Annotated in this window: 99 protein-coding genes and 2 pseudogenes (2 of these 101 cut by a window edge); 64 read left to right on the top strand and 37 right to left on the bottom strand. The window is 71.4% G+C overall.

All coding sequences use genetic code 11. The annotated features are described in order from the left end of the window. Positions 1-707, bottom strand: partial view of a hydroxymethylglutaryl-CoA lyase-like TIM-barrel protein gene (locus SSP29_RS01590; RefSeq protein WP_167449836.1) — the 5' portion only. The gene continues 619 nt to the left of window position 1, outside the view; the window shows 707 of its 1,326 coding nt (coding positions 1-707); its start codon is at positions 705-707; the stop codon falls past the left edge of the window. 164 nt (positions 708-871) lie between these two features. Here SSP29_RS01590 and SSP29_RS01585 point away from each other — a divergent pair, with 164 nt between their 5' ends. The 8 genes from SSP29_RS01585 to SSP29_RS58315 all read left to right on the top strand — a co-directional run bounded on the left by SSP29_RS01585 (position 872) and on the right by SSP29_RS58315 (position 9,800). After that, the gene (locus SSP29_RS01585; protein WP_089098624.1) at positions 872-1,708 is read left to right on the top strand and encodes an SDR family NAD(P)-dependent oxidoreductase; all 837 of its coding nucleotides are present in this window, start codon (positions 872-874) and stop codon (positions 1,706-1,708) included. After that, positions 1,701-2,630, top strand: a complete 930-nt coding sequence (locus SSP29_RS01580; protein WP_089098623.1) for an amidohydrolase family protein — start codon at positions 1,701-1,703, stop codon at positions 2,628-2,630. The genes SSP29_RS01585 and SSP29_RS01580 overlap by 8 nt, the downstream gene beginning before the upstream one ends. A 205-nt stretch (positions 2,631-2,835) precedes the next feature. Continuing rightward, on the top strand, positions 2,836-4,206 hold the full coding sequence (locus SSP29_RS01575) for an FAD-binding oxidoreductase (protein ID WP_089098622.1): 1,371 nt from the start codon (positions 2,836-2,838) through the stop codon (positions 4,204-4,206). Between the two features lie 25 nt (positions 4,207-4,231). After that, positions 4,232-5,239, top strand: coding sequence for an ABC transporter substrate-binding protein (locus tag SSP29_RS01570; protein ID WP_089098621.1), 1,008 nt, complete (start codon positions 4,232-4,234; stop codon positions 5,237-5,239). Beyond that, on the top strand, positions 5,236-6,012 hold the full coding sequence (locus SSP29_RS01565) for an ABC transporter permease (protein ID WP_167449835.1): 777 nt from the start codon (positions 5,236-5,238) through the stop codon (positions 6,010-6,012). The genes SSP29_RS01570 and SSP29_RS01565 overlap by 4 nt, the downstream gene beginning before the upstream one ends. After that, the gene (locus SSP29_RS01560) at positions 6,009-6,824 is read left to right on the top strand and encodes an ABC transporter permease (protein WP_089098619.1); all 816 of its coding nucleotides are present in this window, start codon (positions 6,009-6,011) and stop codon (positions 6,822-6,824) included. The genes SSP29_RS01565 and SSP29_RS01560 overlap by 4 nt, the downstream gene beginning before the upstream one ends. Then, complete coding sequence (locus SSP29_RS01555; protein ID WP_089098618.1) at positions 6,821-7,630, top strand: ABC transporter ATP-binding protein; 810 nt, start codon at positions 6,821-6,823, stop codon at positions 7,628-7,630. The genes SSP29_RS01560 and SSP29_RS01555 overlap by 4 nt, the downstream gene beginning before the upstream one ends. Positions 7,631-7,760: 130 nt before the next feature. Next, a complete protein-coding gene (locus SSP29_RS58315; RefSeq protein ID WP_150133368.1) occupies positions 7,761-9,800 on the top strand; it encodes a hypothetical protein in 2,040 nt (679 codons plus the stop codon). Between the two features lie 168 nt (positions 9,801-9,968). On the opposite strand, the gene SSP29_RS01545 is transcribed toward SSP29_RS58315, so the two are convergent. Both SSP29_RS01545 and SSP29_RS01540 read right to left on the bottom strand, forming a co-directional pair. Further along, positions 9,969-10,751, bottom strand: a complete 783-nt coding sequence (locus tag SSP29_RS01545) for an SDR family NAD(P)-dependent oxidoreductase (RefSeq protein ID WP_089098617.1) — start codon at positions 10,749-10,751, stop codon at positions 9,969-9,971. Positions 10,752-10,781: 30 nt separating this feature from the next. After that, positions 10,782-11,534: an SDR family NAD(P)-dependent oxidoreductase gene (locus SSP29_RS01540; protein ID WP_089098616.1), complete on the bottom strand. Its 753-nt coding sequence runs from the start codon at positions 11,532-11,534 to the stop codon at positions 10,782-10,784. Positions 11,535-11,641: 107 nt separating this feature from the next. Between SSP29_RS01540 and SSP29_RS01535 the strand changes: the two genes are divergently transcribed. The 6 genes from SSP29_RS01535 (at position 11,642) to SSP29_RS01510 (ending at position 17,502) form a co-directional block, all read left to right on the top strand. Continuing rightward, the gene (locus tag SSP29_RS01535) at positions 11,642-12,526 is read left to right on the top strand and encodes a fumarylacetoacetate hydrolase family protein (protein WP_089098615.1); all 885 of its coding nucleotides are present in this window, start codon (positions 11,642-11,644) and stop codon (positions 12,524-12,526) included. Between the two features lie 7 nt (positions 12,527-12,533). After that, the gene (locus SSP29_RS01530) at positions 12,534-13,355 is read left to right on the top strand and encodes a fumarylacetoacetate hydrolase family protein (RefSeq protein ID WP_089098614.1); all 822 of its coding nucleotides are present in this window, start codon (positions 12,534-12,536) and stop codon (positions 13,353-13,355) included. After that, complete coding sequence (locus tag SSP29_RS01525) at positions 13,352-14,572, top strand: amidohydrolase family protein (RefSeq protein ID WP_089098613.1); 1,221 nt, start codon at positions 13,352-13,354, stop codon at positions 14,570-14,572. Before SSP29_RS01530 ends, SSP29_RS01525 begins: the two co-directional genes overlap by 4 nt. Then, positions 14,569-16,050, top strand: coding sequence for a carboxylesterase/lipase family protein (locus tag SSP29_RS01520; RefSeq protein WP_089098612.1), 1,482 nt, complete (start codon positions 14,569-14,571; stop codon positions 16,048-16,050). The genes SSP29_RS01525 and SSP29_RS01520 overlap by 4 nt, the downstream gene beginning before the upstream one ends. A gap of 27 nt (positions 16,051-16,077) precedes the next feature. After that, complete coding sequence (locus SSP29_RS01515; RefSeq protein ID WP_089098611.1) at positions 16,078-16,575, top strand: carboxymuconolactone decarboxylase family protein; 498 nt, start codon at positions 16,078-16,080, stop codon at positions 16,573-16,575. A 186-nt stretch (positions 16,576-16,761) separates the two neighbouring features. Next, positions 16,762-17,502, top strand: a complete 741-nt coding sequence (locus SSP29_RS01510) for a GntR family transcriptional regulator (RefSeq protein ID WP_089098610.1) — start codon at positions 16,762-16,764, stop codon at positions 17,500-17,502. 60 nt (positions 17,503-17,562) lie between these two features. Here the strand turns inward: SSP29_RS01510 and SSP29_RS01505 are convergent, their stop codons facing one another. Further along, positions 17,563-18,351 (bottom strand): SDR family NAD(P)-dependent oxidoreductase, encoded by a 789-nt coding sequence (locus SSP29_RS01505; RefSeq protein WP_089099753.1) that lies wholly within the window; start codon positions 18,349-18,351, stop codon positions 17,563-17,565. A gap of 333 nt (positions 18,352-18,684) precedes the next feature. Here SSP29_RS01505 and SSP29_RS01500 point away from each other — a divergent pair, with 333 nt between their 5' ends. Both SSP29_RS01500 and SSP29_RS01495 read left to right on the top strand, forming a co-directional pair. Further along, a complete protein-coding gene (locus tag SSP29_RS01500) occupies positions 18,685-19,794 on the top strand; it encodes a formylglycine-generating enzyme family protein (RefSeq protein ID WP_089098609.1) in 1,110 nt (369 codons plus the stop codon). A gap of 40 nt (positions 19,795-19,834) precedes the next feature. Further along, positions 19,835-20,974: an FG-GAP repeat domain-containing protein gene (locus SSP29_RS01495; RefSeq protein WP_089098608.1), complete on the top strand. Its 1,140-nt coding sequence runs from the start codon at positions 19,835-19,837 to the stop codon at positions 20,972-20,974. 74 nt (positions 20,975-21,048) lie between these two features. On the opposite strand, the gene SSP29_RS01490 is transcribed toward SSP29_RS01495, so the two are convergent. Next, positions 21,049-22,671 carry a multicopper oxidase family protein gene (locus tag SSP29_RS01490; protein ID WP_089098607.1) on the bottom strand — a complete coding sequence of 541 codons (1,623 nt, stop codon included), beginning with the start codon at positions 22,669-22,671 and terminating at the stop codon, positions 21,049-21,051. 223 nt (positions 22,672-22,894) lie between these two features. Continuing rightward, on the bottom strand, positions 22,895-23,557 hold the full coding sequence (locus tag SSP29_RS01485) for an N-acetylmuramoyl-L-alanine amidase (protein WP_089098606.1): 663 nt from the start codon (positions 23,555-23,557) through the stop codon (positions 22,895-22,897). Positions 23,558-23,617: 60 nt separating this feature from the next. Here SSP29_RS01485 and mnmA point away from each other — a divergent pair, with 60 nt between their 5' ends. Then, a complete protein-coding gene (mnmA, locus tag SSP29_RS01480) occupies positions 23,618-24,754 on the top strand; it encodes a tRNA 2-thiouridine(34) synthase MnmA (RefSeq protein ID WP_089098605.1) in 1,137 nt (378 codons plus the stop codon). Here mnmA and SSP29_RS01475 read toward each other — a convergent pair. Then, positions 24,730-25,056 (bottom strand): DUF427 domain-containing protein, encoded by a 327-nt coding sequence (locus SSP29_RS01475; protein ID WP_089098604.1) that lies wholly within the window; start codon positions 25,054-25,056, stop codon positions 24,730-24,732. The two genes, mnmA and SSP29_RS01475, sit on opposite strands and share 25 nt — an antisense overlap. A 128-nt stretch (positions 25,057-25,184) precedes the next feature. On the opposite strand from SSP29_RS01475, the gene SSP29_RS01470 reads away from it, so the two are divergent. Both SSP29_RS01470 and SSP29_RS01465 read left to right on the top strand, forming a co-directional pair. Then, positions 25,185-25,724 carry an LOG family protein gene (locus tag SSP29_RS01470; RefSeq protein WP_089098603.1) on the top strand — a complete coding sequence of 180 codons (540 nt, stop codon included), beginning with the start codon at positions 25,185-25,187 and terminating at the stop codon, positions 25,722-25,724. Between the two features lie 16 nt (positions 25,725-25,740). Continuing rightward, positions 25,741-26,439 carry an SDR family oxidoreductase gene (locus SSP29_RS01465; RefSeq protein ID WP_174855911.1) on the top strand — a complete coding sequence of 233 codons (699 nt, stop codon included), beginning with the start codon at positions 25,741-25,743 and terminating at the stop codon, positions 26,437-26,439. A gap of 111 nt (positions 26,440-26,550) precedes the next feature. On the opposite strand, the gene SSP29_RS01460 is transcribed toward SSP29_RS01465, so the two are convergent. The 3 genes from SSP29_RS01460 to SSP29_RS01455 all read right to left on the bottom strand — a co-directional run bounded on the left by SSP29_RS01460 (position 26,551) and on the right by SSP29_RS01455 (position 29,098). Next, the gene (locus SSP29_RS01460) at positions 26,551-27,774 is read right to left on the bottom strand and encodes a cytochrome P450 (protein WP_089098601.1); all 1,224 of its coding nucleotides are present in this window, start codon (positions 27,772-27,774) and stop codon (positions 26,551-26,553) included. Between the two features lie 64 nt (positions 27,775-27,838). Beyond that, positions 27,839-27,925, bottom strand: a complete 87-nt coding sequence (locus tag SSP29_RS61675; protein ID WP_466685575.1) for a hyalucidin A family RiPP precursor — start codon at positions 27,923-27,925, stop codon at positions 27,839-27,841. Positions 27,926-27,931: 6 nt separating this feature from the next. Further along, the gene (locus SSP29_RS01455) at positions 27,932-29,098 is read right to left on the bottom strand and encodes a cytochrome P450 (RefSeq protein ID WP_089098600.1); all 1,167 of its coding nucleotides are present in this window, start codon (positions 29,096-29,098) and stop codon (positions 27,932-27,934) included. 274 nt (positions 29,099-29,372) lie between these two features. Here SSP29_RS01455 and SSP29_RS01450 point away from each other — a divergent pair, with 274 nt between their 5' ends. The 3 genes from SSP29_RS01450 (at position 29,373) to SSP29_RS01440 (ending at position 35,037) form a co-directional block, all read left to right on the top strand. Then, entirely contained in the window at positions 29,373-30,374 is a 1,002-nt protein-coding gene (locus SSP29_RS01450) for a methionine synthase (RefSeq protein ID WP_150133363.1), read from the top strand. A 13-nt stretch (positions 30,375-30,387) separates the two neighbouring features. Next, positions 30,388-32,583: an NAD-dependent DNA ligase LigA gene (gene ligA / locus SSP29_RS01445; protein WP_089098599.1), complete on the top strand. Its 2,196-nt coding sequence runs from the start codon at positions 30,388-30,390 to the stop codon at positions 32,581-32,583. A gap of 213 nt (positions 32,584-32,796) precedes the next feature. Further along, the gene (locus tag SSP29_RS01440) at positions 32,797-35,037 is read left to right on the top strand and encodes a putative bifunctional diguanylate cyclase/phosphodiesterase (RefSeq protein ID WP_089098598.1); all 2,241 of its coding nucleotides are present in this window, start codon (positions 32,797-32,799) and stop codon (positions 35,035-35,037) included. A gap of 156 nt (positions 35,038-35,193) precedes the next feature. Here the strand turns inward: SSP29_RS01440 and SSP29_RS01435 are convergent, their stop codons facing one another. After that, complete coding sequence (locus SSP29_RS01435; RefSeq protein WP_089098597.1) at positions 35,194-35,772, bottom strand: TetR/AcrR family transcriptional regulator; 579 nt, start codon at positions 35,770-35,772, stop codon at positions 35,194-35,196. A 97-nt stretch (positions 35,773-35,869) separates the two neighbouring features. Between SSP29_RS01435 and SSP29_RS01430 the strand changes: the two genes are divergently transcribed. The 6 genes from SSP29_RS01430 (at position 35,870) to gatB (ending at position 40,412) form a co-directional block, all read left to right on the top strand. After that, on the top strand, positions 35,870-36,241 hold the full coding sequence (locus tag SSP29_RS01430; protein WP_089099751.1) for a DUF4267 domain-containing protein: 372 nt from the start codon (positions 35,870-35,872) through the stop codon (positions 36,239-36,241). A 36-nt stretch (positions 36,242-36,277) separates the two neighbouring features. Next, positions 36,278-36,769: a cupin domain-containing protein gene (locus tag SSP29_RS01425; protein WP_089098596.1), complete on the top strand. Its 492-nt coding sequence runs from the start codon at positions 36,278-36,280 to the stop codon at positions 36,767-36,769. Positions 36,770-36,846: 77 nt separating this feature from the next. Continuing rightward, positions 36,847-37,143, top strand: a complete 297-nt coding sequence (gatC, locus tag SSP29_RS01420; RefSeq protein ID WP_067164579.1) for an Asp-tRNA(Asn)/Glu-tRNA(Gln) amidotransferase subunit GatC — start codon at positions 36,847-36,849, stop codon at positions 37,141-37,143. 6 nt (positions 37,144-37,149) lie between these two features. Then, positions 37,150-38,643 (top strand): Asp-tRNA(Asn)/Glu-tRNA(Gln) amidotransferase subunit GatA, encoded by a 1,494-nt coding sequence (gene gatA, locus SSP29_RS01415; RefSeq protein ID WP_089098595.1) that lies wholly within the window; start codon positions 37,150-37,152, stop codon positions 38,641-38,643. Continuing rightward, the gene (locus SSP29_RS01410) at positions 38,640-38,882 is read left to right on the top strand and encodes a hypothetical protein (protein ID WP_089098594.1); all 243 of its coding nucleotides are present in this window, start codon (positions 38,640-38,642) and stop codon (positions 38,880-38,882) included. The genes gatA and SSP29_RS01410 overlap by 4 nt, the downstream gene beginning before the upstream one ends. Before the next feature lie 15 nt (positions 38,883-38,897). After that, on the top strand, positions 38,898-40,412 hold the full coding sequence (gene gatB / locus SSP29_RS01405; protein WP_089098593.1) for an Asp-tRNA(Asn)/Glu-tRNA(Gln) amidotransferase subunit GatB: 1,515 nt from the start codon (positions 38,898-38,900) through the stop codon (positions 40,410-40,412). Between the two features lie 63 nt (positions 40,413-40,475). On the opposite strand, the gene SSP29_RS01400 is transcribed toward gatB, so the two are convergent. Continuing rightward, positions 40,476-41,285: an SAM-dependent methyltransferase gene (locus SSP29_RS01400; RefSeq protein WP_089098592.1), complete on the bottom strand. Its 810-nt coding sequence runs from the start codon at positions 41,283-41,285 to the stop codon at positions 40,476-40,478. 186 nt (positions 41,286-41,471) lie between these two features. Here SSP29_RS01400 and SSP29_RS01395 point away from each other — a divergent pair, with 186 nt between their 5' ends. The 6 genes from SSP29_RS01395 (at position 41,472) to SSP29_RS51305 (ending at position 47,094) form a co-directional block, all read left to right on the top strand. Then, the gene (locus SSP29_RS01395) at positions 41,472-41,798 is read left to right on the top strand and encodes a hypothetical protein (RefSeq protein WP_089098591.1); all 327 of its coding nucleotides are present in this window, start codon (positions 41,472-41,474) and stop codon (positions 41,796-41,798) included. Between the two features lie 99 nt (positions 41,799-41,897). Continuing rightward, entirely contained in the window at positions 41,898-42,473 is a 576-nt protein-coding gene (locus SSP29_RS01390; RefSeq protein WP_089098590.1) for a GNAT family N-acetyltransferase, read from the top strand. Between the two features lie 35 nt (positions 42,474-42,508). Continuing rightward, positions 42,509-43,183, top strand: coding sequence for a hypothetical protein (locus SSP29_RS01385; RefSeq protein WP_089099750.1), 675 nt, complete (start codon positions 42,509-42,511; stop codon positions 43,181-43,183). Positions 43,184-43,389: 206 nt separating this feature from the next. After that, positions 43,390-43,575, top strand: a complete 186-nt coding sequence (locus SSP29_RS01380) for a hypothetical protein (RefSeq protein ID WP_089098589.1) — start codon at positions 43,390-43,392, stop codon at positions 43,573-43,575. 203 nt (positions 43,576-43,778) lie between these two features. After that, a complete protein-coding gene (locus tag SSP29_RS01375; RefSeq protein ID WP_089099749.1) occupies positions 43,779-46,814 on the top strand; it encodes a helix-turn-helix transcriptional regulator in 3,036 nt (1,011 codons plus the stop codon). Between the two features lie 22 nt (positions 46,815-46,836). Continuing rightward, positions 46,837-47,094: a DUF6191 domain-containing protein gene (locus tag SSP29_RS51305; RefSeq protein ID WP_107436129.1), complete on the top strand. Its 258-nt coding sequence runs from the start codon at positions 46,837-46,839 to the stop codon at positions 47,092-47,094. A 16-nt stretch (positions 47,095-47,110) separates the two neighbouring features. Here the strand turns inward: SSP29_RS51305 and SSP29_RS01365 are convergent, their stop codons facing one another. Together SSP29_RS01365 and SSP29_RS01360 are read right to left on the bottom strand one after the other, a co-directional pair. After that, positions 47,111-48,289 (bottom strand): PQQ-dependent sugar dehydrogenase, encoded by a 1,179-nt coding sequence (locus tag SSP29_RS01365; RefSeq protein WP_089098588.1) that lies wholly within the window; start codon positions 48,287-48,289, stop codon positions 47,111-47,113. A gap of 220 nt (positions 48,290-48,509) precedes the next feature. Then, entirely contained in the window at positions 48,510-49,508 is a 999-nt protein-coding gene (locus tag SSP29_RS01360; protein WP_089098587.1) for an aldo/keto reductase, read from the bottom strand. A gap of 321 nt (positions 49,509-49,829) precedes the next feature. On the opposite strand from SSP29_RS01360, the gene SSP29_RS01355 reads away from it, so the two are divergent. The 6 genes from SSP29_RS01355 (at position 49,830) to serA (ending at position 59,823) form a co-directional block, all read left to right on the top strand. Next, positions 49,830-50,780 carry a 2-hydroxyacid dehydrogenase gene (locus tag SSP29_RS01355; RefSeq protein WP_150133358.1) on the top strand — a complete coding sequence of 317 codons (951 nt, stop codon included), beginning with the start codon at positions 49,830-49,832 and terminating at the stop codon, positions 50,778-50,780. Positions 50,781-51,248: 468 nt separating this feature from the next. Continuing rightward, a complete protein-coding gene (locus SSP29_RS01350) occupies positions 51,249-54,197 on the top strand; it encodes a putative bifunctional diguanylate cyclase/phosphodiesterase (protein ID WP_438363779.1) in 2,949 nt (982 codons plus the stop codon). Positions 54,198-54,440: 243 nt separating this feature from the next. Further along, the gene (locus tag SSP29_RS01345; RefSeq protein ID WP_174855910.1) at positions 54,441-56,306 is read left to right on the top strand and encodes an acetolactate synthase large subunit; all 1,866 of its coding nucleotides are present in this window, start codon (positions 54,441-54,443) and stop codon (positions 56,304-56,306) included. A gap of 32 nt (positions 56,307-56,338) precedes the next feature. Next, positions 56,339-56,863, top strand: coding sequence for an acetolactate synthase small subunit (ilvN, locus tag SSP29_RS01340; RefSeq protein WP_046726929.1), 525 nt, complete (start codon positions 56,339-56,341; stop codon positions 56,861-56,863). A gap of 141 nt (positions 56,864-57,004) precedes the next feature. Then, positions 57,005-58,003 (top strand): ketol-acid reductoisomerase, encoded by a 999-nt coding sequence (ilvC, locus tag SSP29_RS01335; protein WP_089098583.1) that lies wholly within the window; start codon positions 57,005-57,007, stop codon positions 58,001-58,003. 230 nt (positions 58,004-58,233) lie between these two features. Beyond that, a complete protein-coding gene (gene serA / locus SSP29_RS01330; RefSeq protein ID WP_089098582.1) occupies positions 58,234-59,823 on the top strand; it encodes a phosphoglycerate dehydrogenase in 1,590 nt (529 codons plus the stop codon). A gap of 103 nt (positions 59,824-59,926) precedes the next feature. Here the strand turns inward: serA and SSP29_RS01325 are convergent, their stop codons facing one another. After that, positions 59,927-61,444, bottom strand: coding sequence for an MFS transporter (locus tag SSP29_RS01325; RefSeq protein WP_089098581.1), 1,518 nt, complete (start codon positions 61,442-61,444; stop codon positions 59,927-59,929). Between the two features lie 97 nt (positions 61,445-61,541). Between SSP29_RS01325 and SSP29_RS01320 the strand changes: the two genes are divergently transcribed. Then, positions 61,542-62,117 (top strand): TetR/AcrR family transcriptional regulator, encoded by a 576-nt coding sequence (locus tag SSP29_RS01320; protein ID WP_089099748.1) that lies wholly within the window; start codon positions 61,542-61,544, stop codon positions 62,115-62,117. A gap of 43 nt (positions 62,118-62,160) precedes the next feature. On the opposite strand, the gene SSP29_RS01315 is transcribed toward SSP29_RS01320, so the two are convergent. Then, positions 62,161-62,745, bottom strand: coding sequence for a hypothetical protein (locus SSP29_RS01315; protein ID WP_150133354.1), 585 nt, complete (start codon positions 62,743-62,745; stop codon positions 62,161-62,163). 83 nt (positions 62,746-62,828) lie between these two features. After that, positions 62,829-64,127, bottom strand: a complete 1,299-nt coding sequence (locus SSP29_RS01310) for a PucR family transcriptional regulator (protein WP_150133353.1) — start codon at positions 64,125-64,127, stop codon at positions 62,829-62,831. 142 nt (positions 64,128-64,269) lie between these two features. Here SSP29_RS01310 and SSP29_RS01305 point away from each other — a divergent pair, with 142 nt between their 5' ends. The 4 genes from SSP29_RS01305 (at position 64,270) to SSP29_RS60855 (ending at position 67,960) form a co-directional block, all read left to right on the top strand. Beyond that, positions 64,270-65,196, top strand: a complete 927-nt coding sequence (locus tag SSP29_RS01305) for a proline dehydrogenase family protein (protein ID WP_089098579.1) — start codon at positions 64,270-64,272, stop codon at positions 65,194-65,196. A 63-nt stretch (positions 65,197-65,259) separates the two neighbouring features. Then, positions 65,260-66,891 carry an L-glutamate gamma-semialdehyde dehydrogenase gene (gene pruA / locus SSP29_RS01300; protein ID WP_089098578.1) on the top strand — a complete coding sequence of 544 codons (1,632 nt, stop codon included), beginning with the start codon at positions 65,260-65,262 and terminating at the stop codon, positions 66,889-66,891. A gap of 123 nt (positions 66,892-67,014) precedes the next feature. Next, positions 67,015-67,554, top strand: coding sequence for a GNAT family N-acetyltransferase (locus tag SSP29_RS01295; protein WP_089098577.1), 540 nt, complete (start codon positions 67,015-67,017; stop codon positions 67,552-67,554). A gap of 274 nt (positions 67,555-67,828) precedes the next feature. Then, positions 67,829-67,960 carry a hypothetical protein gene (locus tag SSP29_RS60855; RefSeq protein WP_089098576.1) on the top strand — a complete coding sequence of 44 codons (132 nt, stop codon included), beginning with the start codon at positions 67,829-67,831 and terminating at the stop codon, positions 67,958-67,960. A 114-nt stretch (positions 67,961-68,074) separates the two neighbouring features. Here SSP29_RS60855 and SSP29_RS01285 read toward each other — a convergent pair whose 3' ends face one another. Next, positions 68,075-69,655 carry a purple acid phosphatase family protein gene (locus SSP29_RS01285; protein WP_150133351.1) on the bottom strand — a complete coding sequence of 527 codons (1,581 nt, stop codon included), beginning with the start codon at positions 69,653-69,655 and terminating at the stop codon, positions 68,075-68,077. 132 nt (positions 69,656-69,787) lie between these two features. Here SSP29_RS01285 and SSP29_RS01280 point away from each other — a divergent pair, with 132 nt between their 5' ends. The 4 genes from SSP29_RS01280 (at position 69,788) to SSP29_RS01265 (ending at position 74,653) form a co-directional block, all read left to right on the top strand. After that, on the top strand, positions 69,788-70,831 hold the full coding sequence (locus tag SSP29_RS01280; protein ID WP_089098574.1) for a 3-isopropylmalate dehydrogenase: 1,044 nt from the start codon (positions 69,788-69,790) through the stop codon (positions 70,829-70,831). 236 nt (positions 70,832-71,067) lie between these two features. After that, positions 71,068-72,156, top strand: coding sequence for a branched-chain amino acid aminotransferase (locus tag SSP29_RS01275; protein ID WP_089098573.1), 1,089 nt, complete (start codon positions 71,068-71,070; stop codon positions 72,154-72,156). A gap of 102 nt (positions 72,157-72,258) precedes the next feature. After that, on the top strand, positions 72,259-73,332 hold the full coding sequence (locus tag SSP29_RS01270; protein ID WP_089098572.1) for a hypothetical protein: 1,074 nt from the start codon (positions 72,259-72,261) through the stop codon (positions 73,330-73,332). A 19-nt stretch (positions 73,333-73,351) separates the two neighbouring features. Next, positions 73,352-74,653: a KamA family radical SAM protein gene (locus SSP29_RS01265; protein WP_089098571.1), complete on the top strand. Its 1,302-nt coding sequence runs from the start codon at positions 73,352-73,354 to the stop codon at positions 74,651-74,653. A 5-nt stretch (positions 74,654-74,658) separates the two neighbouring features. Here the strand turns inward: SSP29_RS01265 and SSP29_RS01260 are convergent, their stop codons facing one another. Next, complete coding sequence (locus tag SSP29_RS01260; RefSeq protein ID WP_089098570.1) at positions 74,659-76,056, bottom strand: sensor histidine kinase; 1,398 nt, start codon at positions 76,054-76,056, stop codon at positions 74,659-74,661. Between the two features lie 10 nt (positions 76,057-76,066). Then, a complete protein-coding gene (locus SSP29_RS01255) occupies positions 76,067-76,747 on the bottom strand; it encodes a response regulator transcription factor (RefSeq protein ID WP_089099746.1) in 681 nt (226 codons plus the stop codon). A gap of 282 nt (positions 76,748-77,029) precedes the next feature. On the opposite strand from SSP29_RS01255, the gene SSP29_RS01250 reads away from it, so the two are divergent. After that, positions 77,030-78,217 carry an alpha/beta hydrolase gene (locus SSP29_RS01250; protein ID WP_150133350.1) on the top strand — a complete coding sequence of 396 codons (1,188 nt, stop codon included), beginning with the start codon at positions 77,030-77,032 and terminating at the stop codon, positions 78,215-78,217. A 259-nt stretch (positions 78,218-78,476) separates the two neighbouring features. On the opposite strand, the pseudogene SSP29_RS01245 reads toward SSP29_RS01250, so the two are convergent. Continuing rightward, positions 78,477-79,920: pseudogene (locus SSP29_RS01245) on the bottom strand (cytosine permease); the annotation flags it as partial. A gap of 157 nt (positions 79,921-80,077) precedes the next feature. Here SSP29_RS01245 and ureA point away from each other — a divergent pair. The 5 genes from ureA to cimA all read left to right on the top strand — a co-directional run bounded on the left by ureA (position 80,078) and on the right by cimA (position 86,159). Further along, the gene (gene ureA / locus SSP29_RS01240; protein WP_089098569.1) at positions 80,078-80,779 is read left to right on the top strand and encodes an urease subunit gamma; all 702 of its coding nucleotides are present in this window, start codon (positions 80,078-80,080) and stop codon (positions 80,777-80,779) included. Further along, positions 80,776-82,488 carry an urease subunit alpha gene (locus SSP29_RS01235; RefSeq protein WP_089098568.1) on the top strand — a complete coding sequence of 571 codons (1,713 nt, stop codon included), beginning with the start codon at positions 80,776-80,778 and terminating at the stop codon, positions 82,486-82,488. The genes ureA and SSP29_RS01235 overlap by 4 nt, the downstream gene beginning before the upstream one ends. Positions 82,489-82,497: 9 nt before the next feature. After that, positions 82,498-83,538 carry an agmatine deiminase family protein gene (locus tag SSP29_RS01230; protein WP_089098567.1) on the top strand — a complete coding sequence of 347 codons (1,041 nt, stop codon included), beginning with the start codon at positions 82,498-82,500 and terminating at the stop codon, positions 83,536-83,538. Positions 83,539-83,553: 15 nt separating this feature from the next. Continuing rightward, positions 83,554-84,159, top strand: a complete 606-nt coding sequence (locus SSP29_RS01225) for a TetR/AcrR family transcriptional regulator (RefSeq protein WP_089098566.1) — start codon at positions 83,554-83,556, stop codon at positions 84,157-84,159. A 389-nt stretch (positions 84,160-84,548) separates the two neighbouring features. Beyond that, positions 84,549-86,159, top strand: coding sequence for a citramalate synthase (cimA, locus tag SSP29_RS01215; protein WP_089098565.1), 1,611 nt, complete (start codon positions 84,549-84,551; stop codon positions 86,157-86,159). 9 nt (positions 86,160-86,168) lie between these two features. Here the strand turns inward: cimA and SSP29_RS01210 are convergent, their stop codons facing one another. Next, the gene (locus tag SSP29_RS01210) at positions 86,169-86,660 is read right to left on the bottom strand and encodes a hypothetical protein (RefSeq protein ID WP_089098564.1); all 492 of its coding nucleotides are present in this window, start codon (positions 86,658-86,660) and stop codon (positions 86,169-86,171) included. A 7-nt stretch (positions 86,661-86,667) separates the two neighbouring features. Then, complete coding sequence (locus SSP29_RS01205) at positions 86,668-88,539, bottom strand: ricin-type beta-trefoil lectin domain protein (protein WP_089098563.1); 1,872 nt, start codon at positions 88,537-88,539, stop codon at positions 86,668-86,670. 145 nt (positions 88,540-88,684) lie between these two features. On the opposite strand from SSP29_RS01205, the gene SSP29_RS01200 reads away from it, so the two are divergent. Together SSP29_RS01200 and SSP29_RS01195 are read left to right on the top strand one after the other, a co-directional pair. Then, a complete protein-coding gene (locus tag SSP29_RS01200) occupies positions 88,685-91,696 on the top strand; it encodes a glycoside hydrolase family 3 protein (protein WP_089098562.1) in 3,012 nt (1,003 codons plus the stop codon). A 42-nt stretch (positions 91,697-91,738) separates the two neighbouring features. After that, a complete protein-coding gene (locus tag SSP29_RS01195) occupies positions 91,739-93,103 on the top strand; it encodes a hypothetical protein (protein WP_089098561.1) in 1,365 nt (454 codons plus the stop codon). Position 93,104: 1 nt separating this feature from the next. On the opposite strand, the gene SSP29_RS01190 is transcribed toward SSP29_RS01195, so the two are convergent. Next, positions 93,105-93,527, bottom strand: coding sequence for a MarR family winged helix-turn-helix transcriptional regulator (locus SSP29_RS01190; RefSeq protein ID WP_089098560.1), 423 nt, complete (start codon positions 93,525-93,527; stop codon positions 93,105-93,107). A 60-nt stretch (positions 93,528-93,587) separates the two neighbouring features. On the opposite strand from SSP29_RS01190, the gene SSP29_RS01185 reads away from it, so the two are divergent. Then, the gene (locus SSP29_RS01185; RefSeq protein ID WP_089098559.1) at positions 93,588-94,667 is read left to right on the top strand and encodes an FUSC family protein; all 1,080 of its coding nucleotides are present in this window, start codon (positions 93,588-93,590) and stop codon (positions 94,665-94,667) included. 360 nt (positions 94,668-95,027) lie between these two features. Here SSP29_RS01185 and SSP29_RS01180 read toward each other — a convergent pair whose 3' ends face one another. The 4 genes and pseudogenes from SSP29_RS01180 to SSP29_RS01165 form a co-directional block, all read right to left on the bottom strand. Then, positions 95,028-96,257, bottom strand: a complete 1,230-nt coding sequence (locus SSP29_RS01180) for a hypothetical protein (RefSeq protein ID WP_150133345.1) — start codon at positions 96,255-96,257, stop codon at positions 95,028-95,030. A 736-nt stretch (positions 96,258-96,993) separates the two neighbouring features. After that, positions 96,994-97,187: pseudogene (locus SSP29_RS01175) on the bottom strand (aminoglycoside phosphotransferase family protein); the annotation flags it as partial. Positions 97,188-97,512: 325 nt separating this feature from the next. After that, positions 97,513-97,698 (bottom strand): DUF397 domain-containing protein, encoded by a 186-nt coding sequence (locus SSP29_RS01170; RefSeq protein ID WP_089098558.1) that lies wholly within the window; start codon positions 97,696-97,698, stop codon positions 97,513-97,515. After that, positions 97,695-98,516, bottom strand: coding sequence for a helix-turn-helix domain-containing protein (locus SSP29_RS01165; RefSeq protein ID WP_089098557.1), 822 nt, complete (start codon positions 98,514-98,516; stop codon positions 97,695-97,697). The genes SSP29_RS01170 and SSP29_RS01165 overlap by 4 nt, the downstream gene beginning before the upstream one ends. Positions 98,517-98,628: 112 nt before the next feature. Here SSP29_RS01165 and SSP29_RS01160 point away from each other — a divergent pair, with 112 nt between their 5' ends. Further along, positions 98,629-99,039 carry an ATP-binding protein gene (locus tag SSP29_RS01160; RefSeq protein WP_089098556.1) on the top strand — a complete coding sequence of 137 codons (411 nt, stop codon included), beginning with the start codon at positions 98,629-98,631 and terminating at the stop codon, positions 99,037-99,039. A 137-nt stretch (positions 99,040-99,176) separates the two neighbouring features. Next, a complete protein-coding gene (locus SSP29_RS01155) occupies positions 99,177-99,860 on the top strand; it encodes a DUF899 family protein (RefSeq protein ID WP_150133342.1) in 684 nt (227 codons plus the stop codon). 263 nt (positions 99,861-100,123) lie between these two features. Here the strand turns inward: SSP29_RS01155 and SSP29_RS01150 are convergent, their stop codons facing one another. Next, positions 100,124-100,720, bottom strand: a complete 597-nt coding sequence (locus SSP29_RS01150) for a YceI family protein (RefSeq protein WP_089098555.1) — start codon at positions 100,718-100,720, stop codon at positions 100,124-100,126. Between the two features lie 454 nt (positions 100,721-101,174). Here SSP29_RS01150 and SSP29_RS01145 point away from each other — a divergent pair, with 454 nt between their 5' ends. Beyond that, a complete protein-coding gene (locus SSP29_RS01145) occupies positions 101,175-102,770 on the top strand; it encodes an acyl-CoA carboxylase subunit beta (RefSeq protein ID WP_089098554.1) in 1,596 nt (531 codons plus the stop codon). Positions 102,771-102,805: 35 nt separating this feature from the next. After that, complete coding sequence (locus SSP29_RS01140; RefSeq protein WP_089098553.1) at positions 102,806-103,003, top strand: acyl-CoA carboxylase subunit epsilon; 198 nt, start codon at positions 102,806-102,808, stop codon at positions 103,001-103,003. A gap of 81 nt (positions 103,004-103,084) precedes the next feature. Here SSP29_RS01140 and SSP29_RS01135 read toward each other — a convergent pair whose 3' ends face one another. Together SSP29_RS01135 and SSP29_RS59275 are read right to left on the bottom strand one after the other, a co-directional pair. Continuing rightward, a complete protein-coding gene (locus tag SSP29_RS01135) occupies positions 103,085-103,822 on the bottom strand; it encodes a hypothetical protein (protein ID WP_089098552.1) in 738 nt (245 codons plus the stop codon). 17 nt (positions 103,823-103,839) lie between these two features. Continuing rightward, the gene (locus tag SSP29_RS59275) at positions 103,840-104,949 is read right to left on the bottom strand and encodes an aggregation-promoting factor C-terminal-like domain-containing protein (protein ID WP_089098551.1); all 1,110 of its coding nucleotides are present in this window, start codon (positions 104,947-104,949) and stop codon (positions 103,840-103,842) included. Between the two features lie 217 nt (positions 104,950-105,166). Here SSP29_RS59275 and SSP29_RS52425 point away from each other — a divergent pair, with 217 nt between their 5' ends. Beyond that, positions 105,167-106,477: a hypothetical protein gene (locus tag SSP29_RS52425; protein ID WP_089098550.1), complete on the top strand. Its 1,311-nt coding sequence runs from the start codon at positions 105,167-105,169 to the stop codon at positions 106,475-106,477. A gap of 92 nt (positions 106,478-106,569) precedes the next feature. Then, the gene (locus SSP29_RS01120) at positions 106,570-108,663 is read left to right on the top strand and encodes a serine/threonine-protein kinase (RefSeq protein ID WP_107436127.1); all 2,094 of its coding nucleotides are present in this window, start codon (positions 106,570-106,572) and stop codon (positions 108,661-108,663) included. A 156-nt stretch (positions 108,664-108,819) separates the two neighbouring features. On the opposite strand, the gene SSP29_RS01115 is transcribed toward SSP29_RS01120, so the two are convergent. From SSP29_RS01115 to SSP29_RS01090, 6 genes are all read right to left on the bottom strand, one after another. Beyond that, on the bottom strand, positions 108,820-109,401 hold the full coding sequence (locus tag SSP29_RS01115) for a GTP-binding protein (protein ID WP_046729246.1): 582 nt from the start codon (positions 109,399-109,401) through the stop codon (positions 108,820-108,822). Further along, a complete protein-coding gene (locus SSP29_RS01110; RefSeq protein ID WP_089098549.1) occupies positions 109,382-109,951 on the bottom strand; it encodes a DUF742 domain-containing protein in 570 nt (189 codons plus the stop codon). The genes SSP29_RS01115 and SSP29_RS01110 overlap by 20 nt, the downstream gene beginning before the upstream one ends. Before the next feature lie 96 nt (positions 109,952-110,047). Further along, positions 110,048-110,461, bottom strand: a complete 414-nt coding sequence (locus SSP29_RS01105; protein ID WP_005479603.1) for a roadblock/LC7 domain-containing protein — start codon at positions 110,459-110,461, stop codon at positions 110,048-110,050. A gap of 10 nt (positions 110,462-110,471) precedes the next feature. Beyond that, positions 110,472-113,738: a sensor histidine kinase gene (locus SSP29_RS01100; RefSeq protein WP_089098548.1), complete on the bottom strand. Its 3,267-nt coding sequence runs from the start codon at positions 113,736-113,738 to the stop codon at positions 110,472-110,474. 392 nt (positions 113,739-114,130) lie between these two features. Then, on the bottom strand, positions 114,131-114,706 hold the full coding sequence (locus SSP29_RS01095) for a GTP-binding protein (protein WP_046729249.1): 576 nt from the start codon (positions 114,704-114,706) through the stop codon (positions 114,131-114,133). Further along, positions 114,687-115,072: the 3' portion of a DUF742 domain-containing protein gene (locus tag SSP29_RS01090; RefSeq protein ID WP_019058642.1), read on the bottom strand. The gene runs 13 nt beyond the window's last position; 386 of the gene's 399 nt are visible here — the last part of the coding sequence; the start codon falls outside the window, past its right edge; the stop codon is at positions 114,687-114,689. Before SSP29_RS01090 ends, SSP29_RS01095 begins: the two co-directional genes overlap by 20 nt.

Genomic DNA, 115,072 nt, shown 5'->3' with positions numbered 1-115,072 from the left:
CCCGGCCCGTCGAAGAGGGTCAGCTCGCCGGCCCCGGCCGCGGTGAGCGCCGCGACGGTCGTGGCGTGGTCCTCCTCCGTCAGGTACGACACCATCAGCATCGGCGCGATCACCTCCAGGCCCAGCGAGCGGGCGTACCCGATGAGGCGGGCGGCCCGGTCCAGCACGGCGGTCCGGTCGCGCGGGGTGTCCGGGGTGCGCCACTCCTCGCCCCGCCACGCGGCCGCGTACACGTCGGGCCGGTAGAGCAGTGCCGTCTCGCCGAAGCCCTGCACCCACACCTGCACGGCGTCGTAACCGGCCCGCGCGGCCCGGTCGATGTCGTCCGTCGAGCGCATCAGCGGGCAGATCACCCGGCACTCCGGGTTCTCGCCCTTGACCAGATCCACCTCCGCCTTCAGCACGTCCTCGGCGCGCCGGCCGGGTCCGGCGGTGACGACCTCCGGCACCCCGGTCGCCACCACCCGCCGCAGGAACGCCCGCTTCGCCCCGGCCGTGGCCGTGACGCCCGGCAGGGTCTCCAGGGAGCGCAGGGTCGCGTCCCGCAGCCGGACCGTCCCGGGCAGCGAACCCACCACGTCCGTACGGCGGTTGAGCGGGCTCACCGACCAGCGGCCGGGCTCGTGGGCGCCGGGCGCCCGCCGGGCGGCGAGCTCGGCGCGGAAGCGGGCGATCTCCTCCGGGGTGAAGACGGGGGGTTTCCGCACAGGGGTCCTCCAGGTTCTTCGCGTACGCCCCATACAAGCTCTCTGTCGACACCCTTGGCAAGAAGGTGCCGAGGATCCGCGTAACAAAGGTCTTGTGTTTACTTTGTGTCGACACTTGGCTATGACTGTCGGCAGGCTCCGTACCCCCATGGAGGGAGGCTCCTGTGCTTCAGGACACGCCAGAACACCCGCTCAGTGCCCGTTCCGGGCGGCTCGCCGGCAAGGTCGCCGTCATCGGCGGCGCCGGAAGCGTCGGCCCCGGCTGGGGCAACGGCCGTGCCGCCGCCGTGCTCTTCGCCCGCGAGGGCGCCACCGTCCTGCTCACCGACCGGGACAAGGACGCGCTGGAGGCCACCGCGGACCAGATCCGCGCCGAGGGCGGCACGGTCCGCACCGATCTCCTGGACGTCACCGAACCCGACGCCGTCCAGGCCTACTTCACCGATGCGGCCGCCCGGACCGGCCGCATCGACATCCTCGTCAACAACGTCGGCGGCTCCCGGCCGGGCGGGGTCGCCGAGCTGAGCCTCGCGGACTGGGAGAGCCAGCTGCGGACCAACCTCACCAGCGCCTTCCTCGCCTGCAAGCACGTCATCCCGGTCATGCGGCGGGGCGGGGGAGGGGCGATCGTCAACACCGCCTCCTGCTCCGGGCTGCGCTGGACCGGGGCCGCGCAGGTCGGGTACGCGACGGCCAAGGCGGCGGTCATCCAGCTGTCCAGGGTGACGGCCGTCCAGTACGCGCCGGACGGCATCCGCGTCAACACCGTCGTCCCGGGGCAACTGCACACCCCGATGGTCGAGGCCCGGCTGGCCGGGCAGCGCGCCGGCGGCGACGTGGCGAAACTGCTCGCCCAGCGCCGGGCCCGGATCCCGCTCGGCTTCATGGGGGACGGGCGGGACACGGCGTACGCGGCGCTGTTCCTGGCCTCGGACGAGGCGCGGTTCGTCACCGGCACCGAGATCGTCGTCGACGGCGGAATGACGGCGCGCTGTGACTGAACCCGCCGCGACCGCCCCGCCCCGCACGCCGTCACCCCGCGCCCCTTCACCGGGCTGTCCGCCCCCGCATCCCGCGCCCCGGGCGCCCAGGCTCCGGCTGCCGCCGGGCAGTTGCGACGCCCACTGCCATGTCTTCGGGCCCGCCGACGTCTTCCCCTACGCACCGGAGCGCACCTTCACCCCGCCGGACGCACCCAAGGAACAACTCCGGGCCCTGCACGCCCACCTGGGGCTGACGCGGGCGGTGGTCGTGCAGTCGTCCTGCCACGGCCGCGACCACCGGGTGCTGCTCGACGCCCTCGCGGCCGGGGAGGGCGGGATCCGGGGGGTGGCCCTGATCGGCGAGGCGACCGGCCGGGCCGAGGCCGAGGAACTGCACCGGGCGGGCGTACGGGCCTTCCGGCTCAACTTCCTGCCGCATCTGCGAAGCCGGCCCACCGGCGCGGAGATCGACGCCGTGCTGGAGCGCGTGGACGGCCTCGGCTGGGCCGCCCAGCTCCATGTACGGGGCGAGGACCTGCCGGGCCTGGAGAGCGTCGTACGCGCCCTGCCCGGCCGCGTGGTGATCGACCACATGGGCCGGGTCGACCTCGGCGCCGGGCGGGACGGCCCGGCGGTGCGCTGTCTGCGCGCGCTGCTCGACACGGGCGCGGTGTGGGTCAAGGTCAGCGGGGTCGACCGGGTCTCCGCGCAGGGGCCGCCGTACGCCGACGCCGTCGAACTCGCCGCGTCCTTGGTGGCGTACGCCCCCGAGCGGGTGGTGTGGGGCACCGACTACCCACACGTCAACATCACGGGTGCGGCCCCGGACGACGGCCTTCTGGTCGACCTCCTGGAACGCATCGCACCCAACCCCGCCCATCTGCAACGACTACTGGTGGACAACCCGGCCGAACTCTTCGACTTCGAGCCGATCCGATGAAGCGCCCGCAAGTGAAGCGCCCCAAAGGGGCGCGGGGAACTGCGCGACCAGCCCCCACGAAGCCGCACCCGAACGACGACCCAACCCGGCCTCCCCAGCAAAGCGCCTAGTGTCGCCAGAGATGCCAGATATTCCCGCCGCAGATGTCTTGTCGCCCCAAAGTGTCGACAGTATGGTCCCGGATGAAACGCGTGAGGAGACGGCCATGCACCAGCTGCCCCAGGGCACCCTCATCCGGCGCGGCGACACGGCCTACGAACGGGCCCGCCTCGACGCCGTCTGGAACGAACGCAAACCCGACCGCCACCCCGACGTCATCGTGCTCGCCGGGAGCGAGCGGGACGTCGTCGCGGCCGTCCGCCTGGCCCGCGCAGAGGGACGGCGGATCGGCATCCGCTCCGGCGGGCACAGCTGGGTCGGCAACGGCGTCCGCGACGGCGGCATGCTGCTCGACCTCTCGCGACTGACGGAGGTGACCGTCGACCCGGCCGGCCGGACGGCGACCGCACAGCCGGCGGCCACCGGACCCGACCTGCTCGAAGCCGCCGCCCCGCACGGCCTGTTCTTCCCCACCGGCCACGCCCCGACCGTCGGCCTCGGCGGCTTCCTGCTCGGCGGCGGCTACGGCTGGGACTCCCGCCATCTCGGGCCGGCCTGCCTGAGCATCCGGGCCGTGGACGTCGTCCTCGCCGACGGCACCCTGGTGCACGCCACCGACACCGACCACCCGGACCTGCTGTGGGCGGCGCGCGGCAGCGGCCCCGGCTTCTTCGGGGTCGTCACCCGCTTCCACCTCGACCTGCACCCGGCGCCGAGGCGGCTGCTGCGCACGCTCCACAGCTACCCCCTGGGCCTGCGGGACGAGGTCCTGGCCTGGGCGTACGACATGCTCGAACTGCTTCCGAAGGAGGTCGAGTTCTCGGCCAAGGTCGGCTTCGTGGAGGGCCTGGACCGGCACACCGTGTCGGTCACCGCGACCGCCTTCGCCCAGGACGACGACTCCGACCCGCTCGCGCTGCTGGAGACCGCGCCCTTCCGGGCCGAAGCGCTGCGCGCGGTCGGGAGCGCCCGGACGAGCATGGCCGAGCTGTACGGGCACGCCGACCGGATGACCCCGGCCGGGATGCGCTGGGCCCTCGACGGGATCTGGACCGACGAGCCGGTCGACAAGGTCCTGGACGCGGCCCGGCCGCTGTTCGACTCGGTGCCCGGCACCACCAGCCATGTCCTGTGGATGCTGTGGGGCGGCTTCCCGGAGCGTCCCGACGCCTGCTGGTCCAGCCAGGCCAAGCTCTACCTCTCGCCCAACGCGGGCTGGACCGACCCCGCCGAGGACCTCCGCCACGAGCGCTGGGCGCACGGTGAACTCGCTGCGATCCAGCACCTGTCGAAGGGGCTGCAGTTCTCCGACAACAACCTCGCGGACCGCTTCGACCACGGGCTGAGCCCCGCCAACGCGGCCCGCCTGGAGGAGATCCGGGGCGCCTACGACCCCGACGGCCTGTTCCGCACCTACCTGACCCCCGCCGAGTCCACCACCGCCTACGCCGCCGCGGGCCCCGCGCGGACGCATTGACCTTCCTCTCAAGGAGAGCCGTTCCATGCACACTTCGAGAATCCCGCGGCGCCGCACCCTCGTCCTCCTCACCGCCCTGGCCGCCACCGCGTCGCTGACGGCCACCGCCTGCGGCGGCGACTCGGCCGCCGGCGGCCAGACCGCCGACGGCAAGGCGAAGATCACCGTGCTGCGTTCCAACGGCGCCGTCTTCGAGCCGCTCTACATAGCCGAGCAGCAGGGCTACTTCAAGGACGCGGGCCTGGACGTCACCATCAAGGCCGGCGCCCAGGACACCTCGCAGAACGCGCCCTCCGTCCTCAACGGCGAGGCCCAGTTCGCGATGACGGACAGCTCCGGCTTCCTCAAGGGCGCGGCCCAGGGCCTGCCGATCCGGATCGTCACCGGCCTCCAGTCCGCGACGACGAAGACCGATCCCACCGACGGCCTGCTGGTGAAGAAGGACAGCGGGATCACCTCCTTCAAGGACCTGGAGGGCAAGACCGTCGGCGTCTCCGCGCTCGGCGGCACCATCCAGTTCATCTGCGAGTACCTGACCCAGCAGGCGGGCGGCGACCCGTCGAAGATCAAGTTCGTTGCTCTGCCGACCACTTCGCTCACCGACGCCGCCAAGTCCGGGAAGACCGACGCGGTGTTCTCCTTCGGCCCGTTCTACTTCGCCGCCAAGGACAGCGGCCTGCGCTCCGTCGGCAACGGCATGAACGACCTGCCCGGCATGGTCCAGGGCCTGCTGTTCGCCGGCCAGAAGTACCTGTCGGCCAACGCCGACACCGCGAAGAAGTTCATCGACGCCGTCGCCAGGGCCATCACCTACGCCGACGCGCACCCGGCCGCCGTCAAGGCGATCGACAAGAAGTACACGCAGGTGGACGCCAGTTTCATCGACTCGCACGACATCAGCTACTACGACAGGAACCTGAACAGGACGATGATGCGCACGGTGATCACGAAGATGCACGAGTTCGGCCTGCTCGACAAGGAGCCGGCCGACGACGACGTGTACTGGGACCAGGCACCCGTGGTGACCTCGTGAGGATCCTGAAGGTGCGCGGTCTCCAACTCGGCGCGCTGGTCGCGGTGGTGGCCCTGTGGGCGCTCGTCGCGGGGGCGGGCGTGGTGAGTCCGACCGCGCTGCCGGGCCCCGCCGCCGTGGCCGCCGCCCTGGGCGGCCTGCTGGGCAGCGGCACCTACTGGCAGGCCGTCGGCGACACCCTGGACGGCGCGGTCACCGGCCTCGCGGTGGCCGTCGCCGTCGGCATCCCGGTCGGCCTGGTCACCGGGGTGTACGCGGCGGCCGAGGAGTCCTCCCGGCTGCTGGTCGAGATCCTGCGCTCCTTCCCGGTGATCGCCCTGCTCCCGGTGTTCCTCCTGGTCCTCGGCTCGACGCCGGGCATGAAGGCCACGGTCGTCTTCATCGCCTGTGTCTTCCCGATCCTGCTCCAGTCCCAGTACGGCGCCCGCAGCGTGACCCCGTCCGTCCACGAGACCGTACGGGCCTACCGCATCCCCCGCCTGCTGCGCTTTCGCCGGGTGGTCCTGCCCGGTGCCGTTCCGTCGGTGATGACCGGCCTGCGTCTTGCCGCGACCACCTCCGTGCTGGTGGCCATCGGCGTCGAGGTGCTCACCACCCTCCCCGGCATCGGTCACATGATCATGGAGGCGCAGCAGGCCGGCGCCTCCGACCGGGCCTACGCCTACATCCTCACGGCCGGCGCGATCGGCTACTCGATCACCCTGCTCGCCCAGTACGCCGAACACCGGCTGCTGCGCCGGCGGCCCCCGGCGAGGGCGGGTGAGGCGGCATGACCGTCCGTGCGGCGATACGCCAACTCTGGCTGCCCGCCCTGGTGTTCGTGATCCTGTTGCTCTCCACCGCCGGCAGCACCAGCTTCTACTTCCCGCCCCTGACCACGGTCCTGCACACCCTGTGGGACCAGCTCGCGGGCGGCGGTCTCCTCGACGACCTCTGGTTCAGCCTCCGCAACATCGTCCTCGGCCTGGCCCTGGCCACCGTCGTCGGCATCGCCGCGGGCCTGGTGATCGGCGAGGTCCGCACCCTGCGCCTGGCCCTCGGCCCGCTCCTCGACTTCGCCCGCGCCACCCCGACCGTCGGCTTCGTGCCGGTCGTCATCCTGACCCTGGGCATCGGCTCGGGCCCCAAGATCTTCCTGATCTTCCTCGGCTCGCTCTGGCCGATCCTGCTCAACACCATCGCCGGGGTGGGGCAGATCAACCCCGCCGTGCACGAGACGTCCCGCAGTTACCGCGTCCCCTGGCACCTCCAACTGCGCCGGGTGGTCCTCCCGGGCGCCCTGCCGCAGATCTTCGCCGGCATCCGGGTCGCCCTGTCCATCGCCGTCGTCCTCATGGTCGTCAGCGAGATCTACGGCTCGCCGATCGGGCTCGGCAACTTCATCCTGCAGAGCGGATCCAGCTTCCACGTCGCCGAGACCTGGGCCGGCACCCTCCTCATCGGCGTCCTCGGCTACGGCCTGAGCGTGCTGCTCCTGCTCTGCGAGCACGCCCTGCTGGGCTGGTACCACCAGCGCGCCCCCCGGGCGAGCCGCCCCTCGCCCGCCCCGGCCATCGAGAAGAAGAGCAACGGAGTGGTCGTATGACCCGCGGATCCGCCCTCCACGTCGAGGACCTCTGCATGACGTTCGGCCGGGGCGGCCCGCAGGAGCACCGGGTGCTCGCCGGGCTGAGCCTGCGGGTGGACCCGGGGGAGTCCGTGTGCGTCGTCGGCCCGTCCGGCGCCGGCAAGACCACCCTGCTGCGCTGCCTCGCCGGACTCGCCCCGCCCACCTCCGGCACCGTCCGCTACGGCGACCAGCGCCTCACCGGGCCGCACGCCGACATCGCCGTGGTCTCCCAGGACTACCGGGGCTCCCTGCTGCCCTGGATGCGGGTGTGGGACAACGTGGCCTTCCCGCTCCAGGGGCGGGGCGTGAAGAAGGCCGCGCGCAAGGCGACGGCCCTGGAGTGCCTGGACGCCGTCGGCCTCGCGGACGTCGGCGACAAGTACCCCTGGCAGCTCTCCGGCGGCATGCAGCAGCGCGTCGCCATCGCGCGCGGCCTCGCCTACGACGCCCCGGTGCTGCTCATGGACGAGCCGTTCGGGTCGGTCGACGCCCAGTCCCGGTTCGACCTGGAGGACCTGACCCTCCAGCTGCGCCGCCGCCTCGGCATCACCGTCGTCGTGGTCACCCACGACATCGACGAGTCCGTCTACCTCGGCGACCGCGTCATCGTGCTCGGCGGCCGCCCCACGGCCGTACTCGACACCCTGACCGTCCCGTTCGGCACCGACCGCGACCAGCTCACCACCCGTGCCGACCCGCGCTTCGCGGAACTGCGCACGAGGGTGCTGGCCCGGATCCGCGGCGAGCGCCTCGACCAGGACGCCGAGCCCGCCCGCAACTGACCCACCACACCACCGAGCAGGGGGCGTGCGCCCACCGGCGCCACGCGTGGCTCACCCCTGCCCGGGCAACCCCGTGTCGCCGATCGGCGATGCCCCTGCCCGAAAACACCCGAAGACAAAGGAGTCCACAGTGCTGCCCACCAACAGGTCCACCAACAGGACCGACGACGAGCGGACTTCGTCCGTCACCGACCTGCTCGACCGGCCCGTCGCCAACCGGGCCCGCCCCCGCGCCCTCATCGTCGCGGTGGCCGCCGCCCTCGCCCCCACCCTGCTCGCCCCCGCCACCGCCCACGCCGCCAGTACCAAGAAGGCCAAGAAGGCCAAGGCGACCACGATCACCGTCGGCTCCGACGAGACCCTCACCCTCACCGCGACCACCACCGCGACCGAGCTGGTGATCGAGGAGGGCGGTGTCATCACCGTCGACGACGGCTACAGCCTCAGCCTCACCGTCAACGGCGTGGAGACCGGCAGCGAACTCGCCGCGCTCACCGACGGATACGGCGGCGTCGCCACCGCCATCGCGGCCGGCACCTACACCGGCACCATCGTCCTGAACGTCGCCGAGGCCACCGACGTCGCCTACTCCACCCTCACCTTCCCCTTCCGCCAGGCCGTCTACGTCGACGCCGACGGCGTGGACGAGGACAAGTCCGTCCCCTCCGACGTGCTGGACGGCACCGTCACCGACACCGGGGCCTCGGACATCACCCTGCTCTCCAACGGCGAGGCCTTCAACGGCGTCTACGTCGCCGGCGGCAGCTACACCCTCACCGACCCGACCATCGCCTTCGACGGCAACGGCCGCTGCGACTTCGTCGGCTACGGCGCCGCCGTGGTCGGCACCGGCTCGGGCACCACCCTCGTCCTCGATGGCGCGAACATCAGCAACGTGGGCGTGGTCCGTACGGCGGTGATCGCCGACGCCACCGCCAACGTGATCGTCAAGAACTCCACCATCAAGTGCGCCGACGGCGTCGTCCCCGACGAGTACCCGGCCGCCGGCACCGGCGACACCAAGTACATGATCACCGTGCCGTGGATGCTGGGCATCTCCGGCAACGTCCGCGCCACCAACCTGCTCGGCGCGAGCACCAAGGCGTCGTACATCAACTCCTCGATCTCCTCCGAGAAGTGGGGCGCCCTGTCGGTCGACGGCGGCAGCTACTGCACCCTCACCGCCATCAACAGCACCATCGCCAACACCGGCGGCCAGGGCTACGGCAGCTACGCCATCGGCAACGTCACCGAGCACTTCCTCGGCTGCGCCTTCGACGTCGGCGACTACGCCCTCATCCACTGGGGCGCCTCGGCGCACTACGGCGACAGCACCAAGGAGGCGGTCTCGGACCTCAACGACTCCCTCTCCCTCGGCCTCACCTCGGCCGAACTGGACGCCCTCCCGGTCCAGTCGACCACCATCGACGCGGGCCGCTTCATGGTCCTGTGGTACGCGGCCGGGTCGGTGGCCATCGACGGCGGCACCCAGGTCACCACCGGAGAGACCACCTTCATGTGCAAGGCGGTCGCGGGCACCGTCACCGTCGACGGCTCCGACGGCGCCACCGTCACCACCGGCAACGGCGTCCTCTTCCAGCTGATGGACACCGACCGCCCGAGCAGCGTCACGGTGTCCGGCAAACCCTGGTCCAGCGAGACGACCGGCACCTACACCGAGCCGACCGGTTCCCCCACCAAGTCGTCCAGCTGGGACCCGACCACCTCCCAGTCCACCGACGCGAAGGGAACCTTCACCGACATCGCCCTGACCGGCGACTTCTACAACTCGGTCCGGGGCGGCGGCAACGCGAGCCTCCAGGGCCAGAACCTCACCCTCGCCTTCACCCGCACCACGGTCGAGGGCGTGATCTCGGCGAGCACGGCCAAGCACAGCGTCTCCACGATCACCAAGACGGAGTACCGCGAGATCAGCGAGGTCACCAACACCCCGAGCGCGGTGGTCAACAACGGCGTCCGGGTGACCCTGGGCGAGTCGTCGACCTGGACGGTGACGGGAACGTCGTACCTCAGCGCCCTGACCCTGGCATCGACCGCGTCGATAACGCCCCCGACCGACAGGACGGTGACCCTGACGGTCGACGGTACGGCAGCGACCATCACCCCCGGCCAGAGCTACACCGGCGCCCTGACCCTGACGGTGTCGTAAGAAGACCGACAGAAGAGTTGCCGGCCCCCGGGGATGGATGCGAACCGAATCCCGGGGGCCGGAGCTTTTCAGAGCTTTTCAAAGGGGAAGGAGCGTCCCCACCTGCTTTTAGGGGCGCGGGGAACTGCGCGACAAGCCCCCACGCACCCGCACCCGAATCACAACGTTCTACGCCCCAATCATGTTGTATCCCCCATCAGCCACCAAGAAGCCCCCTGTGATGTGCCCGGCATCCTCGGTCGCCAGAAACAGAGCGGCACCGGCCAACTCCTCCGGCCCCGGAATCCGCCCCATGGGCGTATTGGCCCGCAACACATCCCCCCGCCCGCTCTTCCAGTCTTCGCGCCCCAGCGTCGCCGCGGTCTCGATGAACCCCGGCGCGAAGACGTTCACCCGCACCCTCGGCGCGAACGCATGCGCATAGGACTTGGTCAGCCCGATGATCCCGTACTTCGCGGCCGCGTACTGCGGCGCCCGCGCACTGCCCCGCACCACCACCGTCGACCCGATGTTCACCACCGCCCCGCCCCCCTCCTGCTCCAGCATCCGCCCCCCGAACTCGTGCGTGCACAGCAACGTCCCCTTGATGTCGACGGCGAGCACATGGTCGATCGACTCCTCCGTGATGTCCCGCCAGGACATCTGCTCACGGGCGACGTCCCCCACGTTGTTCACCGCCACGTCCAGCTGCCCGAAGTGCGCCCACACCTCCTCCGCGAGCCGGGTGATCTGGGCGCGCTCGGAGATGTCGGCCTGCACGACGAGCGCCTTGCGGCCGAGCGCGGTCACGCGCTCGGCGGTCGCCTCGGCCCCCTCGCGGGAACCGCGGTAGTGGACGGCGACATCGGCACCCTCCCGCGCCGCCCGCACCGCGATCTCGGCACCGAACCCGGTACCGGCGCCGGTGACGAGGACGGTCTTCCCGGCGAATCGTTCGAACACGGCGGTCACAAGGCCTCCAAAGCGATCGTTGATGGGAATTCAGACGAGCGTCCGCCCGCCGTCGACGTACAGCACCTGCCCGGTGACGAACGCCGCCGCATCGGACGCGAGGAAGAGCACGGGCCCGGTCAGGTCGGCTGGCCGGCCCAGTCGGCCCGCGGGGACGAGGGCCTCCAGGGACGCCCGGACCCCCGGCCCGGCGAGGTACTCACGGGTGAGGTCGGTCTCGGTGTAGCCGGGTGCGACCGCGTTGACGGTGACCCCGCACGCCGCCCACTCCCGGGCCATGACCCGCATCAGCTGGTCGACGCCCCCCTTGGTCGCCGCGTACGGCGCGTGGTCGGGGTGCGCCAGCAGCCCGGACACGGACGAGAGGTAGACGATCCGTCCGTACCCGGCCGCCACCATCACCCCGCCCACGGCCCGCCCCAGCCAGAACGCGCTGTCGAGGTTGACCGCGGTGATCCGCTCCCACACCTCGTCCGGGGTGTCGAGCACCGGCCGCCGGTCGTTCACCCCGACCGCGTGCACGAACACGTCGATGCCGCCGAGCAGTCGGACCGCGCTGTCGACGGCGTCCCGGCAGGCGTCCGCCGAAGTCAGGTCGGCACACAGCCCCTTGACGGAACCGGGCCCGGCCGACGCGGTCGCCTCGGCCGCCCTGCCCTCGTCGACGTCAAGGACGACCACCGCCGCACCCGCCCCGGCGAACCCGCCCGCGACCACCGCACCGATCCCGCCGGCCCCGGCGACCAGCACCCGGGCCCCAGCGAAGTCCCATGTCGTCCGCATGGTTCGGACGGTAGGTCACCGCACCGATTGGTGTCCACACTTTGCGCGCCTATTGACGATCAGGTGGCCTCAGGAGAGGCTGTCTGTCGACAGTTGAGGGAGGTCTGATGAAACTGGTGACGTTCTGCGACGGGCTGGACGACGGACTGGTGGGCCGGCTCGACGGAGACACCGTCGTGGAACTGGAGGTGCCCTCCACCCGCGCCTGGTTCGAGCGTGCGGGCCAAGTCGCCGAGACGGGGCGGACGTTCGCGCTCGCCGACGTCCGGCTGCGCGCCCCGATCGTGCCGAAGAAGTTCTTCCACACCGCCGGCAACTTCCGGGAGCACCACGAGGACCTGGCCCGCGTCGACTGGTCCCACCCGGTCAACAAGGGGATCGTCTTCTTCCAGAACGTCGACGCGATCATCGGCCCGGACGAGCCCATCGTGTATCCGGCGAACCTCACCCGGGAACTCGACTACGAACTCGAACTCGCCGTCGTCATCGGCAAGCCGGGCCGCTTCTTCTCCGCCGAACAGGCCGTCGAGCACATCGCCGGGTACGTCGTCTTCAACGACATCACCGCGCGGGACATCCAGCGCCGGGAGATGGAGTCCGGGGTCTTCTCCTTCTCCAAGGCCGTCGAGACCTTCTGCCCGGTCGGCCCGTACGTCGTCACCGCCGACGAGATCGACGACCCGCACGCCCTGGACATGGAGCTCAGGGTCAACGGCGACGTACGCCAGAAGTCCAACACCGGCCGGATGTCGGTCTCCCTCCCGCAGCTGGTCGCCTACCACTCCCCGCAGACCTACAGCGCGGGCGACCTCGTCACCACCGGCACCGTCGCGGGTGTGGCCGCGAGCACCGAGGACCCGTTCGCCAACTACCTCAGGCCCGGTGACGTGGTCGAGGCCGAGATCGAGGGCCTGGGCGTGCTGCGCAACCCGGTCGTCTCCTGGAGAGAGGCGTACGGCGAGGACGAGCCCCCCGCCGGGCACTGGGTGTGAGCCGCAGATGCGCATCGCCCGCCTCGCCGGCCGTACCGTCCTGCTGACCCCGGACGGCGCCATCGACGTACCGGCCGCCCTCGCCGCCGACCCCTTCGCCCGCTGGGACGACCTGCGCCTGTGGTCCGCCGCCGCGACCGGCGCCCGCCCGTACGACGAGGCCGACCTTGAGCCCCCGGTGCCGGCCCCCCGCCAGATCTTCGCCGTCGCCCTCAACTACCGCCCGCACACCGCCGAGGCGGGTTACGAGGAGCCCGAAGTCCCGCTCGTCTTCACCAAGTTCGCCACCTGCCTCACCGGCCCGTACACCACGGTCACGCTGCCGCCCGGCCATGTCGACTGGGAGCTGGAACTGGTCGCGGTCATCGGCCGGGAGGCCCACCAGGTGCCGGAGGAGAAGGGCTGGGACCCGGTCGTCGCGCTCACCGTCGGCCAGGACCTCTCCGAGCGGATCAGCCAACTCGCGGGCAGGCCCGCCCAGTTCTCGCTCGGAAAGTCCTACCCGGGCTTCGGCCCCGTCGGCCCCGCGCTCGTCAGCCTGGACGAGGTCGACGACCCGGACGACCTGGAGCTGACCTGCGAGCTGAACGGCGAGACCGTCCAGCACGACCGCACCGCCAACATGATCTTCCCGATCCCCCGGCTGGTCGCCCACCTCAGCCGGTTCTGCACGCTCCTGCCCGGTGACCTGATCTTCACCGGCACCCCCGCGGGCGTGGGCAACCGCCGGATCCCGCAGCGCTTCCTGACCCCCGAGGACGAACTGGTCAGCAGGATCGGGGGAGTCGGCGAGATGCGGCACCGCTTCTGGAGGCCGAGGAACCCATGACCGGCACGCTCTTCACCGACGTCCACGTCTTCGACGGCACGGGCCGCGAGCCGTTCCCCGCGCAGGTCCTGGTCGAGGGCAACCGCATCACCGCGGTCGCCGGGCACATCCCGCGCGACCTGACCGCCACGGCCCGCGTGCTCGACGGAGGGGGCGGCACCCTGCTCCCCGGACTCGTCGACGCCCACGCCCACCTCGGCTTCGGCTCCACCGTCGAGCACCTCTCCCGGCGCCGCGACGAACCGGACGAGGAGAAGGCCCTGCTCGTCGCGCACGCGGGGCGGGTCCTCCTCGACCACGGCATCACCAGCGCCTACTCCGGCGGCAACCGGCTGCCCGGCACGGAGGTCGCCGCCCGCAAGGCCTTCGCCGAGGGCTGGATGCCCGGCCCGCGCCTCAAGGCCGCCTCCTGGGAGGGCAGCGCGGGCATGGTCGAGCCGGGTGTCTACGACTTCCCGGGCATCGACGGCCGCGCCTCCGACCCGGAGTCGGTCGCCCGCTTCGTCGCCGACATGGCCGAACTCGGCGTCGACATCGTCAAGTTGTCCCTCTCCGGCGAGAGCGCCGTCGTACAAGGGACTTCGCGGATCGTGCAGTTCACCGACGAGGAGGTGGCCGCCGCCGCGTACACCGCCGAGAAGCACGGCGTCTGGCTCACCGCGCACGCGCACGCCGCCGAGTCGGTCAAGACGGCCGTACGGCACGGCATCCGCGCCGTCTACCACTGCACCTTCGCCGACGAGGAGGCCCTCGACCTCCTCCAGGCCGCCCGCGACCGGATCTTCGTCGCCCCCACCCCCGGCATCATCCACGCCAACCTCCACGAGGCCGGCGGCGAACCCGAGCCCGGCATGGAGGTCGAGGCCACCCGGGACGCGGTGTGCGCGGTCGTACCGGAACTCGTGGCGCGCGGCATCCGGGTCGTCCCCGGCGGCGACTACGGCTTCGCCTGGAACCCGGTCGGCCGCAATCTGCGGGACCTGGAGCTGTTCGTGGACTGGTTCGGCTTCACCCCGGCCGAGGCGCTGCGCGCGGCGACCGGGTACGGCGGCCAGGTGATGGGGATGGGGGAGGAGCTGGGACTGATCCGGGAGGGGTACCTCGCGGACCTGGTGCTGGTCGACGGCGACCCGCTGGCCGACATCCGGATCCTCCAGGACCGCGACCGACTGCGGGTGATCATGAAGAACGGCGTGCTGCACAAGGCGACCGGGTGATCAGGACCATCAGGGTCATCAGGGCCACGATCGGCGCCGGGCGGCTGGCAGGGGAGTACGACGGTGAGATCGGCGTCTTCCGGGGCATCCCCTTCGCCGAACCGCCGGTCGGAGAGCTCCGCTGGCGGCCCCCGCGGCCGCCCGCGCCCTGGGACGGCGAGCGCCGGGCCGACGCCTTCGGTCCGGCGCCGCTGCAGCCCCAGCCGCCCCGCGACTCGATCATGTACCACGCCAACTTCGCCGACCGGCGGGCGCTGGTGATGAGCGAGGACTGTCTCTACCTGAACGTGTGGACCCCGGACCCGGCGCCGGGCGCCCGGCTGCCCGTGATGGTGTGGATCCACGGCGGCGGCAACCGTTACGGCCACGGCGGCCAGGAGATCCACGACGGCCGTGCGCAGGCCCGGCGCGGCCTGGTCGTCGTCACCCTCAACCACCGGCTCGGCGCCCTCGGCTTCCTCGCCCATCCCGAACTCGCCGCCGAGGACGACCTGGGCGCCTCCGGCAACTACGGGCTGCTGGACATCGTCGCCGCCCTGACCTGGGTGCGCGAGAACATCACGGCCTTCGGCGGCGACCCCGGCCGGGTCACCCTCGCCGGCAACTCCGCCGGCGCCGCCCACATCTGCCACCTCATGGCCGCCCCGGCCGCCCGGCACCTCTTCCACGCGGCCATCGGCCAGAGCGCCTCGGGCATCGGCCGCGCGGAGGGCCCGCTGCCGGACCGGACCGCCGCGCAGAAACACGGGCTGCGCTGGGCGGAGGACCGCGGCCTCGATGTGCTGCGCCGCCTGGACGGCGTCGAACTCGTCCTCAAGGGCCACTTCGGGCCGGTCGTCGACGGCCGGGTCCTCACCGAACCGACCGACGCCGTCTTCGGCTCCGCCCGCCAGCACGCCGTCCCCCTTCTCGTCGGGACCAACGACGACGAGGGCTCGGTGTACGCCTCGCCGGACATCCTGCGCCGGCTGCCCGTCGAGCCCGGCACGGACGCCGTGTACCCGCTGCGGGACGGCGACGAAGTCCGCCGTACGGCACGGCGGTTCACGGGGGAGAGCCGGTTCGCCTACCCGGTGTGGCACTGGGCGCGGACCCACGCGGCCGTCGCACCCGCCTGGATGTACCGCTTCACCCGGACCCCGCCCCTGCCTCCCGGCCTTCCCCTCGCCCCGCCCCGCGACGGGCTCCCCGGCTACGGCGTCCACCACACCGCCGAACTGCCGTACACCCTCGACACGTTGGCGGCCCGCGCCTGGCCCTGGACCGACGCCGACCGGGAGCTGGCCCGCACCATGGCCGACACCTGGGCCCGCTTCGTCACCCGTCACGACCCGAACGGGGGCGCACTGCCCGCCTGGCCGGTGTTCACGGGCGAGCGGGCGATGGTGTTCGGAGCCGACGGGGTGGCGACGGGGCCGGTCCGGCGGCTCGACGCGCTGCGGCTGCTGGACCGGGTGCCCCGCCCCCTGCTCGACTGACGCGACCGCACGGACGGAAGGAACCCCATGGCACGACTCCCCGGCACCGAAGGCAGCGGCGAGATCGCCGACCGCGTCCGCGCCCGGCGCGGCGGCAGTCTGCACCCGCTCGACCGGATGCTGCTGCACAGCCCGCCGGTGGCCGACGGCTGGAACAGTCTGCTCGGTGCCGTACGGGAACGGATGTCGCTGCCCGCCGACCTCCGGGAACTGGTCATCCTGCGGATCGCGGTCCTCAACCGGGCGCCGTACGAATGGGCGGCCCACGAGCCGGAGGCGCGACGGGCCGGAGCGGACGACGGGCAGCTGGCCGAACTGCGCAAGGAGAAGCCGGAGTTCGAGGGACGCATCGCGCGGGTCATCGCCTACACCGACGCGATGACCCGGGACGTCCACGTCCCGGACCCGGTGTTCGACGCCCTGCGCGCCGACTTCGACGAGACCGGCCTCGCCGAACTGACGGCGACCGTGGCGGTGTACAACATGGTGTCCCGGTTCCTGGTCGCCCTGGACGTCCAGCCCTAGACGGCTGTGGCCCCGGTCGGCTGTGGCCCTGGTCGACTCTCGCCCCGGTCGGCCGCCGCTCCGGTCGGCTGTCGACAGACGGCCGGTGGTCGGTGTTCTGGGCGGTTCCGGAGTGCGATAGTGTCGACACCGATGGGTCCGCTGTGAACCCGGCACCGGGCCGGACGCGGGCCGGGAGGCCGCCGGATGACCGATCAGGACACGCATGTCGTGCTGGCCCGCCTGCTGCGGCTGCGGGACCGGCGGGAGCCGTTGGTCGCGCAGATCGCCGAGTGGGTGGGTGCCGGGATCATCGAGGGCCGGCTCGCGGCGGGCCAGGACCTCAACAGCGTCGATTTGTCACGGCGGTTCGACATCAGCCGGACCCCCGTGCGCGAGGCCCTGATGCTCCTTGAGCAGGAGGGCCTGGTCGAGATGAAGGCGCGCCGTCGGCCCCGGGTCGCCGCGCCCTCCCTCCAGGACATCCGGGACATCTACCAGGTCCGCCGCCAGCTCCTGGCGATGCTCGCCGCCCTGCTGGTGGAGCGGGCCACCGACGAGGAGATCGGCGAGCTGCGCGGCCGGGTCGAGAAGATGCGCGGACTGGCCGACGAGGGCGACGTGGACGCGTACTTCTGGAGCCATGTGCAGCTCCAGGAGCGGATGACCGAGATCGTCGGCAACGCCACCCTCAAGCAGATCCTCGACTCCCTGGCGCTGCGCACCCTCATGCTCCGCCACCTCAGCCTGACCCGCCCCGGCCGGCTCGCCTACAGCGTCGACGACCAGGAGCGGCTGATGCAGGCCTGCGAGGAGCGCGACGGCGAGCTGGCCTCCGCGCTGATCGCGGGGGCGACGGTCCGGGCGCTGCGCTCGGTCGAGGAGCAGATCCAGGAGCAGGAGGCCGGCCGCAAGCCGGCACGCCGGCGGCGCACCCCGTCGACGTGACGGCCCGGGGATCCCGGAGGCGGCCTACGGCCCCTCACTTCGCCGGTGCCCGGGGTCCCCTCACTTCGCCAGCACGCCGCCGTCCACCGGGAAGTTCCCGCCGGTGACCCACGCGGACTCGTCGGACGCCAGATAGACCGCGCACCAGGCGATGTCCTCGGGCGTGCCGACCCGGCCCAGCGGGATACGGGCGAGGAGGGCCGCCCGGGCGGCTCCCTCGTGCGCGCCGGCCGACTCGGTGGCCGGGGTGCGCACCATGCCGGGCGAGATGGTGTTGGCCCGGATCCCGGACGGCCCGCCCTCCACGGCCAGCTGGCGGGTCAGGCCGAGCACCGCCGACTTGCCCGCGCAGTGCGCGACCATGCCGAAGGTGCCGCTGCCCCGGAAGGCGTTCACCGAGGCGAAGTTGACGATCGAGCCGCCGCCGGAGGCCGCCAGGTGCGGCCAGGCCGCCCGCACCGGCAGGAACACCACGTCGACCTCGCCGCGCAGGGTCGGCGTCCACTGCTCGTCGAAGTCCATCTCCGCCGCGCTCGCCATGTGCGGGGCGATCGCGCCCGCCGTCACCAGGACGTCGATCCGGCCGTACCGCTCGAACACCGAGTCCGCGTACCGCTGGGCGTCCGCCGGGACCGTCATGTCCAGCGGGGCCATGACCTCGACCTTCGTCCCGCGTTCGGCGGCCAGTTCCCGGGTGCGTGCGGCCGCGTCCGTGTCGATGTCACAGCCGACCACGGTCGCGCCCTGCTCGGCGAAGAGCAGCGCGCAGCCCTGGCCGATCCCCGCGCCCGCGCCGGTCACGAGGGCGACCTTGCCCAAGAGGCGTTGTCCGGGCCGGGGATCGGTCATGGCGTTCTCCTCGTCGCGCGGAAGTTCCTTCAAGGTTCCTTCATCACCTGTCTAGTGTCGACAGTAAGCCTCGGTCAAGGGGTCTTGTGGCATTCACAGCCCTAGGTGTCGACACTGTTCCTCTCTTCGGGCAGACTGCGGGCTCAACGGGACGGACCGCGCTTCCGGCGCGGAACCTGCGTGCACGCGTCCAGAGAAGTCACAGGCCGGCATTGGCCGGAGCAAAGGCGCGCACCTTACGTTCCGTTGAAGGGCCGGTCACGCGGCGCGCTGTCCCCCTGAAATGCCGCGTGGTCGGCCGTCCCAGCCATCGAGTCGACGGAGGGCCGCCCCATGACCGTCGTACCACCGCACCAACAGCTGCTCAGCAGAAGGAAGTTGCTGCACGTCGCCGGCGCCTCGGCCGCCGCGCCGCTGGTCGGAGTACCGCTGGTCGGAGTCCCGCTGCCCGGCACGGCTCCGGCAGCCACAGCCACCACTGCCGAATCGGCGGCCGCGGCAGGCTCGGCGGCCGCGGCGGACTCGGTCACCGTCGCCGGGCAGACCCTGGTACCGGCCCCCGCGGACCCGGACTTCGTGTTCACGGCCGACCTGTCCAACACCGCCGGCGCCGGCGAGGCCTCGCCGATCGACTCGGCCTACTGGCTGGGGGCCTGCCAGGTCACCAACGCCCAGTACGCGGCCTTCCTCGACACGGACGCGGGTGCCGGCCACACCGTGCCGTCGTACTGGGACGACGGCACGGTCCCCACCGGCAGGGAGCAACACCCGGTCCTGGAGGTCGCGTTGGCGGACGCCGAGGCCTTCTGCGACTGGCTCACCGGGCAGGCGGACGGCTGGACCTTCCGGCTGCCGGCCGAGGCCGAGTGGGAGAGCGCGGCCCGCGGCCCCGACTCCTACGCCTACCCGTGGGGTGACACGGCCGGGACGACCTACACGGACTCCGTGCTCACCAGCAACTACAACTACAACGCGGTGTGCGCCGCGTACTACCTCGCGAACTACGGCTCCATCGAGGCCACTTACGACAACCCGGAGTCCACCCGGTACGGCGAGAGCGAGCCGGTCTCCGGGATCCTCACCGTCACCGCGACGGGTGGGGTGACCGGCTGGATCGACCACGACACCTGGACCGGGTTCGTCTACACGGACCTCTTCGACGCGCTGATGGCGACCGGCGGACTCACCTCGGCCGTGGGCGCGTACCCGGACGGCGTCAGCGCCTACGGCGCCTACGACATGGCCGGCAACTGCTTCGAGTGGACCTCCAGCGTCGTCACCGCCACCAACGGCCAGGAGGCCGGTCTGGACGTCAACGCCGTGCGCGGCGGCTCCTGGTACGCGACAGGGCGCAGCTGCACCACCCACTACCGCGGCGAGGGCCGGGACGGCAGCGGCGGCTACCCCACGGTCGGCTTCCGGGTCGCCGCCGACCAGGACTGAGCCGGTCGATGAAATCCCTTGAGCGGAAAGGAGGCAGGGCATGACACGGCGGACATCCCTGCGGATCGTCCTGGCCGGTGGGCTGGTCCTCGCCGGCGCGCTGCCCGCGACCCTCACGACCCCCGCCGTGGCCGCCGGCACCTCCTGCGTCCCGTCGTACGCCCTGACCGGCTCCGCCACCGCCGCCGCCAACACCCGGCATGTCGTCACCGCCGACCTGGACGGCGACGGCACGGTGGACGTGGTCGCCACCAACCTCGAAGGCGACTCGGTGACCGTGCTGCCCGGCGAGGGGGACGGGACGTTCGCCGCGGGCGGCACCTACGCGGTCGGGACGCACCCGTACCAGACCGTGGTCGCCGACTTCGACGGCGACGGCCGTCCGGACCTGGCGACCGCCGACTTCGGCGGGGCCCAGGTGAGCGTGGAACTGAACACCGGCGACGGCACCTTCGGTACGGCCTCGGCGATCGACGTGTCCGGGTCACCGCGGGCGCTGGCGACGGGGGATCTCAACGGGGACGGGCGGGCCGACCTGGTGGTCGCCGAGCAGCAGACCAGCACCGTGCGGGTGCTGCTCGGCAACGGCGACGGCACCTTCACCGACGCCGGCCAGACCGCCACCGGAAGCCAGCCGCACGGCATCGTCGTCGGCGACTTCGACGGCGACGGCGCCGCCGACGTGGCCACGGCGAGCGTGGGCGCCGACGGGGTGAGCGTGCTCCTCGGCGACGGCACCGGAGCCCTGGGTGCCGCCACCGAGTACGCCGCCACCGCGCGCCTCTACTCCCTCGCCGAGGGCGACTTCGACGGTGACGGCAGCCTCGACCTGGCCACGGTGAGCAACGGCGCCGACACCCTGGACGTACTGCCCGGCAACGGTGACGGCACCTTCGGTACGGCCACCGCCTACAGCACGCCCGCGCTGCCGGTCGCCGTGGGCGCCGCCGACCTGGACGGGGACGGCACCACGGACCTGCTGGTCTCTTCTCTTCAGGGCAACTCGGTCACGCCGTACACGGGCGACGGCTCGGGTACCCTCACCCGGCTGACCGACGTGCCCGCCACCGGCGCCTACGACGCGGCGGCGGCCGACCTGGACGGCGACGGCGTCCGCGACCTCGTGGTGGCGGACAGCACGGGCGGCCAGGTCGATGTGTTCCGGGGGAGCTGTCGGTGACCGGAACCTCGCGAACGGCTGCCGCCGGCACTTCCACTGCCGGCGGCAGCCTGCTCGGCAGGCCCGGGCGGCCGCTAGCTGTCCGTGACCATGAGGGACGCCATCATGCCCTCGTCCTCGTGCTGCAGCAGATGGCAGTGGAGCATGTACATGTACGTGTCGTCGGAGAAGTCGGTGAACTCCATGGCGATCTTGATGGAGCCGCCGCCGACCACCTCGTAGGTGTCGTACCAGCCGAGCTCGACGCCGGTCGGATCCGCGCCGTTGATGGAGATCAGCTGATACGGCACGTCGTGCAGATGGAACGAGTGCTCCAGCTGCGTGCTGTTCGTGATCGTCCAGATCTCCTTGGATCCCAGCGTGGTGCTGATCATGGCCATGGAGGACATGCTCGTGCCGGCCGACCCGTTGATCAGCATCTTCGTGCCGCTCTGGCCGAGGGTGATGGTCCGCGCGGTGAAGTCGCTGGTGTCGTACCGGTCGATGGTCCGCAGCGAGCTGGGCAGGTCGTCCGGGGTGTCGGTGCCGCTCGCGGTGACGGTCAGGAAGTCGTACGTGCCGCTGCCGCCGCGGACCCAGCCGGTGGTGACGACCGCCTGGAGGGTGACGTCGTCCGACATATCCATGACCATCTCGGCGCGGGCGCCGGCCACCAGCCGGATCGTGGTCACGTCCGCCGCCTCGGCCAGGTAGCCCTGGTCGGTGGCGATCTGCGTCATGGTGCCGCCGTCGCTGCGCTGGACGGTGATGATGTCCGACGGCGAGGCGTTGAGCAGTCGGAAGCGCGTCCGGGTCTTGGTAGCGGTGAAGGTGAGGGTGGTGTCGTCGACGTTGGTGCCGTTGACCAGCAGCGGGTAGCTCAGGCCGCTGCTGAGGTAGCCGGTCAGGTCGTACTTGATGTCACCGGCACTGTCGACGGCCAGGCACTGGAAGATCAGCGGGATGTCGTCCGTGCCGTAGGTGGTGGGCAGCGCGGCGCTGGTGGTGTTGTCGGCGTCATCGACGATGATCATGCCGGCCAGGCCGTGCACCGCCTGCTTCGCCGTGGTGCCCAGCGCGTGCGGGTGGTACCAGAGCGTCGTCGGGTCGTCCTTGACCGTGAAGGTCGGCGCCCAGGTGTCCCCGTCGGAGAAGGCGACCTGGGGACCGCCGTCCATCTTGGCCGGGACGTGCGCGCCGTGGAAGTGGACCGTGGTGTCCTCGCCCAGGCTGTTGGTGATGTTGAGCAGGGCCGTGTTGCCCTTGGTCCACTTCATGGTGGGGCCGAGGAACGACTGGTTGTAGCCGGCGGTGGTGCTGGTGACGCCGCTGAGCACCTCGGCGGTGCCGGTCTTCGCCTCCAGCGTGTAGGTGGTGGTGCTGTCGGAGGTGGTGCCCTCCAGGAGGTCCGGGATGGTCAGGGTGGCGGTGTTGGTGGCCGCGCCGGCCTTGTTGCCGTTCGCGTCGGTCAGCAGGGCGAAGGTGGAGCCGGCCGCGGCGACGGCGCCCAGACCGACCCCGGCCATGCCGCCGAGGAACTTCCGGCGGTGAACGCCCTTGCCGCGCTTGGCCGTTCCTTCCTTGGAGTGCTCGGCGTCCGTGGTGCGCTCGGCCTTGGAGTGCTCCGCCTTGGCGCCCTTGGCGCGACGGCGCCTGCCGCCGGTGACCTGCTCTTCTTCGTTGTTCGCCTCGAAGGCGGGATCTGTGGTGTGGGTCATGGCCCCGGATGTTTGTCCTGGGGTCTGTGTGAAATCTGAGGCGAATTTAGGAGCGAACCGGTGGAACTGTGAAGCGGCCATGGATGCTGGTAATGCTTAACTCCCTTGAAAAAGCGCCGAGTTGAGCAGACGCAGCTGGGGCCGGGGGCGCGGGACGCAACGGACACAGACGGCGCGCAGCGCGACCACAGGATAACGATTAAGTCACAGGTGGAACCGGGTGTCAGGCTTGTCCGACGCGCCGAACAAGCCCCATGTAACGCCCCCAGTCCCAGTGCTTGCCCGGGTCGGTGTGGTCCGTCCCCGGCACCTCCACATGACCGATCACGTGCTCGCGGTCCGTCGCCATGCCGTACCGCCGGCAGATCGCGGCCGTCAGCCGCGCCGAGGCCGCGTACATCGCGTCGGTGAAGTCCTCCGGACGGTCCACGAACCCCTCGTGCTCGATCCCGACACTCCGCTCGTTGTACGACCGGTTCCCCGCGTGGAACGCCACGTCCAGCTCGCGGACCAGCTGGGTGATCCGCCCGTCCTTGCGCACGATGTAGTGCGCCGCCGCCTCGTGCGCCGGGTCCTGGAAGGCCTTCACCGCGCTCGCGTAACCGCCCTGGGTGACATGGATGACCACCCGGTCGATCGGATAGTCGGCCGGCCGGTCCGCCGTCCGGTAGTTCGCGGGCGACGCGGCCACCCAGCGCGCACCCTTGAAGTCCACCGCGCCCGCCACCCGGGCCTTGCGCACCCCCGGCAGCCGCCAGTACAGCCGCGTCAGCTCGTCCCTGGTCAGCGCCACCGTGCCCACGGCCGCCGCCGCCCCGCCGACCAGCAGCGCCCGCCGCCCGATCCGCCGGTCCCGGTCCCCCGCCACTGCCTGATGTGCCCCCATGCGATCTCCAACGGATACTCGCGGGCCCCGGTTCCCGCGCCCCCGTACCCTGGAGGGGCTATGACTGACACCTCGCAGCGCACCCGCCCCCTCCGCGTCCTCGCCGCCATGTCGGGCGGCGTGGACTCCGCCGTCGCCGCCGCCCGCGCGGCCGAGGCCGGCCACGACGTCACCGGCGTCCATCTCGCGCTCTCCGCGAACCCGCAATCCTTCCGCACGGGCGCCCGGGGCTGTTGCACCATCGAGGACTCCCGCGACGCCCGCCGCGCCGCCGACGTCATCGGCATCCCGTTCTACGTCTGGGACCTCGCCGACCGCTTCCGCGAGGACGTCGTCGAGGACTTCGTCGCCGAGTACGAGGCGGGCCGCACCCCCAACCCGTGCCTGCGCTGCAACGAGAAGATCAAGTTCGCGGCCCTGCTCGACAAGGCCCTCGCTCTGGGCTTCGACGCCGTCTGCACCGGCCACTACGCGAAGATCGTGACGCACCCCGACGGCTCCCGCGAGCTGCACCGCGCTTCCGACATGGCGAAGGACCAGTCGTACGTCCTCGGTGTCCTGGACGACCGGCAGCTCGCCCACGCCCTCTTCCCGCTCGGCGACACCCTCACCACCAAGGACGAGATCCGCGCCGAGGCCGAGCGCCGGGGCCTCGCGGTCGCCAAGAAGCCCGACTCGCACGACATCTGCTTCATCGCCGACGGCGACACCCAGGGCTTCCTGGCCCAGCGGCTCGGCAAGGCCGAGGGCGACATCGTCGACGAGACGGGCGCGAAGCTCGGCACCCACGAGGGCGCCTACGGCTTCACGATCGGCCAGCGCAAGGGCCTGCGCATCGGCACGCCCGCCGCCGACGGCAAGCCGCGCTACGTCCTCGACATCTCGCCGGTGAACAACACGGTGACGGTCGGCCCGGCCGCCGCCCTCGACGTGACCGGACTGACCGCCATCAAGCCCCGCTGGTGCGGCGCCGCCCCCACCGGCCCCGGCGTCTACACCGCCCAGCTCCGCGCCCACGGCGGCGAGACCGAGGTGAGCGCGGCACTGACCGACGGCGAACTGCACGTCACGTTCACCGAGCCGGTCCGCGGCGTCGCCCCCGGCCAGGCGATCGTCCTGTACGACGACACCCGCGTCGTCGGCTCGGCGACCATCGCGTCGACGGTCCGGCGTCAGCCGGTGACGTCGACCTCGTAGAAGCAGAGGTGGTCCTTGATCTGGGCGACGTCGGGCTTGGGCTCGGGGTACGCCCAGACCAGGTCCGGCGCGTCCGGCAGGGACCAGTAGGAGGCGGTCCCCTTGAAGGGGCAGACGGTGTGCGTCTCGGAGGGCGTGAGCAGGTCGAGCCGCACGTCCTCGGCGGGGATGTAGTAGCGCACGGGAGAGCCGGTCTCGTGCAGGACGAGAGGCCGGTCGCTCTCGGCGAGGACCAGGTCCCCGTGCGTGACGCGGACGTGCTGCTGGGACTGCTCGATGGTGATCGTGTGTCCAGAGGCCATACGAGGTTGACGCTGACGGACGCCCACTTGTTCCCAAGGACCAGCTTCTTTGCCTAGGGGCGCGAGGAACTGCGCGACCAGCCACATACGGCCCGCACCCGCCAGACGGCAATGCCTACCCTTTCCCCATGCGAATCTGTGTCTTCCTCTCCGCGGCAGATCTCGACGACCGCTACACCCGCCCCGCCCGCGACTTCGCGGAACTCATCGGCAAGGGCGGCCACACCCTGGTCTGGGGCGGTTCCAACGTCGGCCTCATGAAGGTCGTCGCGGACGGCGTCCAGGAAGCCGGCGGCAAGCTGGTCGGCGTCTCCGTCGGCTTCCTCGCCAACAAGGCCCGCCCCGGCGCCGACGAGATGGTCGTCGCGGCCGACCTCGCGGAGCGCAAGCGGCTCCTCCTGGAGAAGGCCGACGCCGTGGTGATCATGGTCGGCGGCACCGGCACGCTCGACGAGGCCACCGAGATCCTGGAGCTGAAGAAGCACGGCCGCACCGACAAGCCCGTCGTCCTGCTCAACACCGCCGGCTTCTACGACGGCCTGAAGGAACAGTTCCACCGCATGGAGCAGGAGGGCTTCCTGCCCCGCCCCCTGGCGGAGCTGATGTTCTTCGCCGAGGAACCGGCACAGGCCCTGGCCCACCTGGAGCAGGGTCCCGGCGCCCGCTGATGCGAGCATGGGCCCCATGGCAACTCATGTGATCACCGGTGCCGGTTCCGGCATCGGCGCCGCCGTGGCCCGCCGCCTGCACGCGCGCGGGGACGAACTCGTGCTGCACGCGCGCGACGCGGGCCGCGCGAAGGAGCTGGCCGCCGAGTTCCCCGGCGCCCGCACCCTGGTCGGCGACCTGGCGGACCCGGACAAGCTCTCCTGGGCCTTCTCCCACCAGACCCTCCCGGACCGGGTGGACTCGCTGCTGCACATCGCGGGCGTCGTCGACCTGGGCGAGGTCGGCGAGCTGACCCCGAAGTCCTGGCGCCACCAGCTCAACGTCAACCTGGTCGCCCCGGCCGAGCTCACCCGCCACTTCCTGCCCCAGCTCCGTGCCGCCCGCGGCCACGTGCTGTTCGTGAACTCCGGCGCGGGACTCAACGCGCACGCGGGCTGGTCGGCGTACGCGGCCTCCAAGCACGGTCTGAAGGCCCTGGCCGACTCCCTCCGCGCCGAGGAGCACGGCAACGGCGTCCGGGTGACCTCGGTCTACCCGGGCCGCACGGCGAGCCCGATGCAGGCGAAGGTCCACCAGCAGGAGGGCAAGGAGTACGACCCGGCGCGCTGGATCGACCCGGAGTCGGTGGCGACCACGATCCTGACCGCCCTGGACCTGCCGGGGGACGCGGAGATCAACGACCTCACCGTGCGCCCCGGCCCGCTTCCCGGTTGAGCCTGTGCACAGCGCCCCGTAAGGGGCGCGGGGCTGTATGGGATGTGCGGCTGCCGCCGCGTGGGCGCGACCAGCCACGACGGCGCCGCGGACGAACGACGGCGCATCCGCTCACCGCAGCACCAGCCGCCCGTGGAAGTTCTCCGGCACCGGCGCGAACCGCAGGGCCATCGTGACCGCGTCCGGATCCGCCACGGTCAGCCGGTAGCGGGTGCACAGCAGGTGGCACAGGGCCATGAGCTGGACGACGGCGATGTTCGCGCCGATGCACTTCTTCGGCGCCCAGCCGAACGGCACGTAACTGGTCCGGTCGGCCGGGCCGTGCGGCGCGCCCGGGAGGAAGCGGTCCGGGTCGAAGACGTCGGGCTGTTTCCAGACCCGCTCGTCGCGGTGGATCAGGTGCGGGCTCAGCAGGTACCACTGCCCAGGCTCCAGCCGGGTCTTCCCCAGGTCGAACCCGAACGTGGAGCGGCGCACCAGCAGCAGCGGCGGGCTCCACATCCGCAGCACCTCCTTCACGAACCGGTGGGTGACCGGGGCCGCCCTGGTGGGCGCCGTACGGAACTCCACCGGGTCCACGGCGCACAGCTCGGCTTCGAGCCGGCGCTGCCACTCCGGGTGCCGGACGAACTCGTACAGCACGCTCGCGGCGGCGGTCCCGGGCGGGCCTCCGATGGCGGTGAGGACGGTGGTCACCACGTCCAGCGCGCGGTCCATGCCGAGCTCCGGCAGCAGGTCCACGAAGGGGTCGGCGAGGTCCGGCTCGCGCCCGCGCCGGCCACGGGCGCGCTGCCGCAGGACCCGGCGCACCACCAGCCCGGCCCGCACCTGGACGGCGACGTGCCGCAGATGGTGCAGGACGCCGCCCGGCGCGGGCGACACCAGCCGCGCCAGCTTCATCTCCAGGTCCCGGCGGACCAGATCCGCCTCGGCGCCGGTGAGTCCGCCGAGCGCGACGGGCAGCAGCGACCGCAGCGCCACGTCCTGCATCAGCAGGGTCAGGTCGGTGTCCTGCCCGGTCCGCGCGTCCAGCACCCGCTCCATGCGCTCGATCAGCAGGCCGTGCTGCTCCGCCGTCGCGAGGGCGTGCAGCTGGGTCATCCAGGCGGCGCGGATCCGGCTCCACCGCATCTCGGGGCTGCGCCGCCGGCGCACCATGTCGACGAGCCGGTCGTGCATGACGTACCTCTGCCAGTTGACGGCGCTGACCCGGCGGGCCGCCTCCGGCTCGAAGACCCCGAGCCGCTGGTCGTCGACCCAGAAGACGCCTTCCTCCTGGGCGCTGCGCCGCCGCATGGAACTCAGGAAGTCCTCGGGGTGCTGCGGGGTGGTCATCGTGGGCGTTCCCCTCGTGGGAGCGCGGGGAGCCGACCGGCTGTCGCCTCCCCGCGCGGGCCGGTCAGATGTGGTGGTACAGGTACCAGAACTGCCCGTACGAGCGTCGGACGTTGAGGACCGACTTCGTCTTGAGGTACAGCGCGCGCATGCTGGTTCACCTCCTCTCGGGACAGCCGTCGGGACGGCTCAGCGTCGCGGTGAACCGCGGCGGAGCCAGCGCCGGACCCACCTGGGGTCCGCCGCCGTCAGGGGTGACCGACACACGCCAGTCACGGGTGAGGAGGCCCACGAGGTCCTCCAGCAGCCGTACGGTGACGGTCGCGCCGGCGCAGGTGTGCGCACCGAGACCGAACGGCAGGTAGGCCCCGTCGGGCGCGCCCTCGGCCCAGCGCTCCGGGACGAACTCGTCGGGCCGCTCCCAGTACCCGGGGTGCCGGTGCACCAGGTAGCTGCACACCATCAGCCGGTCCCGGGGCGTGACCGGCGTCCCGCCCAGCTCCTGCGCACGGCTCGGGGTGCGGGCGAACAGCCACGCCACCGGCCACAGCCGCAGTGCCTCGCGGACGGTCCGGCCCGGGTCCGCCGCGGCCCGGTCCGGGTGCGTGCCGAGGAGCAGCACCGACCAGCCGAGCGCGAACCCGATCGAACCGGCCGTGGCGAACAGGAACGACAGGTAGACCTCGACGAGTTCGCGCGGATCCGCGGCCGGGCCGCCCCCGCCGACGACGACGTCGACGAGGTCGCGCGGCCCCGCCGGATGGTCCAGCGGCCGCGCCGCGCGCTGCCGGGCCCGTATCTCCGTGTGCAGGGCGTGCAGCGCACGGCGCCGGAACAGCAGCCGGGACGGCGCGGGGTGGCGCTGCCGGGCACCCGCCAGCACCGCGCGGGCGACGATCGCCTCCACCGTCCGGTGCAGCCCGGGCGGTGCGTCCGGGTGCAGCAGCACATCACGCAGATGCCGCAGGACGAGCAGGTTCCCGGCGTCCGGCCACTCGCTGCGCGGTGCCAGCCGCTCGGCGACCAGCCGGGGCAGGTCCGCCCGGTGGTCCAGAAGATGACGCTGTACGAGACTCCGGGCCGCGCGGCCGATCGTGAGCTGTGCCGAGCGCGGCCCGAAGACGCCGTGCCGGTGGTGGTAGAAGTCGGAGGTCTCCGCGACGACACCGTGCCGGTTGCCCATGACGGCCCGCGCCGCCTCGGGATCGGCCACGCACACCGCGCCGCCCAGCGCCGAGCGCCACACGTCGGACCCGGCCTCGAACTCCGCCTTCAGCAAGGAGAGTTCGTCGCCGGGCGCGGGAGGTTGCGGCGACGACGTCATGGGTGTCCTCCCTGAGCGGCGGCGGGGCCGGTCTGCGGTGCGGGGCGGGCGCCCCGGCCGACGGACCCAGCCTGCGCAGCGGGCCGCGCCCTGTCGCCCGTTGTGCCGTTGAGCGGAACGAATCGTGCGAGCTGGATGAATGGTGCGAGCGGAACGAGCGGAATGAGTGGGGTGATCGGGGTGATATGTTGCGCGGTCCGCCGGGCCGTGTCGGCGAGGCACTCCGGGAGGCACGGCCGCACACCGCACCGTCCGCCCCGCATAGGCTCCTCACGTGAACGCAATCTCCGACTTCGGCCCTGCCACCGGCATCGGCTCGCTCCCCGGCACCGACGCCCGCGAGGCCGCCAAGGCCGCGACCGGCAGCTTCGAGGACTTCCCCTTCCTGCCCGAGCTGCCCGCCCGCGGCCCCGGCGCCGACATGATCGGCCGCACCGCGGGCCTGCTCGCCGAGCTGTACGCGCGCGTGGAGCCCAGCGGCTGGCGGCTCGGCGACCGGCCGGGCCGGGACACCCGGCGGGCCCGGTCCTGGCTGGGCGAGGACCTGGACGCGCTGGAGGAGTTCACCCAGGAGTACGAGGGTCCGTTGAAGGTGCAGGCGGTCGGCCCCTGGACCCTCGCCGCCGCCCTGGAGCTGCGCAACGGCGAGTCGGTCCTCTCCGACCCCGGCGCCTGCCGTGACCTGGCCGCCTCCCTCGCCGAGGGCCTGCGCCTCCACCTGGCCGAGATGCAGCGGCGCATCCCCGGCGCCCGCCTGGTGCTCCAGCTCGACGAGCCGTCCCTCACCGCCGTACTGCGCGGTCAGGTGAAGACCGCCTCCGGCTACCGCACCCATCGCGCCGTCGACCGCCAGGTCGTCGAGTCCGCCCTGCGCGACGTGTTCGGCGTCCACCCCGACGGCCCGGTCGTCGTCCACTCCTGCGCCCCCGACGTCCCCTTCGCCCTGCTCCGCCGAGCCGGAGCGGCCGCGGTCTCCTTCGACTTCTCGCTCCTCACCGAACGTGACGACGATGTGATCGGCGAGGCCGTGGAAGGGGGGACCCGGCTCTTCGTCGGTGTCGTACCGGGCACGGACACGGCATTGTCAGACCCTGCCGGTAGCGTCATGGGTGTCAGGACGCTGTGGCGCAGGCTGGGGCTGCGACCGGGGCTTCTCGCGGAGTCCGTCACGGTCACTCCGGCGTGCGGGCTGGCGGGCGCTTCCCCCGCGTACGCCCGGCAGGCGCTCGCCCACTGCGTCCGGGCGGCGAGATCACTCGCGGACAACCCAGAGTAACGGGAGGAACACGGTGGCCGGCGACAAGCAGCAGGCGGAGACGGCAGTGCCCGCCGAGGCACGGGAGCAGCACGCGCGGCTCGCCGAGCAGATCGAGGAGCACCGCTTCCGGTACTACGTGAAGGACGCTCCGGTCGTCAGCGACGCGGAGTTCGACAAGCTCCTCAAGACCCTGGAGGCGCTGGAGGACGAGCACCCCGAGCTGCGCACGCCCGACTCTCCGACCCAGAAGGTCGCGGGGGCGTACGAGACGGAGTTCACGTCGGTCGAGCACCGCGAGCGGATGCTGTCGCTGGACAACACGTTCAACGACGACGACCTGGCCGCCTGGGCCGAGCGGATCCACAAGGAACTGGGCGACCAGGAGTACCACTTCCTGTGCGAGCTCAAGGTCGACGGCCTCGCCGTCAACCTCACCTACGAGCACGGCCGCCTCACCCGCGCGGCGACCCGCGGCGACGGCCGCGCCGGCGAGGACATCACGCCCAACGTCCGTACGATCGCCGAGATCCCGGACCGGCTGCACGGCGAGCGCGTCCCCGACCTGGTCGAGATCCGCGGCGAGGTCTACTTCCCGATGGAGAAGTTCGCCGAGCTCAACGAACGCCTGCTCGCGGCCGGCGACAAGCCGTTCGCCAACCCGCGCAACGCGGCGGCCGGTTCACTGCGCCAGAAGGACCCGCGGGTCACCGCCTCCCGCCCGCTGCACATGGTCGTGCACGGCATCGGCGCCCTGGAGGGCTTCGAGGGCCTCGGCCGGCTCTCCGAGGCCTACGACCTGCTCAAGACCTGGGGCCTGCCCACCTCCCCGCACAACAGGGTGGTCGACGACCTCGACGGCGTACGGGAGTTCATCGCCTACTACGGCGAGAACCGGCACTCCGTGGCGCACGAGATCGACGGTGTCGTGGTCAAGCTGGACGAGATCCGGCTCCAGGGGCGCCTCGGCTCGACGGCCCGGGCCCCCCGGTGGGCGATCGCGTACAAGTACGCGCCGGAAGAGGTCAACACCAGGCTGATCGACATCAAGGTGGGCGTCGGCCGCACCGGGCGCGTCACGCCGTACGCCCAGGTCGAGCCGGTCACCGTGGCCGGCAGCGAGGTGGAGTTCGCCACCCTGCACAACCAGGAGGTCGTCAAGGCCAAGGGTGTGCTGATCGGCGACATGGTGGTGCTGCGCAAGGCCGGTGACGTCATCCCGGAGATCCTCGGCCCGGTCGTCGACCTGCGGGACGGCAGCGAGCGGGAGTTCGTGATGCCGGCCGAGTGCCCCGAGTGCGGGACGCCGCTGCGGCCCATGAAGGAGGGCGACATCGACCTCCGCTGCCCCAACGCCCGTGCCTGCCCGGCCCAGCTGAGAGAGCGGGTGTCCTACCTCGCGGGCCGCGAGTGCCTGGACATCGAGCACTTCGGCGGGGTCGCGGCGGCGGCGCTCACCCGGCCGCTGGAGCCCGCCGCCCCGCCGCTGGTCGACGAGGGCGACCTCTTCGACCTCACCATCGAGAAGCTGCTGCCCATCAAGGCGTACGTCCTCGACCCGGACAGCGGGCTGCCCAAGCGCGATCCCAAGACCGGTGAGGAGAAGGTCGTCACGGTCTTCGCCAACCAGAAGGGCGAGCCCAAGAAGAACACCCTCGCCCTGCTCCAGAAGATCGAGGAGGCCAAGACCCGCCCGCTCGCCCGCTTCCTCAACGGCCTGTCCATCCGGCACGTCGGACCGGTCGCCGCCCAGGCACTGGCCCGCGAGTTCCGCTCCATCGACCGCATCGAGCAGGCCACCGAGGAGGAGCTGTCGAACATCGACGGCGTCGGCGGCATCATCGCGACCGCGCTCAAGGAGTGGTTCGCCGAGGAGTGGCACCGCGAGATCATCCGAAAGTGGAAGGCCGCTGGAGTTCCGCTGGAGGACGAGTCCACCGGAGAGGACGAGGGGCCGCGTCCGCTGGAGGGCCTCACCGTCGTCGTGACCGGCACCCTGGAGCACTACACCCGGGACGGCGCCAAGGATGCACTGCAGACCCGCGGGGCCAAGGTGACCGGTTCGGTGTCGAAGAAGACAGCGTTCGTGGTCGTGGGTGACAACCCCGGATCGAAGTACGACAAAGCGATGCAGCTGAAGGTTCCGGTTCTGAACGAGGATGGATTTGTCGTCCTTTTGGAGCAGGGGCCGGACGCGGCGGCCGAAGTCGCCCTTCCAACCGAGGAGTAGCGGTTGAAGGCCACCCGTTCGGCGCATATCAGATGCATACGGGTGGCCGGGGCGCAATCGGGCAACCGTAGACGACCGCTGCCCGTGGAAGCCTTCTGCGGCCTACTGTTGAGATGTGCACCTGCCGTGCCCAGCTGCGGTCGGGGCATCCCCGTGCTCCGGCTGGGCACGGACCGCATGGCGTGGGCACCGCCGGCTGTGAGAGGGACGGGAATGGAACCGACCGAGAGCGCCGCCCCGGGCGCGCGGCTGCCGCTGCGCCGTCGGGCGTGCGCGTGGCGGGGGAGCCGGTGGACGGTGCGAAGCGATCGGCGTCCCGGCCTGCCGGGCAGGCCGGCGGTGAGCGGCGCGGCGGACGCGCGCGACCCGCTGCCGCTGGCCGCCGTCGAGCCACCGCCCGGCCTGGTCGGCACCGATCACGAACGGCACCTGTCCTGGCCCGCGTTGCCCGCCGGGGTCGTCGCGGCCGCCGCGTTCGTCCTCGGCGCCGGTTTCTACCGCGCGTTCTCCGACAACCACGCCCTCTTCCCGTCCGGCACGGTCGGCTGGTCGCTGGCCGTGCTGACCGGCATCATCGTCGGCCACCTCGTCCTGCTCGGCCGCGCCCGCTGGTGGGGCGGCACCGGCTCCGGCGCCGCCCTCACCCTCGCCGTCCTCCTGCTCTACGGCTGGGTGCCCGCCGGCATGGTCAGCCTCACCGTCGTGGTCCTGGTCGGCATAGCCAGGCGCCACCGCTGGCGGCAGGGTGTCCTGCACGGCGCGGTGGACATCCTCGGCATCGGGGCCGGCGCGCTGGTGCTCGGCGTGTTCGGACGCGTCCCGACCGTCGAGTCGCCCTGGGACCCCGCCGGCTGGAGTGTCGCCGCCGCCCCCGAGGTCGTGCTCGTCGCGGCCGCCTACCTCGCCGTCACCCGGGCCCTGCTCTGGTACCTGCACGCACCGCGCGGCGGCGGCCTGCCCACCGTCGCCCGCACCGCCCTGATGCGCCAGGGTCTGGTCGCCGTCGCCCTGCTCGGCATCGCCCCGCTGATCTGCGTGGTCGCCGTCGCCCAGCCGCTGCTGCTGCCGCTGTTCTCCATCCCGCTGGTCGCCCTCGACTCCACCCTGTGGATAGCCCGGGCCCGCGCCGAGGAGCAGCTGCGCGACCCGCTGACCGGACTGCCCAACCGGCAGTGGCTCCTCGAACGGATCTGGACCGCTCTGGACGACGCCGAACGCATCGGCGCCCGCTCCGCCCTCATGCTGATCGACCTCGACCGGTTCCGTTCGGTCAATGACACGCTCGGTCATCTCGCCGGTGACCGGCTGCTCCTCCAGATAGCCGACCGGCTGCGGGCCGCGCTGCCGCGCGGTGCGGAGGCGGCCCGGCTCGGCGGCGACGAGTTCGCGGTGTTACTCCCGGTCGCCGACTCCACGACCTCGGCCACCCGGGTGGCCCGCGGCCTGGTGACGGCTCTCTCGTCCCCGCTCGACCTCGACGGACTCACCCTCGTCCTGGAGGCCAGCGCGGGTGTCGCCGTCTTCCCCGACCACGCGCTCGACGCGGAGGGGCTGCTGCGCCGGGCGGACGTGGCGATGTACCAGGCCAAGCGGGACCGTACCGGCGTCGAGGTGTACGAGTCCAAGCGGGACTCCAACACCCCCGACCGGCTGGGCCTGCTGGGCGATCTGCGGCGCGCCCTGGACGCCCACGAGGTGCAGCTGCACTACCAGCCGAAGGTGCGCTTCGACGGCCAGGTGGCCGGACTGGAGGCGCTCGTGCGGTGGGTGCACCCGGAGCGGGGGAAGGTGCCGCCGGACGAGTTCATAGCGATCGCCGAGTCGTCCGGGCTGATGCCCCATCTGACGGAGTACGTACTGGAGACCGCGCTCGGGCAGGTCGCCCGGTGGCGGGCGCAGGGGCTGCGGGTGCCGGTGGCGGTCAACGTCTCGCCGCGGGACGTCCACACGCCGGGGTTCGCGGGCCTGGTGGCGGCGCGGCTGGCGCGGCACGGGGTGCCGGCCGGGGCGCTGCAGCTGGAGATAACCGAGCATGTGCTTCTGGAGGACCCGCAGCGGGCCGCCGACACCCTCGCTGGGCTGCACGGGCACGGCGTGAAGATGTCGCTCGACGACTTCGGCACGGGGTATTCGTCGCTCGTGCATCTGCGGCGGCTGCCGGTGAGCGAGCTGAAGATCGACCGGTCCTTCGTGGCCCGGCTGGCCGTCGACAACGAGGACGCGGAGATCGTGCGCTGCACGGTCGACCTCGCGCATTCGCTGGGGCTGATGGTGGTCGCGGAGGGGGTGGAGGACGACGAGACGTGGGAGCGGCTGCGGGACCTCGGGTGTGACGCGGTGCAGGGGTGGCTGGTGGCCGCGGCAATGCCGCCGGAGGAGGCCACGGCGTGGCTGCTGGCGCGGGGGTCGCGGGGGTGGCAGCGGCCGCGGGCCGCGTTGCCGGCCGCCGAATAGTCGCCCACCCGCCCGCCCGTTCACCGTTTCCGGAGAGGCGAGCGTCTGCCGTGGGGGTGCGGTGGTGTCGGCGGGTGCGGGTGCGTTGTGGTTGCTCGCGCCCACGCGGCGGAGCCGCATATCAGACACAGCCTCGCGCCCCCAAAAAATGGGCCCTTACGGAGTTGTGAAGTGCCCGACCAGCAGCGCCAGCCTCGTCTCGTGGGCCTCCTCCGGCAGGCGGCCGCTGCGCATCAGGGTCACCAGGCCGTGCAGACCTGCCCAGAACGTCTCCGTCAGGGTGCCGGGGTCGTCGTCGCCCGTGACGGTCGGCTCGACCGCCTGCAACAGCTCACCGAACGCCGCCCACAGGGCCTTTGGGGCCTCCTGGGTCGCGAACGGCAGGTCCACCCGGTGCGTGAACATCGCGTCGTACAGCGCGGGGCGCCGACGGCCGAACGACGTGTAGGCCTCCGCCACCGCCGTCAGTGACTCCCGGGTGCCCTCCACCGCGGCTCGCGCCGCCCGCAGCTCCGCCGCCATCTCCGCGAAGCCCTGGACGGCCACTGCCGCCATGATCGCGTCCTTGCCCTTGAAGTGGCTGTAGAGGACCGGCTGGCTGTACTCGATCTCGGCGGCCAGGCGGCGGGTCGTCACCGCGTCCCAGCCCTCCGCCTCCGCGAGTTCCCGCGCGGCCGTGACGATCAGCTGCTCCCGCTCTGCCCGCTCGCGCTCCCGGCGCCCTTGAATCGACATGCTCTGGATTCTAGCAGTGCTAGCCAATCTGTCGATGCTCTGCTAGCTTCGCTATCAGTCCTAGCGCTGCTAGAAAAACGGAAACGGAGTGTCCGTCATGACTGTCACCGCCTACACCCTCGCCGTCGTGCTCGACCTGTTCGTCGCCTTCATCGGCGCGCGGTTCCTGTTCCAGCCCGGGCCCGCCGCGGCCGGCTACGGCGTCCCCGCCGACCCGAAGGGCGACGCCGCCGCCTACCTCACGATCAAGGGGGTCAGGGACGGCACGTTCGGCGTCATGGGCCTCGCCCTGCTCGCCTTCGCCGGCGCGCACGCCGAGGCCTGGTTCATGCTCTGCGTGGCACTCGTTCCGCTCTGCGACACGCTGATAGTCCTGCGGAACGGCGGGACGAAGGCGGTCGCCTACGGGATCCACTTCGCCACCGCGATCGTTGTGCTGATCAGCGCGGTGCTGCTGTTCCTCGTCTGACCGGTCGGCACGTCGTCATCAACAGGGGGTTCTGAAATGTCGTTGTTCGTACCGAAGTTCGATGAGTCCGTGATCGTGCGGGAGGCCGACGCCGAGGTGGTCGGCGGTGACCCCACCCGGGTCCGGCTGCTCGCCGACAGCAGCGCCACCGGCGGCGCGCTCTCCACCGTGCGGGTCACGCTGGGGGAGGGCGCCGACGGCGCCGTACCGCATCTGCACCGCAACTCCGCCGAGATGTTCTACCTGCTCGACGGCGCCGCCGACGTGCTCTCCGGCGACGACGTCGTCACCGCCGGACCCGGTGACCTGGTCGTCGTCCCGCCCGGCAAGCCGCACGCCTTCGCCGCGGTCCCCGGCAGCACCGCCGACATCCTCATCGTCATCACACCCGGCGTGGAGCGCTTCGAGTACTTCCGCCATCTCCAGCGGCTGCGCCTCGGCGAGGCCACCCTGGAGAGCCTCCTGGAGGTGCAGGAGCTGTACGACAACCACTACCTGCGGAGCGAGCCCTGGGACACCCGTCACTGAAACCGTTTAACGGCTGACCGGCACTGCCCCATAGGATTGGCTCCAAACCACACACACTCACCCCAGAGGAACGCTGCATGCCTGGCATCACGCGCGAGGAGGTCGCCCACCTCGCCCGGCTGGCGCGTCTGGAGCTGAAGCCCGAAGAACTCGAACACTTCGCAGGCCAGCTGGACGACATCATCGGCGCGGTCGCCCGCGTCAGCGAGGTCGCCGACCAAGACGTACCGCCGACCTCGCACCCGCTGCCGCTGACGAACGTCATGCGCGCGGACGAGGTCCGTCCCTCGCTCACCCCCGCGCAGGCGCTCTCCGGCGCCCCGGCCCAGGAGCAGCAGCGTTTCAAGGTGCCGCAGATCCTGGGGGAGGACTAGACAGCCATGACGGACATCATCAAGCTCGGCGCCGCCGACATCGCCGCGAAGATCGCCTCCGGCGAGCTCACGGCCGTCGAGGTCACCGAGGCACACCTCGCCCGCATCGAGGCCGTCGACGAGAAGGTGCACGCCTTCCTGCACGTCGACCGCGAGGGCGCCCTGGCGCAGGCCCGTGCCGTCGACGAGAAGAAGGCCCGGGGCGAGAAGCTCGGGCCGCTCGCCGGCGTCCCGCTCGCGCTCAAGGACATCTTCACCACCGAGGGCGTTCCGACGACCGTCGGCTCGAAGATCCTGGAAGGGTGGATCCCGCCCTATGACGCCACCCTCACCAAGCGCCTCAAGGCCGCCGACGTCGTCATCCTCGGCAAGACCAACATGGACGAGTTCGCCATGGGGTCCTCCACCGAGAACAGCGCGTACGGGCCGACCGGCAACCCGTGGGACCTCACCAAGATCCCCGGCGGCTCGGGCGGCGGTTCGTCCGCCGCGCTCGCCTCCTTCCAGGCGCCGCTCGCCATCGGCACCGACACCGGCGGCTCCATCCGCCAGCCGGCCGCCGTCACCGGCACGGTGGGCGTCAAGCCGACGTACGGCGCCGTCTCGCGGTACGGCATGGTCGCGTTCTCCAGCTCCCTGGACCAGGGCGGGCCGTGCGCCCGTACGGTCCTGGACGCGGCGCTGCTGCACGAGGTCATCGCCGGACACGACCCGCTGGACTCCACGTCGATCGACACGCCCGTCCCGCCGGTCGTCGAGGCCGCCCGCAACGGCAGCGTCGAGGGCATGCGCGTCGGTGTCGTCAAGCAGTTCCGCGGCGAGGGCTACCAGGCCGGTGTCATCCAGCGGTTCGACGAGTCCGTCGCGCTGCTGAAGGACCTGGGCGCCGAGATCGTCGAGCTGGACTGCCCGTCCTTCGACCTCGCGCTGTCGGCGTACTACCTCATCGCGCCGAGCGAGTGTTCGAGCAACCTCGCCCGCTTCGACGGCCTGCGCTACGGCCTGCGGACGGGCGACGACGGCGGCCACTCGGCCGAGGAGGTCACCTCCCTCACCCGTGAGGCGGGCTTCGGCCCCGAGGTCAAGCGCCGCATCATGCTCGGCACCTACGCCCTGTCGAGCGGGTACTACGACGCCTACTACGGCTCCGCCCAGAAGGTCCGCACGCTCATCACGCGCGACTTCGAGAAGGCCTTCGAGCAGGTGGACGTCATCGTGTCGCCCACGACGCCGACCACCGCCTTCGCGATCGGCGAGCGCGCCGACGACCCGATGGCGATGTACCTGGCCGACCTGTGCACCATCCCGACGAACCTCGCGGGCAACGCGGCGATGTCACTGCCCTGCGGTCTCGCCCCGGAGGACAACCTCCCGGTGGGCCTGCAGATCATCGCCCCGGCGCTGAAGGACGACCGGCTTTACAAGGTCGGCGCCGCCGTCGAGGCTGCCTTCGTGGAAAGGTGGGGCCACCCGCTCCTGGAGGAGGCACCGTCGCTGTGAGCAACGCACTGTCGAAGGCCAAGGGCTTCAAGAAGTCGAAGTCCGGTACGTACCTGTCCATGGCCACCACCGCGTTCGGCGCGGTCGGTGTCGCCAAGCAGATCAAGAAGGCCCGCGCCGAGCACGACACGCTCCGGCTCATCGACGCCACCGTGTCCGCCGTCGCGATCGTCACCGGTTTCGCCCTGCTGTACCGCGAGCTGAAGCGGCTGGGCGACGACGACGTCCTGCTGGGCTGAGAGGGAAGTTTCACCGTGACCACCACGATCGACCTGGTGTCGTACGAGGACGCGCTGGCGTCCTACGACCCCGTGATGGGCCTTGAGGTCCATGTCGAACTCGGCACCAGGACCAAGATGTTCTGCGGCTGTTCGACCGAGCTGGGCGCCGAGCCCAACTCGCAGACCTGCCCGACCTGCCTCGGCCTGCCCGGCGCGCTCCCGGTCGTCAACGCGACCGGAGTCGAGTCCGCGATCAAGATCGGCCTCGCGCTGAACTGCGAGATCGCCGAGTGGTGCCGCTTCGCCCGGAAGAACTACTTCTATCCGGACATGCCGAAGAACTTCCAGACCTCCCAGTACGACGAGCCGATCGCCTTCAACGGCTACCTCGACGTGCAGCTGGAGGACGGCACGTCCTTCCGTGTGGAGATCGAGCGCGCCCACATGGAGGAGGACACCGGCAAGTCGACGCACGTCGGCGGCGCCACGGGCCGTATCCACGGCGCGTCCCACTCCCTGCTCGACTACAACCGCGCGGGCATCCCGCTCATCGAGATCGTCACCAAGCCGATCGAGGGCGCGGGCGAGCGTGCTCCCGAGGTCGCGCGGGCGTACGTCCGTGAGCTGCGCGAGGTCATCCGGGCGCTCGGCGTCTCCGAGGCCCGCATGGAGATGGGCCAGATGCGCTGCGACGTGAACCTGTCGCTGCGTCCCAACGGCACCGAGAAGTTCGGCACGCGTTCCGAGACGAAGAACGTGAACTCGCTGCGGTCCGTCGAGCGCGCGGCCCGCTTCGAGATCATGCGGCACGCGGCCGTGCTCAACGGCGGCGGGACGATCATCCAGGAGACCCGGCACTTCCACGAGGACACCGGGTCGACGACCTCGGGCCGCGTGAAGGAGGAGGCCGAGGACTACCGGTACTTCCCGGAGCCCGACCTGGTCCCGGTCGCCCCGTCCCGTGAGTGGGTCGAGGAGATCCGCGCCGCGCTGCCGGAGCTGCCGCTGGCCCGCCGCAACCGGCTGCTCGCCGAGTGGGGCATCTCCGCGGTGGAGATGCAGGCGATCATCAACGCCGCCGCGCTGGACCCGATCGTCGCCACCATCGACGCCGGGGCCGACGCGGCCTCCGCCCGCAAGTGGTGGATGGGCGAACTGGCGCGCAGCGCCAACGAGTCGGGCACCTCGCTCGACGAGCTGGCGATCACCCCGGCGCAGGTCGCCCGGGTCACCGAGCTGGTCTCGAAGGGTGACCTGAACGACAAGCTGGCCCGCCAGGTCATCGAGGGCGTCCTCGCGGGCGAGGGCACCCCGGACGAGGTCGTCGAGAAGCGCGGTCTGAAGGTCGTCTCCGACGAGGGCGCGCTGACCGCCGCCGTCGAGGAGGCCATCGCCGGCAACCCGGGCGTCGCCGACAAGATCCGCGGCGGCAAGGTGGCCGCGGCCGGTGCCCTGGTCGGTGCGGTCATGAAGGCGACCCGCGGCCAGGCCGACGCGGCCCGCGTCAAGGAACTGATCCTGGAGAAGCTGGGCGTCAGCGAGGGCTGAGCAGCGGCACGCAGGTGATACGGCATACGGCCCCGGAGGCAGCGCTTCCGGGGCCGTACCGCGTCAGCGGCGGCGGCCCACGATCCGGGCGAAGCCGAGCAGTTGCCCCCGGTCCGCCCTCAGCAGCTCGACCGACTCCCGGGCCATCCGGGCCATCTCCGGGTACGGGCTCTCCGCGGCGCACACCTCGCTCCACAGCAGCCAGTCGCGCCAGCCGTCCTCCAGCCAGTCGGCGGCCTCGACCTGCACGGCCCCGCTGCGGGTCCAGTGCCGGTGCCACCAGCCGGCGGAGTGGAACGCCCAGAAACCGGGGTCCCAGTGTGCCTTGAGGTGCTCCGGAGGCTCGGCGCCGTCCAGTTCCTCGCGGACCGCGGGAACGACGATCCCGATCCGGCCGCCGGGCTTCAGCAGCCGGGTGAGCGTGGGCAGATAGAGGTCGGCGGTGCCGAAGTACTGGTACGCGTCGACCGAGACGATCGCGTCGAAGCTGCCCTCGGCGAAGGGCAGGTCGTGCGCTTCGGCGTGCACCGGCTGCACACGGTCGGCGAACCCCGCCTCGGCGATGCGCCCGGCGTTGTCGTCGGGCCTGATCCACAGGTCCGCGGCGGTGACCTGCGCGTGGAACTCCCTGGCCAGGAAGATCGAGGTCATCGCCCGGCCGCAGCCCAGGTCGAGCACGCGCGCACAGGGGTGAAGGGCGTCCAGGCCGAGGGCGGGGGCCAGCCATTCCAGCAGCCACAGGGCGTGCGGGCCCATCTGGTTCTCGACGGCCCAGCGGGCGTCGTAGGTACTGCTGAGCGGGTATCTGGGCAGGGTCAGACGGTCAGTGAGAGTGGCGTCCTTCGACGGTGCGGGAGAGACGGCGTCGGACATCGCTGAACGGGCTCCTTGTGATCTTCGTAGTGAAGGGCGATGCATAGGAGCTCATTCGGACCGTCAAACAATGCACCCGCTTCGGTCGTCGGCGAGGGGCCGATCAGGGCTGACCAGCGGAAGCTAGCAGTTGTCGACATGGTCCGCACCCGATTTCCTCAGCTGCGGGTACTACGCTCGCCCGCCATGACCGCAGACGCCGAATCCGACGACGAACCCGAGATAACCGAGGTGGAGGCCGCGGACGACGAGGGCGAAGACCTCTTCGAGGACGCCCGTCGGGCCCGCTGGACCGCCACCGTGACCGGGGTGCTGCTGGCACTCATGGGGCTCACCGCCGCGTCGATGAGAGTGGGCGGGGGCGTGCGCGCCCTGGTGCCGGCCGCCTACGGCTCCGGAGCCGCCGTGTGCGTGTTCGCGGGGGCGCTCGGATCCCGCGGCCGTACCCGCTGGGCCCTCTGGCTGATGATCCTGGGCACCATGGTGATGGCACTCGGAGACCAGTTCGACTGACGCACCCGCCCCGGACCGGCGTCGGGCCGCCCGAGTGCCGCGCCGCGCATGACAGGCTCGACGTGCTGGTCGAGGGCACGGTGGAACTGGAGAAGCACGATGTACGCGATATCCCTGGGTGACGACGGCGCCGAACTGCGCCCACTGGAGCCCTGGCACGCCGAGGAGTTCCTGGCCCACCTGGACCGCGGGCGGGAGTTCATCGGACAGTTCATCCCCTTCGGCTCCAAGGCGACGGACGTGCCCGCCGCACGGGCCATGCTCCAGCGCTACGCCGACATGCGCGCCGCCGACACCGGCTCCCTGCACGGCCTGTGGCTGGGGGGCACGCTCGTCGGCGGGGTGCTCTTCCTGAACTTCGACGCCGAACACGGGAACACCGAGGTCGGCTGCTGGCTGGAGCCGGCCGGAACCGGGCGCGGACTCGTCACGCGCGCGATGCGGGTACTGCTCGACTTCGCGGTCGAGCAGCGCGGCATCCACCGGATCGAGTGGGTCGCCGCCTCGGGCAACGAGCCCAGCCTGAACGTGGCCCGGCGGCTGGGGATGACCCGCGATGGCGTACGGCGGCAGGCGCACCCCTATGGTGGCCTACGGCACGACCTGGAAGTGTGGTCGATCCTCGCCCCGGAATGGCGCGAAGCACGCGCGCGTGCCGTAGAGAACGGTCATTAAGAAGCCTCTCAGACAGGATCCGTACGGTGCCGGACATGGGAACCAAGACAGCTGACGAGACCGGTGCCGAGACGGGCGCCGAGGCCACGACCGACGAGGAGAAGGTGAGCGTCACCAAGAGCGCCGACGACGTGTCGGAGTCCGGTTCCGAGGCCGGGGCCGAGCCGGAGGCGGCGGCCGCCGTCACCGAGGCCGCCGACGGCACGGACGCCGACCTCGACGCGGAGCACGCCGAGGACGCTGAGGACGCGGAGGACGCCGAGGACTTGGCGGACGACGCCGACCTTGCCGGGGACCTGGCCGAGGCCGAGGGTCCGTCCGGCGTCGGCCAGGGCGCCGGTGCCGTCGTCTCCGTCGCGCTCGGCCTGGTCTCCCTCACGGGTGGCTGGATCGGTACGGTGGCCGCGGCCCGCGAGACCCTCGTCGGCCAGCTCCAGACCTCGTCGACCGCGAGCGTCGCCACGCAGGTCAAGGAGGTGTACGGCGACGCGTGGCAGACCACCGCGCTGTGGGCCGGCCTGTTCGCGCTGGCCGGCCTGCTCACCGCCGTCGTGGTGCTGGCCCGGCCCGCCTTCGGCGCCCCCGGCAAGCCGCAGGCGCCGTGGATCAAGTCGGTCGCCTGGGCGGGTGTGGCGCTCGGCGTCATCGGCCTGCTGCTGGCCGTCCTCAAGTACTCCGATGCACTCCTCGGCCTGCCGTCGACCAGCTGACACAGCCGCGACAGCCCAGGTCAGAAGGGGCCTTAGGGCGTCCGTAAGCACCTTACGGACGTACTAAGGCCCCTTACGCGTGTCCGGGGGCCGGCGGCCCCGCGAAGATGCGGAACTCTCCCGATGTGGCGCACCCCCCTGGGAGACGAAGGTGGAGTCATCGCGGAAAGCGAAGCCCGACCACCCGCTCTCACAAAGGACACACCATGTTCGAGTTCGAACTCCACCGGATCCGCTCCGCCGAACTGCGCCGGCAGGCCGCGGACGCCCGCCTCGCCCGTGAGGCCGTCCGCTCCCGCCGCGCCGCTCGCCAGGAGGCCCGGGACGCCGCGGCGGTGCAGGAGGCCCATACCGACCGCCGTGGCCGGCGCCGGCTCCCGCGCGCCGCGTGAACACGGGGCGGCCGGGCGGCGCCGACCGCCCGGAGGCCGGGAACGGGGAAGCCCGGAACGGGGAAGCCCGGAACGGGGAAGCCGGTGGCCGTACGGGGGTCGGCCACCGGCTTTCCCCGTTGCTTCCCTCGCCGCCGTCCACCGGTACGACAAGCGCACTGGCGCTGTGGAAAACCGCTGCCGTGGGCTCCGAGGCCCATGCGATGCTCTGGCCTGTGGAAACCAGGTCCGTGAGTCCCGTGTTCGTAGGCCGCAGCGACGAGTTGGACACGCTGAACGACGCGCTCGCGCGTGCCGGGGCCGCCGAGCCGCAGGCGCTGCTGCTCGGCGGCGAGGCCGGCGTCGGCAAGACCCGGCTGGTCGAGGAGTTCGCCACGGCCGCCTGCCGCCAAGGCGCGGTCGTCGCTCTGGGCGGCTGCGTGGAGATCGGCGCCGACGGGCTGCCGTTCGCCCCCTTCTCCACCGCCCTGCGCGCGCTGCGGGCCGCCCTGCCCGACGAACTGGCCGCGGCCGCCGCCGGCCAGGAGGACGAGCTGGCCCGGCTGCTGCCCGAGCTGGGCGAGGCCACCTCCGGCCGCCACGACGAACAGGGCATGGCCCGCCTCTTCGAGCTCACCGCGCGCCTGCTGGAGCGGGTCGCCGCCGAGCGCACGGTGGTCGTCGCCCTGGAGGACCTGCACTGGGCCGACGCCTCCACCCGCCACCTCCTCGCCTACCTGCTGCGCACCCTGCGCACCGGCCGGCTCGTCGTCCTCGCCACCTACCGCTCCGACGACATCCACCGCCGCCACCCGCTGCGCCCCCTGCTCGCCGAACTCGACCGGCTGCGCACCGTCCGCCGCCTCGAACTCGCCCGTTTCACCCGCGAGGAGGTCGGCCGCCAGATCGCCGGCATCCTCGCCACCGAACCCGACCCCGCCCAGGTCGACGAGATCTTCGAACGCTCCGACGGCAACGCCTTCTTCGTCGAGGAACTCGCCGTGGCCGCCGTCGAGGGCTGCTGCACCGGGCTCACCGACTCCCTGCGCGACCTGCTCCTGGTCCGGGTCGAGGCACTGCCCGAGAGCGCCCAGCGGGTGGCCCGGATCGTCGCCGAGGGCGGCTCCACCGTCGAGTACCGGCTGCTCGCCGCCGTCGCCCGGCTCGCCGAGGACGACCTCATCGAGGCGCTGCGGGCCGCCGTCGGCGCCAACCTCCTCACCGCCACCCCCGCCGGCGACGGCTACCGCTTCCGGCACTCCCTGGTTCGCGAGGCCGTCGCCGACGACCTGCTGCCCGGCGAACGCTCCCGGCTCAACCGCCACTACGCCGAGGCCCTGGAGGCCGACCCGGGACTGGTGCCGGCCGAGGCGCGCGTGACCCGCCTGGCCAGCTACTGGTACCAGGCCCACGACCCGGCCAAGGCCCTGCCCGCCGTCCTCGACGCCTCCGTCGTGGCCCGCCGCCGGCACGCCTACAGCGAGCAACTGCGGCTCCTGGAGCGGGCGATGGAGCTGTGGGACATCGCCCCCGGGGAGATCCGCGCGGCCCTGCGCCCCGTCGACTACACCGACGTCTACCCTCCCTGTGGCTGCGATCCGGCAGCCGCTCCGCTGAGCTATCTCGACCTGATGGCGGAGGCGGCGGTCGCCGGCCGGTTCTGCGGGGAGCGCGAACGCGCCCTGAAGATCACCAAGAAGGCGCTGCGGATCCTCCAGGACGAGCACGACCCGCAGCGCGCCGCCTGGTTCTGGGTGCAGCGCTCCCGGCTGGTCCAGGGCCTGGCCCGCGGCGACGGCCGGCAGGAGCTCGCCAACGCCCAGGACCTGGTGCGCGGCCTGCCGCCGTCCGAGGTGCACGCGGACGTACTGGCCAACGTCGCGTCCTGGTCCATGCTGCACCGACCGGGCCCCGAGGCCTTCGCCGCCGCCGAACGGGCCGTGGAGTACGCGCGGATGGTGGGCGCCAGGGAGATCGAGCTCAACGCGCGCGTCACCCTCGGCTGCCTCATGGTCGACTCGGGTGACGTCGACAACGGACTGGCGGAGCTGTACCGGGTCAAGGAGGCCGTGCTCCAGGACGGTGTGGCCCATGTCGTCGGCCGGGCCTTCGTGAACCTGCCGTCCGAGCTGGAGTCGGTCGGCCGCTCCCGGGAGGCCGTGCCGATCCTGCGCGAGGGCGTCGACTTCACCCGCAGATACGGCCTGCTGGACTCCGAGGCATGGATCTGGGGCAACCTCTCCGAGTCGCTGTACTCGCTCGGTCAGTGGGACGAGGCTGTCGAAGCCGCCGCGGGCGTCCTCGGCTCCGCGGCCAGCGCCAAACCTCGGGGCGCCGGCGCCCTGCACCTCGCCCATATCTCCCTCGCCCGGGGCGACACGGCCGAGGCCGCCCGCCAACTGGCCATCGCCCAAGCCCACTACGGCACCCACGACCCGATGCCCCAAGCACAGCTGCCGGTCGCCCGGATCGCCATCGGCGTCGCCGCCGAGGAGGGCAGGCTCCTCGACGCGCGCGCCGAGCTGGACCGCGCCCTGGCGGCCGGCTTCCCGCCCGGCACGCACCGTTACGCCTGGCCCCTGCTGCTGGCCGCCGCCACCGCCGAGGCCGACGCCCGCGTCCTGCCCGCGGCGGCCGACGGTCGCGCCGAGGCTCTCGACCGGATCGCCGAGACCGCGCGCAAGCTCACCACCGGGACGCCCCTCTGGCAGGCGTACGAGCGCTGGACCCGCGCCGAGCTGCACCGCGCCCGGGGCACCGGCACCGCCGCCGTCTGGTCGGACGTGGTCACCGACTTCGAGTGCCTGGACCGCCCCTACGACCTCGCCCGGGTCCGCCGCCGCCTCGCCCAGACCCTGCTCGAAGAGGCCACCGGCGACGACGAACGCGACCGCGCGACGGAACTCCTCCGGCTGGCCGGAGCCGTCGCCGACCACCTGGGCGCCCGCCCGCTCGCCGAGGCCGTCGCCCTTCTCGCCCAGCGCGCCCGCCTCACCCTCACCACCCGCGCCTCCCCCCGGGCCCTCGACCCCGCCGAGAGCCTCGGCCTCACCAGCCGGGAGCGTGACGTCCTCCGCCTGGTCTCGGCCGGCCGCACCAACCGCCAGATCGCCGAGGAGCTCTTCATCTCCCCGAAGACCGCGAGCGTCCACGTCTCGAACATTTTGGGCAAGCTGGGCGTTGCAGGAAGGGGCGAGGCGGCGGCGGTGGCACACAGACTCGGACTGTTCCCCGTCGAGGCACTCGACCCGACCAGGTAAGGGGACCGGCACAGGAGGCACCGTGTTCAACATGTTCGAGGAGCTCTTCGCACCCGGTCGCAAACACACCCACGAGGAGCAGAAGCGGCTGGAGCTGACCCGGGAGGACGTGGGGGACACGGATCCGGGACGCGGCCCGATAGACCTCGCGTCCGGCAGGGTCGTCATACGGCTCCCGCAGGAGGAGGCCGCAGCGGAGTCCGAAGGGGATTCCGAGGGGGATTCCGAGGCGGCTTCCGAAGCGGGGCCCTCTGCGGACTCCGGGGACGACGAGGCGTGAGGGGCGTGGTCGCCGCCTACTTCACCTCCAGCTCCAGGATTCTGTCGTCGCCCGCCTTCGGCTTGCCCCGCCCGTCGGTGTTGCTGGTCACCAGCCACACCTTGTCGCCGACCGCCGCCACGACCGTGCGCAGGCGCCCGTACTCGCCGGTGAGGAAGGCCTGCGGTGCGGCGGCCGCGGTCGTGCCGTCCAGCGGGATGCGCCACAGCTGCTGGCCCTTCAGGCCGGCCATCCAGATCACGCCGTTGACGTAGGCGATGCCGCTGGGGGAGGCGTCGGCGGTGTGCCACTGGGCGATCGGGTTCACGTACTTCGGGTCGGACGACTTGCCCTCCGCGTTCGGCCAGCCGTAGTCGCCGCCGGGCTTGATGGCGTTCAGCTCGTCCCAGGTGTCCTGCCCGAACTCCGAGGCGAACAGCCGCTGCCGGTCGTCCCAGGCCAGGCCCTGCACATTGCGGTGGCCGTAGGTGTAGACGGGGGAGCCCGGGAACGGGTTTCCGGGGGCCGGGTCGCCCTCCGGTGTCAGCCGCAGGATCTTCCCGCCGAGTGAGCTCTTGTCCTGCGCCAGGCCCCGCTGTCCGCTCTCCCCGGTGCCCGCGTAGAGCATGCCGTCCGGGCCGAAGGCGATCCGGCCGCCGTTGTGGATGAACCCCTTCGGAATCCCCTTGAAGATCGTGTCGGGGGCGCCCAGCTGCTCCTTGGCCGGCTTGCTGTCGTCCCAGAGCAGGCGCACGATGCGGTTGTCGGAGGCCGACGTGAAGTAGGCGTAGATCATGTGGTCCGAGGCGAAGTCGGGGGAGAGGGCGATCCCCAGCAGACCCCCCTCACCGGCCGCGGACACCCCGGAGACGATGCCCAGCTCCGTGATCTTCCCGGTCTTCTCGTCGACCTTGCTGATCGTCCCGTCGTCCCGGTCGGACACCAGCAGCCCGGCCCCGTCCGGCAGCGGCGCCAGCCCCCAGGGCGACTTGAGCCCCTCGGTGACCGTACGCAGCACCTTGACCGACCCCGTGGCAGGCGCGGCGGACTCACTCGCCGGGGCGGACGCGGAACCCCGGGAGGCACTGGCCGACGACCCCTCGGCCCAGGGTGCCTTGGGCGCGCCCACACCACCGCCCCCGGAGGAACACCCGGCCACCACCAGGACCCCGACCACGGCCAACACGGCGGCCCCACCTCGACGTCGCACGCTCACGATCCCTTCGAAACGGCCCCGGCTCCTGCGACCGACGGTAGTACAACGCGCCCCGTCAGGGTCGTGGGACTGCCCGACGGTTCATGAAGCGAACGCCCGCCGACAGCGCCCCGTCAGGGGCGCGGGGCTGTATCCATATGCGGCTCCGCCGCGTGGGCGCGACCAGCCACAACGTCGCAGCACCCAACCACCGGCAGATCGCGGCACTCTCGACAACCGCTCAGTCCCACGAGCCCCGCGCAGCAGGCAGCCCGCCCAACTCCTCCAGATCCTCCGCAGTCAGCCGGACCTCCACCGCCCCCGCGTTTTCGGCCACCCACCGCCCCTGCTTCGTCCCCGGCACCGGCACCACATGCCGCCCCTGCGCCAGCACCCACGCCAGCGCCACCTGCGCGGCGGTGACCCCCTCCCCGTGCCGGCCGGCTATCCGCCGCAGCCCCGCCACGATCGGCTGGTTCGCCGCCATCATCTCCGCGGTGAACCTAGGGTGCCGCGCCCGCAGGTCGTCCGGCTCGAAGCCCTCACCCGGGGTGAGCGTCCCGGTCAGGAAGCCGTTGCCGAGCGGCATCGCCGCGAGGAACCCCACGCCCCGCGCCGCGCACCACGGCAGCAGCGCCTCCAGCGCCTCCGGCGACCACACCGACAGCTCCGCCTGCACCGCGCTCACCGGAAACACCTGCTGCACCCGCTGAAGCTGACGCAGGGTCGCGTCATGCAGTCGCGCGCCGGACCTGCGCCCCCCGCGCGCCCCCACGGCGCACAACCCCAGCGCCCGCACCTTCCCCGCCTGCACCAGTTCCGCCATCGCGCCCCAGGTCTCCTCCACGGGAACCTCGGGGTCGGCCCGGTGCAGCTGGTAGAGGTCTATGACATCGGCCTGGAGCCGGCGCAGCGACGCGTCGCACGCCCGCCTCACATAGCCGGGCCGGCCGTTCGCCACGATGTGCTGGTCGCCCACCAGCAGGCCCACCTTCGTCGACACGAAGGCCTCCGCGCGCCGCTCCTTGAGTATCCGTCCCAGCAGCAGCTCATTGGTGAACGGGCCGTACATGTCGGCCGTGTCCAGCAGCGTCACGCCGAGGTCCAGCGCCCGGTGCACCGTTCTCAGGGACTCGTCGCCCCGCTGCCGCGACCCGCTGTACGCCCAGCTCATCGGCATGCACCCGAGTCCGACGGCCCCCACCGCGAGCGCCCCCGCGCCGATCGTCCTGCGCTCCACCAGCCCGTGAACCTCCTTCTCCGGCCCCCAACCTAACCTCTGGGTCCCCACACCCCTGACCTAGGGCCTGCCCGCCGGGCCCTGCCGGAGACGCGGGGTGTGGCACGCTCTCCCCCACTGCCTCAAGGGCGTGGGGGGACCCCCAGCGGCGTTGTCGTCGGTTGTCGACGTCCCCCAGCCTTCGGCCGGGAGGTGCCCCCACCGCGTCGCCGCCCTCCTCCGCCTTGCAGCTGAACGCACCACACCCCGCTCACCTGCGTTGGTCACTTGCTGTCGATTTTCTCCGGCTGGACCCGCCGGGCAGGCCCTAGCCTCCTGAGCATGACCCAAGACGTGTGGCTCCCCATCCCGCCGGCCGAGATCCAGGGGCTCCCGGAAGGCCTCAATTACCTCTTCTGGGACGGCGACCAGGACTTTCCCGGCGACCCCGCCGACTGTGCGGTGTACGTCGTCCCCTACATGAAGCGGCAGCGGGTCAAGGTACGGCCGCTGGCGGGGATGCGGAACGTCCGGCTCATCCAGACCCTCACCGCCGGGGTCGACGACATGGTCGCCGCCATCGACCTCATCCCGCCCGGCGTGCAGTTGTGCAACGCGCGCGGAGTGCACGAGGCGAGCACCGCCGAGCTCGCCCTCGCCCTCACGCTGGCGTCCCTGCGCGGCATCCCGGGGTTCGTGCGCGCCCAGCAGCGGGAGCACTGGGAGAGCGGCTTCCACCCCGCCCTCGCCGACAAGTCCGTCCTCATCGTCGGCTACGGCGCCATCGGCGCGGCCATCGAGGACCGGCTCGTGCCGTTCGAGGTTGCGCGGGTGGCGCGCGTCGCGCGCTCCGGGCGCGCCTCGGCGCGCGGTCCCGTGCATCCGCTCACCGAACTGCCACATCTGCTTCCGGAAGCCGATGTCGTCATCCTTTCCACGCCCCTCACGGACACCACACGTGGCCTGGTCAACGCGGAGTTCCTCGCGCGGATGAAGGACGGCGCGCTCCTTGTGAACATCGCGCGCGGGGCCGTCGTGGACACCAAGGCCCTGCTCGCCGAGGTGGAGAGCGGCCGCCTCACCGCCGCCCTGGACGTCACCGACCCCGAGCCGCTGCCGGCCGGACACCCCTTGTGGCAGGCGCCGGGAGTGCTGATCAGCCCTCATGTCGGCGGCCCCACCTCGGCCTTCCTGCCGCGCGCCAAGCGCGTCGTCACCCAGCAGCTGAAGCGTTTCGTGAACCGGGAGCCGTTGCGAAACGTGATTTTGACGACGGGATCCACCGACAACTGACCATCGCGGCAATACGCGTGTAATCCGCTTCCGGTACGGTCCGCAACCTTCCGGGCGCGGTGCGTGCGCGCATAGTCGCCGATCGTCACGGAGCGTAGAGAAGCTATGTCCCTGAGTGACGAGACTGGTGTATCGTCCCGGAAGGGGCTGCGCCGTGCACCGTTCGGCGCCGGGGATGGACATTTCAGATTTGTGAGGGGGGCGACGGGCGATGCACGGCCTATGGACGAACGATCCGACGCGGCGGAGCCGCCGGCGGCGACCCTGGCGCACAGCTGCGCGCAGACGCGGCCACCACACCAGCCATCACCACCACCGCAGGCACAGCGCCCGCAAGAGGCATGCGCACCCAGCGCACCGGGACCCGAGGGACCCGGGAACGGCGCGGACCGGGAGGGTCCGGTGACAGCGCCGACGCCTGTGACGACCACCCTCCCCGGAGCGCTGCGGGCACAGCCTCCGGCGGGGATGCCGCACCCCCGGCCGCCGGTCACCGGCGGCGGGACCGGCGTGGTCCGCCAACTCGTCCTGGCCCTGCTCTGCGCGGGATACGCCGTCGGTTCCGCGTTCGACTGGGGCTCGAACCAGATCGCCCTGTTCATGGGCGACTTCGGTCTGACCGCGGCCGCCGGCACCGCCGCCGTGTCGTGCTTCCTGTACGCCCGCTCGCCGCGGGTCCGCTTTCGACCCGCCTGGCTGCTGTTCGCCCTCTCCTCGGCGATGGCGGCCCTGGGCAACGCGGTCTGGGGGTGGTACGAGGTCGTGCTCCAGCGGCCGGTACCCAGCCCCAGCTACGCCGACCTGTTCTTCCTGTGCTTCGCGCCGCCCGCCATCGTCGGTCTGCTGGTGCTGGCCAAGCGGCCGGTGACCAAGGCCGGCTGGATCTGCCTGGCGCTGGACGCGTGGCTGATCGGCGGCTCGCTGCTCACCCTGTCGTGGAGCCTCGCGCTCGCCCAGGCCGCCCGGTTCGACGGGCCCAGCGTCGCGCACACCGCGCTCTCGCTGGCGTACCCGCTGCTGGACATCGCCCTGGTCAGCATGGTGCTCGCGCTGCACTTCAGGCGCTCGCCGGGCAACCGCACCGCGGTGAACACCGCGATCGGCGCCCTCGCCCTGACCGTGATGTGCGACGCCCTGTTCACCTCGCCGCTGCTGCACAGCAGTTACCGCTCCGGCCAGCTGCTGGACGCGGGCTGGTTCGCCGGCTCGCTGCTGCTCGCGTACGCCCCCTGGGCCGCACCCCGGGCGACGGGCGCCCAGGATCCCGACGGGCACACGCGCGTGGTCCACGAGCACGTGCCCGGCGGCCGGGCCGCGGCGCCCAAGCAGCCGCCCGCGCCCGCGCCGGGAGGCGATCACAGCCGTTACCCGGCGGGCCGGCCGATCACCGGCTCGCTGGCCGCGCTCACCCCGTACCTGGCCGCCGCCGTGTGCACCCTGGGCATCCTCTACAACGTGCTGAACGGCCGCAGTCCGGACCACGTCGTCCTGATCACCGCCGGCTGTGTGGTCCTCGCGCTCGTCGTGCGCCAGGGCATCATGCTGCTCGACAACATCACCCTCACCCAGGAACTGGCGCAGCAGGAGAACCACTTCCGCTCCCTGGTGCAGGGCTCCAGCGACGTCATCATGATCGCCGCGCCCAACGGCATCCTCCGGTACGTCTCCCCGGCCGCCGCCGGGGTCTACGGACGCCCGGCCGAGGACATCGTGGGCTCGGAACTGGCCAACCTCATCCACCCGGAGGACCTGGGCTGCGTGGTGCACGAGGTGCGCCGCTTCCTCGCCGCCAGTTCCCAGGACGAACCGACCACCCGCATCGAGTGCCGGTTCCGCTCCGGCGAGGGCGGCTGGCTCAACGTCGAGTCCACCGTCAACCGCCACCACGGCGGCCTCATCTTCAACAGCCGGGACGTGACCGAAAGAGTGCGCCTGCAGGCGCAGCTCCAGCACAACGCCGAGCACGACCCGCTCACCGACCTGCCCAACCGCGCCCTGTTCACCCGGCGCGTGCAGCAGGCCCTGTCCGGCCGCCGCTCCTCCGACCGGGGCCCGGCCCTGCGGAACACGGCGGTGCTCTTCATCGACCTGGACGGGTTCAAGGCCGTCAACGACACGATCGGGCACCAGGCCGGCGACGAACTGCTCGTCCAGGCCGCGCGCAGACTCCAGGGCACGGTCCGCCACGGCGACACCGCGTCCCGGCTGGGCGGCGACGAGTTCGCGGCGCTGATCGTCGGTGACGGCACCCGTGACCGCAGTGCCCGGGAGCGGCACATCCTGGAGCTCGCCGACCGCCTCAGGACGACCCTCTCCCAGCCGTACGCCATTGACGGCAACGATGTCCGTGTCAACGCGTCCATCGGTGTCGCCTTCGCCGAACCGGGTCTCGGCGCGGGTGAGCTGCTGCGCAACGCCGACCTGGCGATGTACCGCGCCAAGTCGTCCGGAAAGGGCTGCGTCAAGCTGTACAAGCCGCAGATGCAGCAGGACGTCGTACGCAAGGCGGAACTGGCCACCCGGCTGCGGGCCGCTCTGCACGACGGCGAGTTCGCGCTGCTGCACCAGCCCGTGGTGTGCCTGGAGGACGGCCGGATCGAATCGGTCTCCGCGCAGGCGCGCTGGCGCTCCTCGCAGGGGGTGCTGTTCACGCCGGCCGAGTTCCTACGGGTGGCCGAGGACAGCGACAAGACCTCCGAGCTGGACCGCTGGATCCTCCAGGAGGCGGTCGAGCAGGCCGCCGAGCGGGCCGCGGGCGGGCTCGTGGTGCCGGTCGCCGTCCGGACGTCCGCCCGGCGGCTGCTCGACCGGTCCTCGCCGCTGAGCTCCGTGGAGGCCCTGCTCACCCGGTACGGGCTGCCCTCGGGGGCGCTGGTCCTGGAGCTGTCCGACACCGACCCCAGAGTCCCGCTGGACGAGCTGGAGCGGCGGCTGACCGCGCTCGGCCGGCACGGTGTCCGGATCGCGCTGGACGGCTTCGGCAGCGGCTACGCGGCGATCACGGCCCTCCGCAAGCTCCCCGTCGACGTGCTCAAGCTCGACCGCGGTCTGGTCGAGGGGGTCGTCGAGTCGGCCCGGCTGCACAAGATCACCAGCGGGCTGCTGCGGATCGCCTGCGATCTCGGCCTCCAGTCGGTGGCCGAGGGCGTGGACCTGCCCGAGCAGGTCACGGCGCTCCGCGCGATGGGGTGCACGCACGGGATGGGCATGGCCTTCTCCGGCCCGGTGGACGAGTACCGGCTGCGCCGGGCGCTCGGTTCCGGCCACTATCCCGTTCCGCACGCACCGGCCGAGCCGGCGTTCGCGGGCGGCGGCTCGGGGGTGTACACCAGTGGTGTCCCCGCCGGTGTACCCGCGGTGCTCGGAGGCGGTAGTGCCCTTCGCTCACATAATGAGACTCCCGTCCCACCCACTTGACACGTGGTGCGCGTCAGGGGGAGGGTCAGTCTCATGCGCACCCGAATTCTCGTACTTGGACAGCGCGTCGGCTGAGCTGGGACCCACCGGAGGACGATCCGGAATCCCCAGCGACCACACCGGCGCGCTCCCCTCGCTTGCCTTTTGGCACGAGGGGTTTTTTGTTGCACCAGCACCAGACGTACGGCAGCAGAAATCCGTACGAACCTCGCAAAAACCCTCAGCATCGAGAAGAGAATGCCGATGACCGAGCAGGCCACCGGGGCCCACCATCCGCAGCCGCGGCCCCGTTCCGGAGGACAGCAGTCCGCGCCCGTCGAGCACGTCACGGGTGCGAAGTCCCTCATCCGCTCGCTTGAGGAGGTCGGCGCTGACACGGTATTCGGCATCCCCGGTGGCGCGATCCTGCCCGCCTACGACCCGCTGATGGACTCCACCCGGGTGCGCCACGTCCTGTGCCGGCACGAGCAGGGCGCCGGGCACGCGGCCACCGGTTATGCGCAGGCCACCGGCAAGGTCGGCGTCTGCATGGCGACCTCGGGACCGGGCGCCACCAACCTGGTGACGCCGATCGCCGACGCGCACATGGACTCGGTGCCGCTCGTGGCGATCACCGGGCAGGTCGCGTCCTCCTCGATCGGCACGGACGCCTTCCAGGAGGCGGACATCGTCGGCATCACCATGCCGATCACCAAGCACAACTTCCTGGTCACCAAGGCCGAGGACATCCCCCGGGTGATCGCGCAGGCGTTCCACATCGCCTCGACCGGCCGCCCGGGCCCGGTCCTCGTCGACATCGCCAAGGACGCCCTCCAGGCGAAGACCACCTTCTCCTGGCCGCCGGTGATGGACCTGCCCGGCTACCGTCCGGTGACCAAGCCGCACGCCAAGCAGATCCGTGAGGCCGCCAGGCTGATCACTTCCGCTAAGCGGCCGGTCCTCTACGTCGGTGGCGGCGTCATCAAGGCGCACGCCACCGCCGAGCTCAAGGTCCTCGCCGAGCTCACCGGAGCGCCCGTCACCACCACCCTGATGGCGCTCGGCGCATTCCCCGACAGCCACCCGCTGCACGTGGGAATGCCGGGCATGCACGGTGCGGTCACCGCCGTCACCGCGCTGCAGAAGGCCGACCTGATCGTCGCCCTCGGAGCCCGCTTCGACGACCGCGTCACCGGCAAGCTGGACAGCTTCGCGCCGTACGCGAAGATCGTCCACGCCGACATCGACCCCGCGGAGATCGGCAAGAACCGCGCCGCCGACGTGCCGATCGTCGGTGACGCCCGCGAGGTCATCGCCGACCTGGTCCAGGCGGTGCAGAAGGAGCACAGCGAGGGCCAGCAGGGCGAGGCCGCCAAGTCGAAGTACGCGGCCTGGTGGAAGGACCTCAACCGCTGGCGCGAGACCTACCCGCTGGGCTACGACCTGCCCGACAACGGGTCGCTCTCGCCGCAGCAGGTCATCGAGCGCATCGGGCAGCTCGCCCCGGAGGGCACGATCTTCGCGGCGGGCGTCGGCCAGCACCAGATGTGGGCCGCGCACTACGTGCAGTACGAGAAGCCCGCCACCTGGCTGAACTCCGGCGGCGCCGGAACCATGGGCTACGCGGTCCCGGCCGCCATGGGCGCCAAGGCCGGCCAGCCCGGCAGGACCGTCTGGGCGATCGACGGCGACGGCTGCTTCCAGATGACCAACCAGGAACTGACCACCTGCGCCCTGAACAACATCCCGATCAAGGTCGCCATCATCAACAACGGCGCCCTCGGGATGGTCCGCCAGTGGCAGACCCTCTTCTACAACCAGCGGTACTCCAACACGGTGCTGCACTCCGGTCCTGACGACGTCAACCCGGACGCCCGCGGCACCCGGGTCCCCGACTTCGTCAAGCTGTCGGAGGCCATGGGCTGCTACTCCATCCGCTGCGAGTCCCCGGACGACCTCGACAAGGTCATCGAAGAGGCGAACTCCATCAACGACCGCCCGGTCGTCGTCGACTTCATCGTCCACGAGGACGCCATGGTGTGGCCGATGGTCGCCGCCGGCACCTCCAACGACGAGATCCTGGCCGCCCGGGACGTCCGCCCCGACTTCGGCGACAACGAAGACGACTGAGCGAGAGACGTAAGAGAGAGACGCAGAAGAAAATGTCCAAGCACACGCTCTCCGTCCTGGTGGAGAACAAGCCGGGCATCCTCGCCCGGATCGCCGCCCTGTTCTCCCGCCGCGGCTTCAACATCGACTCGCTCGCCGTCGGGGTCACCGAGCACGCCGACATCTCCCGCATCACGATCGTGGTGAGCGTCGAAGCCCTGCCGCTGGAGCAGGTCACCAAGCAGCTCAACAAGCTCGTCGAGGTGCTCAAGATCGTCGAACTGGAGCCGGGTTCGGCCGTTCAGCGGGAACTCGTTCTGGTGAAGGTGCGCGCCGACAACGAGACGCGTTCCCAGATCGTCGAGATCGTCCAGCTGTTCCGCGCCAAGACCGTCGACGTCTCCCCGGAGGCCGTCACCATCGAGGCCACCGGCAGCAGCGAGAAGCTGACCGCCATGCTCAAGATGCTGGAGCCGTTCGGCATCAAGGAGCTGGTGCAGTCCGGCACCATCGCGATCGGGCGCGGGGCCCGTTCGATCACCGACCGGTCGCTGCGCGCCCTCGACCGATCTGCGTAAGGCTTGAGCAAGGCTTGATACGGGCGGCCGACGGCCGTGACCGGCGCGCCGACCGCCCGTATGCCGAGACCCCGAGACTTCCCTTCCGCCCGCCGTCATACGGTGGGACGCAACACCTGCACACCAAGGAGAGAACCCAAAGTGGCCGAGCTGTTCTACGACGCCGACGCCGACCTGTCCATCATCCAGGGCCGCAAGGTCGCGGTCATCGGCTACGGCAGCCAGGGTCACGCCCACGCCCTGTCGCTGCGCGACTCGGGTGTCGACGTGCGTGTCGGTCTGCACGAGGGCTCCAAGTCCAAGGCGAAGGCCGAGGAGCAGGGCCTGCGCGTGGTGACCCCGGCCGAGGCCGCCGCCGAGGCCGACGTCATCATGATCCTGGTGCCGGACCCGATCCAGGCCCAGGTCTACGAGGAGTCCATCGCCCCCAACCTGAACGACGGCGACGCGCTGTTCTTCGGCCACGGCCTGAACATCCGCTTCGGCTTCATCAAGCCCCCGGCCGGCGTCGACGTCTGCATGGTCGCCCCGAAGGGCCCGGGCCACCTCGTCCGTCGTCAGTACGAGGAGGGCCGCGGCGTGCCCTGCATCGTGGCCGTCGAGCAGGACGCCACGGGCAACGGCTTCGCGCTGGCGCTGTCGTACGCGAAGGGCATCGGCGGCACCCGCGCCGGCGTCATCAAGACGACCTTCACCGAGGAGACCGAGACCGACCTGTTCGGTGAGCAGGCCGTCCTCTGCGGTGGTACCTCCGCCCTGGTCAAGGCCGGTTTCGAGACCCTGGTCGAGGCCGGCTACCAGCCGGAGATCGCCTACTTCGAGTGCCTGCACGAGCTGAAGCTCATCGTCGACCTGATGTACGAGGGCGGCCTGGAGAAGATGCGCTGGTCGGTCTCCGAGACCGCCGAGTGGGGCGACTACGTCACCGGCCCGCGGATCATCACCGACGCCACCAAGGCCGAGATGAAGCAGATCCTCGCCGAGATCCAGGACGGCACCTTCGCCAACAACTGGATGGACGAGTACCACGGCGGTCTGAAGAAGTACAACGAGTACAAGAAGCAGGACTCCGAGCACCTGCTGGAGACCACCGGCAAGCAGCTGCGCAAGCTGATGTCCTGGGTGAACGAAGACGCGTAAGCCCCAGGTGACAGGGCCGGGGCGAGCTGCCCCGGCCCTGTTGTCCGCCCCGTCGAATCTCGGACGGGTGATCCTTCCGCAGAGGCGCAGGACGCCCTCCGCCACGGCACTACACTGCCGTACTACATACGCGTCAGGCCCACAGCGTCGTGCGTCTCCACGCGGCTAGCCAACCTCCACCGCCTGCGGCCGTCGGGACGGCCGTCCGCATTGGACCTGTGAGGACTCACGTGAGCTCGAAACCTGTCGTACTCATCGCTGAAGAGCTGTCGCCCGCCACCGTCGACGCGCTGGGCCCGGACTTCGAGATCCGGCACACCAACGGAGCAGACCGAGCCGAGCTGCTCCCCGCCATCGCCGACGTGGACGCGATCCTGATCCGCTCCGCCACCAAGGTCGACGCCGAGGCGATCGCCGCGGCCAAGAAGCTGAAGGTCGTCGCACGAGCCGGCGTCGGCCTGGACAACGTCGACGTCTCCGCCGCCACCAAGGCCGGCGTGATGGTCGTCAACGCCCCGACCTCCAACATCGTGACCGCCGCCGAACTGGCCTGCGGTCTGCTGATCTCCAGCGCCCGCCACATCCCGCAGGCCAACTCCGCGCTGAAGAACGGCGAGTGGAAGCGCAGCAAGTACACCGGCGTCGAGCTCGCCGAGAAGACCCTCGGTGTCGTCGGCCTCGGCCGCATCGGCGCCCTGGTCGCGCAGCGCATGTCCGCTTTCGGCATGAAGGTCGTCGCGTACGACCCCTACATCCAGCCCGCCCGCGCCGCCCAGATGGGCGTCAAGGTGCTGTCGCTGGACGAGCTGCTCGAAGTCGCCGACTTCATCACCGTGCACCTTCCGAAGACCCCCGAGACGGTCGGTCTGATCGGCGACGAGGCGCTGCGCAAGGTCAAGCCGTCGGTGCGGATCGTCAACGCCGCGCGCGGTGGCATCGTCGACGAGGAGGCGCTGTACGCGGCGCTCAAGGAGGGCCGGGTCGCCGGCGCCGGCCTCGACGTCTACACCAAGGAGCCGTGCACCGACTCCCCGCTCTTCGAGCTGGACCAGGTCGTCTGCACCCCGCACCTCGGTGCCTCCACCGACGAGGCCCAGGAGAAGGCGGGCATCGCGGTCGCCAGGTCCGTCCGCCTCGCCCTCGCCGGCGAGCTGGTCCCGGACGCGGTCAACGTCCAGGGCGGTGTCATCGCCGAGGACGTCAAGCCGGGCCTGCCCCTCGCCGAGCGCCTCGGCCGCATCTTCACCGCGCTCGCCGGTGAGGTCGCGGTCCGCCTCGACGTCGAGGTCTACGGCGAGATCACCCAGCACGACGTGAAGGTGCTGGAGCTGTCCGCGCTCAAGGGCGTCTTCGAGGACGTCGTCGACGAGACGGTGTCGTACGTCAACGCGCCGCTGTTCGCGCAGGAGCGCGGTGTCGAGGTCCGCCTCACCACCAGCTCGGAGTCGGCCGACCACCGCAACGTCGTCACCGTGCGCGGCACCCTCGGCAACGGCGAGGAGGTCTCGGTCTCCGGCACGCTGTCCGGGCCGAAGAACCTCCAGAAGATCGTCGCGGTCGGCGACTACGACGTCGACCTCGCGATCGCCGACCACCTGCTGGTGCTGCGGTACGAGGACCGGCCGGGTGTTGTCGGCACCGTCGGCCGCATCCTGGGGGAGGCCGGGATCAACATCGCCGGTATGCAGGTGTCCCGGGCGGTGGCGGGCGGCGAGGCGCTCGCTGTTCTCACCGTCGATGACACGGTTGGCTCCGGCGTGCTGGCCGAGGTGGAAGCGGAGATCGGGGCGACGTCCGCTCGATCGGTGAACCTCGTCTGATTTTTTGCCCAACCGCCCACCCGACTCGGTGGGCTGGAAGGCTTGCGTCTTGTCCTCAAACGCCGGACGGGCTGGGAAACCAGCCCGTCCGGCGTTTGTGTGGTCACCTCCTTCGCAGCGTCGCCGCCGCTCCCACCGCCGCCAGCGTCAGCAGCACCGCCCCCGCGATCGCCGCCCCCTGCATCCCGCCGGTGAACGCCTCCCGTGCGGTCCGGGTCAGGGCCTCTCCCGCGGGCCCCGGCAGCCGGCTCGCCGTCGCCAGCGCACCGCCCAGCGTCTCGCGGGCCCCGGCCGGGGCCGTGGCCGGCATCTCGTGGTGGTAGACCGCCGTACCGATCGAGCCCAGCACGGCCATGCCGAGCGCACCGCCGAACTCCGCGGCCGTCTCAAGGAGCGAGGACGCCGTCCCGGCCCGCTCCACCGGTGCGCCGGTCAGCGCGAGGTCGGTCAGCTGGGACACGATCGCGACCATCCCGCAGGCGAGGACACCGGCCCCGGTCAGCACCAGCCACAGCGAGTCGGTGCCGATCAGGGCGAGCAGCGCGAACCCGGCCGCCATGGCCGCGAAGCCGCCCGCGACGACGTACCCCCGGTCGGCGCCCCGCTGGACCAGCTGTGCCGTGACCGGTCCGGCGACCCCGATGAACACCGAGGGCAGCAGGCTCCACAGCGCCGCCGCGAGCGGGCTCATCCCGAGGACCGACTGCAGATACTGCGTGGTGAAGATCGCCGAGCCCATCATGGCGAGCGAGGCGACGAGGTTCAGGACCAGCGCCGGGGTGAAGCCGTGGCCCTTCAGCAGGGCCGGCGGGATCAGCGGGGAGCCGGTGGTGCGCTGGCGGTGGACGAAGAGGGCGGCGAAGAGCAGGCCGACGGTGACCGAGACGACGTAGAGCGGGTGCCAGCCCTCGGAGGGGATCTCCTTGACGCCGTAGACCACGGGGAGCACGGCGGCCATCGAGAGCGGGACGCTCGGCCAGTCGAAGCGGCCGGGGGAGGGGTTCCTCGACTCGGGGAGCAGGAACGGGCCGAGCAGCAGGAGCAGGGCCATCGCCGGGAGATTGACCAGGAAGACCGAGCCCCACCAGAAGTGCTCGACGAGGATCCCGCTCATCACCGAGCCGAGCGCGATCCCGCCGGTCATCACCCCGGACCACAGACCGATCGCCTTCGCGCGCTGGCCGGGGTCGGTGAACATCGTGCGCAGCAGGGCCATCGTGGACGGCATCAGGGTCGCGCCGCCGATGCCGAGGACCGCGCGGGCGGCGATCAGGGTCCCGGCGCTGTCCGCGTACGCGGCGAGCAGCGAGGCGCCGCCGAAGGCCGCGGCGCCGAACAGGAGCAGACGCCGGCGGCCGATGCGGTCGCCCAGCGCACCCATCGTCATCAGCAGGCCGGCCAGGACGAAGCCGTAGATGTCGAGGATCCACAGCTGCTGGGTGCCGCTCGGTGCCAGGTCCGCGCCGATCGCCGGGAGGGCGAAGTAGAGGACCGAGACGTCCATCGAGACCAGGAGCAGCGGAAGCATCAGCACGCCGAGTGCGGTCCATTCGCGGCGCCCGGCCCGAGGTGGGGTGGTCGGTGGTGCGGTGGTGCTCGTCGGGTTCGTCGGGTTCGTCATGCCAGGAAATGTACGGGCGTCTTAAACGCTTGTCTAGAACGCTTGTATAATTCATGCGTCTAGGACGGTTGTATGGATCCCGGGTAGGGTGGTGCGCATGGGACACCGTGAGGATCTGCTGGAAGGCGCCAAGCGCTGCCTGCTGGAGAAGGGGTTCGCGCGGACGACGGCGCGCGACATCGTCAAGGAGTCGGGGACCAACCTCGCCTCGATCGGCTACCACTACGGCTCCAAGGACACGCTGCTCGCGCAGGCCTACATCGCACTGGTGGAGGAGATGTCCTTCGACGGCGGCGACGCCGGACTGACCGGCGCGCCCGGCTCCCTCGAACGGTTCCGGGAGGTGTGGTCGAACATCGTCGACAGCATGCGCGGGCCCGGCACGATGTGGCGGCTCAGCGTGGAGATCATGGCGATGGGCGATCAGATGCCGGAGGTGCGCGACCAGTTGGCGCGCGCCCAGCGCGAGGGCGGCCGGGGGCTGACCTCGCTGCTGATGGGCGTGCCGGAGGAGGACGTCTCCGACGAGACCGCCGACACCCTGGGCCGCTTCTACATGACCCTGATGTCCGGCCTCATCTCGCAGTGGACCTTCGACCCGAAGACCGCGCCCGACGGCGACGCGCTCGCCGCGGGGCTGCGCCAGATCGTCGAGGCCGCGAACCGGAGTTGACGCGGCGCGGACGCCGACGGCCGCGCGGCGCCGGTGCGCCGGGTCAGCCGAGCGGGTACGTCACCACGGCGCGGGCCGGGAACCGGAGCGCGTCGCCGTACAGCGGCGAGCGCTCGACGGTGACCCGGACGCCGTCGGCGGAGCCGTAGTGCCAGACGGGGCTCTGCAGGGCGGGTCCGCACAGGCCGTCCGGGAGCTTGTACGGCTCGCCGGCCACGCCGACGCTGCCGTGGCGTCTGTCGAACAGGTCCGCGCCCGCCGGCACGATGCCCGCACCGCGCAGGTAGTCCGAGAGCAGGCCGCTGCGGAAGGACAGGACGGCGCGGCCGTTCCGGGTGAAGTAGTGGACGTCGGAGGCGTCCGAGGGAATCGGCGTGCCGTGCACGACGATCCGGTCCGGCAGCCGCTGGTCGCTTCCGGCGCAGGCGCGTCTGTCGCCGAGCGGGTGGGGCAGGTCGTCCCGGAAGAGCCAGACGGCTCCGGCGGCGAACCCCGCCAGGGCGAGTGCGGCGACCCCCAGCGCGGCCGACCGGCGGCCCGGCCCGGGTTGTCTGCCCGCCCCGCGCTCCTCCGCCGGCGGCGGAGCGGCCGCCGCGCCGTGCCGTATGTCCGGACCCGAATCGCCCATGTCCGCCCCCGCCGACATCCTTGATGTGAACACGCGGAGCATACGCCGACCGGCACCCGCACATGGCACGGAAAAGGCGCACCTCAGGCGAGCCGGGCCCCCTTCAGCGCCATGTGCAGCAGCAGGCGGTCCTCGCCGTCGTCCAGGTCGAGGCCGGTGAGCTGCTCGACGCGGGACAGGCGGTAGTACAGGGTCTGCCGGTGGATGCCGAGCGCGGTGGCCGTGCGGCCCGCCTGGCCCGCGTGGTCGAGGTAGACCTCGGCCGTGCGGGCCAGTTCGTGCTGGGCCGGGGTGAGGAGCGGGGCCACGGCCGGGTCCTGCGGGGTCTGCGGCGGCAGTGCGGTCAGCAGGCGGTACGGCCCGATGTCCGCCCACCGCGTGACCGGCCCGAACCGCGGCTCCGCCAGCGCGGCCCGGGCGGCCGCCGACGCCTCCTGCCAGACCGCGCCCAGTTCGGCCAGCCCCGTCCGGGCCTCGCCCACGCCCGCGGCGCAGTGCTGCGCGGCCGGGACCGGCCCCGTGAAGCCCGCGGCCACGGCCGCCGCCGTTCGCGCCCCGGCGCCGCGCGCCGCCGCCGACCGGGCCTCCTCCGCCTCCTTGAGGAGCCGGGCGGCGGCCGTCAGGGCCGGGGTGGCCGTGTCCGCGCTGCGCAGCCGGACCAGCACGGCGAGGCTGTGCCCGGTGGCCCCCCAGGGCAGTGCGCACAGCGCGGTGGCGTGCGGGACCGTACGCGGGGACGGGGCGTCGTCCGGGTCGGCGGACGGCCAGGGGGCGACACAGACCAGCGTGTGCGGGCCGTCCCCACGGGCGCCCAGGGCCGTACGGAGCTCGGCCACCGCCATGTCCCGCTGCCAGCCGCTCTCCGCCACCAGCACCGCCCGAAGCTCGCGGCCAAGGCCCGCCCCCGCCTGCGCCTCGTCCGCGAGCAGCGCCCCGATCCGCCCCGCCACCCCCATGGCGGCGGCCAGCTGGGCGTCCGTCGGACCCGGATCGGAGTCGAGCAGCCAGAGGTAGCCGAGGACGACACCCCGATGGCGTACCGGCAGGCAGATCCGCCCCCGGTACACCCCGGCCTCCGGGGTCGGCGGGATCCGGACCGGCCCGGTCGCCCGGGTGATGCCGAAGCCCTCGAACCAGGTGCGGACGGCCGCCGTGGAGCGCCGGGTCAGGATCGAGCGGGTGCGGACCGGGTCCAGCGCCGACGGATCGAGGTCGCCCTCACTGTCGTACACCCCGAAGGCGATCAGCTCGAAGTCGCGGTTCTCCAGGGTCGCCGGGACGCCCAGCAGCTCCGAGATCTCGTCGACCAGCTCCTGGTAGTCACCCTTGAATTCCGACGTCACCCGGGCATTCTCCCGCAATTCACGGACGCCTTCATACATCTGTCTGAGATCTGCGGCACGGATGCGTGACAGCTGTCGATGGCCCACGATCGGAGGGATCCTTGACTATCACGGTGGTTCCCCGTGCCGTATCCGAATCATCGGATCGCGGCCTGTCCGGCATGTGTTGTGGAGGTGCCCCGTGCTGGGTCCCGTGATTCTCGCCGCGTCGCGCAGCGACCGGATGCGACGTCTGATCTCGGCGGCCCCGGTGACGAAGCAGGTCGTCGACCGCTTCATCCCCGGCGAGTCGGTCACCGACATCGTCCCGATCATCGAGGAGCTGACGGGCCGCGGCCTGGAGCTGACGATGGACGTCGTCGGTGAGGACATCACCACCCCGGAGCAGGCCACCGCCGCCCGGGACGCCTACCTGGCACTCGTCGAACGCCTTCGCGGGCTGGGCCTGGGCGAGCGCGTCGAGATGTCGGTCAAGCTGTCGATGTTCGGGCAGGCGCTGGACGGCGGCCACGAGCTGGCGCTCGCCAACGTCCGCCCGGTCGTCGAGGCCGCCGCCGCCATCGGCACCACCGTCACCCTCGACGCCGAGGACCACACCACCCTCGACTCGATGTTCGCCATCCACGAGGAGCTGCGCCGGGACTTCCCGCAGACCGGCTGCGTCATCCAGGCCTACCTCTTCCGCACCGAGGCCGACGCCCGCCGCCTCGCCGAGGCCGGCAGCCGCGTCCGCCTGGTCAAGGGCGCCTACAAGGAGCCCGCCGAGGTCGCCTACCAGCAGAAGCACGAGATCGACAAGGCGTACGTGCGGATTCTGCGGACCCTGATGGAGGGCGAGGGCTACCCGATGGTCGGCTCCCATGACCCGCGCCTCATCTCCATCGCCCAGGAACTCGCCCGGCGCGCCGGCCGCAAGCCCGACGAGTACGAGTTCCAGATGCTGTACGGCATCCGCAGCGACGAACACCTGCGCCTCGCCGCCGAGGGCCACCGCATGCGCGTCTACACCGCCTACGGCACCGACTGGTACGGCTACTTCATGCGCAGGCTCGCGGAGAAGCCGGCGAACCTGCGCTTCTTCGCCCGCTCCATGCTCAGCAAGGGCTGAAGCGCCATCCCGCCCGCCCGCCGCCCTGCAACACCCGCTCACGTACAAGGAGTTACGGATCCCATGGACGCTGTGACCCAGGTCCCCACCCCCGTCAACGAGCCGGTGCACGGCTACGCCCCCGGCTCGCCCGAGCGCATCCGGCTGGAGGCGAAGCTCAAGGAGCTGGCCGAGAACCCGATCGAGCTGCCGATGACCATCGGCGGCGAGCAGCGGCTCGGCGGCGGGGAGCCCTTCCAGGTCGTGCAGCCGCACAACCACAAGGCCGTCATCGGCACCGGGCGCCATGCCACCCAGCAGGACGCCCAGGACGCGATCGACGCGGCCCTCGCCGCCGCGCCCGCCTGGCGCGCGATGTCCTTCGACGACCGGGCCGCGATCATCCTGCGCGCCGCCGAACTGCTCGCCGGCCCCTGGCGCGAGACCATCGCCGCCTCCACCATGCTCGGCCAGTCCAAGACCGCCCAGCAGGCCGAGATCGACAGCCCCTGCGAGCTGGTCGACTTCTGGCGGTTCAACGTCCACTACGCCCGCCAGATCCTGGCCGAGCAGCCCCCGGCCAACTCCCCGGGCGTCTGGAACCGCCTCGACCACCGCCCGCTGGAGGGCTTCGTCTACGCGATCACGCCGTTCAACTTCAGCGCGATCGCGGGCAACCTGCCGACGGCCCCGGCTCTCATGGGCAACGTCGTCGTCTGGAAGCCGTCTCCGACGCAGACCCACGCGGCCGTGCTGCTCATGCGGCTGCTGGAGGAGGCGGGTCTCCCCAAGGGCGTCATCAACCTCGTCACCGGCGACGGCATCGAGGTGTCGAAGGTCGCCCTGGTCCACCGGGACCTCGCCGGCATCCACTTCACCGGCTCCACCAAGACCTTCCAGTACCTGTGGAAGACGGTCGGCAACAACATCGAGAAGTACCGCTCCTACCCGCGTCTGGTGGGCGAGACGGGCGGCAAGGACTTCCTCGTCGCCCACCCGAGCGCCGACCGGGCCGTCCTCAAGACGGCGCTCACCCGCGGTGCCTTCGAGTACCAGGGCCAGAAGTGCTCGGCGACCTCCCGTGCCTACCTCCCCGCGTCCATCTGGAACGACGGCTTCCGTGAGGAGTTCGCGGCCGAGGTCGACTACCTGACCATGGGCGACGTCACCGACCTGTCGAACTTCATCGGCGCCGTGATCGACGACCGCGCGTTCGCCAAGAACAAGGCCGCGATCGACCGGGCGAAGACCGACCCGTCCTGCGAGATCGTCGCCGGCGGCTCCTACGACGACTCGGTCGGCTACTTCGTCCGCCCGACCGTCGTCGTCTGCAGCGACCCGGAGAACGAGGTCTTCCGCACCGAGTACTTCGGCCCGTTCCTCGCCGTGCACGTCTACGAGGACGACACGTACGACGAGATGCTGGCCCAGATGGAGTCGGTGTCGGACTACGCGCTGACGGGTTCGGTCATCTCCAACGACCGCGCCGCCGCCGCGTACACGATGGAGAAGCTGCGCTACGCGGCCGGCAACTTCTACATCAACGACAAGTCGACCGGTGCCGTCGTCGGCCAGCAGCCCTTCGGCGGCGGCCGCTCCTCCGGCACCAACGACAAGGCCGGCGCCCCGCAGAACCTGCTGCGCTGGACGCTGACCCGCGCGATCAAGGAAACGCTGGTCGCCCCGACCGACTACGCGTACCCGCACATGGGCTGACCCCCAGCCCCCCGAGCACGGGCCGGGAAGCCTGACCCACGAGCAGGCTTCCCGGCCCGTTCCCATGCCCGGCTCCGGTCCGTACCGCCCCGTCGCCCGGTGGTCCCGTACGACACTGGGGCCATGTCTCTCCATGTCGCCCACACCGCCGAGCTCGACCCCGCCGACCTGCGCGCCGCCCGCGCCCTCCTGCACGAGGCGTTCGGCGGGGACTTCGCCGACACCGACTGGGAGCACGGACTGGGCGGCCTGCACGCCCTCGTCCGCGACGAGGCCGGGATCGCCGCCCACGGCTCCGTCGTGATGCGCCGCGCCCGGCACCGGGGCCGCTGGCTGCGCGTCGGCTACGTCGAGGCGGTGGGCGTACGGCCCGACGCCCGCCGCCGGGGCCTGGGCGGGCAGGTGATGGCGGCGCTGGAGGGGATCGTCGACCGGGCGTACGACCTCGGTGCGCTGTCCGCCAGCGAGGACGGGGCCCGGCTCTACACCGTCCGGGGCTGGCGGCGCTGGGACGGCCGGGTCTGCGCCGTGTCCCCGGAGGAGGGGATCGTGCGGCTCGCGGACGAGGAGGGGGACGTGTACGTGTGGCCCGGCCTCGCCGGGGACGTCCTCGACCCGGCCCACGAGCTGATCTTCGACTGGCGGGACGGGGACGTCATGTAACCCGTTCGCCCCATCCGTCCCAACCGTCAAAACCCCAGCTCACGGCCGTGTGACCGGCTTCGCCGTCTCAGATAGTAGGAAGTCCGAGTAATTGTGCAGACAGAAGCGGGCCGCTCCCTTACTTTTGTAGGAGCCGAACGTCTCGCTCGATCAAGCGAATGGCGGTCGTGAGCCGGGCCCCGTGCAGGCAACCCCTGCGGCACCGCTCCCCGCCCCTTCCGGCGTCTCGTATCCCCCCTGCCGTACTCCGTGTACGTCGAAGGAGTCGATTCCCATGGCCGAGACGACCGTCCGCCGCCGAGTCCGCCACGTGTCCCGCACGAGCGAGTCCGAGCGCAAGAACGCCGCCGCCGCCCTCCAGCGCGCCCTCGACCGCCGTGACAACGGCGGCGAGACCGGCCACTGAGCGGCCGCCGGGCACCAGGCATCCACGCCGGTAGCACGTGTAACGCCCCCTCGACGGGAGCCGCACCCGCACGGGGTGCGGCGCGGCCGGGACAGCCGCGCCGTACCCTGCGGATCACTGTCCGCGCCGTACCTCGAAGTGGTCGATCCGCGCACCGCTCTGCGCCAGCGCCGACACCTTCAGCCTCGGGGCCGTACCCGCCTCCGCCTCGACCTTGAGGAAGGAGAAGCCGGTGTACCGCACCCGCGACCACTCCACCGTCTCCGCCACGTTGTGCTGCCCCTTCACCCAGTGGAAGCTGTCCACCGCGTCGTGCCGGGTGACGTGCCCCTCGTAACTGTCCTTGACCCCGGACGGGAACGAGTACAGGTTCCGCCCGCCGCCGCCCGCCGTGACGTACACGATCCCGTCCCGCGTCGGGTCGGTCGAGCCGCCGACCGGGACCGCGCGGCCGACCCCGCCGCCCCTCACCGCGTCCGTGCGCTCGTAGACGTGGTTGTGGCCGTTGATCACCAGGTCCACCTGGTACTCGGTGAACAGCGGCAGCCACGCCGCCCGGATCCCGCCGTCGGAGGCGTGCGAGGACGTCGAGTAGGCGCAGTGGTGGAAGAAGACGACGACGAAGTCCACGCCCTTCGCCGCCCGCAGCTCCTTCAGCTTCTTCTCCAGCCACCTGGTCTGCCGGCCGCCGCTGTAGCCGAGGTTGGCGGGGATCTCGTACGACACGTCGTTCGCGTCCAGCGCCACGAAGCCGACGTTGCCGTAGGTGAACGCGTACACGCCCGGCGCGCCGTGCGGGTCGAAGCCGTTGTCCGGGAGGGCGAAGCGGGCGTACTGGCCGCCGTAGCCGTCGGGGGAGTACCAGGCCTCCATGTCGTGGTTGCCGGTCGTCACCATCCACGGGACGGACCGCGCCACCGGGTCGTTCTGCTTCAGGAACCGGTCCCACTCCCGGGCGTCGTAGCCGTCCGAGGTCTTCCCGGCGCCGTTGCCGTCCGCGTAGCAGATGTCGCCGGCGTGCAGGTGGAAGGCGGGGTTCTGCTTCAGCAGCGCGTTGTCACTGGCCTTCCCGGCCTGGCTCACGCCCTGGTCGCCGAAGGCCGTGAACACGAACCGCTCCGGGCTCGCGGGCGCGGTGCGGAAGGGGGTGATGGCGGAGCGGTGGCCGGGGGCGGCCGGGTCCCAGCCGTCGTGGCCGACGCCGTAGTAGTACGTGGTGCCGGGCGTGAGGTCGTCCAGGGCCGCGTGGACGTAGTACTGCTCGACCACCGGGCGCACCCCCTGCACGCCGGGCGTGTGCAGGTGCCGGATCTCGGCGGCGACGCGCGTGCCCAGCTGGTCCGGGCGCGTCCCGATCCGCACGAACGGCTTCCGCACCGCGAACGGCACCTGCCAGGAGATCCGCATCTGCGTCCGCGGATCGGCGCCGAAGGCGAGATGGCGGCCGAACGGCACGACCGCCGCGCCCCGCACCGCCGAGGTGGCCGGCGCCGGGCTCGCCGACTTCGTCGCGCAGCCGGTGACCAGCCCGCCGCCCGCCACCGCGCCCGCCGTCACCAGGGTGCGGCGGCTCACCAGCCGGGCGCGCAGATACTCGTACTGCTCGGCCATGCTCATCCGGGCGGCCAGTCGCGGCGGGATGCCGAAGTCGGGGACGGGGGATTCGGGGGGTGTCCCCCTGGAAGGCACGGTCATGTCGGGAAAGATGCCCAGCGCAGGCCAACACCGGTCATACGTACGGGTGAACGCCCGTCGACGGAACGACCCGCCGTGTCCGTATGTCGGACGGTGTGTGTCATCCCGTGGGACGAGGAGTAGGGTGCCCGCATGTCTCGCAGCATCAGTCTCGCAGTGATCCCCGGTGACGGCATCGGGCAGGAAGTCGTGGCCGAAGGCCTCAAGGTCCTCTCCGCCGTCCTCCCGCAGGACGTGAAGCTGGAGACCAAGGAGTTCGACTTCGGCGCCCAGCGTTACCACGCCACCGGTGAGACCCTCACCGACGCCGACCTCGACGCGCTGAAGCAGCACGACGCCATCCTGCTGGGCGCCATCGGCGACCCGAGCGTCCCCTCCGGCGTCCTGGAGCGCGGCTTCCTGCTGAAGCTGCGCTTCGCCTTCGACCACCACGTCAACCTGCGTCCGTCGAAGCTGCTCCCGGGTGTCGCCACCCCGCTCGCGGGTGAGCCGCAGATCGACTTCGTCGTGGTCCGCGAGGGCACCGAGGGCCCGTACACCGGCAACGGCGGCACCATCCGCAAGGGCACCGAGCACGAGGTCGCCACCGAGGTCTCCGTCAACACGGCCTTCGGCGTCGAGCGCGTCGTCCGGGACGCCTTCGCCCGCGCCCAGGCCCGCCCGCGCAAGAAGCTCACGCTGGTCCACAAGAACAACGTGCTGACCTTCGCCGGGCACCTGTGGACGAACATCTTCAACAAGGTCGCCGCGGAGTTCCCCGAGGTCGCGACGGACTACATCCACGTCGACGCGGCGACGATCTACCTCGTCACCGACCCCGGTCGCTTCGACGTCATCGTCACCGACAACCTCTTCGGCGACATCATCACCGACCTCGCCGCGGCCGTCTCCGGCGGCATCGGCGTCGCGGCGAGCGGCAACATCAACCCGAGCCGCGAGTTCCCGTCGATGTTCGAGCCGGTCCACGGTTCCGCGCCCGACATCGCCGGCCAGGGCAAGGCCGACCCCACCGCCACGGTCCTGTCCGTCGCCCTGCTGCTCCGCCACCTCGGCTACGAGGCCGAGGCCGTTCGCGTCGAGGAGGCCGTCACCGCCGACCTCACCGCACGCCAGGGCGAGCCCGCCCGCTCCACCTCGGAGATCGGCGACGCGCTCGCCGTACGAGTAGCCGGCTGACCTGCCGAGCTTCTGCAGATCTTCGAAGCCGCCGGGTCGCATCAGCGCCCGGCGGCTTTCCCATGCCTGCCGCCGGGTGCCACCATCTACCCCGGTCCGCATTCACCCCGATTCCTTCCACCCCGGCCCCCGCGCGATAATCGAACGCGGAGCCGCGCCATGAGGGAATGCTCGGACGTCCTATGACAAGGGTGTGAGCGCGGCCCATCACTACAACCGGTGAAGGACACCTACCCATGACGACGCCCACGATCGAGCTCAAGCCGTCCGCGCACCCGCTCGCCGCCGCCGAGCGCGAGGCGATCCTGGCCAGCCCCGGATTCGGCCGCCACTTCACCGACCACATGGTGACGATCAAGTGGACCGAGGGCCGCGGCTGGCACGACGGCCAGCTCGTTCCGTACGCGCCGATCCCCCTCGACCCGGCCACCAACGTCCTGCACTACGCCCAGGAGATCTTCGAGGGCCTGAAGGCCTACCGTCGCCCCGACGGCTCGGTGGCCACCTTCCGCCCCGACCAGAACGCCAAGCGCTTCCAGCGTTCCGCCCGCCGGCTCGCCATGCCCGAGCTGCCGGTGGAGACCTTCATCGAGGCCTGTGACCTGCTGGTCCAGCAGGACAAGGAGTGGGTCCCGGCGCACGGCGGCGAGGAATCCCTCTACCTGCGCCCCTTCATGATCGCCACCGAGGTCGGCCTGGGCGTCAAGCCGGCCAACGAGTACCTCTTCCTGGTCATCGCCTCCCCGGCCGGCGCCTACTTCCCCGGCGGGGTCAGGCCGGTCTCCATCTGGGCCTCCGAGGACCGCGTCCGCGCCGTCCCCGGCGGCATGGGCGACGCCAAGACCGGCGGCAACTACGCGGCCTCCCTGCTCGCCCAGGCCGAGGCCGCGGCCCAGGGCTGCGACCAGGTCTGCTACCTCGACGCGGTCGAGCACAAGTGGGTCGAGGAGCTCGGCGGCATGAACCTGTACTTCGTGTACGGGGACAAGATCGTCACCCCGACCCTCACCGGTTCGATCCTCGAAGGCGTCACCCGCGACTCCCTCCTCACCGTCGCCCGCGACCTCGGCTACGAGTCCGAGGAGGCCCGGGTCTCCATCGAGCAGTGGCAGCGCGACTCGGAGAACGGCACCCTCACCGAGGTCTTCGCGTGCGGCACCGCCGCCGTGATCACCCCGGTCGGCACCGTCAAGCGCACGGACGCCGAGTGGCAGCAGTCGGGCGGCGAGCCCGGCGAGGTCACCCTCAGGCTCCGCGAGGCGCTCCTCGACATCCAGCGCGGCACGGTGGAGGACAAGCACGGCTGGATGCACCGGCTCGGCTGATCCGGCCGATCGCACCAACAGGCGATCTTCGGCTGGGCGTTCGACGCGTATCACCTCCCCCGTACGGGTATCTCCTGATTCCACACGGGGGAGGGAGCACGCGTGAGCGGACGGTCGCCGGTGCCTCGGCTGCGCTGGCTGATGCGCACGTTACGCACGCCGCGCCGCCCGCAGAGCCTCACGGTGCTCGCCCTGCTCACCGCCGTCGCGGGCCTGCTGCTGTGGCGGGCCTCGACGATGGACAACTACGGGCAGAACCTCGCCCTCAACCTCGGCACCGACATCGTCGGCGTGGTCGTCACCGTGTTCGTCATCGGCCCGCTGATATCCCGCGCCCAGGAGGGCCGGGTCCGCGAGCACACCCGACTGGACTACGAGTGGTTCGCCGCCCAGGTGCACGGCTCGACCTCCAACGTGAAGGTCCTGGACACCTTCTCCAACCTGTTCGGACCACAGTTCTCCGAGCGCCTGTTCCGGGGCGTCAGATCCGCCACCGCGAGCGGCGCCCGGGTGCAGATCCTGCTCCTGGACCCCGACTCCCTCGCGGTCATCCTGCGCGGCCGCGAACTGGGCGAGCAGAGTGCCGACATCCGCCGCGACATCATGCGCAACCTGCGCACCCTGGACGGGTTCGCCCGCCGCCTGGACGCCACCTCCCGGCAACTGCTCGAAGTACGGCTGTGCTCCACCTCCCCCGGTGTCACCCTCTACCGCTGGGACGAGCGCTGCCTGGTCTCCTTCCTGACCGTCGGCCGGCTCTCCGGCGAGGGCGTCCAGCTGGAGGTCGCGGTCCGTTCCCCGCTGGGCACCTTCGTGGAACAGCGCTTCGACGAACTCTGGCAGCAGGGCAAGCCGATGGAACGGTTCACCCGCCTTCCCGTCACCCTCGTCGACGCCACGGACGGGCGACGGGAGTTCGTCTGCCACTTCGTCTTCCTCGACGACCGCCTGTACGTCGCCGCCCCCGACCTCGTCACCTACCTGGCCCGCCGCCGGCTCGACCAACTCAGCGCCTACAGCGAGGCACTGAGCGGGTCCGGCGCGCACGACGTCATCGTCGTCGACGACGAGAGCGAGCTGCATCGGCGGCTCATCCACGTCTTCGGGGAGAAGTACGATGCGCAGGCGGCCGCCTTCGTGGAGTTGCGGCCGTCCACGGTCCTGGTCACGGAATGAACAGAGGGCCCCGCCACACATGAGCTCAGCGCACCACCCCCGCTTTCGCGCCTTCACGCCCCGTGACCTGGACGGTCTGCTCCGGCGTGTCCCTCTGACGGACGATCAGCGGCTGGCGCTGCGGGCGGTCTCCTCGGTACTGCCGTTCCGTACCAACGCGTATGTCGTCGACGAGCTGATCGACTGGTCGGCCGTGCCCGAGGACCCCGTCTTCCGGCTGACCTTCCCGCAGGCCGGGATGCTGCCCCCGCCCGACGTCCGCCGGATGGCCGACCTGCTGGCCGGGGACGCCCCACGCGCGGAGATCCAGCGCGCCGCGCACGAGATCCGGATGCGGCTCAACCCGCACCCCTCCGGCCAGCTCGACGCCAACGTCCCCGTGCACGAGGGGCAGCGGCTGACCGGCCTCCAGCACAAGTACCCGGAGACGGTGCTGGTCTTCCCCCGCCAGGGCCAGACCTGCCACGCCTACTGCACCTACTGCTTCCGCTGGCCGCAGTTCGTCGGCGAGGCGGACCTGCGCATCGCGACCGACGACATCGCGGCCACCGGCTCCTATCTGCGCGCCCACCCCGAGGTCGCCAGCATTCTGGTCACGGGCGGCGACCCCCTGGTGATGAGCACGGAGGTGCTGCGCCGCTACGTCGAGCCGTTGCTGCGGATCGACACCGTCCGCTCGATCCGCATCGGCACCAAGTCCCTCGCCTTCTGGCCGTACCGTTTCACCACCGACCGCGACGCCGACGATCTGCTGCGCCTCTTCGAGGAGGTGGTGGCGAGCGGCCGGCATCTGGCCCTGATGGCCCACTTCACCCATCCGCAGGAGCTCCGTCCGCCCGTCGTCCGGGAGGCGATGCGGCGCGTCCGCGACAGCGGGGCCGTGATCCGCTGCCAGGGCCCGCTGGTGGCCGGGATCAACGACAGCGCGGACGCCTGGGCCGAGCTCTGGGAGGAGACGACCACGCTCGGCGCGGTGCCGTACTACCAGTTCGTGGAGCGGGACACCGGCCCCCAGGGCTACTTCGGCGTTCCGCTGGCCCGCGGCCACGCCATCTTCCGCGACGCCTACGCCCGCGTGTCGGGCCTCGCCCGTACGGTCCGCGGTCCTGTGATGTCGGCGATGCCGGGCAAGGTCTGCGTGGACGGCGTCGCCGAGGTGGCCGGCGAGAAGGTCTTCGCGCTCCACCTGATCCAGGCCCGCGACCCGGACCTGGTCGGCCGCCCCTTCTTCGCCGCGTACGACGAGGGGGCGACGTGGTTCACGGACCTCAAACCGGCGTTCGGGGCGAGCCGGTTCCTGCCGGGGCTGGAGGCGGGCTGACCTGGTCAGCCCACCGCGCTGCCCGGCAGTCTGACGGTGAAGCAGGCGCCGCCCTCGGGTCCCTGGCCGCCGGCGGTGATGGTGCCGCCCAGCCGGGTGGTGAGGCGATGGGCGATGGCCAGGCCGAGGCCGCTGCCGACGGGGCGGATGTCCCGGTAGCGGTCGCGGAGCACGCCACGCTCGAACGCGACCGCGGCGTCGTCGTCGGACAGGCCGGGGCCGCCGTCGCGGACCTGGATGACGGCGTGACCGCCTTCGGCGCGCAGCGCCAGGACGAGGGGGCTGCCTTCCGGGGTGACGCGCAGGGCGTTCTCCAGCAGTCCGTCGGCGATCTGCCGTACGCGGAACCCGTCCGTGTCGGCGAGGACCGGGGAGTTCGGGCGCTCCAGGCGGAAGTCGACGTGGTGGCGTGCGCAGAGCCGCGACCAGGTTTCCGCGGCCTCCTCGACCAGGGCGCCCAGGTCGGTGCGCCGGATGGCGAGGTGGAAGTCGTCCGCTTCGAGGCGGGCGAGCCGCAGCAGGTCGCTGACGAAACCGTCGAGCCGCCGGGTCTCGGTCAGCAGGGTGCGTCCGACGGCGGGCAGTTCCCCGGCCGGCACGACGCCGTCGTCGAGGGCCTCCGCGTAGCCCTTCACGACGGTCAGGGGGGTGCGGATCTCGTGGGAGACGGACAGCAGGAACTCCCGCTGGCGGTTCTCGCTGCGGGTCAGCGCCTGGTCGAGCACGGTCAGCGAGCTGCCCAGTTCGACCGCCTCCGCGGGGCCGCCCGCCGGACCGTGCAGCCCGCGCTCGCCCGCGGCCAGCCGGTGCGCGACGGCCGCGGCCGAGGCCAGCGGCCGGGCGATGCGGCGGGCCAGGAACGCCCCGGCCAGTGCGGCGCCCACCAGTCCGGTGCCCATCGGCAGCAGCAGGCTCCTTTGCATCCGGGAGGCGGCCCGCCCCACGTCGGTCATCGGCTGGATGAGCACGACGGCGCCGCCCCCATGAGCCGGGTGCGCTTCGACCATGAAGTTCTTGCCGTCCAGGGTGGCGGTGGCGGACACGGGACGGCCGGACAGCAGCCGGTCGCGGTCGGCGTCGGTGAGTGCCGGGGCGGCCGGTCCGGCGACCCTGCCGTCCGGGGCGACGACGGCGAGCCGCACGCCGTTGGATCCGGCCAGCCGCTGCTCGTCCTCGCGGAGGAGCGAGGGGGGCGCCGGGACGCGGCTGAGGACCGCGGCCTGGCGGGCGAGCCGGTCGCGCTCCTGGGCCTCGGCATTCGCATGGGCCGTCTCCCCGGACACCAGCCCCGTCAGCATGACCGCGAGCGCCGCCACCAGTGTCGCCAGCAGGACGATGGCGCCGGCGAGCGAGCCGCGCACCGGCCACCGGGGCCTGAGCCGGTGCCGTACCGCCTTGTTCATGCCGGGTTCCTCACGCCGGGCCGGCGCTGTAGCCGACCCCGCGAACGGTGCGGATGGGGCCGGCGTCACCGAGCTTGCCGCGCAGCTGGGAGACGTAGACGTCGACGACCCGGCCGTCGCGGTAGTCGGCGTACCCCCAGACGTGGGACATCAGCTGCGCGCGGGTGAAGACCTGGCCGGGCCGGCGCATCAGATGGGCGAGCAGGTTGAACTCGGTCGTGGTCAGGTCGACCGGCCGGCTGTCGAGGTGGACGGTCCGGCGGGCCGGATCGAGGGTGAGCGCGCCCATCGTCAGCACCGGCTCGGCCGGCGGCCCGGCGGCCCGGCGCAGCACCGTCCTGATCCGGGCGACGAGCTCCCGCGGCGAGAACGGCTTGGTCAGGTAGTCGTCCGCGCCGAGCTCCAGGCCGATGATCCGGTCCGCTTCCTCGTCCCGGGCGGTGACCATCACCACCGGCGTCCAGTCGCCGCCGTCCCGCAGCAGACGGCAGAACTCCACGCCGTCGAGGCCGGGGAGGGTGAGGTCGAGCACGACGGCCACCGGGCGGAGCCGCCGGACCGCCGCCAGTCCGGCGCGGCCGTCGCTCTCCACGTGCACGCCGAAGCCGTCCCTGGTCAGGTAGAGCCGCTGCAGGTCGGCGATGTGCGCCTCGTCCTCCACGATCAGGACGAGACCTTTGTCCTGGGGCATGTGCACCGAGCCTAGCGGTCACGGCCCCCGCGCCCCGCCTCGTGCGGGCCGGTCCGCCGGTCCTTACGTTGCCCGAACAATCCACGAACACCCGCCTCGCACGGCCCGGCCATGCTCGGTGGCGGCCGGGAAGCGCCCGGTCCGCCGGCCACCGAGGGCGAGAGAGCCGACTCCTGAGGCCCTGAGGCCCTGGGGAACGCCCGTGCCCGGCGCTGCTGCTCGCCGGGCCCGGTCCGACAGGCAGGGCCCGCCGCGATGCCGAACATGTGAAAGAGGAACGTCATGGCCAAGTTCATGCTGGGCAGGACACTCGTCGGAGTGGCGGCCCTGGGACTCGCTCTCACCGCCTGTTCCACGGACGGTGAGACCACGGAGTCGGGCGCGGCCAGTGCCCAGCCGAGCAGCTGCCCCACCACCTCGGCACCGCAGGGCGGCGCGGGCGCCGGAGCCGGAGCTCCCGCCGGCGTCCCCTCCGGCGGGCCCGGCGGTGCGGGCGCCGGTGGCCAGCTTCCGGTGGCCTCGACCGTGGCCAAGCCCGACACCACCAACAGCAAGGTGATCACGGCCACGGGGGCACAGATCGAGTGCGGCGGGACCGAGGTGGAAACGCACGACGACATCGTGTACTCGACCCCCGGCGCGAACGGGAAGAAGACCGAGCTGAAGCTGGACATCACCGTGCCGAAGTCCGGCGGCGAGAAGCCCCTGGTCGTCTACATCCCCGGCGGCGGCTTCCTGGCGGCCCCGAAGGAGCAGGGGCTGAACCGGCGGACCTACATCGCCGAACACGGCTACGTGGTCGCCAGCGTCTCGTACCGCACCACCACGGACGGGGCCACCTACGCCGACGGCCTCGCCGACGTGAAGTCCGCGATCCGCTATTTGCGCGCCCACGCCGCCGCGTACCGGATCGATCCCGACCAGGTCGCCGTGTGGGGCGACTCGGCCGGCGGCTACCTCGCCGCCATGGCCGGCACCACCGGCGGGATCAAGAAGTTCGACGTCGGTGACAACCTCGACCAGAGCAGCGAGGTCCAGGCCGTCGTCGACGACTTCGGGCCGGCCGACCTCTCGAAGATCGGCGCGGACTACGACGACAAGACCAAGCAGGAGAACCTCGCCGTCGGCAACATGACGGCCAAATGGGTCTACGGTCCCGACACGAAGAAGTCCGTCGCCGAGTACACGGACGAGGTCAAGGCCGCCGACCCGGCCACGTACGCGGACGCCGGCGACCCGGCCTTCCTCATCTACCACGGCGACCAGGACCGCCTTGTCTCGCCCAGCGAGACCCTGGCGCTGAACAATGCGCTCCTGGCCAAGGGCGTCGACAGCACCCGTTACATCATCACGGGCGCCGGTCACGGCGACGGGGCCATAGGGATGCCCGCCTCGATGACCGAGCCCTGGACCACCCGGAAGGTCGTCGACCAGCTGGTCGGCTTCCTCGACGATCACCTGGGTTCCTGACGGGGGCGGTGCCGTAGGGGTGGCGGCCCTTGTCGGGGGCTGCGCCCCCGGACCCCCCTTCGGCCTGAACGGCCTCGTCCTCAAACGCCGGATGGGCTGGCGTGTGGTTCTGGTGGGCCTTTGTTCTCGGATGCGGGATGGGCTGGCGTGTGGTTCTGGTGGGCCTTTGTTCTCGGATGCCGGACGGGCTGGAGTGTGGTTCTGCGCGGCCTTCGTCCTCAGGCGCCGGACGGGCTGAGTGAACCTGGACCGGGTTGTCGCTGCTCCGGAGTTGCAGCAGCAGATAGACCGCGCCGCCCACCAGCCCTGACAGCAGGAAGCTGCAGTCCACCCCGCCCGTCAGTGACAGCAGCGGGCCCTCGTACGACGGGAGTGACACCGCCAGGAGTCCTACACCCGCGCCGAGCGCCCAGGACGCCGTGGCCCGGACGTTCCAGCCGGCCCGGTACCAGTAGATGCCGCCCCGCGAGCGGCGGTTGAAGACCTGGAGGGCGTCCGCGTCGTACACGCCCCGGCAGCGGGCGAAGCCGATCAGGGTGATGACCGCCCACGGGGTGCCGATGGCGGTGAGCAGGAGGACGAAGGACGTCATCGCGGACTGCGCGTTCCAGGCGATGGGGGTCCCCCCCGGGCGCGAGCGAAGCCGAGCGTTTGGGGGAGGCCGGCGAAGACGCAGGCCGTGGCGACGATCGCGACCGTGTAGGTGGCGCGGGCGCGGGACGCGCGGGGGAGGATCGTGTCCAGGTCGAGGCCCATGGAGTAGAGCATGAGGCCCGCGTTGCCCACCGAGCCGGCCGAGGCGGAGAGCAGGAGCGGTACCAGGTACCAGGCGGGGGAGGCGGACACCAGCGGGCCCGCGTAGTCCGCCGCCGCCCGCGCCGCGTACGCGGTGAACGTGCCGAAGAGCTGCGGGACCAGGAGGCCCAGGATCAGGCCCAGCCAGGTTCCGTGCAGGACCCGGCGGGAGATGTAGCGGGTGTAGTCGCCGAGGAGGGTGATGAGGGCGACCGGCCCGGACAGCCCGGCGGCCACCGCCGCCAGACACCACGTCGGCCAGAAGCCGCCCAGCAGGTAGCCGCCCGCCTCCGGCAGCGCGGAGGTGGTGAAGTGCGGGGCGTAGGCGAAGATCCCGAGGACCAGCAGGGCCGTCATGCCGACGGCGAGGACCTTGGACATGGCGAGCAGCACACGGTAGCCGTACACCGCGCCCGCCACCGTCGCCGCCGCGAGCACCGTGTAGACCACGGCGTACGCCGCCCCGTCCGCCGGCATTCCGAACAGCCGTCCCAGCACGCCCACCATCACGTCGCCGCCGATCCACACGGTCAGCGCGGTGTAGCCGAGGGCGAGCAGCAGGCCCACCACCGAGCCGACCAGCCGCCCGCGCACCCCGAACTGGGCGCCGGAGGAGGTGGACAGGTTGGTCGCGGTACGGAGGGAGACCAGGGCCAGCGGGGCCGTGAACACCGTGCCGATCAGCGTGCCCGCCACGATCGCGCTCACCGACGCCCACCAACCGAGCCCGAAGGACGGCGGCAGCCAGCCGAAGATGATCACGCCGAGGCAGAGGTTGGAGCCGAGCAGGATCGAGACCAGGTCCTTCGGCCCGCTGGTGCTCCCCCACGCTCTCAACTGCGTTCGAGCGCGGGAGGTACCCCCATCCCCTCCGGAATGGTGTCGACTCCGCGCTGTTCTATCGGCATGGCTGGTCTCCTTCGACGGCCACCTGAGACATCCGGGCTGATGGTTAGAGCGGCGTTCAATGTGGGCGACTCGCAAGTCGATGTCAATGGTTCCCTTCTCGTAATCCGACATTTAGAGTGGTGCTCTAAGTCGAGGATGCGAAGAAGGTGCCTGAACGTGCGACTGACCCCCACGGAACGTGACCGGCTGCTGCTCTTCGGAGCCGCCGAGCTGGCCCGCGCCCGCCGCGCCCGGGGCCTCAGGCTCAACGTGCCGGAGGCCACCGCGCTGATCGCGGACACCGTGTGCGAGGCTGCCCGGGACGGCCGGCGGCTCGCCGAGGCGATCGAGGCGGCCCGCTCCGTCCTCGGCCCCGCCGACGTGCTGCCCGGCGTCGCCGACGTCGTCACCGAGGTGCACGTCGAGGCCGTCTTCGACGACGGGTCCAGGCTCGCCGTCGTCACCGACCCGATCGGGCGCGGGGGACTGGGCGAGGACGCGCCCGGTGCGCTGCTGCCGGGGCCCGAGCACGCCGACCCGGAGGCGGTCGTACGGCTGACCGTCACCAACACCGCGACCGTGCCCGTCTCCGTCACCTCGCACTTCCACTTCTTCGAGGCCAACCCGCGCCTCGACTTCGACCGCGCCGCGGCCTACGGCCTGCGGCTCGCCGTGCCCGCCGGGTCGTCCGTGCGGTTTGGGCCGGGGGAGTCGCACGAGGTCGGTCTCGTGCCGATCGGCGGCGGCCGGGTCGCCATCGGCTTCGCCGGGCTCGTCGACGGGCCGCTGGACGCGCCCGGCGCCCGCGCGGAGGCCCTGCGCCGCGCCGCCGCCTGCGGATACCTGGGCGTAGGACAGACAGAGGAGGCCGAGCGATGAGCCGTCCCGGAGGGCATCCCGCCGAGGCCCGCCGTCTCACCCCGTACGAGTACGCGGCCACCCACGGCCCCCGGGCCGGCGACCGCGTCCGCCTCGGGGACTCGGGGCTCGTGATCCGCGTCGAGGACGACTCCCAGCGCTACGGCGACGAGTTCCTGGCCGGCTTCGGCAAGACGGCCAGGGACGGGCTGCACCTCAAGGCCGCCGCCGTCCGCGAGACCTGTGACGTCGTGATCAGCAACGTCGTCGTGATCGACGCCGTGCTCGGGATCCGGAAGGTGTCCATCGGCATCAGGGAGGGGCGGATCTGCTCGATCGGGCGGGCCGGGAACCCCGACACCCTCGACGGGGTCGACGTCGTGGTCGGCACCGGGACCTCGATCGTGTCCGGCGAGGGGCTCATCGCCACCGCCGGGGCCGTCGACACGCACGTCCATCTGCTGTCGCCGCGCATCATGGAGGCCTCGCTGGCCTCCGGCGTGACGACGATCATCGGGCAGGAGTTCGGGCCGGTGTGGGGCGTGGGCGTCAACTCGCCCTGGGCGCTGAAGCACGCGTTCAACGCCTTCGACGCCTGGCCGGTCAACATCGGCTTCCTCGGGCGGGGTTCGTCCTCGCACGCGGCTCCGCTGGTCGAGGCGCTGGCCGAGGGGGGCGCCTCGGGCTTCAAGGTGCACGAGGACATGGGCGCCCACACCCGCGCCCTGGACACCGCCCTGCGGGTCGCCGAGGAGCACGACGTCCAGGTCGCCCTGCACAGCGACGGCCTGAACGAGTGCCTGTCGGTCGAGGACACCCTCCGGGTGCTGGAGGGCCGCACCATCCACGCCTTCCACATCGAGGGCTGCGGCGGCGGACACGTGCCCAACGTCCTGAAGATGGCCGGTGTCCCCAACGTCATCGGCTCCTCCACCAACCCCACCCTGCCGTTCGGCCGGGACGCGGTCGCCGAGCACTACGGGATGATCGTCTCCGTCCACGACCTGAAGACCGACCTGCCCGGCGACGCCGCCATGGCCCGCGACCGCATCCGCGCCGGGACCATGGGAGCCGAGGACGTGCTGCACGACCTGGGCGCGATCGGCATCACCTCGTCCGACGCCCAGGGCATGGGCCGGGCGGGGGAGACCGTCCGCCGTACCTTCGCCATGGCCGGCAAGATGAAGGCCGAGCTCGGCGCCCCGGACGACGGCCACGACAACGAGCGCGTGCTGCGGTACATGGCCAAGCTGACCATCAACCCCGCGATCGCCCACGGCCTCGCCCACGAGGTCGGCTCGATCGAGGTGGGCAAGCTCGCCGACATCGTGCTGTGGGCGCCGGAGTACTTCGGGGCCAAGCCGCAGCTGGTGCTGAAGTCCGGCTTTCCCGCGTTCGGCGTCACCGGTGACCCGGGCGCGGCCACCGACACCTGCGAACCCCTCGTCCTGGGACCGCAGTTCGGGGCGTACGGCGCCACCCCCGCCGACATCTCCGTCGCGTTCGTGGCACAGGCCGCCCTCGACCAGGGCCACGACACCATGCCCACCCGGCGCCGCCGGGTCGCCGTCCGCGGCACCCGCGGCATCGGCCCGGCCGACCTGCGGCTCAACTCCCGTACCGGAGCGGTCGACGTCGACCGGCGCACCGGCCTGGTGACCCTCGACGGCGAGCCGCTGCGCTCGGAGCCCGCCGACTCCGTCTCCCTCAACCGCCTGTACTTCCTGTAAGGAGCACCGATGTCTGCTGCCTCCGACGGCTTCCGGATGCCCGCCGAGTGGACCCCGCACGAGCGCACCTGGATGGCGTGGCCGGGCCCCAACCCCACCTTCGACGACCCCGACGACCTCGTCGCCGCCCGGATGGCCTGGGCGTCGGTGGCCCGCGCCGTCCTCCGCTTCGAACCGGTGACGGTCGTGTGCGGCCCCGGCCAGTCGGCCGAGGCGCAGGCGCTGCTCGGCCCGGGCGTCGACACCGTCGAGCGCGACCTCGACGACGCCTGGATGCGCGACATCGGCCCCACCTTCCTCACCAACGGACGCGAACTGGCCGCCGTGGACTGGACGTTCAACGGCTGGGGCGCCCAGCACTGGGCCCGCTGGGAGCACGACGCGAAGATCGCCGCACATGTCTCGGACCTCGCGGGCGCGCGGACGTACGCCTCGAAGCTGGTGAACGAGGGCGGTGCGATCCACGTCGACGGCGAGGGGACCGTCCTGCTGACCGAGACCGTGCAGCTGGGCCCCGAGCGCAACCCGGGCTGGACGCGGGAAGAGGTCGAGGCGGAGATCCACGGGATGCTCGGCACCCGCAAGGCGATATGGCTGCCCCGCGGCCTCACCGGCGACTACCCCCCGTACGGGTTCGGCACCCTCGGGCACGTCGACATCGTCGCCGCCTTCGCCCGCCCGGGAGTCGTGGTGGCGCACTCCCAGCCCGACCCCGCGCACCCCGACCACGAGGTGACCAAGGAGGTCATCGGCCTGCTGCGGTCCCAGACGGACGCGCGCGGCCGGACGCTGGAGGTCGTCGAGGTGCCGGCCCCGACCGTCCTGGAGGCGGACGGCCACTGGGCCGACTACTCCTACATCAACCACTACCTGTGCAACGGCGGGGTCGTGCTGTGCGGCTTCGACGACCCGCGCGACGAGATCGCCGCCGGGATCTTCCGCCGTCTCTTCCCCGAGCGGACGGTCACGCTGGTGGACGCCCGTACGATCTTCGCGGGTGGTGGGGGTATCCACTGCATCACGCAGCAGCAGCCGAAGATCCAGTCGTAGTTCGAGGAGCCGAAGATGGCCGGTGGGCGCAGACAGGCCCCGCCCCGCGAGGAGGTGCTCGCCGCCGCCATGACGATGATCGCCGAACGGGGCCTGGAGAAGCTCACCATGGCCGCGCTCGGCCGCGAGGTCGGGATGAGCAGCGGCCACCTCCTCTACTACTTCCACTCCAAGGACGAACTGCTGCTCCAGGCCCTGGAGTGGAGCGAGGGCCGGCTGGGCGCCGAGCGCGGCCGGCTGCTCACCCGGCGCGGCACCGCCCGCGAGCGCCTCGACGCCTACGTCGACCTGTACGTCCCCGACGGGCACCGGGACCCGCACTGGACGCTCTGGCTGGAGGTCTGGAACCGCTCGCAGAGCGCTGCCGCCGATGCTGTGGCCCGCGACCGGCAGGCCGCCATCGAGGGCGCCTGGCACCGCGACCTGGTGGCGCTGCTCGCGGAGGGCATCTCGCGCGGCGAGTTCCGGCCCGTCGACCCAGACCGGTGCGCCGCCCGCCTGCGCGCCCTGCTCGACGGTTTCTCCATCCACGTGGCCATCGGGCTGCGCGGCACGGACCGGGCCCAGGTTCTCGGCCATGTACGCGAGTTCCTGGAAACGGATCTTCTCGCGGACGCGTGACCTTGCGACCGGCAACGGCGAACAGGACGCGTTCGTAAGGCATCCGCGGTAGCGGACCGTATCGCCTGTGGCGTATGTCACCGTCTGTGACGACCGCATCCTGAGACAGTTAGTGAGCCGGGGGCGGGGCTGTGTCAGACTGCCTCCGTGCTCTCGTTCGCCATGATTATTGGCAGCAGGCGCGCCGGTCCGCAGTGACCACCACGTACGACCAGGTACGGGTGGCCATCGTCGTCCTCGACCCGCGCGCAGACCTCTCGCACCCGCGAGGGGTTTTTTCGTTTTCCGGCCCACCTTCAGCCGGACGGCGAGGCGCGAGGGACCATTGAGGGACGGTGGAGCCGGTCATTCCGGTACGACCGAGAAAAGACATCAGGAGCCTAGGGACCATGACCGAGACGGAAACCCACGAGCTGGACGACTCGTTCCACGTCTTCGACACCACGCTGCGCGACGGCGCGCAGCGCGAGGGCATCAACCTCACCGTCGCGGACAAGCTGGCCATCGCACGGCACCTGGACGACTTCGGCGTGGGCTTCATCGAGGGCGGCTGGCCGGGCGCCAACCCCCGGGACACCGAGTTCTTCGCCCGCGCCCAGCAGGAGATCGACTTCAGGCACGCCCAGCTGGTCGCCTTCGGCGCCACCCGCCGGGCGAACGCCAAGGCGGCGGAGGACCCCCAGGTCAGGGCGTTGCTGGAGTCCGGCGCCCCGGTGATCACACTGGTCGCCAAGTCCCACGACCGGCATGTCGAGCTGGCGCTGCGCACCACCCTCGACGAGAACCTGGAGATGGTCCGCGACACGGTGTCCTTCCTGAAGGGCCAGGGCCGCCGGGTCTTCGTCGACTGCGAGCACTTCTTCGACGGCTACCGCGCCAACCCCGAGTACGCCAAGGCCGTCGTACGGGCCGCCGCCGAGGCCGGCGCCGACGTGGTGGTCCTCTGCGACACCAACGGCGGCATGCTCCCCGCCCAGGTCAACGCCGTCGTCTCCACCGTCCTCGCGGACACCGGCGCCCGGCTCGGCATCCACGCCCAGGACGACACCGGCTGCGCCGTCGCCAACACCCTGGCCGCCGTGGACGCCGGTGCCACCCACGTCCAGTGCACGGCGAACGGGTACGGCGAGCGGGTCGGCAACGCCAACCTGTTCCCGGTGGTCGCCGCCCTGGAGCTGAAGTACGGCAAGAAGGTGCTGCCGGAGGGCCGGCTCCGCGAGATGACCCGCATCTCGCACGCCATCGCCGAGGTCGTCAACCTCACGCCCTCCACCCACCAGCCCTATGTGGGTGTCTCGGCCTTCGCGCACAAGGCCGGCCTGCACGCCTCCGCGATCAAGGTCGACCCGGACCTGTACCAGCACACCGACCCCGCCCTCGTCGGCAACACCATGCGCATGCTGGTCTCCGACATGGCCGGCCGCGCCTCGGTGGAGCTCAAGGGCAAGGAGCTCGGCGTCGACCTCGGCGGCGACCGCGAACTGGTCGGCCGCGTCGTCGAGCGGGTCAAGGAGCGTGAGCTCCAGGGCTACACCTACGAGGCCGCCGACGCCTCCTTCGAGCTGCTCCTGCGCGCCGAGGTCGAGGGCGGACCGCGCTCGTACTTCCGCGTCGAGTCCTGGCGGGCCATCGTCGAGGACCGCCCCGACGGCACCCACGCCAACGAGGCCACGGTCAAGCTCTGGGCCAAGAGCGAGCGCATCGTCGCCACGGCCGAGGGCAACGGCCCGGTCAACGCCCTCGACCGGGCCCTGCGTGTGGGCCTCGAAAAGATCTACCCGCAGCTCGCCAAGCTGGACCTGGTCGACTACAAGGTCCGCATCCTGGAGGGCAAGCACGGCACCGAGTCCACGACCCGCGTGCTGATCTCCACCTCCGACGGCAGCGCCGAGTGGTCGACGGTCGGCGTCGCGGAGAACGTCATCGCCGCGTCCTGGCAGGCGCTGGAGGACGCGTACACGTACGGCCTGCTGCGCGCCGGTGTCGAACCGGCGGAGTAGGCCCCCGGTTCAGCAGGAGTCCTCGGCGAGCTTCTCGAACTCGCCGAGGCTCATGACCCGGCCGTCGGCCCAGACCCGGCCGGGTTTCAGCTTCTCGACGTCCTCGGCGGAGAAGTCGACGATCCCGTTGTAGGAGTCGCCGGTGATGTAGTGCCCGAAGGACAGCGTGTAGTGGTGCCCCGGCAGCAGCTTCTGCGCCCCGCGATGCCGGGCCCGCCACCGCTCGGGCGGCGAGAACAGCGGGAACCCGGCGTCCCCGGACCGCTCGCCCTTCACGTCCCAGCCGGTGGTGGCCGGGCCGTCCTGTGCCGCCCTGGCCCAGCCGTCGAGCGAGAGCCCCTGGTAGCGATCGTCTCCGCACGGCCGGATCAGCGCGTACGGTGTCCCGTCGGCCCCCGCCCGCACCCCGGCCAGCGGCAGGTCGACCGCCGCGCACCCGCTCAGCAGCAACGCACCGGCGGCCGTGCCCAGCACGGCCGCCGCCCCCGTGGTACGTCTCATGGCGCTCCTACTGCAGGTGCCACTTCTGGTTGGCGGCGCCCGAGCAGGACCAGATCTGCGCCCGGGCCCCGTTCGCCGACGAGTTGTCGGTGACGTCCAGGCACTTGTTCGCCGCCGTGTTCACCACATCACCGGTCGAAGAGTTGTACGACCACTGTTGCGCACCGGTTCCGTTGCAGTCGTACAACTGCACCTTGGCCCCGTCCGCCGTCGAGGCCGACGTCACGTCGAGGCACTTGCCGAGCGCCCGGACCGTGCCGTCGGACTGCACGGTCCACTGCTGGGCGGTGGAGCCGTTGCAGTCGTAGAGCTGGACGGCGGTGCCGTTCGTGGTCGAACCGCCCGCCACGTCCAGGCACTTGCTCGCGAGCCCCACGAACGCGCCGGTCTGGCTGGAGCCGCCCGACTGGGTGCCGGACCAGGTGAAGGTCGCCGAGGTCTTGCCGGGGAGCGAGTAGGCGGCGTGCTGGGAGCCCCAGTTGATGGTCACCGTCTGCGCGCTCGACGAGTCGTTGTAGGCGATCAGCGCCTTCGAGCCGTCCGGGTTGCGCCAGGCCACGTTCGGCACGGTGGTGGACGCGGTGGAGGCGATCCGCTGCGCGCCCGGCCGTACGAACTTGGTCAGGTGGCCCATGTCGTAGTACTCGACGGTGTAGTCGACCGTCCCGCTCGCCCCGTCACCGTTGTGCACGGTGATCAGGCCGGTGCAGGTGCCGCAGCCGCCGTTGTGCGGGCCCATGTTCTGGTCCACGGCCAGCGACCACTTGGTCACCGACTTCGCCCAGTTGCGGGTGTAGTCGATGATGTTGGACATGTCCTCCTTCTGCTGGTTGGCGACCCAGGTACCGCCGGAGTGCTCGGTTCCGAAGGCGTCCAGCGTGGGGTACTGGTTGTGCACGGTGGTCTGCTCGGCGACGTCACCGCCGTAGCCGTGCCAGGCGATCCCGCCGAAGTTGGGGTGGTTGCGGATCGTCGAGTCGTTGACGAGCGCGGCCGCGTAGGAGTCGTACACGTCCCAGTTCCAGTCGTGCGCGAGGACCTTGGTGGACAGGCCGGCCGACTGGAGCTGCGGCAGCAGGTCGTTCTTGAGGAAGTACTGCAGCCCGGAGGCGTTCCAGCTCATCGACGGGTAGCCGGAACAACAGGTCGGCTCGTTCTGCGGGGTCACGTAGGAGACGTTGACGCCCTGCGCCTGGTACGCCTGGAGGTACTTCACGAAGTACGCGGCGTAGGCGGCGTAGTCCTCCGACTTGAGCCAGCCCCCGTTCAGCGAGCCGCTGTCCTTCATCCAGGCCGGCGCCGTCCATGGCGAGGCCATGACAGTCAGAGAGGGGTTCAGCTGGAGCGCCTGCTTGGTGAGCGGCACGACGTCCGCGAGGTCGTGCGAGATGGAGAAGCTGTTGAGGTTCGGGTCGGTCTGCCCGGCGGCCACGTCGTCGTACGTGTACCCGTACCGGGCCAGGTCCGAGGCGCCCATCGGATTGCGCAGGAACGACAGCCCGATCCCGTTCGTCGGCGAGAACAGCTTCTGCATGGTGGCGTCCCGGGTGGCCTGGGACAGCGCCCCGCTGCTGTTCATCAGCCAGGCCGCGGTGTCCGTGAAGGACGCGCCGCCGCCGGTGAAGGTCTGGTAGCGGGTGTTCTCGTCGACGGTGATGTTCGTGCCGCTGCCGCCGGTCCCGGAGGAGAAGGCGAACGGCGTCTGCGCCTGGAGCCCGCGGGTGACATGGCGTCCGGCGGAGTCGTCGGTGGTGGTGAGGTACGCGGTGACCTGCTCGCCGGCCGCGTGCGCCGGCGGCACGACGGCGCTGAAGCCGGCCGCGGTGAGCAGCCCGGCCAGGAGCAGCCGCAGACCGCGGGGTGTTCTTCTCGTCGGCATGTGGGGGGTGCTTCTCATGGGCACATCGCCCTTCCTGACGGGACGTCTTGACGGGTGTGCGAGCCGTTAGTTAACTCACGACGTGATCTAAGCCATGAGTGAACTGTGAGAGCCCCGAGTGAACCAGAGAGTCGAGGGAAGGTCCATGCCAAGAGCCGCCCTGCTCGTCTCCACCGCCCTACTCGCCGCCCTGATCCCCCTGTCGGCCGCCAGCGCCGCCGACGACCCGGCCCCCACCCCCGTCGACCACTTCGAGGGCGAGGTCCCCTTCGCCTCCCAGCCCGCCGAGGGCATCTTCACCTGGGGAAGCGACAGCGACGACCCGCCCGCGCTCCAGTTCGCCGACCGCGCCGACGCCCCCGAGGGTGCCAAGGTCCTCTCGGGGACGTACGACATCAGCGGCTACGGGGGCTTCACCCACGACTTCGCCGCCGCCGAGCCCGCCCACGACTGGTCCGCCCACAAGGGCATCCGCTTCTGGTGGGACGGCCAGGACAACAGCAAGAAGATCGCCTTCGAGATCAAGGACGGCGGCGCCAACGGCGAGGCCTCGGAGCTCTGGACGACGTCGTTCACCGACGACTTCACCGGCTGGAAGCAGATCGAGATCCCGTTCACGGACTTCGTCTACCGGACCGACTACCAGCCCGTCGGCGGCATCGACCACGTCCTCGGCCTGACCCAGATGTGGGGCTACGCGGTCACCCTGCCCGTCGGGGTCAAGGGCCAGTTCGCCATGGACGACGTGGAGTTGTACGGCAAGGCCGACCAGGCGCTGCGCGCCTCCGTCACCACCGACGCGGCCGTCTACCCGGTCAAGGAGGGCGGTACGGCGGCCGTGAAGGTCACCGTCGCCACCACCGGATCCGCCCCGATCGACGACCCGGTCACCGTCGCCTACGAGACGACGGGCGGCACCGCCGACGCCGGCAAGGACTACCGGGCGGTCTCCGGCACCCTCACCTTCCCCGCGGGCACGGCCTCCGGCGCCACGCAGACCATCAAGGTGCCGACGCTGAAGGACCGTTCGGCCGAATCGGCCGAGACCATCCCGCTCAAGCTCACGGTCACCGGCGCCAAGGCCCCCGCCGAGACCCCGCAGGTCGTCATCGACGCCCACGGACTGCCGTACCTGGACAGCAAGTTGCCCGTGAAGAAGCGGGTCGCCGACCTCCTCTCCCGGATGTCCCTGGAGGAGAAGGCCGGCCAGATGACCCAGGCCGAGCGCGGTGCGGTGGGGACCGGCGGCGACGTCTCCGCGTACGACCTCGGCTCGCTGCTCTCCGGCGGCGGCTCGACCCCCACGCCCAACACGGCCGCGGCCTGGGCGCAGATGATCGACTCCTTCCAGCTCCGGGCGCAGGCGACCCGGTTCCAGATCCCGCTGATCTACGGCGTCGACGCGGTGCACGGCCACAACAACCTGGCCGGCGCCACGATCATGCCGCACAACATCGGCATCGGCGCGACCAGGGATCCCCAACTGGCCGAGAAGACCGGCGCGGTGACCGCCTCCGAGGTCCGCGCCACCGGCATCCCCTGGGACTTCGCCCCCTGCCTCTGCGTCAGCCGTGACGAACGCTGGGGCCGCTCCTACGAGTCCTTCGGCGAGGACCCGGCCCTGGTGAAGTCCATGGAGACCATCATCCAGGGCCTCCAGGGACGGGCAGACGGCCGCGACCTCAAGGACGACGACAAGGTCCTGGCCACCGCCAAGCACTTCGTCGGCGACGGCGGCACCGCCTACGGCTCGTCCACGACCGGCACGTACACCGTCGACCAGGGCGTCACCACGGTCACCCGGCAGCAGCTGGAGGCCATCCACCTGGCGCCGTTCCAGACCGCGGTGGACCGGGGCATCGGCACCGTCATGCCCTCCTACTCCTCCCTGGACATCGTCGGCGACGGCCAGGGCCCGGTGAAGATGCACGCCCGCGCCGACATGATCACCGGCGAGCTCAAGGGCCGGATGGGCTTCCAGGGCTTCGTGATCAGCGACTGGAACGCCATGGACCAGCTCCCCGGCGACTACGCCTCGCACGTGCGCACAGCCGTCAACGCGGGCGTCGACATGATGATGGTCCCGTACGGCTACAAGGACTTCACGGCGTCCCTGATCGACCAGGTCAAGGCGGGCACCGTCACCGAGCAGCGCATCGACGACGCGGTCTCCCGCATCCTCACCCAGAAGTTCAGGCTGGGGCTCTTCGAGCACCCGTACGCCGACACGTCCGGCGCCTCGAAGATCGGCTCCACCGCGCACCGGGCGGTGGCCCGGCAGGCGGCCGCCGAGTCGCAGGTGCTGCTGAAGAACGACGGCGACGTGCTGCCGCTGAAGAAGTCGGAGAAGGTGTACGTCGCCGGGTCCAACGCCGACGACCTCGGCAACCAGACCGGCGGCTGGACCCTCACCTGGCAGGGCGCGTCCGGCACCCACACCACCGGCACCACCATCCTCCAGGGCATGAAGAACGCCGGGGGAGACGTCACCTACTCCAAGGACGCCTCGGCGCCGACGAGCGGCTACGACGTGGGTGTGGTCGTGGTCGGCGAGACCCCCTACGCCGAGGGCGTCGGAGACGTCGGCAACGGCAACGACCTCACGCTGACCCCCGCCGACCAGGCCGCCGTGGACAAGGTGTGCGCGGCCATGAAGTGCGCGGTGCTGATCGTCTCCGGGCGCCCGCAGCTGGTCGGCGACCGGCTCGGCGAGATCGACTCCCTGGTGGCGTCCTGGCTGCCGGGCACCGAGGGCGACGGCGTGGCCGACGTGCTCTACGGAAAGCAGGCCTTCACCGGGCAGCTCCCGGTCACCTGGCCGAAGTCCGAGGCGCAGCTGCCGATCAACGTGGGCGACGCGTCGTACGACCCGCAGTACCCCTACGGCTGGGGTCTGACCACCCTGACCAGGGCCCCCAAGGGCGGCGAGGCCACCCTGAAGTCGCTCGGCGTGGCCGCGAAGGCGGCCGAACGGGCGGGCTCCGACGCGGCCGGCCGGAAGCTGGTCGCCAAGGCGCGGCTGCTGGTCCAGGCGAAGATCGGGCAGTCGATCACGGCCGCCGTCTCCAAGCCCTTCGCCGACGCGGACCACCTGCTGCTCACCGGCAGGTACGCGGCGGCGGTGGAGAAGCTGACGGAGGCGTACCGGGCGGCGTAGAGGGACAGCACTCCCGGGGAGGCTTCAGGGTAGTTTCGAAGCATGAACGCGGTGCGACGGACCACCCGAAGCCTCCCGGGGCTGCTGCTCATGGCGTGTGCGCTGGCGCTGGTCGCCCTGACTGCGCTCGCCCCGCGGGCGTCCGCGGTCACCGGCGTCTCGGCGATCGCGGACGCCCTCCGCAAGAACCCGGTGTACGTCGACCCGGCGGCCGCCGCCCAGCTCTCCACGGCCGACGCCGACAGCCTGGCCCGGCAGGTCAAGGACGCGAACAAACCGCTGTTCATCGCCGTCCTGCCGGCCGACTACCCCACCAAGAACCTCTTCACGGACCTGCGCACCGCCACCGGCATCACCGGCCTCTACGCGATCCGCCTCGGCGACCGCTTCGACGCCCGCGCCGACTCGTCCGTGCTCTCCCGCACGGCCGTGCAGAACCTGGTCACCAGCGTCCAGGGCGAGAGCGCCAAGGCCCAGCTGACCGACTTCACCGACCGGGCCCTGACCAACATGGGCGGCAAGGCCCCCTCGGCCTGGGGCGGCGGCAGCGCGGGCGGCTCGGGAGTGTCCAGTACGGCGCTGATCGCGATCGGAGCCGTGGTGGTGGCGGGCGGGGCGGGCGCGTACGCCCTGGTACGCCGGGGCCGCCGACGCCACGAGGAGGAGCAGCGGGCCGCCCTCGACCGGCTCCGGGTGGTCGTGGACGAGGACATCACCGCGTTCGGCGAGGAACTGGACCGCCTCGACTTCCACCCGGCCGAGCCGCGCGCCGACGACGCGATGCGCGCCGACTACGAGCGCGCGCTGAACGCCTACGACCAGGCGAAGTCCGCGATGGCCGACGCCCGCAGACCGGAGGACGTCCGGGCGGTCACCCAGGCCCTGGAGGACGGCCGTTTCTCGCTCGCCCAGCTGGCCGCCCGCCGCGAGGGCCGCCCGCTGCCGGAGCGCCGCCCGCCCTGCTTCTTCGACCCCCGGCACGGCCCCTCGGTCACGGACGCCATCTGGACCCCGTCCGGCGGCGCGCCCCGCGAGGTCCCGGTCTGCGCGGCCGACGCCGCCCGCCTCGCCGACGGCCGCGATCCCGCGATCCGCGAGGTCGACACCGACTACGGCCGCCGCCCCTACTGGGACGCGGGCCCGGCCTACGGCCCCTGGGCGGGCGGCTACTTCGGCGGCGGCATCCTCCCCGGCCTCCTCCTCGGCACCGCCCTGGGCGGCTGGATGTCCGCGCCCGCCTACGCGGCCGACTACGGCACCGGGTACGGAGACTTCGGCGCCGACGGCTACCAGGGCGGCGACGTGTCGGGCGCGGACTTCGACCCCGGGGACTTCGGGGACTTCGGCGGGGGCGGGGACTTCGGCGGCGGGGGCGGGGACAGCGGGGACTTCGGCGGCGGTTTCTGACCTACCCGGCATCTCCCAGCCGCTCCATCACGGCGGCGGCGAGCAGCAGCACCCCGCGCTCGGTCTCGCTCAACGCCCCGAACGCCCCTGCCAGCCAGGCGTCCCGCTGGGCCATGTCGGCCTCCAGCGCGCCCCGCCCCGCCCCGGTCAGGCTCAGCACGGACTGCCGCCGGTCGGACGGGTCCGGCGCCCGTCCGACCAGTCCCTCCGCCTCCAGCTCCGCGAAGACCCGGGTCAGCGACTGCGGCCGCTGCCGCTCGGCAGCCGCGACCTCGCCGGGCGTGGACGGCCCGTGCCGGTACAGATGCCCGAGCACCGTCAGCTGATTGGCACTGAGGCTGCCGTCCCCGCGCTCCTGGCGCAGCCGCCGGTTGAACCGGAGGACGGCACGACGGAAACGGGCGGCTTCGGCGAGGTGTTCCATAGGCCAGATCCTACGCGATTACTTACTATCTACTGCTCCTTTTCCCGTACTCTCGGTCGCGTGACCGCCAAACTCATACGCAACGCGTACGAAGCCGGGCTGACGATGACCGCCGTTCTGCTCTCCTGGGGAGCCGCGCTGGCACTGGAGGGGGCCGCCGGGCTGCACACCGACGTACTGGTCCTCGCGGTCGCCCTCACCCTGACCCTCGCCGCGACCCAGCGCACCGCCGACACCCGCCGCCGGCTCACCACGCTGGTGCTGCTGCCCGTCACGACGGGCGCCTCGATCTTTCTCGCCCGGCTGCTCGCCTCGCACTACGCGATCGGCGCCGCCGTCTACACGGCTGCGATGGCGCTGGCCATCTGGATCCGCCGCTACGGCCCCGCCGCCACCAAGGCCGGCACCCTGATCGCCCTCCCGCTGGTCGCCCTGCTCGTCGTGCCCGGCCCGGCCCTGCCGCCCGAGGCCCAGAGCGGGCTGGTGACCTGGGGCTGGTCGGCGCTGACCGGCGCGATGGCGTGCGCCGCTGTGTGGCTGGTGCAGGGGCTGGCGGACCACTTCGGACCCTGGCGCCCGGACCCGGCTCCCGCCGCACCGTCGCGCCGCTCCCGCCTCCACCCCCGCCCCAGCACCCGCATGGCACTCCAGATGGCCGCCGGGATCGCCGCCGCCTTCGCCCTCGGCCACCTGCTCTTCGACGACCACTGGCCCTGGGTCGTACTCACCGCCTACGTCGCCGCGAGCGGCAACCGCGGCCGTACCGACGTCCTGCGCAAGGGACTTGAGCGCCTGGCCGGCGCCTGCCTCGGCACGCTCCTGGCGACGGGCGTGGCGGCGGCCGGCGTCACCGGCCACACCGCGGTGGCCCTGATGTTCACGACCCTCGCGATCGCCCTCTGGCTGCGCCCCCTGAACTACGCCTACTGGGCCGCCGGCATGACCTGCGCCCTCTCCCTCCTCCTCGGCTACTTCGGCCAGGACGCCGACTCCCTGCTGCCGACCCGCCTGGAGGGCATCGCGGTGGGCGCGGTCCTGTCGGTGGCGTCGGCTTGGTGGCTGCTGCCGGTGCCACGCAGGAGGGTCGCGGCACGCTCCGAGGCACGGCTGAGCGAGGCTGACGACGTCGTCGGCCGTTGATGTTGAGCCGTGATGATCTGAGAGTTGGACTGGTGGCTGACTTGACGGGTCATCGGGCTGGCGAGCACGGGTTCGGTGCTCGGTTTGCGGCGGGTGGGCCGCTGGGCGGCTCGGTCGGAGACCAGGCCGGCGATGGCCCGGTGCATGGCCGGGTAGTGCTCGCGGCGGCCGAGGAAGCGCCGCAGCGGGCGCCACTGCTTGTGCTCGGCGTTGGCGTGTTCGACGCAGATCCGAGCCGAGGACTGGCGGCGCCGTTGCTCACGCCAGGCGTACTGGTCACCGAGCGGGGGGTCTTCCTTCGGCTTCCCCGGGTGAGGGTGGCGGCCCCCGGTTTTCGGACCGGGGGCCGTCGGACGGATTTCAGTTGGGCGGGTCGAGGGAGAACACCGAACGGACCCCCGGTGCTGGGGCTATGCGTTCATTGATGCCCCACAGGCGGCCGGAGGAGGGGGCCCAGGAGAGGTTCTGGATGAGCGGAGGGCCGTACGTGAGCACGTGCGGCGCGCTGCCGGGCTTCGCCCAGTGGATGCAGTACGGAAGATCGGCGGTCGCCGAGTCGTTGGGGTCCCGGTCCGCGTATTCAGGGCAGGTGCCGCTGAAGTAGAAGTATGTGCCGTCGGTCGCCGCTCCCTGCACCCCCCAGACCGGGGTCCGGTAGCCGGCTGTGGCGTGGACGGTGCCTTCGTAATTGGTCGTGCCGTCCGTGTCGAGCAGCGTGTCCGCGGCGTTCAGCGGCCAGCGCACGATCGGGGCGCCGCCCGCCGAACGGCGGAACTCGGACGTGATGAGCCCGTCCGTCCCGGTGCGGTCGAGGCTGAGGGAGGTCATGCACGGGTTGAGGTCCGTGCAGGGGTCGCCCTTGATTCCGTTGTCGTAGAAACCGATCATGGGCAGGACCCAGTTGTGCCAGCGAGCGGAGGACTTGCCGTCGCTGATCCCGACGGACTCGCGCGTGTTGTCCGACATCCGCCACAGGTGGCGCAGGTCGTAGACCTGGATCTGGTGTCCGCTCGCCACGAACAGCCTGTTGCCGTACCAGGCGATACCGTCGGCGTGACCGGCGAACGGGCTGCCGGCGGCGCCCACGGCCTGGAAGTTCCCCGTGGTCTGGGTCTCCATATAGGGATCGACCAGCATGATGTGGTTGTAGATCGTGTGGTCTCCGCCGTCGTTGTCCACGACGGAGATCCGGGCGAACTCGTTGCTGCCGGTGTTCCTGCTGTGCCAGGACGCGATGTAGACGTACTTGCCGAGCCACTTGCCGTCGGGCTGGGCGTCATGCGATCCGGTGATGCCCTGGGGCACCCAGTCGCCGGTGGTGTCGTCCGCCTGCTCCCAGCAGAAGCCGTCGACGCGGTAGGACGTGTTGAGGTTCTGGCTGCCGTGGCACAGGTACGGGCGGCCACTGTGCCCGCTCCCGCTGAGCAGGGGCGCCAGCGAGTTGTACGCGGTCACCTTGCCGCTCGCCTCGACGGCGTCGATGGCGCGCCAGCGAGACGCGAAGTCCCCGGCTGTGAGGGTCATCTTGCCGGGGTCGGATATCGGGTCCAGGGTGCTGGCCGCCGCGGCCGGCTGTGCTCTCGCCAGCATGAGCAGGAGCAATCCCAGAGTGAGCCCGACCGCCAGGTGAACTCTGAGTGTCCGCTGTGTGATTGGTATGTGCATGGCAGTGAAGAGTAGCCGGGCCGTGCGGCGGGCAATGCTGCGGGCCCGGGTGTTCCCTGAGTCCGAGCGGCCGTTCGCCTGCACGACGCAGGCGGGTCTGGGCCGGGACTCGGAGCGCCCGATGCCGCGCCGGAGACTTCGGACTTACGACTCCTAACAAACGGCGGCTGCATGCTCGCGGTGTGCTGCGCCTCGGTCATCGCATACGGTGACCGTCGATCCGCAGGGCGATGCCCCGCTCAGGCGGGGGGCCAAGCCCGGGCTTCCGGTGATCCAGCAGTTCCTGCAGATCCCGCTCGGCCTCGGCCTGGCCTTCACCCTGTGGCGGCCCGCAGGGCTGCTCCTGCGCCGACAACGCGTCCCGTCAGCCGGACCCACTCAGCCATAGGGGGCTGTGACTGAGCGGCGCCGGGGCGCCGGCAATCTCACCCGCTGGTCCCGGGAGTGTGGATGGTCGGCGTCGTCTCGGTTGATCCGGTCCCGCTCGCTGTCGTGACGACCGGCCTAAAATACGCCGACTTTTCGAGCTTTCTGTCACCCACGGCGGTTCCGGTCCTCGTGACAAAGCGCCAACTGTCGTGTCACAGCTCACTGCGCACGTTGTGGGCGCCGCAGGAGTGACAGATGTCGCGCCCAAGTGCCGGTCACCTCGCTCAATCACACCGCGGGGCCGCGGCGATCGCGAGCACGGGCGGCTTGTGCCACAGGACTTCCGCGGGTCGGCACCGGCGCCAAAGTCATCGCCTCGACCTGGACGTCGATGCGTGCCTGATCGGCGTCCACCTTCAGGAACACGTCGCCGACGCGCAGGGTCGCGCGCTCGGAATGGGCGCCGACGACCTTGACCTCCTCCATGGCGACCAATATCCCGGATGACCGTCGACGTCGCCGGGTTTATCGCGTGCGATTGCGCGGCTGACTGCATCCCGCCGCCCGGCGGCCTCGTGCCCGACACCGACCGCTGACCAGGCCAAGCCCAGCACTTTTGTCAGGAGTCCTTACTCGTCCCCCGGGGCTGCTGGGGAGTGCCCGATCTGGTCCAGGTCCCTGTGCGTCCAGGAACCGGAGCGCACCCCGGTCGGTGGCATCCTCGCCCAGCGCGTGCAACAGCTTGGGTCCTCAGCCACACGGTTCTGGCACTGATCTTTAGTAGCCGACAACGCCGTTGGTCAGGCGACGGTCACTTGGCCGTATGCCCGAGGAAGGCGGTCCAGGTGGCGGGGGAGACGGTGAGGCGGGCGCCGTCGGGGTTCTTGGAGTCACGAACGTGGACGGCGGCGGGGTGGGTGGCCACCTCTATGCAGTTGCCGCCCTCATTGCTGCTGTAGCTGGACTTGAACCAGGCAAGCGATGCTGCGGTGTTCATGACTCTCCTAGCAGTCCATTCAAGTAGCGCGCGCTCTCCTCGGGCGAGAGGGCCTGTGACCGCAGCATTCCATACTTGTGGTGATAGTCGCTGACCTCGTCGGGATCGTCGACGAGAAAGCTTGCTCGCTGAACCTCCAGGTAGACAAGGTAGTTGTGCTCTGGTGTCTCCAGTAGCGTCATGGGGCCCGCGAGCCCTGCGTGCGGCATCCGGTCCATGGGCATGATCTGCACGCTCATGTGGATCGGTTCGGTGTACTCCAGGATCTGGCGGACCTGCGCCCGCATTACTTCACGGCTGCCGACCTCTCGCCTGAGGATGCTCTCCTCCAGGATGAAATGCCCCACGGGCGGGCGGTCCCGCTGCCAGATCAACTGCCTCTCCATACGGGCGTCCACCCACTGCTCAGCCGTCTCGCTCCCGAGCGCGGGATAGCGAGAGTCGAAGGTGGCGCGGCAGTACTCCCTGGTCTGGAGCAGTCCAGGCACCAGCTGGATCTCGTACGACAGAACACCCATTGCTTCCTGCTCATGGTCGATGAGCCCCTGCGCGAACTGGACGATCCGCTCCCGCACCGGCATCTTCGCCACCAGCACGGCCAACGCCCCGCCCGTTCCGAGCAGTTCGTCGAACTGCTCCGCCCGGTCCGGTTGCAGGGCGAGCCGCCCCTGCTCAACAGAGCCCACCGTGTCGACGTGCAGGTTCGCGAGCTCGGCGAACCGCTCCTGCGTCAGCCGCGCCTGTTTGCGGTAGTGGGCGACCAGCGCTCCGACCGCATGCCACGAACCGACCTTCTTGGGCTTCCTCGCCACCTGCATGCGTGTCCCTTTCCCCCGTGTGCGCCCGAACCGCTCGTAGTGGACTCGTAGAAGTCAGAACTACGAGATCACTCACTGATCCATGTTAATCACTCACGGTGACACTCGCCTCATGAACCCGGAACCCCAACACCCCCACACCCGCGAGGCGTTCTACCGCCGGGACCGCAGATCCGTCGGCGTGGCCCGCGACTTCACACGCGCGGCCCTGGCCGACTGGGAGGTCGGCCCGCGCGCGGACGACGTACTGCTCTGCGTGAGCGAACTGACCACCAACGCGGTGCTCCACGGAGTGCCCCCGGGCCGGGGCTTCCGCCTCCGGCTGGCCCTGCACCCCGACGGAGTCCTCCGCGCCGAGGTCCACGACAGCGGCCCGGGTGAACTCCGCTTCGGCGACATGTCACCGGAGTCGGAACACGGCCGGGGCCTGCTGCTGGTCAGCCTGCTCGCGGACAAGTGGGGGGTGGGGGAGCGGCAGCCGGGGAAGGTGGTCTGGTGCGAGTTCGCGGTGACGGGTGCTTGAGCCCCGCCCCGTCATCCCTCCCTTTCGGGAAACGTACTTCCCGAAGTCGCGCCCCCGCCTCACGACGGGAGTGATCGAGGCCGCCGTCCTAGACTCGAAGGACCGCCACGGGGGGATGCCTACCCCAGGAGGACGCGATGGTGCGGCAGACGAGGCTGGTCGGGGAGTCCGAGGAGTATCTCGGTGCCCGCGAGGAGCTGCGGCTGGCCGAGATCGGGCTGATGCGGCGCCGGGAGGAGGTCGCGGCACTGCGGCGGGCGCTCCCGCAGGGGCCGGCCGTCGACGACTACGTCTTCCTGGAGGGGCCCGGCGACCTCGACGCCGGGGACACCCCGGTCCGCGAGGTCGCGTTGAGCGAGCTGTTCTCCGGACCCGAACGGCCGCTGATCGTCTACCACTTCATGTACGGCAAGCTCCAGACCAGCGCCTGCCCGATGTGCACGATGTGGATCGACGGCTACAACGGCATCGCCCACCACGTGGCCCGGAACGCGGACTTCGTCATCGCCGCGGCCGCCGACCCGCCCGCCCTCCGTCAGTACGCCCGCGATCGCGGCTGGCACCGGCTGCGGCTGCTCAGCTGTGGTGACAGCACGTTCAAGTACGACCTGGGCAGTGAGGACAAGGACGGTGCACAGGACTCCACGGTCTCCGTCTTCACCCGTACGGGTGACGGCACCGTCCGGCACACCTACTCCGCCCATCCACGGCTGGCCGACGACATCCAGGAGCGCGGCATCGACCTCCTGGCACCCGTCTGGCACCTCCTCGACCTCACCCCGCAGGGGAGAGGCGACTGGTACCCGACCATCGACTACTAAGCGCTCCGCTGGAAGTGCCGCGATGTGCCGTCTGCCGTCTGCCGTCTGCGGCGCCGTTGTGGCTGGTCGCGCAGTTCCTCCCCCAGCCTTCGGCTGGGGGTACCCCCAGCGCCCCTTCGGGGCGCTGCCGAACTGCACCGGACTTCGCCGGACCCGCTCAGGACACGCGCAGGATCTCCGGACATGGCCGAGCGCCGCCCTCAGGGGAGTGGAGGGCGGCGCTCAGCGGGCGTGGTCGGGGCCGGCGGTCCGGCGCCGCGGGCTCACGCGTTCTTGATCGCCGAGATGTCGAAGTTCAGCTTGATCTTGTCGGAGACGAGGACGCCACCGGTCTCCAGCGCCGCGTTCCAGGTGACGCCCCAGTCGGAGCGCTTGATCTCGGCCTTGCCCTCGAAGCCGACGCGCTCGTTGCCGAACGGGTCCTTGGCTACGCCGTTGAACTCCAGGTCGATGGTGACCGGCCGGGTGACACCGAGGATCGTGAGGTCGCCGGTGATGCGGTAGTCCTCGCCGCCGAGGGCCTCCGCCTCGGTGGAGCGGAAGGTCATCGTCGGGAACTCGTCGATCTTGAAGAAGTCTGCCGACTTCAGGTGACCGTCACGGTCGGGGCTGCCGGTGGTGATGCTGTCCATCTTGATGTCGAGCGAGGCGGTGGACTTCGACGGGTTCTCGCCGTCCAGGCGCAGCGTGCCCTCGAACTCCTGGAAGCTGCCCTTGACGTTGGTGACCATCGCGTGGCGGGCCACGAAGCCGAGCGTGGTGTGCGCCGGGTCGATCGTGTAGTCGCCGGTCAGCGCGGCGGTGTCGGCGCCGGTGCCGGCGGCGGTCGTCTCGTCGTTCTTGCGGCCGAAGATGCCCATGAGGTGCTCCTTGGGGGACGGGTCGCGGCTTCGAAGCGGTGGATGCGGAAGGCGCGGACTTGATGTTTAACGTTCAACGAACTCAACGAGAGACACCGTAGACCTATTCCATTCAACCTTCAACATCATCGGTCCGCGTGTCGCGGTCATTACTCACCGTAACGTCGCTTCGCCCGATACGGCGACCGGACCCGCTGGGGGGAGCGGCTAGGCTCCATGTGGGTGAACCGCCGTCCGGAGTCCTGTGTCACTCCGCGGGTGGTATGGGCCGGCGGGGAATGTGAGGCGTGTCTCAGCCGATGCCTTTGTGGTACCCCTACAACGGCGAAGCCCCCTGAGCAGTCGGAACGGCTGCATGCGGTTCTGGTTCTGTTCAGTGGTTCCAGGAAAACGCGTCGGAGACTGTACGGAGTCGACGTCTCTCATTCCTTGGTGTCCTTCGTAAGGTCGCTACATGACCGTTTTGGAAGAGACGACGGGCGAGCCCACCGGTGAGCCGACGGACGCGCGCGGGCGGGTCGCCGAGCTGCACGAGATCCGTGCGGCGGCCGTGGCGGGACCCAGCGAGAAGGCGACCGAGGCACAGCGCGCCAAGGGCAAGCTGACGGCCCGGGAGCGCATCGAGCTGCTCCTGGACCCGGGTTCCTTCCAGGAGGTCGAGCAGCTGCGCCGGCACCGCGCGGTCGGTTTCGGCCTGGAGGCCAAGAAGCCGTACACCGACGGTGTCATCACCGGCTGGGGCACGGTCGAGGGCCGTACCGTCTTCGTCTACGCCCATGACTTCCGGATCTTCGGCGGCGCGCTGGGCGAGGCGCACGCCACCAAGATCCACAAGATCATGGACATGGCCATCGCGGCCGGTGCCCCGCTGGTCTCGCTGAACGACGGCGCCGGCGCCCGCATCCAGGAGGGCGTCTCCGCGCTCGCCGGCTACGGCGGCATCTTCCAGCGCAACACGAAGGCGTCGGGCGTGATCCCGCAGATCTCCGTGATGCTCGGCCCGTGCGCGGGCGGCGCGGCCTACAGCCCCGCTCTCACCGACTTCGTCTTCATGGTCCGCGAGACCTCGCAGATGTTCATCACAGGACCGGACGTCGTCAAGGCGGTCACCGGCGAGGAGATCACCCAGAACGGGCTCGGCGGCGCCGACGTCCACGCGGAGACCTCCGGCGTCTGCCACTTCGCGTACGACGACGAGGAGACCTGCATCGCGGAGGTCCGCTACCTCCTCTCCCTCCTCCCGCAGAACAACCGCGAGAACCCGCCGCGCGTCGAGTCCACGGACCCGATCGACCGCCGCAGCGACGTGCTGCTCGACCTGGTCCCGGCCGACGGCAACCGGCCGTACGACATGGCCAAGGTCATCGAGGAGATCGTCGACGACGGCGAGTACCTGGAGGTCCACGAGCGCTGGGCGCGGAACATCATCTGCGCGCTGGCCCGGATCGACGGCCAGGTGGTGGGCATCGTCGCCAACCAGCCGCAGGTGCTGGCGGGCGTCCTGGACATCGAGGCGAGCGAAAAAGCTGCGCGCTTTGTTCAGATGTGTGACGCTTTCAATGTTCCGATCGTCACATTCCTGGACGTACCGGGCTTCCTCCCCGGTGTCGACCAGGAGCACGGCGGGATCATCCGCCACGGCGCGAAGCTCCTCTACGCCTACTGCAACGCGACCGTGCCCCGGATCTCCCTGATCCTGCGCAAGGCGTACGGAGGTGCCTACATCGTCATGGACTCCCAGTCGATCGGTGCCGACCTCACCTACGCCTGGCCGACCAACGAGATCGCGGTCATGGGCGCCGAGGGTGCCGCCAACGTGATCTTCCGCCGCCAGATCGCCTCGGCCGAGGACCCCGAGGCCATGCGGGCCCGCATGGTCAAGGAGTACAAGTCCGAGCTGATGCACCCCTACTACGCGGCCGAGCGCGGCCTCGTCGACGACGTCATCGACCCGGCCGAGACCCGTGAGGTGCTCGCCAAGTCCCTGGCGATGCTGCACACCAAGCACGCCGACCTGCCGTCCCGTAAGCACGGCAACCCCCCGCAGTAATCCTGCGGAAACCTCTCTCACGGAGACTGACACCCATGAACGTGCCTGACATCCGCGTCGAGAAGGGCAACGCCGACCCGGAGGAAGTCGCCGCCATAACGGCGGTCCTCCTGGCCCGCGCGGCCGCCCGGCCGACCGCCGACACCGAGCAGACCCACCGAGGCCGTGCCAAGGCAGGCTGGCGCCGCCTGGAGCGCGAGAACGGCTTCCGCGCCCCGCACAGCTGGCACTGAGCCCGTAGTACGGCGCTTGAGTACGACGACCGTCGGCCCCGTCACCCTCTCGGGTGGCGGGGCCGACGGCGTGTACGGCTGTCAGCAGCTGCCGCCGGCGTTGTCGCAGGCGGTCTGGGCCACCGCCTGCACCAGGGCCTGCTCGGCCTGCTCCAGCCACCACGGCGTCTCGTTCTGCAGGTCCACCGCCTGGCCGAACGCCTCGTCCATCCAGTTGGGCTCCGGACCGTCGTCACTGGCCGTGCAGTTGGAGACATGCTCGTTGTCGTTCTGTGCCACGCTGGCCAGTGCCTGGGCGAAGGCGCTGGAGGAGTCGTAGAACGACTGCTCCATCTGGGTGAACGCCTTGTCCACGCGCGGACTGCTGGGCGTCGCGGTCGCGGGGTCCACGCCCGAGTTCTGCAGCTCGCCCGCCCAGCGCTGGCTGTTGTTGCTGATCCAGCCCTTCATGAACTCCTTGAACGCGTCCTCGCCCGACGTCGCCAGCCAGCACGACCGTACGGTGTCGCCGCCGATGGGCGCACCCGCGGAACTCCCGGATCCCTGCGAGCAGTCGGACGTCCCGGTGCCGCCGAGGCCGACGGTGCCGGTCCCCGGGTTCACGACGGTGCCCGTGCCCGGCGCGCAGACCACCGCGTCGGCGACGGAGCCGATCTTCGTGGCGGAGGAGTGCCGGCCGGCGAGCTCGGGCAGGGCGCCGGAGGTCCTGAGGCCGACGCCCGTGCCGACGATCGCCGTGGCGGTGAGGAGGGCGGCGGTGATGCGCAGGGAGGGGCGCCTGAACAGGATGGACGGGCGCCGGGACAGGAAGTCGAACATGATTTCTCCTTGGGTTGTCAGTACCAGTGGTGGGTCTGCCAGAAGGCCCAGGCGGCGCAGGCGCTGCCGTAGCGGGCGGTGACGTAGGAGCGCATCCAGCGCAGCTGGGTGGCGGGATCCGTACGCCAGTCACCGCCGTAGCGGGCCATCTTCGAACCGGGCACGGCCTGCGCGAGGCCGTAGGCGCCGGACGTGGGATTGGTGGCGGTGGTACGCCAGCCGGACTCGCGGGTGATGATCTCGGCGGCGCAGCCGTACTGACCGCCGAAGACGGCGGCCGCGGCGTGGCGCGCCGAGCCGCCCGAGGGCGCCGCCGCGGAGGCCGGTGTCGCGGAGGCCGGTGTCGCGGTGGTGCGGGCGGCCGGCGTGCCGGCCGGGGCGTGGACGCGGACGTACGCGTCGACGGCGGCCGCGGCCGGCAGGGGCGCGTACCGGACCCGGGTGCCGGTGTGGGCGGCCTCGATGACCCGGCCGCCGCCCGCGTACAGCTGGACGTGGCCGAAGGAGTAGATGAAGACCAGGTCCCCCGGCCGGAGTTCGGCCCGGCTCGTACGGGATCCGGTGCGGGCCTGGGCGGCGGCCGTGCGCGGCAGCCGGACACCGGCCGCGTCCCAGGCGGCCCGGACCAGCCCCGAGCAGTCGTAGCCGCCGTTCCCGGTGCCGCCCCAGCGGTACGGGACGCCGAGCCGGCCGCGGGCGAACGCCACCGCGACGCTGCCCGCCGGGTCCCGGGCCGGGGCCGGGGTGGTGTGCGCCGTCGACCGGTGACCGCTCCCGGCGCCGGACGCGGGGATCGTCAGGCGGTCGCCGGCCCGGATCAGGGTGGAGGTGCCCAGGCGGTTGGCGCGTTGCAGGGCGGCGACCGTGGTGCCGTACCGGTGGGCCAGGCCCCAGAGGGTGTCTCCCGGGCGCAGCAGGACGGTACGGGCGGCGGGCCGGGCGGGGGAGTGCCGTTTCGCGGCGGGGCGCGGAGTGGGTCTGGCGGTGCCAGGGGAGGCGGTGGGCGCGTGCGGGCCGTGCGCAGTCGTGGCGGTGCCGTGCGCCGCCGCGGAGGCGCCCGTCAGGGAGAGGAGGAGAGCCAGGAGGACGGAGAGGAGGGGGACGCGGGTCAGGCGGACGGCGGTCATGGCGGGGTCTCCCGGAGAGCGGGGGGGGAAGGGGCGATGACTCCACTTGACGGCCCGGCGAATTGACGCACCAGCAGCTTTTGTTGACCGATTGACGGCGAACGAGGCCCGGTGCGGCGGCCGATGTCCGAGGTCAACTGATCAACAAACAACGCTGGTTGAGCGGCGAGCCCCTGCGTGGACTGGAAGCAGGACACCGAGACGAAGAGAGGTCCCCATGCAGAGCTCGCATCTGCCGCCCGCGTTCCGCAGAGCCGTCGCGTACGGCGCCGGAGCCCTCGCGGCGGTACTGACCGGAGCGGCGCTGTACGCGCTGCCCGGACCGGCAGACGCCCCGCACACGGCCCGGATCGCCGACGTGGCCGCCTCGTCGGTACCGTCCGCAGGCTCGGCGACACCGGCCGGCGACTCGCCGACACCGTCCACCGGCTCCGGCTCCGGCTCCGGCACGGCGTCGGCGGCCTGCGACACGTCGTCGGCGCCGACGCCGGGAACGCCCTCGGCCGGCCCCTTGACCAGCCCGGACATCGAACCGGCCACGCCCTCCGACGTCACCTCCGCCACGCCTTCGGACGTCACCTCCGCCACGCCTTCGGACGTCACCTCCGCCACGCCCTCCGCGACGACCTCGGCCGCTCCCTCCTTCCGCGGCGTCTACGCCTTCAGCGGCGGCAACACCCCAGACCTCGCCACCGACCCGGACGTGGCCGGACGGTCGCTCGTCTACTACTGGGCCCAACTGGAGCCGCGGCCGGGCCAGTACTGCTGGAACCTCATCGACCAGGACATGAAGCCCTGGGTGGCCGCGGGCAAGAAGGTCGTGCTGCGGGTGTCCGCGGCCGGCTGGGCGAAGTGGGACACCGCCGCGGACTCCGCGCACGGCACCCCGGCCTGGGTCTACGCCCAGGGCGTGAAGTCGGTGACCGAGCAGGACGGCGCGGTCATGCCCGAATACTGGAACCAGACCTTCGAGAGCGACCTGGACACGTTTCTGGCCGCCTTCGCCGCCCGCTACGACGGCGACGCGGCCGTCTCCGCCGTGGACATCTCCCTCGGCGTCGGCGGGGAGAGCAAGGCCGACAGCGAGAAGAACCCGGACCTGCTCTCGCTGTGGCAGGCCGTCGGCTACACCGACGAGCTGTGGTGGGGGTACGCCCAGCACACCATCGGTACGTACACGAACGTCTTCCACCGCACCCCGCTGGCGCTGATGCCGGACAAGACGTTCATCGGGGGCAGCGACGGCTACGACGAGAACAAGATCGTGAACTATGCGGTGGCCAAGGGAATCTGGCTCCAGGACAACGGCGTCGTCCCCGGCCGTACCCTGTCCGCGCCGTGGGGACGGACGCCCGTCATCGCCGAGATGCGCGGCGCCACGGGCGACACCGGCGACAACCTGGCCGACGACCTGCGGGCCGCCGTGGCCGAACACCCCGTCCTCATCCTCGTGTTCACCAGTGACATCACCGACGCCGACCGCGCCGTCCTGCACCAGGTCGCCGCGACCGCCGGCACCGGCGGCTGACCGCCCGTCATGGCCGGATCACGACGGCCACCGCACCGGCCGAGCACTAATATGACCGGACGGTGGTACCCGTGGGGCTGAGGGGCGGCGCGATGGGCAGACGGGAAGCTCCGGTTCCGGACGGTCCCTTGAAGGACTTCGCCGAGGGACTGCGTGAGCTGCGGGCCCAGGCACCCGGCTCGCCCACCTACCGGGAACTGGCGGCCCGCGCCCGCTACTCGTCCTCCGCCCTGTCGGACGCCGCGTCCGGACGCCGGCTGCCGTCGTGGGAGGTCACCGCCGCGTTCGTGACCGCCTGCGGCGGTGACGTGCGGCGCTGGCAGGACCGCTGGCGGGAACTGGACACCCGGCTGCGCAGCGGCCACGCCCCGGAGCTCCTGGCCGCCGTCGCTACGACGGACGCCGCTGCGACAGACGCTGTGACGACGGACGCCCCGGAACCCGGACCGGAGCTCACGGCCCCCGCCCCCTCTTCCGCCCCGCCCGTCACCCCCCTCTCCTCCTCCGACCCCGCGAAGGCGGGCCCTTACCGCCTCCTCGGTCGTCTCGGGGCCGGTTCGATGGGCGTGGTGTACCTGGGGGTGTCCCGGGCCGGGCGGCCGGTCGCCGTGAAGGTGGTGCGGGCGGACCTGGCCGAGGACCCGCACTTCCGGGAGCGGTTCACCGCGGAGGCGGCGGCGGCCCGCCGGGTGTCGGGGCCCTACACCGCGGCCGTGCTGGAGGCCGACACGGAGGCCGAACGGCCCTGGCTGGCCACCGAGTACCTGCCCGGACCGACCGTGGCGGAGGCCGTGGGGTCCGCCGGCGCGCTGCCTGCCGCGGTCGTGCTGGGCCTGGCCGCCGGCATCGCCGAGGCCCTGGCCGCCATCCACGGCGCCGGTGTGCTGCACCGCGACCTGACGCCCGGCAACGTCGTCCTGGACGACGACGGCCCCAAGGTCGTCGACTTCGGGGTGGCCCGCGCCGCGGACGCCGCCCGGCTGACCCGGACCGGTGTCCGCGTGGGCACGGTGCCGTTCATGGCGCCCGAGCAGGCCGACGGGCGGGCGGTCACCGCGGCCTCCGACGTGTTCGCCCTGGGCTGTGTGCTCGCCTACGCGGCCACCGGTGTGCCGCCGTTCGGCGACGGCACCAGTGGTGAGGTGCTGTACCGCATCGCGCACGCCGATCCGGACCCGGCCGCCCTCGACTGCGGTGACGACCGGCTGCGGGAGCTGATCGGGCGTTGCCTGGACAAGGATCCCGGGCGTCGCCCGACGCCCGAGGAGATCCTCGCGCTGTGCGGCGCCGACCGCCCGGAGGAGCTGGCCTGGCTGCCGACGGCCGCCGCCGCCCGGCTGGCCGCCCGGCGGAAGGAGGTCGACGACACCCTCGCCAGGGCCGCCACCCGCCGTACCGTGGTCCGCGTCCGGCTCACCGCCGTACCACTCGTCCTCGCCACCGGCATCGCCGTCGCCGTGGCCCTGAACGTCGGCCGCTCCGGGACCTCCACGCTCACCACCACGCCACCGGAGACCGGCGGCCCCACGGCCTCGGCCCCGGCCGCGGTGAGCCCGTCCGGCACGCCGTCACCCGGTGCCCGGCACTCGGCCACTCCCGGCCGCTCGGCCTCCGGGGCCGCCCTTTCGGGCCAGGGCGCCACCGGTACGCGGACGGCGTCGCCCTCCCCGAGCGCCCCGGGCGTCGCCACCAGCCGGACCCCGACGGTCACCTGGACCGGCTACGCGGGCACCGGCTGCGCCTCCGCGGGCGCGGCGAGAACCGGCTTCAACGCCAAGGAGGGGGCCTGGAAGGAGACCACGGGCGGTGCCTATCTCCACGGCTGCGGTGCCGCCAGGTACATCAACCTCTACGACGACCACGACGACGGCTGGACCGCCAACGCCGACTGGGTCTTCACCCCCGGCACCAAGGCCGACGCGTGCAGCTTCCGCATCCACGTGGCGACGGGCACCTGGGCCACCACGGCCCACTACAAGGTCTACGACGTGGACAGCACCGTCGACGGCCAGGCCGACTACAAGTACGCCTTCACCTTCGACCAGCACACCTACGACGCGGGCGGCTGGTACACCACCCGCACCTATCCCTTCCACACCGGCACCATCGACCTGACCCTGACCAACACGGGCCCTACGGGCGGCCGCGGAGTCGTCGCCGACATGGTGACGGCAACCTGCTCCTGACAAAAAACCGAGGGCCCCTTCAAAGAAGGGGCCCGAGGACGCGCCCCTTCAGGGGCGCGGGGCTCAATCTATGTGCGGCTCCGCCGCGTGGGCGCGACCAGCCACGATCTACCCGCAGTCGGCGTACGACCAGCCGTGGCAGCCCAGTCGCCGGAACTACCGGAGCCGAGCCATCAGGGCGTGCTCCACGAGAGTGATCAGCGCCGACTTCGCATCGGCACGATGCCTCGCGTCGGTCGTGATGATCGGCGTGTCCGGCCCGATCTGCAGGGCCTCGCGGACCTCTTCGGGGTTGTAGGGCTGGTTGCCGTCGAAGCCGTTGAGGGCGATGACGAAGGGCAGGCCCGAGTTCTCGAAGTAGTCGACCGCGGGGAAGCAGTCGGCGAGGCGGCGGGTGTCGACCAGGACGATCGCGCCGATCGCGCCTCGTACCAGGTCGTCCCACATGAACCAGAAGCGGTCCTGACCGGGGGTGCCGAACAGGTACAGGATCAGGTCCTGGTCCAGGGTGATACGGCCGAAGTCCATGGCGACCGTGGTGGTCGTCTTGTCCCCGGTGTGGGTGAGGTCGTCGATGCCGGCAGACGCGGACGTCATCACGGCCTCTGTGCGCAGCGGGTTGATCTCCGAGACGGCACCGACGAACGTGGTCTTGCCCACGCCGAAGCCGCCCGCCACCACGATCTTCGCGGAGGTGGTGGAGCGGGAAGGACCGCCGCTAGAGCTTGCGAAGTCCACTGAGCACCCTTTCGAGCAGTGTCACGTCTGGCTGGCCACCGGCGTTCTCGTCGCCGCCGGGCTGATGGATGGCGACCAGGCCCGCCTCCGCCAAGTCGGCGACGAGGATCCTGGCCACGCCGAGAGGGATCGACAGCAGGGCCGAGACTTCGGCCACCGACTTGATCTCCCGGCAGAGGTTGCAGATCCGCTGATGCTCGGGCAGCTGGCCCTGCATCTGGTGCGGCTGCGCGGTGGTGTGCACCAGCGCCTCGATGGCGAGCTGGTACCGCGGGCGGGTCCGGCCACCGGTCATGGCGTACGGACGCACCAGGGGGTTGTTGGACCCCGAGGCCGGCGCCGGCTCGGGGCGGCGCTGCGGCTGCACCGGCTGGATGCGCGGCGCCGGCGGCTGGTCGTACGGCGAGGGACCGGGGCCCTGCGGTGCGTACGGCTGCCGGTGGCTCGGCGTGGAGGGGAAGTTGTACCGGTTCCCGGAACCGTCGCCCTGGCCCTGCGCAGGCCCGTACGACCAGTTGCCGTTATTAGAACCGCCTGGGGGTGTTGCCACTTTCTCTCCTCCTCCGACCGTGCCGGGCACCCATCCTTGTGGAGCCGCGTCCCGAAACCTTACGGCCCCGGGACGCCAAAACGCACCGCCTGACTGTTAGTTGAGAAGGCTTCCTTGGAGTTCCGCACGCAGATCCGGGGTAAGTACCGTGCCTGCGCGGTCGACCAAAAGGGCCATCTCGTACCCAATCAGGCCGATGTCGGCCTCCGGGTGGGCCAGGACCGCCAGCGATGATCCATCGGAAACGGACATGATGAACAGGAATCCCCGCTCCATCTCCACAACCGTCTGATTCACGCTGCCACCCTCGAAGATCCGGGAGGCGCCTGCCGTCAGGGACGTCAGACCGGATGCGACGGCCGCGAGCTGGTCGGCGCGGTCGCGGGGGAAGCCTTCGGACATCGCCAGAAGGAGTCCGTCGGCGGAGACCACCACCGTGTGGGACACCCCCGGGGTGTTGTCCACGAAGTTGGTGATCAACCAGTTCAGGTTCTGTGCCGCCTGGCTCATCGGGCTCACACTAACGCTCCTGGTTGTAGGTGCTGTCAGGACCGAAGCCCTGGCCGTTCGTTTCACTGCCTGCGTTGCGTCCGCGCTCGACGCCGCGACGCAGGTTGCTCAGCCTGCCCCGGATGTCCTCCGGGGCGCGGGAGACCTGTGGGCCTCCCTGAGGGGTGCTCTCGGCGGCTCCCTCGACCAGGTTGGCCTTGGGTACCCGCCTCGGCAGGCCGGAGGAGGTGACCCCGCCCGCCTTGGGCCTCCGCAGCGCCGAGGCCTGCTGCCAGCGCTCGTCGTTCTGCGAACGCCAGGAGCTGTCGCCGACCGGCTCCGCAGCCGGGGCCGCCGGTGCCGGAGCCGCCGGTGCCGAGGCCTGCTGCACGGGACCCGCGCCGTTCGCGCCGCCGCCGGAGCCCCGGCGGGGCAGCCCGGCGTCGGTCAGCCGGTGGCCCGCGGAGGGGGCCGCTCCCGGACGGTCGAAGCCTACGCGGTTCCGCTCGCCCACGTCACCGGCCTGCGTCGACTCCGCTTCCGGAGCGTACTGGGCCGGGTAGCCGTTCGTGTAACCGTCCTGCTGCGGCCAGTCGTCCTGGTAGGGCTGCTCGCCGAAGGCCGCGAACGCCTCGGCGGCCGCGGCCTGCGCGGCCGCGGGCCCCTCCTGGACCGGCTCCGCATAAGCGGGCTCCGGGTAGCCGCCGTTCACGAACGCGTCGGGCGAGAACGTGTCGTTCTGCGGCAGGCCGCCGTTCGGCGCGTAGTACTGCTCGTCGTACGTGCTCTGCGGCTGCTCCTGGTACGCCGGCTGCCCGTCGTAGCCCGTGGGCTGCTCCTGGAAGCCCGTACCGTTCGTGCCGTAGCCCTGCCCGCCGCTGTCGAACTCGTCGACGTACGACGGGATCTCCGCGGTCTCCTGCGGGGCCTGGGGGGCCTGCGGGAGCTCTGTGCCCGGTGCGGGCTGCGCCTGGGCCTCCAGGGCCGCACGGCGCTCCTCACGCATCAGGGAGCGGCCCACGGGGTCGAGGTCGCGGATGTCGTCGGGGACTTCGATGTAGCGGCTGTCGTCGAAGCCGAGTTCGGCCGCCGTACGCATCGGCTGGAGCTGCGGCTGGCTGAAGCTCTCGGCCTGGAACTGCTGCTCCGGGATGATCTGCGAGACGGTGAACTCGTCGCGGTCCAGCTGCTGTTCGCCGCCACCGCCGTGGGTGATCGCGTCCGGCAGCATGACCAGCGAGGTGGTGCCGGCCTGCTCGCCGGAGGGGCGCAGCTGGACGCGGATGCCGTGCCGGTCGGACAGCCGGCCGACCACGAACAGGCCCATGCGCTGGGAGATCGCGGCGTCCACGGTCGGCGGGTTGGCCAGCTTGTGGTTGATGTCCGCGAAGTCCTCGGCGGTGAGGCCGATGCCCTTGTCGTGGATCTCGATCATGACGCGGCCGTCGGGGAGACGGGTCGCGGTGACGCGGACCTTGGTCTGCGGGGAGGAGAACGTGGTGGCGTTCTCCAGGAGCTCGGCGAGCAGGTGCACGAGGTCGGTGACCGCGCGGCCGTGGATCTCGGCCTCCGGGACGCCGGAGAGCTCGACGCGCTCGTACTGCTCCACCTCGGAGGAGGCGGCGCGCAACACGTCGACCAGCGGGACCGGCTGGTCCCAGCGGCGGCCGGGCTCCTCGCCGGCGAGGACCAGGAGGTTCTCGCCGTTGCGGCGCATACGGGTCGCGAGGTGGTCCAGGCGGAAGAGGTTCTCCAGCTGGTCCGGGTCGGCCTCGTTGTTCTCCAGGTCGGTGATCAGGGTCAGCTGGCCCTCGATCAGCGACTGGTTGCGGCGCGACAGGTTGGTGAAGATCGCGTTGATGTTGCCCCGCAGCAGGGCCTGCTCGGCGGCGAGCCGGACGGCCTCACGGTGGACCTGGTCGAACGCGCGGGCGACTTCGCCGATCTCGTCGGTCGTGGTGATCGGGATCGGCGCCACCCGGGTGTCGACCCGGCCGGGGTCGGTGCGGGAGAGCTGGTCGACCAGCATCGGCAGGCGCTGCTCGGCGATGCCGAAGGCGGCGTTGCGCAGCTGGCGCATCGAGCGGGACATCTGGCGGGCCACCATGCCGGCCAGGATGAACGCGGCGAGCAGGGCGACCATGACCGCGGCGGCGGTGATGAACGCGGAGGTCTTGGCGTCGTCGGCGATGCTGGAGGCCTCGCTCACCGCCTTGTCGGCCATGTCCGACTCGATCGTGCGGTAGGCCTGGTACTTGAGGGTGTTGACCGTCCACCAGTTCTCGGCGGTGATGCCCTGGGTGGCCAGCGCCTGGCGGGTGCTCGCGTCGGTGTTCGGCAGCGTCGCCAGCGCCGAGACCATCGCGTTGTCCTTGGACGGCGGGGCCACGTAGTTCGGGTCCTTGGCCTTGGCCTGCTGGACCAGCGTGGCGCCGTCGGTCTTGATCTTCTTCTCGAGGTCGGTCAGCTTCTGCGCGTCGGCCTCGGTACCACCGCCGACGTACTCCTCGACGGCGATGCCCTCAAGGTAGGCGTACGAGGAGAGGGCGACCCGCTGGGTGGCCAGGTTGCCGGCGTCCGGACCGGGCTTGACCAGCAGGTGCATGCCGATCGACCGCTCCAGCGACAGGGCCGCCTTGGTGAGCGAGATGGCGTAGACGGTACGGCCGTAGGAGGTGATGTTTCCGGTGCCCAGACCGAGCTCGTTGGCGAACTCCATCAGCGGGTGGGCGACCTGGGTGTAACCCTCTTCCGTCTTCACACCGCCGAGCTTGCTGGTGTACGCGGCGGCGCGCAGGTTCGTGAGGGTGGGCTCCGCCTCGCGGAACAGCTTCAGGCGGCGCTCCAGGCCCGGCTTCTGCGGCATGTTCTGCGCGGCCGCGTCGAAGGCGTCGGCGGCCTTGTCGGTCGCGGCACGCGCCTGGGTGACCGTCGCCTTGTTCTTGTCCAGGAGCAGTGGTGCCGCACTGACGTCACGCTCGGTGTAGAGGGCGTCGCCGTAGGTGAGGGCGGCGCGGACCAGGCGCGCGGTGTTCTCCGCGTCCCGGGCCTCCTGCCAGGTGTCGATCGAGCTCTTCACCTGGAAGCCGCCCATGACCAGGCCGACGACCACGGGTATGAGCAGAATCGCGTTCAGCCTGGTGGGCACTCGCCAGTTCCGCGGGGAGAAACGGCCGCCGCTCTTCGCGGGCGCGGCCGGTGGTTCCGCGGCTGGCACAGGGGTGGGCGCCGCAGCGCGCGGCGGCGGGGTGAAGTTGCCCCGTGCCGACGGCTCGGGACCGTTCTTGCTTCGCCTCACTCGACCAACAACCTCTCGGCGGCGGGCACCTATCGTCGTGCCGCAGTCTCTCAGAGCCCGGTGTGTCTCAGACCACTACTCAGTACGTCTTTGACTATTGGGCAGTTCAGGCATTCCAGCACGTGGTCCGGTGCACTTCCAAACAGTCCATTGGGGCAGAGAGCGCCGATGTAAGCCCCAGATAAAACGGTCATAAAGAGCGAGCCCCGCCAAAAGGCGGGGCCATTGTGAGCGCAGCGGCACCGCGCGACCGCGACGCGTGGCGATACCACTGGATTCCTCTGCCGAAACGTTATGAACACCGGAGCCGACCGTGTCAAAGGCCACAGTCGGCTCCGGTTTCCATACGACAACTGCCGTACCCGACGTTCGACTTGGGTACGGCTCCGCGACTACCGCAAGCGCGCCATGAGGGCGTGCTCCACCAGCGTGATCAGCGCGCTCTTCGCATCGGCGCGGTGCCGGGCGTCGGTCGTGATGATCGGTGCGTCCGGTCCGATCTGCAGCGCCTCGCGCACCTCTTCGGGTGTGTAGGGCTGGTGCCCGTCGAAGCCGTTGAGGGCTATGACGAACGGCAGACCGCTGTTCTCGAAGTAGTCCACCGCCGGGAAGCAGTCGGCCAGGCGCCGGGTGTCCACGAGCACCACCGCGCCGATGGCACCCCTGACCAGGTCGTCCCACATGAACCAGAAACGGTCCTGACCGGGCGTGCCGAACAGGTACAGGATCAGGTCCTGGTCGAGCGTGATACGGCCGAAGTCCATGGCCACCGTGGTGGTGGTCTTGTCCCCGGTGTGGGTCAGGTCGTCGATGCCCGCCGAGGCGGACGTCATCACGGCCTCCGTGCGCAGCGGGTTGATCTCGGAGACCGCTCCCACGAACGTGGTCTTGCCGACGCCGAAGCCGCCCGCCACCACGATCTTCGCGGAGGTCGTGGCCCGGCCTCCGTCAGAGCTTGCGAAGTCCACTGAGCACCCTTTCGAGCAGCGTCACGTCAGGTGCGCCACCGTTGTTCTCGTCGCCGCCCGGCTGGTGGATGGCGACCAGGCCGGCCTCGGCGAGGTCGGCCACCAGGATCCGGGCCACCCCGAGCGGCATGGCGAGCAGCGCCGAGACCTCGGCCACCGACTTCACCTCGCGGCACAGGTGGCAGATGCGCTGGTGCTCCGGGAGCAGCCCCATGAGCGCTGCCGGGTCGGCCGTCGTGCTGATCAGTGCCTCGATGGCGAGCTGATAGCGCGGCCGGGTCCGGCCGCCGGTCATCGCGTAAGGACGTACCAGCGGCTGGTCGCCCTCGTCCCCGTACGGCTCCGCGTACGGATCATGAGAGGCGG

The organism is Streptomyces hyaluromycini, from assembly GCF_002217755.1.
In the GTDB taxonomy this organism is placed as follows: Bacteria; Actinomycetota; Actinomycetes; order Streptomycetales; family Streptomycetaceae; genus Streptomyces; species Streptomyces hyaluromycini.
This window is presented reverse-complemented; position numbering and strand designations above follow the sequence as displayed.

Coding starts and splice junctions, on each gene's coding strand:
- SSP29_RS01575 (WP_089098622.1), top strand. CDS start 2,836: ATGCACCAGCTGCCCCAGGGCACCCTCATCCGGCGCGGCGACACGGCC.
- SSP29_RS01570 (WP_089098621.1), top strand. CDS start 4,232: ATGCACACTTCGAGAATCCCGCGGCGCCGCACCCTCGTCCTCCTCACC.
- SSP29_RS01560 (WP_089098619.1), top strand. CDS start 6,009: ATGACCGTCCGTGCGGCGATACGCCAACTCTGGCTGCCCGCCCTGGTG.
- SSP29_RS01555 (WP_089098618.1), top strand. CDS start 6,821: ATGACCCGCGGATCCGCCCTCCACGTCGAGGACCTCTGCATGACGTTC.
- SSP29_RS01540 (WP_089098616.1), bottom strand. CDS start 11,534: ATGCGGACGACATGGGACTTCGCTGGGGCCCGGGTGCTGGTCGCCGGG.
- SSP29_RS01535 (WP_089098615.1), top strand. CDS start 11,642: ATGAAACTGGTGACGTTCTGCGACGGGCTGGACGACGGACTGGTGGGC.
- SSP29_RS01530 (WP_089098614.1), top strand. CDS start 12,534: ATGCGCATCGCCCGCCTCGCCGGCCGTACCGTCCTGCTGACCCCGGAC.
- SSP29_RS01525 (WP_089098613.1), top strand. CDS start 13,352: ATGACCGGCACGCTCTTCACCGACGTCCACGTCTTCGACGGCACGGGC.
- SSP29_RS01515 (WP_089098611.1), top strand. CDS start 16,078: ATGGCACGACTCCCCGGCACCGAAGGCAGCGGCGAGATCGCCGACCGC.
- SSP29_RS01510 (WP_089098610.1), top strand. CDS start 16,762: ATGACCGATCAGGACACGCATGTCGTGCTGGCCCGCCTGCTGCGGCTG.
- SSP29_RS01505 (WP_089099753.1), bottom strand. CDS start 18,351: ATGACCGATCCCCGGCCCGGACAACGCCTCTTGGGCAAGGTCGCCCTC.
- SSP29_RS01500 (WP_089098609.1), top strand. CDS start 18,685: ATGACCGTCGTACCACCGCACCAACAGCTGCTCAGCAGAAGGAAGTTG.
- SSP29_RS01495 (WP_089098608.1), top strand. CDS start 19,835: ATGACACGGCGGACATCCCTGCGGATCGTCCTGGCCGGTGGGCTGGTC.
- SSP29_RS01490 (WP_089098607.1), bottom strand. CDS start 22,671: ATGACCCACACCACAGATCCCGCCTTCGAGGCGAACAACGAAGAAGAG.
- SSP29_RS01485 (WP_089098606.1), bottom strand. CDS start 23,557: ATGGGGGCACATCAGGCAGTGGCGGGGGACCGGGACCGGCGGATCGGG.
- mnmA (WP_089098605.1), top strand. CDS start 23,618: ATGACTGACACCTCGCAGCGCACCCGCCCCCTCCGCGTCCTCGCCGCC.
- SSP29_RS01475 (WP_089098604.1), bottom strand. CDS start 25,056: ATGGCCTCTGGACACACGATCACCATCGAGCAGTCCCAGCAGCACGTC.
- SSP29_RS01470 (WP_089098603.1), top strand. CDS start 25,185: ATGCGAATCTGTGTCTTCCTCTCCGCGGCAGATCTCGACGACCGCTAC.
- SSP29_RS01465 (WP_174855911.1), top strand. CDS start 25,741: ATGGCAACTCATGTGATCACCGGTGCCGGTTCCGGCATCGGCGCCGCC.
- SSP29_RS01460 (WP_089098601.1), bottom strand. CDS start 27,774: ATGACCACCCCGCAGCACCCCGAGGACTTCCTGAGTTCCATGCGGCGG.
- SSP29_RS61675 (WP_466685575.1), bottom strand. CDS start 27,925: ATGCGCGCGCTGTACCTCAAGACGAAGTCGGTCCTCAACGTCCGACGC.
- SSP29_RS01455 (WP_089098600.1), bottom strand. CDS start 29,098: ATGACGTCGTCGCCGCAACCTCCCGCGCCCGGCGACGAACTCTCCTTG.
- SSP29_RS01440 (WP_089098598.1), top strand. CDS start 32,797: ATGGAACCGACCGAGAGCGCCGCCCCGGGCGCGCGGCTGCCGCTGCGC.
- SSP29_RS01435 (WP_089098597.1), bottom strand. CDS start 35,772: ATGTCGATTCAAGGGCGCCGGGAGCGCGAGCGGGCAGAGCGGGAGCAG.
- SSP29_RS01430 (WP_089099751.1), top strand. CDS start 35,870: ATGACTGTCACCGCCTACACCCTCGCCGTCGTGCTCGACCTGTTCGTC.
- SSP29_RS01425 (WP_089098596.1), top strand. CDS start 36,278: ATGTCGTTGTTCGTACCGAAGTTCGATGAGTCCGTGATCGTGCGGGAG.
- gatC (WP_067164579.1), top strand. CDS start 36,847: ATGCCTGGCATCACGCGCGAGGAGGTCGCCCACCTCGCCCGGCTGGCG.
- gatA (WP_089098595.1), top strand. CDS start 37,150: ATGACGGACATCATCAAGCTCGGCGCCGCCGACATCGCCGCGAAGATC.
- SSP29_RS01400 (WP_089098592.1), bottom strand. CDS start 41,285: ATGTCCGACGCCGTCTCTCCCGCACCGTCGAAGGACGCCACTCTCACT.
- SSP29_RS01395 (WP_089098591.1), top strand. CDS start 41,472: ATGACCGCAGACGCCGAATCCGACGACGAACCCGAGATAACCGAGGTG.
- SSP29_RS01390 (WP_089098590.1), top strand. CDS start 41,898: ATGTACGCGATATCCCTGGGTGACGACGGCGCCGAACTGCGCCCACTG.
- SSP29_RS01385 (WP_089099750.1), top strand. CDS start 42,509: ATGGGAACCAAGACAGCTGACGAGACCGGTGCCGAGACGGGCGCCGAG.
- SSP29_RS01380 (WP_089098589.1), top strand. CDS start 43,390: ATGTTCGAGTTCGAACTCCACCGGATCCGCTCCGCCGAACTGCGCCGG.
- SSP29_RS01375 (WP_089099749.1), top strand. CDS start 43,779: ATGCTCTGGCCTGTGGAAACCAGGTCCGTGAGTCCCGTGTTCGTAGGC.
- SSP29_RS01355 (WP_150133358.1), top strand. CDS start 49,830: ATGACCCAAGACGTGTGGCTCCCCATCCCGCCGGCCGAGATCCAGGGG.
- SSP29_RS01350 (WP_438363779.1), top strand. CDS start 51,249: ATGCCGCACCCCCGGCCGCCGGTCACCGGCGGCGGGACCGGCGTGGTC.
- SSP29_RS01345 (WP_174855910.1), top strand. CDS start 54,441: ATGACCGAGCAGGCCACCGGGGCCCACCATCCGCAGCCGCGGCCCCGT.
- ilvN (WP_046726929.1), top strand. CDS start 56,339: ATGTCCAAGCACACGCTCTCCGTCCTGGTGGAGAACAAGCCGGGCATC.
- SSP29_RS01325 (WP_089098581.1), bottom strand. CDS start 61,444: ATGACGAACCCGACGAACCCGACGAGCACCACCGCACCACCGACCACC.
- SSP29_RS01320 (WP_089099748.1), top strand. CDS start 61,542: ATGGGACACCGTGAGGATCTGCTGGAAGGCGCCAAGCGCTGCCTGCTG.
- SSP29_RS01315 (WP_150133354.1), bottom strand. CDS start 62,745: ATGGGCGATTCGGGTCCGGACATACGGCACGGCGCGGCGGCCGCTCCG.
- SSP29_RS01310 (WP_150133353.1), bottom strand. CDS start 64,127: ATGTATGAAGGCGTCCGTGAATTGCGGGAGAATGCCCGGGTGACGTCG.
- pruA (WP_089098578.1), top strand. CDS start 65,260: ATGGACGCTGTGACCCAGGTCCCCACCCCCGTCAACGAGCCGGTGCAC.
- SSP29_RS01295 (WP_089098577.1), top strand. CDS start 67,015: ATGTCTCTCCATGTCGCCCACACCGCCGAGCTCGACCCCGCCGACCTG.
- SSP29_RS60855 (WP_089098576.1), top strand. CDS start 67,829: ATGGCCGAGACGACCGTCCGCCGCCGAGTCCGCCACGTGTCCCGCACG.
- SSP29_RS01285 (WP_150133351.1), bottom strand. CDS start 69,655: ATGACCGTGCCTTCCAGGGGGACACCCCCCGAATCCCCCGTCCCCGAC.
- SSP29_RS01280 (WP_089098574.1), top strand. CDS start 69,788: ATGTCTCGCAGCATCAGTCTCGCAGTGATCCCCGGTGACGGCATCGGG.
- SSP29_RS01275 (WP_089098573.1), top strand. CDS start 71,068: ATGACGACGCCCACGATCGAGCTCAAGCCGTCCGCGCACCCGCTCGCC.
- SSP29_RS01265 (WP_089098571.1), top strand. CDS start 73,352: ATGAGCTCAGCGCACCACCCCCGCTTTCGCGCCTTCACGCCCCGTGAC.
- SSP29_RS01260 (WP_089098570.1), bottom strand. CDS start 76,056: ATGAACAAGGCGGTACGGCACCGGCTCAGGCCCCGGTGGCCGGTGCGC.
- SSP29_RS01255 (WP_089099746.1), bottom strand. CDS start 76,747: ATGCCCCAGGACAAAGGTCTCGTCCTGATCGTGGAGGACGAGGCGCAC.
- SSP29_RS01250 (WP_150133350.1), top strand. CDS start 77,030: ATGGCCAAGTTCATGCTGGGCAGGACACTCGTCGGAGTGGCGGCCCTG.
- SSP29_RS01235 (WP_089098568.1), top strand. CDS start 80,776: ATGAGCCGTCCCGGAGGGCATCCCGCCGAGGCCCGCCGTCTCACCCCG.
- SSP29_RS01230 (WP_089098567.1), top strand. CDS start 82,498: ATGTCTGCTGCCTCCGACGGCTTCCGGATGCCCGCCGAGTGGACCCCG.
- SSP29_RS01225 (WP_089098566.1), top strand. CDS start 83,554: ATGGCCGGTGGGCGCAGACAGGCCCCGCCCCGCGAGGAGGTGCTCGCC.
- cimA (WP_089098565.1), top strand. CDS start 84,549: ATGACCGAGACGGAAACCCACGAGCTGGACGACTCGTTCCACGTCTTC.
- SSP29_RS01210 (WP_089098564.1), bottom strand. CDS start 86,660: ATGAGACGTACCACGGGGGCGGCGGCCGTGCTGGGCACGGCCGCCGGT.
- SSP29_RS01205 (WP_089098563.1), bottom strand. CDS start 88,539: ATGCCGACGAGAAGAACACCCCGCGGTCTGCGGCTGCTCCTGGCCGGG.
- SSP29_RS01200 (WP_089098562.1), top strand. CDS start 88,685: ATGCCAAGAGCCGCCCTGCTCGTCTCCACCGCCCTACTCGCCGCCCTG.
- SSP29_RS01195 (WP_089098561.1), top strand. CDS start 91,739: ATGAACGCGGTGCGACGGACCACCCGAAGCCTCCCGGGGCTGCTGCTC.
- SSP29_RS01190 (WP_089098560.1), bottom strand. CDS start 93,527: ATGGAACACCTCGCCGAAGCCGCCCGTTTCCGTCGTGCCGTCCTCCGG.
- SSP29_RS01180 (WP_150133345.1), bottom strand. CDS start 96,257: ATGCTGGCGAGAGCACAGCCGGCCGCGGCGGCCAGCACCCTGGACCCG.
- SSP29_RS01170 (WP_089098558.1), bottom strand. CDS start 97,698: ATGAACACCGCAGCATCGCTTGCCTGGTTCAAGTCCAGCTACAGCAGC.
- SSP29_RS01165 (WP_089098557.1), bottom strand. CDS start 98,516: ATGCAGGTGGCGAGGAAGCCCAAGAAGGTCGGTTCGTGGCATGCGGTC.
- SSP29_RS01160 (WP_089098556.1), top strand. CDS start 98,629: ATGAACCCGGAACCCCAACACCCCCACACCCGCGAGGCGTTCTACCGC.
- SSP29_RS01155 (WP_150133342.1), top strand. CDS start 99,177: ATGGTGCGGCAGACGAGGCTGGTCGGGGAGTCCGAGGAGTATCTCGGT.
- SSP29_RS01150 (WP_089098555.1), bottom strand. CDS start 100,720: ATGGGCATCTTCGGCCGCAAGAACGACGAGACGACCGCCGCCGGCACC.
- SSP29_RS01145 (WP_089098554.1), top strand. CDS start 101,175: ATGACCGTTTTGGAAGAGACGACGGGCGAGCCCACCGGTGAGCCGACG.
- SSP29_RS01140 (WP_089098553.1), top strand. CDS start 102,806: ATGAACGTGCCTGACATCCGCGTCGAGAAGGGCAACGCCGACCCGGAG.
- SSP29_RS01135 (WP_089098552.1), bottom strand. CDS start 103,822: ATGTTCGACTTCCTGTCCCGGCGCCCGTCCATCCTGTTCAGGCGCCCC.
- SSP29_RS59275 (WP_089098551.1), bottom strand. CDS start 104,949: ATGACCGCCGTCCGCCTGACCCGCGTCCCCCTCCTCTCCGTCCTCCTG.
- SSP29_RS52425 (WP_089098550.1), top strand. CDS start 105,167: ATGCAGAGCTCGCATCTGCCGCCCGCGTTCCGCAGAGCCGTCGCGTAC.
- SSP29_RS01120 (WP_107436127.1), top strand. CDS start 106,570: ATGGGCAGACGGGAAGCTCCGGTTCCGGACGGTCCCTTGAAGGACTTC.
- SSP29_RS01105 (WP_005479603.1), bottom strand. CDS start 110,461: ATGAGCCAGGCGGCACAGAACCTGAACTGGTTGATCACCAACTTCGTG.